Raw genomic sequence first — 113,251 nt, 5'->3', positions numbered from 1 at the left:
CATCTTCCGTCCGTTGGACTGGCCAAACTCAGGATCGTCCATGCGTTTTGGCGGTGTGAAACTGTCCATGGAATAGACGGGCAGGCGTTCGGTGATCTTCTCGGGTGTCCATTCCTCGAACGGGCAATCCAGATCCGCGCTGTTAACCATGTGTTTTTCCAACATCCCGTTGGCCTCGGTCTTCATCACCAGGCATCCGGTCTCGCGGAACTGCGCCAGATTGGCGTCTTCTGGCAAGCCCAGATACGCGGCCCAGTCGCGCCAATAGTGATAGCCCTCCCACGCAAAGGCCGTGCCATCAAAGGTCGAATAGTGCATCCGGATGATCGCGCACGAACCGGCGGTCGAGCCATGCCCAACCTGCGTATTGCGATCCAGTGACAAGGTTTTCCAACCGGCCTTGGCCATCTCGAACGCGATGGCCGCGCCGATCACGCCTGTTCCGATGATGATTGCGTCTGGTTGGGTCATGACGGATCTCCTGTCCAGTAGCGCCGGGAATAGGCGCTGAATTCCTCGATCTCTTCACGGCGCGGCTCAACCCCGGTGAAGACAAACAAATAGTGCGGCACCATGGCGATCCGCACAGACATGGGTTCGTTCAGTTGCGCCAGATCGTATCCGATCTGCATGTAATACAGCACGCGGGCTCGGGTTTCGGCCTCGACCTCGGGATAGCCATAGCGCGCGAACATCGCGTGCAAAGCCTCAAGCCGCCGTGCATCCGACTGATCCAGCGCACGGCGCACCTTGCCCGATTTGCGCGCCCAGTCGCGGATGGCGAAATCCAGCGCGGTGTCGAACAGATCGGTGTTCACCACGCAGCGATGCACATTGCACACCGCGCCCGTGATCGTGTCTGCCGGGGCCTCGGCCTGACGGATCAACCCGGCGGTGTTGGTCGCCTGCCACCGCGCCAGAAGCGCGTCCAACAGCTCCTGCCGCGATTTGAAATACCAATAGAACGAAGACCGCGACACCGCCATCCGTTCCGCCAGATTCAGCACCTTGATCTGGTCGATCCCGTCCGAGATCAGGACGTCCATCGCCACGTTCAACCAGTCGTCGCGTGTGACCTTGATGTTACCGACCAGAGGCTCGGCCTCGGGGTCGTCGCGGTGCAGGATCGGTTTGCTCATTCAACTCTCGGGCGGCGCGCCGCCCTCCTCTGTGCGTCGGGCAATGAAGTCGTGCAGATCGCCCAGCCGATCCGAGTTCTGGACGGGGGATTCGAAATTGGCAAGGATGTCCTTCCAGACCCCGGTCGCGCGATGGTTGGCATCGACCGATCCGCGTTCCGTCCACGTGCCGAAATTGGCATAGTCGTGCAGATGGGGTTGGTAGAACTCGGTGTTATAGCGCTCCATTGTCTGACTGGTGGCAAAGAAATGCCCGCTGGGGTCGACCTCGCGCAGCGCGCTATCGAACCCGATCTCGGACGCGCCAGCTTGCGTGCCATTGCACAGCTCGGCCACCATGTTCAGCACTTCGGCATCGCTGACCAGTTTTTCGTAGGAAACGGTCAAGCCGCCTTCGAGCCACCCAGCCGAATGGATGATCACGGTTGCCCCGGCCATCAGACAGCCCCACAGGCCGAACTGGTTTTCATTCGCCGCCTGCACGTCGTTGATGTTCGAGGCCGATCCCGCCGCCGACCGCCACGGCAGGCCCAGATGCCGCGCCAACTGCCCCGCCGCCAAAGACGCCTGAAAATGCGAAGGCGTCCCGAAGGCAGGCGCGCCCGACTTCATGTCTACATTGCTGGTGAACGTCCCATAACACACCGGCGCGCCGGGATTGGCCAGCTGCGTCAGGGTCAGCGCGGCCAGCGCCTCGGCATGGGACAGAGTGATAGCGCCCGCCACGGTGATCGGAGCCATCGCGCCCATCAACGTGAACGGCGTGATGATCGAGATCTGGCCATGCTGCGCAAAGTCGATCAACCCCTGCGCCATCGGAATATCCAGTGTGCGCGGGCTGTTGGTGTTGATGATCGTATAACAATGCGCGTTACCCCGGAATTCGTCATCCGAAAGCCCTCGTGCGATAGACAGCATCTCAAAACTGTCCAAAACCTGCGGGTTGCCACGAGAGAAGAAGAAAGGGAACTTGTCCGTCAGCTCCATCTGCGCGCGCGTCGTGAAGTAGTGTCGCACGTTGGTCGGCACGTCCTGCGGTTCGACCAGGGGCGAGATCATCTGGAACACGTCGAAATGATGGGTGAGCTTCAGGAATTCCAGATAGTCGCGTCCCGATCCCGGCCGCCGCCCGCGTTCTAGATCGGTGGCGTTGGGGGCCGCAGCACCAGGTTGAAAGACCAATGATCCCAGTTCCAGCGTGAAATCCCGATGCCGCGCGCCCGCCCGACAGGCGATGGATTTGGGGGCCGAGGCGACGGCCGCCTCGACCATATCCTTGCCGATAAACACCATCTCGGTGTCTTCATCGACCTTGGCCCCAGCCCTGGCGAACAACGTCCGCGCTTCGGGCAGCAGCACCTTGATACCCAGTTCCTGCAGCAACCGCATGGCCGAAGCGTGCATGTCGGCGATCTGATCCGTCGAGAACACCTCCATCGGCGGAAACGGGTTTCTGAGCTGGCGGTAATTCACATCCCGTTTGGGCGCGGGGGCGGCCTCGGTCCCCCGTCCCCGCCTGCGTCTGCCACGTTGAGCTTCCATGTTCAGCCTCGCATCGCTTTGCCTTGCGGGTCGTACGGTGATGGCGCAACGATCCGTGCAGAGCGTTCGACACCGACCACATGCACCGACAACTCGGTCCCCGGCTCGGCCTTGTCGCGGTTGACCAGCGCCATTGCCAGCGATTTGCCGGTATAATGGCCGTACCCGCCCGAGGTCACAAAGCCCACGCGTTCGCCGTCCGACCAAACGGGTTCGTACCCGCTGGCGTCTGCGTCCAATGCGTCGACCTCCAGCGTGACCTGCACTTGGGCCGGCCCGTTGCCGTTGCGTTCCGCCAAGGCAGCCTCTTTGCCGACAAAGGATTTATCCCAGTCGATCCAGCGATCCATTCCGGTCATCCCCGGCGTATAAAGCTGCGTAAATTCCGCCGACCAGATGCCAAAGCTCTTTTCAAGCCGCGTGGACAGCATCGCGTTGAAGCCACATTCTCGGATGCCTTCGTCGGCCCCGGCTTCCAGCAGAATCCGACGCAGTTTTATGTGGTCGCCATAACGGCAGTTGATCTCATAGCCCTTCTCGCCTGTTACCGACATGCGGGCCACACGGGCGCGGACCAGACCTATATCGAACTCGCCGCAGCCCATGAATTTCAGGCCCGAGATATCCTGCTCGGCCAGCTTCTCGACAACCGCCTGCGATTTCGGGCCAACCACGGCGAAACCGCAGTATTCTTCGCCCAGATCGCGGACCGAGACACCGTCGATCATGTGGTCGTCGAACCACCGCATGTGCCAGGCGCGCAGGTAATAACTGCCCATGATCCACCACGTCCCGTCGCCCCAGTTCAGCACGGTCAGGTCACCCTTGAGCCGCCCGTTCTCGCCCAGCATCGGGGCCAGCTTGGCACGCCCCGGCGCAGGCAGTTTCGAGGCCATCACCCTGTCCAGCCAAACCTGCGCGTTAGGACCGCTGACTTCGAACCGCGAGAAGCCGGTAATATCCATCAAACCGACACCCTCGCGGATCACCTTGCACTCCTCAGCCACGATGTCGTGTGCATTGGAACGTTTCAGGGTTGGCGTTTCCTCGAACCCTTTCGGCGCGAAGTACAGCGGCACCTCCAGATCCCAGCTGACGCCCCACTTACACCCGGCTTCAGTCATCGCATCATGCGCCGGGGCCATTTTCAGAGGACGCCCCGCAGGCAGTTGCTCATTCGGATAGGTCATCACGAAGCGGCGTGAATAGAACTGCCCCGTGGTTTCGCGGATATAGCGTTTGTTCTGCGCAAAATCGCCGAAGCGAGCCACATCCATCGGCCAGGCATCCGCCTCGGGCTCACCATGGATCATCCACTCGGCCAGTGTTTTGCCAACGCCGCCACCTTGCAGGAAGCCCGCCATCACCGCACAGGCCGACCAATAGCCACGCTTGCCCGGCACCGGCCCGACCAGAGGGTTACCGTCCGGCGCAAAAGTGAAGGCGCCGTTCACCCAAGTCTTAATGCCCACATTCTGGATCGAGGGGTAGCGTTCGAAACCCAGCGTCAGCTCATTCTCGATCCGATCTAACTGTTCTTGAAACAGTTCCTCGCCATAGTTCCACGGCGCGCCATCCATGGCCCAGTGTTCATGCTCAACTTCATAAATACCGACAAGAACACCCTTCTGATCCTGCCGCATATAGGTGAACCCTTCTAGGTCCACAGTCATCGGCATCTCGAAATCCGCTTGCGCGACTTCGGGCACCGTGTCGGTGATCAGATAGTGGTGCTTGAGCGGCGAGACCGGCAATTCAACCCCAGCCATGCGCCCGACCTGCTTGGCCCAAAGACCCGCTGCGTTGACCACATGCTCGCAGGTGATCGTACCTTTGTCGGTCACAACCTCCCACCCATCGGCCGTCTGCGTCAGGCTTTCGACCTTGGTTTCCTCATAGTATTCCGCACCGCGTTTTTTCGCCGCCGTCGCGTAGGCCTGAACCGTACCGGTCGTGTCGATATAGCCTTCGCGATCTGCCCACATCGCGCCCAAGACGCCATCGGTGGACATGATCGGGCAGCGTTTCTGCGCCTCCTCCGGGGACAGCAACTCGCAATCATCAATGCCGATGGACTGGAAAATACGGTAATTCGCCTGCAACCACTCCCACCGTTCGGGCGTACCTGCCAATGTCAAACCACCAGTCATGTGCAAACCGATATTCTGGCCTGATTCTTTCTCGATCTCACTCAGCAGGTCGATCGTATAGGCTTGCAGCGCCGCCATGTTTGGATCGGCGTTCAGAGCGTGAATACCACCCGCCGCGTGCCACGATGACCCCGAGGCCAGCCGCCGTCGCTCAAGCATCACCACATCCGACCAGCCGAACTTGGCCAGATGATACAAAACCGAAGCGCCTACGACCCCGCCTCCGATAACCACAACGCGATACTGAGACTTCATCCCGCTCTCCCCTGCATGACTTAAACGGGACGCTAGACGCACTGTTCACTTCTGTCTAGACATTTATGTACAGTTCGTGACGGCGATTTGTGTTGGTTGAATTCAACGAAATTAAAGTTGGGCGCTGGGGCGCGCTGCGACCTTATCGAACCATGCCTGAGTCGCTTTGTTTTCTTGCGGAATTCGCATTTTTATGACGCGGGCAAAATCTACAAATACAAAGGCCGAGATATCAGCCAGGGTAAACTCCGGACCTGCGACATAGGCACTTTCCGCTAAGCGCCCTTCGAGCATGTCGAGGAATCGCCTCACCCTTTCGATCCCGCGTTGGGCCAATTCCGGGATTTGCGCATAATTCGCCGGGCCGGGAATCGCGCGACCTTCGAAAACGGGATGGGTATTGCGCAGCGCCTCGGCGACCGGCGCACCGCCTTGCTGTTCGACAATACTGTTCCACATCAGAACCAACCCCTTTTCGTCAGAGGTACGGCCCATCAGTGGCGGCTCGGGGAAGCGGGCTTCGAGGTATGCCGCGATGCCAAGGTTTTCGGTCAACACGGTCCCTTCATCTGTGACCAGTACGGGAATAGTTCCATTTGGATTGACCGCAAGGAATTCATTGCTCAACTGCTCGCCTTTGGCGATCGAGATGTCACGCGTTTCAATTTCAAGCCCTTTTTCAGCTATGAACATCCGCGCACGGCGCGGATTAGGTGCGGTCGAGCAATCATAAAACAGCATTGGCATCCCCTTCAGCGGCGATAGACGAAACAGCGCCCAGCGACGGCCCCGTCGGGCAAAGGCAACTCGGTCAATCCGTCAAAATACATGCGGTCACTAGACACCATCAGTCCGCCCTCGGCCAGCAACGGCTCGATCAGAGGGGATACAAACCGCGCGAAAGCGTCGTTCTTTTCGCGGCTATGCCCGCCAAGGTCGGCATGAATCAGGCTGGCGGTTGCGCCAAAACGGTCCAGCGATGCCGGCAAAGTCTCGCGGACATCGCCCAGAATCACCAGATCGTCCGGAGGTGTCGAGTCCGGGTGTGACGCGACCGCGCGTTCGAACACATAGACCGGTCGGTTCCGCACATACTGCACCATGTGATGATAGGTGCGACCATTGCCCAACCCCAATTCGAACACAGGTCCCGGCATATCCTGGGTCTGGTCAATGGCAAAGTCCAGACAAGCCCTTTGCGAGACCATACGGTCGATAAACAGATCAAGACGACTTTGGGGATCGGACACTGGGAAATCTCTCCTTGATAGTTGCCGACGCATAACAAGGCAACGACACCACCTGTGATGACAAATCATCAAGGGTTTGTGTAGGCAATTTCGCCGCAGTTTCATATTTCCGCGACATTTCAACACAAGAACGGGTTTGACTAAACAGGGGCAACCGCGCGAAACTGCGTCAAAAAACACGGGGAGTTGATCAAGCCTATGCCGAGTGACGGCCGAACGGGTGGAAAACCCGCATGACTGCGTTGTTGTCTGTCAGGGATCTTAGCATCGGGTTCGGTGCTGGTGAGGCCGTTGTTCAAGGTGTCAGTTTTGACGTCGAGGCCGGGCAGACTTTGGCACTGGTGGGCGAGTCCGGCTCTGGCAAAACCATCTCGTGCCGCGCAGCACTTCGGATCCTTCCACGCACGGCACAAATTCGCAGCGGAACCATTACTCTTAATGATTCCAAAGGCTTGGAAGACCTAACGGCAATCAGTGAACGCCAGATGCGCGGCATTCGCGGCAATCGGGTCTCGATGATCTTTCAGGAACCGATGCGGTCGCTGTCGCCGCTGCACAAGATCGGCAATCAGGTCAGTGAAGTTCTGTGGCTGCATCGCGGTGCATCCGAGGCGCAAGCCCGCAAAGAGGTTCTGACCCAATTCGAACGCGTGGGGTTCCCCGATCCGCAGCGCGCCTATGATTCTTATCCGTTCGAGCTGTCCGGCGGGATGCGGCAACGCGCGATGATCGCGATGGCGATGGTCGCCAAGCCGGAGCTGCTGATCGCGGATGAGCCGACCACCGCGTTGGACGTGACCACTCAGGCGCAGGTGCTGGGGCTAATCAAGGAGCTGCAGCGCGAGACGGGCATGGCGCTTATCCTTGTGACACACGATCTGGGCGTGGTGGCGAACATGGCCGAACAAGTGGTCGTCATGCACAAAGGACGCGTCATGGAATCCGGCGCTGCTGCGCCAATCCTGACCGCGCCAGCGCATCCATACACGAAGCAATTGTTCGACGCCGCGCCCGCGATTCCTGACAAGGACGCAGTAGGGCTGCCCATGCCCCACGAGGACCTCATCCTTCAAATGAAGGATGTGTCCAAAACCTACACGATGCGCGCCAGCAAGGGGTGGCAGGGCGACCGCATGATCCATGCCTGCCGGGGGGTCGATCTGAACCTGGCGCGCGGCAAGACACTGGCCATCGTCGGTGAAAGCGGATCGGGCAAAACCACCGCCGCCCGTATTGCGCTAGGGGCCGAGCCCCCCGATCCGGGCGGCGAGGTGCTGTTTCGCACTGCGCCCGACGCCGATCCGATCACGGTCCATAAAATGACCCGCGCCCAGCGCACTGCGTTTCAGCGCAAGGCTCAGATGGTGTTTCAGGACCCTTACAGCTCACTCAGCCCGCGCATGCGCATTCAGGACGCCATGACCGAGCCGCTTGAGATTCACAATATCGGCTCACCAGCTGAGCAACGTGACAAAGCGGCAGACATGTTGAAACGCGTCGGTTTGAATGCCGACATGCTAAAGCGCTACCCGCACGCGTTCTCGGGCGGCCAGAGACAACGACTGTCGATTGCACGGGCAATGATGCTGGACCCGCAGCTGATTGTCTGCGACGAGCCGACCTCGGCACTGGACGTTTCTGTGCAAGAGCAGATCCTGACCTTGCTGGAAAACCTGCAGGACAGCCTGAACCTGTCTTACTTCTTTATTTCTCACGACCTTGCTGTCGTGGCCCGCATTGCCGACGAAGTTGCGGTGATGCGCCGGGGTCTTGTGGTGGAACAAGCGCCGCCCGAGACCCTGTTCTACAACCCGCACCACCCCTACACAAAGGCGCTGATTGCCGCTCAACCGGAACCCGACATCAACCGGCCCATTGACCTGAATTTGGTTGCTTTGGGCGCCGGTTCCCCCGACAGTTGGGAAGACGCCTTCCGATTTACGGACTCCGTGACACCTTCGTTGGTAGAGATGGAGCCCGGCCATAAGGTACGATGCCATGTTTAAGACCCCTCGCCCCCTGATCCTGGCTGCCGCCCTGTCTGCGCTTTGGTTTCCGCCCGTCATGGCCGAGACACCCACCCCGCAGGAAAGCGCTTTCTGGCAAGCCGAAGTGGCTGCCGGAAACCTCCCCGCTGTGCAAGAACGCCTACCCGCCGAACCACTGATCGTCGATCTGAACGCCAAGGGGCGTGAATTCGGCACTCCGGGAGGAACCCTGCGAACCATGGTTACCCGTTCGAAGGACATCCGGCAGATGGTCGTCTACGGCTACGCCCGGCTGGTAGGGTTCGATGAGAACTACGAAATCGTACCCGATCTGCTGGAATCCTTTGACACTGAAGACAACCGGAAATTCACTCTGAACCTACGCGAAGGCCACAAATGGTCGGATGGATCCCCCTTCACCTCCGAGGATTTCCGGTATTGGTGGGAGGACGTGGCAAACAATGAATTGCTCAGCCCGTCGGGACCACCGGATTTTCTGATCGTCGAAGGCAAGACCCCGACCGTCACCTTCCCGGATGAAACGACCGTTGTTTTTGAATGGGAAGACCCAAACCCGGATTTCCTGCAGTCGCTTGCTCAGGCCCGCCCGCCGTTTATCTACCGCCCATCTGAATTTTTGAAACAATATCACGAGAAGTTCGCAGATGCGGAGGAGCTGGCCTTTAACGTCGAGGACGCCCGCGTCAAAAGCTGGGCTGCACTGCACAACAAACTCGACAACCTCTATAAGTTCGACAATCACGAGTTGCCGACGCTGCAACCCTGGCTGAACGCCAGCTCGGGCAAAAAGATCCGGCACAATTTCGTGCGCAATCCTTACTACCACCGTATCGACAGCAAGGGCGTCCAACTGCCCTATATCGACGTGGTCGAGATGGAGATCGTGGCCCCCGGTCTGGTTGCCGCAAAAACCAACGCAGGCGAGACCGATCTTCAAGGTCGCGGGCTGGCGTTCCGGGATGCGTCGATCCTGAAAAAAGGTGAAGCCGGCGGGGACTATAAGACACTGCTTTGGAAAACTGGTGTTGCGTCCCAGATCGCGATTTATCCCAACTTGAACTATGCCGATGAAGGCTGGCGTGATGTACTGCGCGACGTGCGCGTGCGGCGCGCGCTTTCGCTGGCCATCGACCGCAAGACGATAAATCAGGCGCTATATTTCAAACTGGCACAGCCGGGCGCGATGTCGGTCCTGCCGGCCTCTCCTTTCTACAACGAAGAAAACGCCAAGGCCTGGGCGCAGTATGATATCGACAAGGCCAACGCATTGCTGGATGAAGCCGGGCTGACCCAACGCGACAAGAACGGTGTTCGCCTTCTGCCTGACGGTCGCCCGATGGAGCTGATCATCGAAACCGCAGGCGAGCGTCAGGAAGTCGAGAATGCCCTGCAGATCGTGACAGATACATGGCGTGAGATTGGTGTTGATCTGGTAATGCGCCCGCTGGACCGCGACATCCTGCGCAACCGAGTATTTGCGGGCAACACCATGGCCTCAGTCTGGTTCGGCTGGGATGACGGCATTCCGCAAGCCCACACATCACCTGCCTATCTGGCCCCAACGGATCAGGTGTTTCTGGCTTGGCCGAAATGGGGTCAATATTATCAAACCGGCGGTGATGTAGGGGAAGCCCCTGATATGCCTGAAGCCGCACGGCTGATGGAACTGGCTCATGACTGGGAAATCGCGACCACGGATGATGAGCGCAAAGCCGTCTGGACCGAGATGTTGAAGATCCACGCTGACCAGCTTTATGCGATTGGTATCCTGAATGGTGCCCCACAACCCGTCGTAGTATCGAACCGTCTGCGCAACGTACCCGAACAGGCCATGTGGGCATGGGAACCCGGCGCGCATTTTGGCATTCACCGACCCGACGAGTTCTTCTTCGCCGACTGACAGGAGCAGCTAAATGGTAATGCTGCGCTACGTGGTGTATCGCTTTTTCACGATGCTGCTGACGCTGCTTGTGGTGTCAGTGCTGATCTTCGTGATCATCAACCTGCCGCCCGGAGATTACCTCAGCAACCAGATCGCAGAGCTTCAGGCATCGGGTCAGTCTGCTGGTGTAGCCAAGGCGGAATTTCTACGCACAGAATACGCTCTGGACCGTCCGATGTGGGAACAATACCTGATCTGGATGGGGTTCTGGCCCGGGCCACATGGGTTTGAAGGTCTGATACAAGGCAACTACGGCTGGTCCTTCGAGTTCGATCGTCCCGTAGCCGAGATCGTGGGCGACACCCTATGGCTGACCGTTGTGGTGAACCTTGCCGCGATCCTGTTTGTTTATGCTGTCGCTCTGCCGCTGGGCGTGCTCGCGGCGGCGCGGTCACGGACCTGGATCGACTATACCTCGGCTTTCGTAGGGTATCTGGGTCTGGCCACGCCAAATTTTCTGCTGGCGTTGATCTTGTTCTACTACGGTCACCAATATTTCAACCTACCCATCGGGGGTTTGATGGATCCGATCTACGAGGGGCAGCCGATGAGCTGGGACAAGCTGAAGTCCATCCTGATCCACCTGATTGTTCCAACCTTCGTGATCGGCACCTCGGGGGCATCCGCGATGATGCAGCGGCTACGCGCGAACATGCTGGACGAGCTGGGCAAACCCTATGTGGAGACCGCCATCGCGAAGGGTATGGCTCCGTCGCGGATGTTGACCAAGTATCCCCTTCGCGTGGCCTTCAACCCGTTTGTGGCCGATATCGGCAACCTGCTGCCCTCTATGGTATCGGGGTCGGTCCTGGTCTCGGTGGTGCTGGGTTTGCAGACCATCGGCCCGACCCTGCTGACGGCGCTCAAGACGCAGGATCAGTTTCTGTCGGCCTTTATCCTGATGTTTGTGGCCCTGCTGACGCTGATTGGGACCATGATCTCAGACATCTTGCTGGTCATGCTGGACCCGCGAATTCGGTATGAGGGGCGTGAAGCATGACCAAACGCTCTGACGGTCGCTATGTCGACGATGCCCCCTTCGATCCAGACGCCGCCCTGCAACAGCTTGAGCGCGCCGATCTGGACGCCCCCAACTGGCTGCTGGTCTGGCGCAAATTCCGCACCCACAAACTGGGGCTGCTTTCGGGCATCTTCCTGCTGCTGTGCTACCTGATGCTGCCCTTTGCCGGGTTCATTGCCCCCTATGGTGCGAATGAACGCAATGACGAGCATCTTTATGCCCCGCCCCAAAGCATCAACTGGTTCCACGAAGGCGAATTCGTCGGTCCGTTTGTCTACCCGACAGTGATCGAGGCCGATCTTGAGACCTTCCAGTGGAAAGCCGTGACCGACACCAGCGATCCGCGCCCGCTCCAGTTTTTCTGTGAAGGGGCCGAATACAAGCTGGCGGGGCTGATCAAGTCGGACACGCATTTGTTTTGTGCGCCCGAAGGGGCAACGCTGTTCCTGTGGGGGTCCGACCGTCTGGGTCGGGATGTCTTCAGCCGCATTCTCTATGGTGCGCAACTGTCGCTGACCGTGGGCCTGATCGGTATCTCGGTGTCGTTCTTCCTGGGCATCCTGTTCGGGTCGATGGCGGGCTATTTCGGCGGCAAGATCGACTGGGTCATCAACCGTGTCATCGAGATTCTGCGGTCACTGCCCGAACTGCCGTTGTGGCTGGCCTTGTCTGCGGCGGTGCCCTCGAATTGGAGCCCAGTGGCTGTGTTCTTCATCATCTCGATCATCCTCGGGATATTAGACTGGCCTGGCCTTGCGCGATCCGTGCGCGCCAAGTTCCTGTCGCTGCGTGAAGAAGAATACGTACGCGCTGCCGAGATGATGGGCGCAAGTTCGGGCCGCGTGATCCGCAAGCACCTGCTGCCGAACTTCATGTCCCACCTCATCGCCTCGGCCACCCTGTCGATCCCTGCAATGATCCTGGGGGAAACAGCACTATCCTTCCTTGGCCTGGGCTTACGCGCCCCTGCGGTTAGTTGGGGCGTGATGTTGAACGATGCCCAGAACCTCGCGTCGATCGAGATCTACCCATGGACAGCAATTCCGATGCTGCCGATCATCGTGGTGGTTCTGGCCTTCAACTTCCTTGGCGACGGGCTGCGTGACAGTCTGGACCCCTATCAACAATGACCCTGCTCTCTGCGCTTCCCGCTTCCGAAAGCTACCGCGTGACCGGCAGCGGGGCGCGGCCCAGCGCTTTTGCCGTGTCCGAACTGGCCACCGCCAGTTTTGCCGCAGTGGGGCAAGAGCTAGCCCGCTTGATTGTGGCCCTGAACCTGATACCCAACGCCCCGGAGGTCACGGTCGATCACCGGCTGGCTTCCCTGTGGTACGGGTTTTCCTTCAAGCCCGAAGGGTGGGAGATGCCGAGCCTCTGGGATGCCATCGCCGGTGACTACCAAGCTTCCGACGGGTGGATCAGGCTGCATACGAACCTGACCCGCCACCGGCTGGCCGCCTCGAACGTGCTCAAGGTCGATGCGAACCGCGATGCCGTCGCGCAGGCGGTCAAAACATGGGCCATCGCCGATCTGGAAACCGCCATCGTGGCCGAGGGTGGCTCCACCGCCGCAATGCGCAGCCGGGCCGAATGGCTGGAACATCCCCAAGGCCGGGCGGTGTCGCGTGATCCGTTGATCGGCTGGCACAACCCCCGCCAGATCATGCTGCGCGACCGTCCAGAGGCCACGGCCAAACGGCCACTTCTGGGCCTACGCGTTCTGGACTTGACCCGCGTTCTGGCTGGCCCCATTGCTACCCGCACTCTGGCCGGGCTCGGGGCCGAGGTTTTGCGCATTGATCCGCCCGGCTGGGACGAACCCGGCGTGATCCCGGATGTCTCGGTGGGCAAACACTGTGCCTATCTGGATCTAAAGTCGCCCGCCGGAATGGAGACATTACAGGAATTGCTGTCTCAGGCAGATGTGTTCGTGCATGGCTATCGCCCCGGCGCGCTGGATGCGCTGGGGTTGACGCAAGCGAAACGGGATGCGCTAGCACCCAACCGCATTGAAGTCACCCTGAATGCTTATGGCTGGCAAGGACCTTGGTCCAATCGGCGAGGTTTTGACAGCCTTGTGCAGATGAGCGCGGGCATCGCAGATGCCGGGCGTAGCTGGGCCAAAGCAGATAAACCAACGCCGCTGCCGGTTCAGGCGTTGGATCACGCGACCGGCTATCTGATGGCCGCCGCAGCGCTGTCGGCGTTGTCCGAGGCAGCCTTGGGCAATTCGATCATGCACGCGCGCCTGTCTCTGGCCCGAACGGCCGAGTTGCTGGCCGTGTTGGGTAAAGCCGAAACCTCAAAAGAAATCACTCGCGCCAACCCAACCGATTATGCGCAGGCCCCTGAGAAATCCGACTGGGGTGTCGGCCATCGCCTCAAACCAGCCCTTCGCGTGGGTGGCACGGATATGATCTGGTCCCGGCCTGCCTCAAAACTGGGAACGTCTGATCCCATCTGGCCTTCGCTTAAGCCATAGCGCAACCGCCGCGCGGAACGCGCGGCCCGGCCCAACGCTTTTGGGTGCGTCTCGTCAGAGACGTGCCGAAAAGGGACGGGAGCGCATCCTACCTGTCATCCCCTCCACCGGGGCCGATATCGTCCAGATAGTCCTCGTCAATCGCGGCCTGCACAGCGCCTGTTACTGCCTCGCGCTGTTTCGGCGTCAGATCTTCGGTAGCTTTTTCATCGGCCAAGCGCACTGTCACTTCGCGGTGCGCAAACCGGATACCTTCGCGCGCGAACAGTTCGCGAATTTCCTGATAAACCTTCTTGCGTACCAGCCACTGATCGCCAGGCTTGGTCATGAACTTTACGCGGATGATCATCGCTGAATCCTGCATCTCGATCACACCCTGAGACTTGAGCGGCTGGATGAAATTGTCGCCGATCACAGGGTCGCTCAGCAATTGTTGACCCAGCTTCTTGATCAGCTTACGCACCTTCTCGACGTCAGTGTCATAAGTCACCCGCAAGGGCAGCTTCATAATCACCCAGTCACGAGAATAGTTCGTCAGCACTTTGATCTCGCCAAACGGAATGGTGTTCAGCGCACCCAAGTGGTGGCGCAACTGGAACGACCTGACCGAAATCTTTTCGACCGTGCCTTTCACGTCGCCAATGTCGATATATTCCCCTTTGCGAAACGCATCATCCATCAGGAAGAATGCCCCCGAAAAGATATCCCGCACAAGGGTCTGAGAGCCGAACCCCACGGCCAGACCAACGACACCCGCGCCAGCAAATAGCGGGCTGACATTGATGCCCAGCTCCATCAGTGCGATCAGGACAATGGTGACAACGACCACAGCCAAAATGGCCCCCCGGAACAGGGGTAGCAAAGTGGCAAGGCGGCTCTGCCCACCTTCACCTCCTTCATCACCCAACTCGGCCTCGGCCCCGCCATCGTCAATCTCTTCTGCGATCTTCGTGTCGATCCAGATGCGGAAGAAATGGAACAGGATATAGCCGATGAACATGATGACCATCACATCCAGGAACCGTTCGATGGGCAGCTCCTCGCTCCAGCTGGCATCTGGGTTCCAGATGACAACCAGCGCATAAAGGCCCACCACAAAGGCCAGGATACCCGCGACACGGCGGGCCAGATCTTCGTACGTCACGATGGAATGCGCGCGTTTTTCGGCCAGAGGTGTCTCTATAACCTCCTCCACTTGGCTGACCTCACCCTCGGCGTTCATTTCTTCTATCTGACGGTTTCGGTCAAAATACCGCTCGAGCAGATAGTTCATTGCGCCATAAGCAATCACGACCGACATGAAGATGGCATAGCTGCTGGCAACGATGGGGATCGAGTTTTCATTCTCCAGCACCAGATCAACTGCCAGTTTGAACCAGCTGAAAACGATATACAGGATCAAAACTGGCGCCCACGCCAACGAGATAAAGCGCAGTATCCATGACACTTGTTCTTTGGCTCGCCCGCCCCGGATGGCATTGGAAATTGCGCGACCGTTGAACAGGATCATCAGAACATTGCCGAACGCGCCCAGCATAGTCAGGCCGCCATAGACCATTGCATAGACGTTGTAGTTCAACCCGAAATCCGCGACCCATGTCGAAAACATCACGACCGAAATGTCGTAAGTCGCGATCGCCGATGCCCAGATATAAAGCCGCTTGGCGTCCCGGTCGGAAAAGGGCGGCAGCCGGTACTGGCTGAGATAAGGTGACAGTACCATGCGCCAAAGATCAGAGACCGTGCGCGACAGGAAGAAGGCCGCGAAAATCGCGGTTACCGTGAACTGGATCGAGATGTCCTCAGCCTCGCCAAAGAACAGGAACCCGACGATCAGGGCCATCAGCATGGCAAAGATCGTGCCCCCGATCCCCATAAGGAAGCGGAACACCAGAAACGGCATTTTTTCGCGATAACCTTGCGGGTTTTCCTTGGACCGCGCGACGACAATCCCTTTGGCAATGCGCTTGCCGTAAATCTCGGTTGAGAGCCAACGCCCCAGCAGTAGGAACAGGATGTTCCAGAACAGCACCTCGACATAGGTCTGTATCCGACCATCGGGGCTGGTCTGACGCAGGACGTATTTGACCTCGAAGATCGAATAGGGAAGCGCCTCAAGCCGGGATTGCATCGACTCGCGGAACTTAGAGAACCTCTCCTGCGCTTTCATAAGTTGAGAGCCATCAGACATCGGGTCTGAAGGGCCCGCACCGTCAGCCGCTACTGTTTGTTGACCCGAAGACACGACTTTGCCCGCACTGTCGATAACGATTACGCTGGCGCCAGCTTCGGTTGCCGACCGGATAGCAGCTGCAAGGTCGCCCTCTTCAGTTGCAGATGCTGCAGGATCAGAGTTCGTTGTGTAACCGGGTATAAGCGAGGTTTGCGCTGTGGCCCCGACTGCAAACACCAAAGTGGTCGCCCAGATCAACAGGGCAAGGATGGCACCAAATCTTGGTTTCATAGGGGATTCTATCCAGTTCGACATTTGCAACGCACAATACAAAAGCACATTTGCGTGTTCAAATCATCAACCGCTTGTTTTCGGGAACGGTTTTTTGCTGGGTGCGCGGTACAAAGGGCACGTGTCGAGTGTTTCCAATCTGACAAAAACTGAATATGACGAGCGCGGTGCGTTGCACGGCTTAGATGGTTGTATCTATTGGTGGAAAACACGGCGAACCACAGAAAGGATCTACAACATGTAGCCAAATCGCCATGTTTGTCGGTTTCGGCAGGTCAAAGCAGCGTTTTTTACAAGCAGCCGAAAAACAAATACGATAGACGTGCAAGCGCGCGGAGTTGCACTCAGACACTAAGACGGGCGAAAGAATGAGCCTAGGAAAACAAAACGACAAAACCGGCCGTGCGCCTCGCATCCTGTTCTACAGCCATGATACGTTCGGATTGGGGCATTTGCGCAGATCCCGTGCTTTGGCAGCTGCAATAACTCAGGCTGATCCTTCGGCTTCGGCGTTGATCTTGACCGGGTCTCCAGTTGCAGGCCGCTTCACCTTTCCCCGTCGCGTCGACCACGTACGCCTACCGGGGGTTACCAAGCGCGCCGACGGGTCTTATGCCTCGCAGACGATGGGGATGGGGATTGAAGACGTGACGGAGTTGCGCTCGGGCCTTATCCAAACTGCCGTTCAGCAATTCGATCCTGATGTTCTGATCGTTGACAAAGAACCCACCGGATTTCGCGGGGAACTATTGCCAACGCTGGACTGCCTTGTGAAAACCAAACGAACCCAGATCGTCCTGGGCTTGCGTGACGTGTTAGACGAGCCCGAAGTGCTGGCCGCTGAATGGGACCGAAAAGAAGCCCTGGATGCCACCGAGACCTATTATGATGAGATTTGGGTCTATGGGTTGCGGTCGATCTATGATCCAACACAGGGGTTGCCTCTTAGCCCTGCCACCCAAGCGCGTATGCACTGGACCGGATATTTGCGCCGCGATCTGGGACCGGTCGCAGAACCGCCCGAGCAGCCTTACATCCTGATCACGCCCGGCGGCGGAGGCGATGGCAAGGCGATGGTAAACCTTGTGTTGTCCGCCTACGAGCACGACCCGACGCTTTCGCCTCGGGCTGTTCTAGTTTACGGCCCCTTCCTGTCAGGAGAACTGCGCGAAGAGTTTGAAACGCGCGTCGCAGCCCTGAACGGTCGCGTAACGGCCGTCGGATTTGAATCCCAGATCGAAACCCTGTTTGCCGGTGCGGCGGGTGTGGTCTGTATGGGCGGCTACAACACGTTTTGCGAGGTGCTGTCATTTGACAAGCGTGCCGTGATCGTGCCCCGCACCACGCCCCGGCTGGAACAATGGATCCGGGCCTCGCGCGCCGAAGAACTGGGCCTTGTTCGAATGCTCGACGAAAGCCGCGATGGGTTGACGACCGATGCGATGATCAATGCCATCCGAGCATTGCCCAATCAGTCCCTTCCATCCGAGGTCATCTGCGATGGGCTGCTGGACGGTCTGGACTATGTCACAAGTCGAGTACACGCCTTGCTGACCGGAGAGCAGGAACGGGCCACCGGATGAGCCTTACACAACCGAAACTGGCGGTGCTGGTCAAAGGATGGCCGCGCCTGTCGGAAACGTTTATCGCGCAAGAATTGGTAGCATTGCAGGATGCGGGCCACCGGTTTGACATCTGGTCGCTTCGCCATCCTACTGACGTCAAACGTCATCCCCTGCATGGCAGGTTCACAGGGCAGGTCCATTACCTACCCGAATACCTATATCAGGAACCCCAGCGCGTTTGGGCCGCCCGCGCTGTTGCACGCGCCATGCCCGGCTATGGCGAAGCATACCGAATCTGGCGCGCTGATCTGCGCCGCGACCCCACACATAACCGCATCCGACGCTTTGGGCAGGCATGCGTTCTGGCCGCCGAACTGCCGCAGGATACACGTGTCCTGTATGCGCATTTTATGCATACCCCGTCTTCGGTCGCACGCTATGCCGCCATCATGCGGGGCCTACCGTGGAGCTTTTCCGCCCATGCCAAAGATATCTGGACCTCGCCCGAATGGGAAAAGGCCGAGAAACTGCACGCTGAGACGCATGGTGCATCTTTTGGCGCCACATGCACCGCCGTTGGCGCAGACCATCTGCGCAGCCTTGCCGATGACCCCGCGCGCGTTGATCTGATCTATCACGGGTTGGACCTGAGCCGTTTTCCGTCTCCTCCGAAACGTACCCCACGCGCACCCAACGCACCCTTCCACATGCTCTCCGTAGGGCGTCTGGTCGAGAAAAAAGGCTTTGACCGCCTGCTCGACGCTTTCGCCTTATTGCCCACAACCCTAGACTGGCACTGGACCCATATCGGCGGCGGCGCTTTGGGAGACGCGCTACGCACCCTCGCACAAGATGTAGGGATCGCGGACCGCCTGTCTTGGAAAGGTGCGTGCGACCAACCCGAGGTGATTGCCGCCATGCGCAAGGCGGACCTGTTCGTCCTGCCCAGCCGCATTGCCACGGACGGAGATCGCGACGGGTTGCCCAATGTGCTGATGGAGGCTGCGTCTCAGCGGCTGCCGATCCTGTCGACCCCGGTCTCGGCCATTCCCGAATTCATCGAAACAGGAACCCACGGTGTGCTGTCCAGTGATGAGCCCACCGCGTTGGCGGCGGCCATTTCCAGCATGGCAGCCGACCCTGAATCAACTGAAAACATGGCGAAAGCGGCCTATGACAGGTTGATCGCTGACTTCCGTATGGACCCTGGAATCGCGCTGTTGTCCAAACGTCTGACCGCTCTGGGGGCGGACAGGGGCTGATGGCGCGGGTTGCGTTCTACGCTCCGATGAAATCCCCGGACAGCCCGGTGCCATCCGGCGATCGGGAAATGGCCCGGAACCTGATGACCGCAATCGCGGCGCAAGGTGATACGGTCGAGCTGGCCTCGTCCCTTCGCCTTTACGACAAAACCGGGGACACGCGGGTTCAGACGCAGCTGCATGAAGCCGCGGAACGCGAAGCAGAGCGTCTTACAACAGAATTGCCCACAGACACCGCGCTTTGGGTGACCTACCACAACTATTACAAGGCCCCCGATTTGCTGGGTCCACTTGTCAGCGCCGCCCGAGGAATTCCCTATGTTCAGTTGGAAAGCACGCGCGCGACCAGCCGCTTGACCGGCCCATGGGCGGGTTTCGCCAAAGCCGCACACAATGCTTGTGACGCGGCCGACGTGATCTTTTACCACACCGCGAACGACCTGATTACCCTAGAGCGCGAAAGGTTCGGCTCGCAGAAACTGATCGAGCTGCCCCCGTTCCTGCCCGCAGAAGACTTGCCAGAGGCGTCTTCATGTGACGGACCGATGTTGACGGTCGCAATGATGCGCCACGGCGACAAGCTGGCTTCTTACGACATACTGGCCCAAACATTGGCGCATCTGAAAGGCCAATGGGCTTTGAACATTGTCGGCGATGGGCCTGCCAGACCCGAAGTTGAGGCCATGATGGCCCGGTTCGGGTCCAAAGTGCGCTTTCTGGGGCAACTTGACCGTGCTGCCGTTCAGATGTGCTATGACACCGCGTCGGTCCTGCTCTGGCCGGGCGTGAATGAGGCGTATGGGATGATCTACCTTGAAGCGCAGGCCAGCGGTATTCCAGTTGCTGCGCAGGATAGACCCGGCGTGCGGGATGTTTTGCTGCCCTCGACCTACCCCACGACCGAGACAGGGCCAGCAGGGCTAGCGGCACATTTACAAAGCCTGCTGCGTGACCACACGCGGCGTCTGAAAACCGGAACCGAGGCGCGTGCCTACGTCGCTGCGCGTCACCTTTTGCCGAACGCAACCGAGACTTTTTGGAAAGCTGTCCGCCCCTTGATCGAGGGTCGGGGATGACGAGACTTGCGCTGCTCCGCCATGGTCATACACCCTGGAACCGCGCAGGCCGGATTCAGGGACGCAGTGATATTCCGTTGGACGATGATGCCCGTCAGGATCTTGCGGGTTATGCCTTGCCCGAACCCTGGGATCAGGCCGAACTCTGGTCCAGCCCGCTGCAACGCGCAGTTGAAACAGCGCGTCTGGTCTCTGGGCGCACTCCAGACACCCACGACGCTTTGACTGAGATGAACTGGGGCGAATGGGAAGGGTTGCGCGGGGTCGACCTGATCGCAGACCCTGACAGCGGTTATCGCCACATCGAGGATTGGAGCTGGCAGTTTCGCCCACCCGGCGGAGAAAGCCCCGCCGAGCTTTGGCACCGCGTGCGCCCCTGGCTTGACGGCTTGCAGGCCGATACGGTGGCCGTCTGTCACATAGGCATCATGCGGGTCATTCTGGCCAGTGCATGGGGTTGGAACTTTGACGGGCCGCCACCCTTTAAAATCAAGCGCAACAGACTGTATATCGTTGAAACACAACCTCTGCGCGCGTGGCCTGAGCCCGTGCGCCTGATCCGCTCGGAGCCCGTCGCATGAAAGTGATGATCGTGGTCACCCACCTGCTGGGCACCGGACATTTAAGTCGCGCCTTGACCCTTGGACGCGCTTTTGTGCAAGCGGGGCACGAAGTTCTGACCGTATCTGGTGGCATGCCTGCACCCCAACTGGACAGTTCTGGGATGTCTTTGCTGGGGCTGCCCCCACTGCGCTCAGACGGTACCAACTTTACGCGCCTGTTGACGCAATCAGGTGAGGTGGCAAATGCGGATTACATGTCCGCTCGTAGTGTTGCCCTGACCGAAGCTGTCAGAAGCTTCTCACCGGACGTACTGATCACCGAGTTGTACCCGTTCGGGCGCAGGTCGTTGTCGGCCGAGTTCACCGCCGCCTTGGACGCGGCCCGTGCGTTGCCCCTGCCTCCTGTCATATTGGGATCGGTTCGAGACATTCTTGCACCGCCCTCGAAGCCCTCCAAGGCTGAACGGACAGATCAGATCATATCCGAACACTACGACGGTGTCCTTGTGCATTCGGATCAAACAGTCATCCCGCTTGAGGTCAGCTGGCCGGTTTCCGAGCAACTTCAGAAGCGGTTGCACTATACCGGGTTCGTTGCGCCTGACGCGCCGAACGCACACCCTCAGCGCACCGGTGAAGGTGAAATCCTTGTCAGTGCAGGCGGAGGGTCGGTTGGACAACCGATCTTTCAGACAGCCATCGAGGCTGCCCGAAAGATGCCCAACAGGCGCTGGCGCCTGCTGGTCGGAGGCCAGGATGCCCAAGCGCGCATCAAGCAGCTGACGCCTTTGGTCAAGGATGCGCCGGTTAAGTTGGAACCGGTGAGGCCCGACTTTCGGCAAATGCTACCAATCGCAGCCGCATCGGTCAGCATGTGTGGATACAACACCGCCCTGGATATTCTGCAGACAGGAACTCCGTCCGTGTTCGTCCCTTTCGACGACGGCAGTGAAGTTGAGCAGACGCTGCGCGCGCGAACACTGGCCAGTCTTCCAGCCATCGAAGTCATTCCAAGCCAAATGCTGGACGCAGAACTGCTGGCTCGGGCGATAGAACGTGCAACATCGGACCCTGAACGACCCGTTCCCGACCGCGGGTTTGACGGGGCTGCCAAAACCGTCGAGATCGCGAAGACGCTGTTGGAGGGCCGTATATGATACCCAACTGGCGCCCACTACAGGACGAATTGGCCGCGTGGGAACAGCAAAGACTGTCTTTGCCCCTATGGTGGCGTGACGATGATGCCATCTCGGCAACACCCCAGCTTAACCGATTGATCGCCCTGTCGGATACACTTGGGGTACCAGTTCACCTGGCTGTCATTCCAAAGACCTGCGACACAAGCCTTGTCGCCCGGGTCGACAGCAGCACCCTAATCCCCGTCGTCCATGGATGGGCGCATCTGAACCACGCGCCCAAGCAGGAAAAGAAATCCGAGTTTCGGATGCACCGGTCGATGCCAACGATCATTGGCGACGCACAGCAGGGGTTGGGCCGGCTGCAAGAGCTGTTCGGCGAGCGTTTGGCGCCCATGTTCGTGCCGCCCTGGAACCGTATCGCGCCCGAGGTCGTCGCGGAACTGCCTGCACTGGGCTATCGCATTTTGTCCACGGCCACGCCTCGGGTCACGCCCACCGCCGCGCCCGGGCTGCAACAGGTCAACACGCATCTTGATCCGATTGATTGGCGCGGCACACGAGGGCTTGTGTCGCCCGAGCGTCTGATTGACACGACAACCGCGTTATTGCGAGGTCGGCGAGAAGGCCGCAGCGACAATTCCGAACCCCTCGGCATTCTGACCCACCACCTCGTGCATGATGACGCGATCTGGGCCTTTACCCACGACCTTTTGCACCTTCTTCTGGATGGCCCCGGCGTTCCCTGGGTCGCGACCAACGAAATACGGAGACCCGAATGAGCCGACTGGATTCAATGCTGCGCCGCCTGACCGCCCAACGCGATGGGTTGAACTGGGCCGTAGAACAGATCGCGGATCACCCCGGAGATGTGCTGGACATGGGCCTGGGCAATGGCCGCACCTATGACCACCTGCGCGAGATCCTGCCCGACCGGCGCATCTGGGTGATGGACCGGGTGCTACAATGCCATCCCTCCAGCACTCCGCCGGCCGAGGATTTTCTGCAAGGCGAGGCCGAGCCCATGTTGGAGAAGCTGGCGCAAGGCGGCCCCAAGATTGCTTTGGCACATTATGATTTCGGGCGTGGCATCAAGGAAGACGATGTGGCCGAGGCAGCCCGCCTCAGCCCGCTAATCGCGCAGGTCATGCTGCCCGGAGGGCTATTGATATCAGGTCAGCCACTGGTTGGTTTTGATCAGTTTGCAGGGCCGGAAACCATTGCCCCGGACCGATATCTTTTCTACCGAGCCTAATGGGTAGTGATTTAACGCGCCCTATCAGGCTGACCTGACGCGCCCTATCAGGCGACACGCCGCCCGCGCGACCACACACCGTTCAGCGCTGGCGCGCCTTCGCGGATACGAAAGCGGATAACATCGGCGCGGGTGCCCGAGCGCAGCTCGCCCCGGTCATCCAGACCGACCACCTGAGCCGGCGTCTGGGTAACGGTGCGCAGGCCACGCGCCATATTGCCCCACATATCTCCCAGGCGGGTTGCCGACAGTAGCAGCGCGGCGGGCACGTAGTCTGACGACAAAATATCCAGATGGCCCAGATCAGCCAGTTCCCGCGCCGCGACATTGCCGGAATGAGACCCGCCACGGATCACATTCGGCGCGCCCATCATCACCTTGATGCCGTGATCATGGCAGGCCCGGGCGGCCTCGACCGTGGTGGGGAATTCGGCCAGCGTGATGCCATGCCCCGCCGAAACGGCCACCTGATCCTGCGTCGTGTCATCGTGGCTGGCCAGCATCGCCCCGAACCGTTTGGCGGCCTTGACCGTCTCGACCTCATGCTGATCCCCGAACCGGTCGCGCAATGCCTTCAGCTGCGCCACGTGCTGCAGGAAGTCATCATCGTTCATGCTATGCTTGCCCTTCATATAGGCCTCAAGCTGGGTCATATCGCGGAATTGGCGCTGGCCGGGCGTGTGATCCATCAGCGAAACCAGACCGACGCGATCCTCTGGGCCGAACTCGTCCAGCTCGGCCACAAGGGTTTCCGAGCAGACCTCGGCCCGCAGGTGTAGAAAATGGCTGATCTTCAGCGCATCCTGTTCGCGCAGATCCCACAGCTCGCGCGACAGCTCGCGGGCGTATTTCTTGTAGCGGTTGCCCGACGGGATCGAACCGATGCGCATCGCATCGAATACGGTGGTAATGCCGGTGCTGGCCAGTTCCGCATCGTGCGCCAGAATCGCCGCCGCGTGAGGCCAGTCGACTTTGGGGCGCGGCTGAATGTGGCGTTCCAGATTGTCCGTATGCAGTTCAACCAGACCGGGGCAGACATAGTCGCCGCCGCAATCCACCGCGCCGGGCGGCACGGTGCTGCCCGTGGCGATCTCGGCAATGGTTTCGCCGGTGATGCGGATGCTACCTGTGACCGTTTCATCGGGCAGAACCAGCGTGGCATTGGCAAGGATCATTTCTTCTGTCATCTGAACTTCACACGGTCTGAGCTATTGGGTAGGCCACGCATAGGAGGCCAATGTGACATTCACGCGATACGCGATCTATTTTGCGCCACCCGCCGGGGCCGAGTGGACCCGGTTTGGCACAAGCTGGCTGGGCTGGGACGTTGAGACAGGCGCGGCGGTCGAACATCCCGATATCCCCGGCGTGGATGTGGCCGCCGTCACGCAGGTCCCGCGCAAATACGGGCTGCACGCGACGATGAAACCTCCGTTCCGCCTGCGCGACGGGCAGACGGTTGAGGCGCTGCGTGAGGCTTGCGCCCAGATGGCTGCTGCACAGGCTCCGGTCACGTTGGAGGGGCTTGAGATCGCACGTCTGGGCCGGTTCCTGGCCCTGCGTCCCAAAGGTGACGAGACGGCGCTGAACGCACTGGCCGCCGCCTGCGTGCGTGATCTGGACCCCTTCCGTGCGCCCGCATCCGACGCCGAATTGCAGCGTCGTCGTGGCACCGGGCTGTCGCCCGCGCATGAGGCCAATCTTGTGCAGTGGGGATACCCTTACGTGATGGACTCGTTCCGCTTTCACATCACCCTCAGCGGCAAGCTGGACAAACCCACGCTGGCCACCGTTCAGGATGCGCTGGACACGCAGCTTGCACCCCTGCTGCCCACACCGTTCCACATTACCGATCTGGCACTGATGGGCGAGGCCGAGGACGGGCGTTTTCACCTGATCCATCGCTATGTTCTTTCCGGCTGAAGCTGGGTCAGGATGGCGTTGACCGTCTGGTTCAGCGGGCCGGAATTGTCGATCTGTACCACCCGGCGCAATCCATCGGGCAGCGTGATCTGCGCGCGTTCAAGCCGCCGCGCCTGATCCGTCGCACTTTCGCGCCCACGCGCCGACAGGCGCTGCGCCAGCACCTGCGGGTCGGCAGTCAGCGAGATCACGACCAGATCACCAAACACTTCTTGCGCGCGCAAAAGCACGGATCGGGACAGGTTCACCAAAACTGCATCCGCCTGCCCCCGCAGCTGCTGGATGCTTTGGGGCACCCCATACAGCAACCCATGGGCGGGCCAGTGCAGAGCAAAGGCATCCTCATCTACCATCTGCTGAAATGTGCCTTCGGAGACCCGGTCAAAATCTTCGCCGTCCTCGCCCTCGGGGCGGGTGATCACCCGGCGCATTCGGTGAATGCGTGCGGAGCGCGCCTCCAGCGCCTCGATCACGCTGTCCTTACCAACGCCCGAGGGTCCAACGACCGCGATGACCGGCGCAAGGCTCATGCGGCCAGCCCCGGTGTGAAATCCGAGACGTTGATCTCACGATCGCACACCCGTTCACGCGCGCCGACATCGTGGAAAATGCCGATGATCGCCGCACCCCGCGCTTTGGCCTCTTCGATCAGGCTCAGCACGGTTTCACGGTTCTGCACGTCCAGCGAGGCGGTGGGCTCATCCAGCAACATCGCCGGATAGTCGTGCGCAAAGCCCCGCGCGATGTTCACGCGCTGCTGCTCGCCGCCCGAAAAGGTCGTCGGGCTGAGCGTCCACAGACGTTCCGGAATGTTCAGCCGCGCCAACAGGCCCGCTGCCTTGTTCAGCGCCACCTGACGGTCGCACCCGATGGCCAGCAAGGGCTCGGCCACGACCTCAAGCGTCGGCACCCGGGGCACCACCCGCAGGAACTGGCTGACATAGCCCAGCGTCTCTCGCCGCAGGGCCAGGATTTCGCGCGGTTCGGCCTGCGCAACATCCACGCCGCCCACAAGCACCTGCCCCGAAGCGGCCAGATAGTTGCCGTAGATCACCCGCATCAGGGTGGATTTTCCCGCCCCGGACGCACCGGTCAAAGCCACGCATTCACCGGGGGCCACGTTGAGCGTTGCGCCCTCCATTACCGGGATCACCGCACTGCCCTGATTGTGCAGGGTAAAGCTTTTGCTGACGTTGTTCAGTTCAATCATCTCTCACACCTGCAACACGCTTGAGACCAGCAACTGCGTGTACGCATGTTGCGGATCGTCCAGCACCTGATCGGTCAGGCCGGATTCGACCACGTGGCCGTCTTTCATCACCATCAGCCGATCCGCCAGCAGGCGCACCACGGCCAGATCATGGGTGACGATGATGGCGCTCAGCCCCATCTCGCGCACCAACCCGCGCAGCAAATCAAGCAAACGCGCCTGAACCGATACATCCAGCCCGCCCGTCGGTTCATCCATGAACACCAGCCGAGGCCCCGTCACGAGATTGCGGGCGATCTGCAGGCGTTGCTGCATCCCACCAGAAAAGGCGGTAGGGCGGTCATCGACGCGGTTCGCTTCGATCTCGACCCGGCCCAGCCAGTCGATGGCCTTGTCGCGAATGTCACCATAGTGACGGTCGCCCACGGCCATCAGACGCTCGCCAATATTGCCGCCCGCGCTGACCGACATGCGCAGCCCGTCGCGCGCGTGCTGGTGGACAAAGGCCCAATCGGTGCGGCCCAACATACGGCGTTCGGGTTCGGACATTGTCACCGTATCAACCGGCCCGTCGGCGCGGGTGTCAAAGATCACCTGCCCCGCGTCCGGCTCCAGATGGCCGGCCAGACAGTTCAGCAACGTCGACTTGCCCGAGCCGCTTTCGCCCACGATCCCCATCACCTCGCCGGGATAGAGATCAAAGCTGACGGCGGTACAGCCGATCCGGGTGCCATAGGTTTTGCGGATGTTCTGAACGCTTAACAGCGGGGTCATGGCTCTACCTCGGATCATAGGCAAATTCGATCCGATTGCCGCCCGGCTCTCGGATCATGAAGTGGATTTTTGGCCCGGCACCTGAAGGTTCAGGCGCAAACTCCACCTGAACACCCGGCCAGTCTTTCACAGCGGCAAACACCACATCCAAAGACTCGCGCGATGGGATTTTGAACGCCACGTGGTGCAGCCCGACATTGGCATGACGATCAAAACCGTGCTGATTTTCGCCCTTTTGCTGCCACAAGGTCAGAACCGCCGAGCCGTTGCTGATGAAGGCCGAGGGGTATTCCGGCCGTCCGCCGACCACATCCCAGCCCAGCGCCTCGACAAAGAACGCCTTGGTCGCCTCAAGATCCGAGACCGTCAGGCCCAGATGATCAATTCCCAGAACGTGTTCGCGCATCATGCTGCATCCTCCTTGGCCAAACGCCCCTCATGTCCAGCCGCGCGGCGCGAGCGGCAGTAATCGGTGTCGGAGCAGACAAACATCCGGTTGCCCGCGTCATCCATGATCACCTCGTCCAGATAGCTGTCTTCGGCCCCGCACAGGTCGCAGGGATGGTCTGCCTTGGTCGCCTCGAACGGATAGTCCTCGAAGTCGAGGCTGACGACCTTGGTGTGCGGCGGCACCGCATAGATGCGCTGCTCGCGCCCCGCGCCGAACAGCTGGATCGCGTCCATTTCCAGCTTGGGGTTATCGAATTTAGGGATCGGAGACGGATCCATCACATAGCGCCCGGACACTTTTACCGGATAGGCATACGAGGTCGAAATCGCGCCGTGCTGGCTGATATCTTCATACAGTTTCACATGCATCAGCCCGTATTCTTCAAGCGCGTGCATCTTGCGCGTTTCCGTCTCGCGCGGTTCCAGAAAGCGCAGAGGCTCGGGGATTGGCACCTGATAGACGAGGATTTGATCCTCGGTCAGTTCCGCCTCGGGGATCCGGTGGCGGGTCTGGATGACAGTGGCCTTTTCGGTTTCTTCGGTGGTCTCAACGCCTGCCGTGTTCTCAAAGAACTTACGGATCGAGACCGCATTGGTCGTGTCATCAGCCCCCTGGTCGATCACCTTGAAAGTATCTTCGGGCGTCAAAGTGGCGGCCGAGACCTGCACCCCGCCGGTGCCCCAGCCATACGGCATCGGCATTTCACGGCTGGCAAAAGGCACCTGATATCCGGGTACCGCCAGTCCTTTGAGGATCGCCCGCCGGATCATCCGCTTGGTTTGCTCGTCGAGATAGGCGAAATTGTACTCGCTCATAGTATTCCCCTCTCGGACAATTCTGTTTCCAGTGCTTCGGCGCCGACAAAATGTATAGCGTCCATTCCCACAGCACGCGCACCTTCGACATTGTGCAAACCATCGTCGATGAACACGCAGTCTTGGGGTTGAACAGCGGCACGTTCGCACAGAAGTTTGAAAATACGCGGATCAGGCTTCATGACGCCTTCCTGACCGGACACCACCAACGTTCCGAACACCTCACCCAACCGGGGGTGCACCTTTAGACCCTCTGGCCAGGTTTCAGCCGACCAATTGGTGATGGCGTGGACGGGGGTTCCATTTGCCTTGAGGCGATCGAGGATATCCCAAGTGCCGTTAACCGCGTTCTGAACAGTGAGTGTATATCGCTCCACGTAGGAGGCAAACAGGTTCTGATCCTCCGGGTCCGCCAACTCTTTGGCCATATCGGAGAACAGCTCGCCATTGTCTCCCCGCGCGTTTTTGGCCTTGAATCCGGTGCGTTCGATAAAGGCATGGGCGGCGTCCTCGGACCCCAGATCGTCAACCCAGGCAAGATGGGGGTGCCAATTAACCAATACGCCGCCGATATCGAATACAACGACCTTCATTCCGCAGCCTCCTTTGGGGTGATCCGTTCCTCGGCCTCGCGGCGTAGTTTACGGACCAGTTCCAGTTCGGACTGGAAATCCACGTAATGTGGCAGTTTGATGTGTTCCAAGAACCCGGTGGCCTGAATGTTGTCGGCATGGCTTAGGACAAATTCCTCATCCTGCGCGGGCGCGCCCAGATTGTCCTCGCCAAGCTCCTTCCAGCGCAAAGCGCGGTCGACCAGAGCCATGGCAATGGATTTGCGCTCGGACTGGCCAAAGACCAGACCATAACCGCGAGTGAACTGCGGCGGTTCGGTTTTTGAGCCCTTGAACTGGTTGACTGTCTCGCATTCGGTCAACTCAACTTCACCGATGTCGATGGCAAAGCCCAGTTCAGGGACATCCATCTCAACCGCGACGCTGCCAATCCGCAGTTCGCCCACGAACGCATGGTTGCGGGCGTATCCGCGCTGAGTCGAATAGGCCATGCCCAGCACAAACCCCTCGTCGCCGCGTGTCAGTGATTGCAAGCGCAGAGGGCGGGTGGAGGGAAACTCCATCGGCTCACGGGTCAAGTCGCCCGGCAGGTCGTCGCTAGTGGGTTCGTCCTGAATGATATTTTCACCCTTTAGGAACTCGGTAATGTGAGGCGTAGGCTCGGTACGCGGCCCGGCCATGGGTGCAACCGTGTCGTTGCCATCCGCAGCTAGTTTGAAATCCAGCAGCCGGTGGGTGTAGTCAAAAGTCGGCCCCAGCACCTGCCCGCCCGGCGCGTCCTTGAACGTAGCCGAGATGCGGCGGTCGCAGGCCATATCGCCGGTATCAACCGGGTTGGAATAGCCAAAACGCGGCAAGGTCGTGCGATAGGCGCGGATCAGAAAGATCGCCTCAATCAGATCGCCGCGCGCCTGTTTGATCGCCAGCGCGGCCAGATCGGGATCGAACAGAGAGCCCTCGGCCATGACCCGATTTACCGCAAGGCTCAACTGTTCTCGGATCTGGGCGATCGACAGTTCGGTGATATCCGTTGATCCCCGCCGCTCCTCTGCTAACCAGGAATGCGCGTTGTCGATGGCTTTTTCGCCGCCCTTGACTGCTACGTACATTCTTATGATCCCGCCGTTATTTGCGTGCTGCGCGGCAAGGCCGCGACTTTGTCTCTGCAGGTGAAAAAGAAATCACATCCCAGAGGATAAAGAGCCGAATTGTCCTGAAAGACCGCGACATCCGGTAAAGACAATTGTGACCGATCCCGAATACCCGGCCCTGTCAGCGTTGCCCCGTTCTGCGCAAGCGTTTCACACTCGACAATCAGAGTAGCCGAGCGGTCAGGATATTCCGGTGTGCCTATGCGATAGTTGGAATTGCGTTGCAGGTCCGCCCATGTCCCTACTGCGAAATCCGCGCTGGACGCTTTGACAATCGGCGCGCCGGTGTGAAAGGTCAGCCATTGGCGCACTGCGTCAGTGTCTGCTGCGCCTGCGAGAAAGACCCTTGTATCCGGGTCACACAAAGTCAGCAACAAAGTACCCGCTGCTTGGGACAATGGCGCGGGTGGGCGCGCGCCCGCAATTGATCGGATTTCGCCAGGTCGCGCCATGACCGTCATTGCGGCCCGAAAGGCGTGGGCCGACTCGATCGGGGCATTTGCAAAACCACCTGAGAATTGAGGATGCGCGCTCATCAGCCTTCTCCTCGGACCAGAGTAAAGAATTCGACCTTTGTCGCCGCCGCCTTGGCCGCCCGCTTGGCTCGCGCGTCCTGCAACTGCCGTGACAGAGGGGAAATGATTTCGGCGCGGATGGCGTCGGCTGCTGTTGTCTGCATCAGCGCGTCAACAAGAGCAGCGACTTCGGCTTTGGGCTTTGATCGGCCCTGAACATAGCCATGACCGACGGCACCGCCCTGCAACACCAGCGAACACCGGGTTACGGTCATTTCACCAAGATTGAACGGCGCCCCCGTGCTGCCGGTACGCCCCCGGACCATCACCCCGCCAATCTCGGGCACGCGTAGCCATTCAAATGTCGGGCGCAGTTGGACTTTGCCCCAAAGGGCCATCAGCGCGCCCTCGGGCGCGCGGGCCAACACGCCCATCCACTGCCGACGTTCTGCATCCGTTGGTTTTTCGAGATCTGCCATCAAAGCCTCTTGGCTGGGTTGTCTACTTGAACTATACAACTAGACAAATAATACATCTTAACCCCGCGGGCCGCAATCCGCTTACTTGTGAAGATTTAGTGACATGGGCAAATCGCCAGTTTGGAAAAGCATCGCTCTTGGCCTGACAACCGACATTGCAGAAGGCCGCTATAACACTGGTGATCGCCTGCCGACCGAAGCGCAGCTGGCTGCCAAATACGGGGTCAATCGCCACACGGTTCGCAGGGCTTTGTCAGATCTGTCTGACCAGGGCTTGGTACGCTCGAGACGAGGAGCCGGAGTTTTCGTGACGGCGCGCCCGACGGATTACCCCATCGGGAAACGCGTACGTTACCACAAGAGCATTTCGGCCAGCGGCAAGATTCCTGGCAAGAAAATCCTTACCCTCACCACTCGCACGGCTGATGTGGCCGAAGCTGAAGCTTTGGAACTGTCCGAAGGTGAAGCCGTTCATGTCTACGATGGTCTTTCTCTGGCCGACGGTCAGCCGATCGGGCTTTTTCAAAGCGTCTTTCCAGCTGGGCGTCTGCCGGGCATTCTTGCCGCACTGGTAGAGACCCGGTCGGTGACCAAAGCGCTGCAGCAATGCGGAGTTGAGGATTACGTTCGTGTGTCGACACGGCTGACGGCCCGCGCCGCGACGCCAACACAAGCGCTGCATCTGCAACTCAGCGAAGGCGCTCCGGTCCTGTACTCAGTGGGCGTAAACGCAGATACGAACGGAATTCCCGTTGAATTCGGACGCACCTATTTTGCAGGCGAAAGAGTCACACTAACGATGGACAACGAGTAGGGACCAGAACGCTCCCGCCCGTCTTCGCCCTCCTTCCGGAGGTCTCATCCCGTTGGGCGTAGCGCCGCGCAAAGCCGATGCGCACGCGGGGGCGGGAGCACATGTCAGACAGGTCCTCGGCCTATTCGTATTTCTCCAAAAAGGCTTCGGCATCGAGCATTCGAAAGTCCGGCAAGGCGGCTCGCAAACGCGCGTTGTCCCAATCCCACCACGCCAATGTCAACATACGCTCTGCTAAGCCATCCGGGTAGCGTGGACGGATCAGATCGGCCGCAACCCCACCCACAATGCTGTAAGGCGCAACGTCTTTGGTGACGACCGCACCAGAAGCAATGATTGCACCGTGACCCACGGTAACTTCGGGCTTGATAATAGCTGCATGGCCAATCCATGTGTCATGGCCAATTTCGGTCACCCGGCTTGCGCGATGCTGGAACCAATCCGCGTCATCTTCGACGTCATCCCAGTAGTCTGCTGAGCGGTACAGAAAATGATGCAAGGAAGCTTTGGCATAAGGATGATCCGTCGCACCGATCCGGGTAAAGCTGGCGATGTTCGCAAACTTGCCGATCCGCGCATTTGCAATGTCACACGTTCGGTCGCAATACGAGTAATCCCCGAAGGTCGCATTCGCCAAGCGCGTCCCGGCACCTATTTCGACGTATTCCCCAAACGTGCTGTTGGTGATCGCACAATCGGGATGGATGAATGGCTGATCCGCTCGCAGTCTTGGCATGAAAGTTCCTCTGGACCAACACTCAGGCGGTCTTGGTTTTTACCCGTTTGGATTTCGTTTCGCCCTGGATCAATCGGCGACGCAGCCAGCCCGAAAACCAATCCATCAGCATCACCATCAGGATGATCAGAACGATGTAGTAGGCAACCTCTTCCCAGTCTTTCTGGGTGATGATGGCCTGCGTCAGCAACAAGCCGATCCCACCGCCCGTAATCGCACCAATCACAGTGGCGCTGCGTGTGTTGGATTCGAGGAAATAGAGCAACTGGCTGAGCAGCACCGGCGTCACCTGCGGGATCACCCCGAACCGATAACGTTGCGGCGCGTTGGCTCCGGTCGATTGGACGCCTTCGATCTGTTTTTGATCCACATTCTCCAGCGCTTCCGAGAAAATCTTGCCGAACGTCCCCGTGTCTGTCACCAGAATGGCCAGCGCACCCGTCAGCGGACCGGGTCCAAAAGCCCGCGCCAGAACGACGGTCCAGATCAGAGCGTCCACACCGCGCACAAAATCAAACACCCGGCGCGTGAGAAACCGAACCGAACGCAACGGGTTGAAATTGCGGGTCGCAAGGAAAGCCAGCGGCAGGGCCACCATGCCCGCCCCCAGTGTCCCGAGGAAGGCCATCAGGATCGTCTCGAAAATGGCCCAGGCAACGTCCTGATGGCGCCACATCTTGTTGGTCCAGAAATCATTCAGGATCGCGCCCGCCTCACCATTTGCGGCCAGCCCCATGAGTTGCGGGAACGACTTGCCATAGTAGGGGCTATCGAGGGTGAAGAAGAACAGCTCCCACCCGTTGAAATAGCGGAACACTTCGGACCGGTTGCGCGTCACAGTCAGGCGGCCCGCATCCGTGGTGATCGCCATCCGGTTCTTTGAGACATTGATCCAGTCGGGCACGTCGCCTGCGGGCAGCTCGGCCTGAACGCCCGCCGAACGGGTCGGCGTTGCACGCACCGTGCCATAACCGGGGATGTCATATTCCACCGTCTCGGGGCCGAACCGCACGATATGGCCGTCTTCCAGATCAATCACCGTGGTCTCACCCAAAGCGACCCAATCCGGCGCTTGGCCTTCGGGATATGCACCCTTGCGCTCACCTTCGATTGCGGCCGAGACTTCACCTGTGCGATTGTCACGCTCGATATGGGTTTTGTAACTGTAGCTGTCCGCTACCAGCGTCTTGCCGTTTTCCCAGTTGGCGCGTCCGGCCAATCCGGGCACGTCGAAAGCGAAAAACACATAGGTCAGATAGACCAGCACCAACACAGGCAATCCAAAATTGATCAGGCGCTTTCGGCTGAACAGACGATCAGCCTCGGCCTTCAACTCATCAAGGGAGAGGTCAGTGGCGAAGGTGCTCATGCCCGCGCTCCTTTCTCGGATCCGTGGGTCAGGCGATCACGCAGATGGCCCGAGATTTGGTCGACCACCACAATTGTGACGAACAACAGCAAGAAAATCGCGGCGGCCTGATCGTACTTGCCCTGCCCCCAGGACATCGAGTTGCGCAGCTCATAGCCAAGACCACCTGCACCGACGAAACCCAGAATGGCCGAGGCGCGAATGTTGATCTCGAACCGCAGCAGCGCGTAGCTGACATAGTTCGGCCCAACCTGAGGGATCACGCCCAGGTACATGCGCTGCGACCAGTTTGCGCCGACCGAAGCCAAACCCTCGACCGGTTTCAGTGAGGCGTTCTCGTTCACCTCAGAAAACAGCTTGCCCAGCGCGCCAGCCGTATGGATTGCAATGGCGATCATCGCCGGAACCGGGCCGCCACCCAGAATAAAGATCAGGACCAGAGCGATCACGATTTCAGGGATAGCGCGACAGATATCGGCGATACGCCGGAACAGGGGGATCAGCGCAGGCCAGAGCGCCATTCCGCGTGTGGACATCAGCGCAAGGAACGTACCCGCAATGGTGCCGATCAGCGTAGATGCGGCGGCGATGTTGATCGTTTCAACCAGCGCAGGGAAGAACTTGACCAGATTGGCGGGCAACGCGTCGATCTTTTCCCAGGCTTCGGACAGCACCTCTGCCGGGTAGTCAAAGATACGGTGCCAACCATCCGCGAAACTGCCCGCGTTGCGGTCATCCGCAGTGCGGAACCCGGCGGCCATCAAGGCCACGAAAACGATCAGAAGAATACCACCATAGACCCGCTTGCGTCGTGTCATTTCGGTATAGTCGGCCCGGATCTGGTCGACGGTCGGGGACCCTGCGGTCAGGTCTGTCATGGAATGCTCCTGAGTGGAAAACGGGGCCCGGCTTGGAACACCGGACCCCGGTCTTAGGGGTGTGCAGGCTTAGTTGGACTTCAGCTTGCGTGCTTCGATGATGACTTCGTAGGCTTCATGCGTGATCGGCTCGAACGCGCGGGCTTCACCAGCAGCAACGCCGTAGAAGCATTCACGGTCTTTCTCGGCCAGACCAGCCATCAGAGCGGTCATTTTCTCTTTTACATCTGCAGGCAGCGCGGTGCGCAGAACAACCGGGCCTTCGGGGATCGGCTTGGATTTCCAAATCTGGACCATGTCGTTCATGTCGACCAGACCGGCATCAACAGCGCGACGCAGCGCGCCCGACTGATACCCATCTTCCCAATCGCCCAGACCGTCAGCCCAGGTCACGCCACCATCGACGTCACCGTTGTTCACGGCAACGATGGTCTGCTCGTGGCCACCGGTGAATTTCACCTCACCGAAATAGTCGCCCGATTCCATGGTGGAACCCGTTGCGGCAGGGATTTCGATCGACGGGATCAGGTAGCCCGAGGTCGAGTTCGGATCGCCAAAACCAAAGGTCTTGCCCTTCATGTCCTCCAGCGAGGTGATGCCGCTGTCTTTGCGGGCAAAACCGATCGAGAAATAGCCATAGCCGCCGTCGGTGTTGACCTTGACCAGAACCGGCTCGACCGCTTCTGGATCAGAAAGGTAGGTTTTCGCATAACCCGAAGCACCCAGCCACGCCATGTCGATGGTGCCGCCCAGCAGGCCTTGGATCACGCCGTCATAGTCCGCCGGTGCGAACAGCTTGGTTTCAACACCCAGTGTTTCCTCGGTGTATTCGCGCAGGCATTCGTTGTTGTTCAGACGGTCCTGAGCGTTTTCACCGCCCAGAATGCCGATGCGGAATTCGTTGATATCCGCGGCCAGGGCCGGCGCGGCCATTGCAGTTGTGGCCACCAGGGCTGCCATCAGTTTTTTCATCTGTCTCTCTCCGGTTTGATATGCCGGCCTTTCATCGGCCGGTCGATGAAAGGGGTGGTTGGCTTAGATGGTTGCTTCCGCTTCCATCAGGGCCTTCTGAGTCGCATCCAGCGTCTCAATCTCGGTCGATGTCGCCTCTTCCGAGAAGCTGGCATCAGCGCCATAGATCTCGCGGGCGACGCCGGTTGTCAGTTGCTCGGGCAGGCCGTCGAACACGATGCGACCGTCACGCATACCGACAACGCGGTCGCAATAGCGACGTGCGGTGTCCAGCGTGTGCAGGTTGGCGATGACTGTGCGGCCGTCTTCTTCATGGATGCGGCGCAGTGCCTGCATGACGACCTGAGCATTCATCGGGTCCAGCGAGGCAATGGGTTCGTCCGCCAGAATGATGCTTGGGTCCTGCATCAGCGCGCGCGCGATGGCGACCCGCTGTTGCTGTCCACCCGACAGCGCCTCGGCGCGTTTAGGCGCGTGTTCTGCAATGCCCAACCGATCCAAAATGTCGATGGCGCGGTGGATATCCGCCATGGGAAACAGGTTGAACATTGTGGCCAGCGTGGAATGACGGTTGAGCGTACCGTGTAATACGTTCGACACCACATCCATGCGCGGCACCAGATTGAACTGTTGAAAAATCATCGCACAATCAGCTTGCCAGGCGCGTTTGTCGCGCCCCTTCAGCTTGGTGACATCACGGCCACCGAAAAGGATTTCTCCGTCGCTTGCATCGGTCAGACGGTTTATCATCCGCAGCAGGGTCGACTTCCCTGCCCCCGAACGACCGATGATGCCAATCATGCAGGGTTTATCTATTTCCAACGTGGCTGAATCGACTGCGACGTTTTCACCGAAGCGCTTGGTCAGTTTCTTGATGTGCAGCACAGGCCACCCCCAGTTCGTGTTGGCGGTCTGCTAAAGGCAATCTTCAACGGCTATGTGTAACTTGGGTGAAAGTTTTGTAACGCAGCGCCAAAGATCGATGGCTCTACACTTCTGCGCCTACCGCAGGTATATGCGGGCCGACTCTTAGACACTGAAACGAGGCCACACATGTCCTTTGACCGCAGCATCAAGATCGCACCGTCGATCCTCTCCGCCGATTTCGCCAATTTCGGGGCCGAGATTCAGGCGATCGAAGCGCGGGGGGCCGATTGGGTCCATGTGGACGTGATGGACGGCCATTTCGTTCCGAACCTGACCTTCGGCCCGCCTGCGGTCAAAGCCTTCCGCCCACATGTGAAGACGGTGATGGACGTCCACCTTATGATCGCGCCGGTCGACCCTTATATTCAAGCCTATGCGGACGCCGGGGCCGATATCCTGACCGCGCATGTTGAGGCAGGGCCGCACACTCACCGAACCTTGCAAGCGATCCGCGCTGCTGGCATGAAGGCTGGTGTTGCCCTGAACCCCGGTACCCCGGCCGAAGCGATCGAGCACTTGTTGGACCTGACCGATCTGGTCTGCGTCATGACGGTGAACCCCGGTTTTGGTGGTCAAAAATTCATTGATATGACAGCCAAAGTTCGCCGCCTGCGCCAGATGATCGGCGATCGACCTGTCCATATCGAGATTGATGGAGGCGTCGACCCAAACACCGCACCGTTGGTAGCAGCCGCAGGCGCGGATGTTCTGGTCGCTGGCTCGGCAGTATTCAAGGGTGGCTCGGTTTCCAACCCTGAAGTCTATGGCGAAAACATCCGCAATGTGCGCGCGGCAGCAGAGTCAGCGCTCTAACAAGGCGCTTCATTGCGCGTGCTGCACATCGGATATGAACAATCCGGGCTACCTGAGCATCCTTCAATCGTTTAGATGCCGAAGGCCCATTTCAAAACCTGCGATACACATCCATGGCTAAAACAACCACACCCCGCCCGTATACCGCCTACCCGGTCGGGTTTGTCGGCATCCTGCCCCAAAAACTGCGCATGTTACAGAACCGGGTCGCCGCGGCCCGGTCTTCAGTGCGCCGAATTCGCGCATATTGGTTGATGAACGACGACGAGCTGCGCGCACGCGGCCTGAAACGCGAAGACGTCATTCGTCTGGTGCTGGCTGACGTCGTCTAGCACAGCACCAGTCCTTGGCCGGGGCAGACCGGATTTTGATAGCCAGGCAGTATATCCACACCCTGCCCGGTCGAGTGTTCTCGGTTTACTTGCTTTTCTGAACGATGCGCGACAGCTTGGCGTCTCGATAATCAAATCTCGGGCCTTCAAACGGTGCGAAGATTGCATCGCAGTCGGTCGCCTCGGGCGAAGGTGGCCGAATAAAATCGTGTAGTTCAAATCCATGCGCAGCCATAACGGCTACAAAATCACTGAACTTATAGCCACCTTCATATCGGCGCCGGACCGAGACCTCGGCCAAGACAAAGGCGCAGCTTTTCAGCATTTCTGAAGCGCCCTTGATCACCTCGACTTCGAAACCCTCGGTATCAATCTTCAACCCGTAGGGCCCCTGATAGTCCACGGCGATGTCGTCCAACGTCCGAACCGGGACCTGACGTTCTTCGATGGCCTTAGTATGGGCACGCGCAGCCTCGTCAAACGTCATCATGGTAGCTCTCGTGCCCATGGAACGATGGCCGACTGTTGGAATACGCAGCGTCGTTTGCCCGGCCTGGGAGCCGACTCCGCAGGCATGAAAGTCAAAGTCGATCTTGTCGCTCCAATTTCGTCTCAGCTTGTCCTCATACTCAGAGATTGGCTCAATCAACACGAATTTTGTCGTCGGAAAAGCCTCGTACAGGTGCGCGGTGCCACCGGCGACACCGACATCGAAAACTGTCGCAACATCGAACCCCAGACCTGCGATGTAACTGCCTGTCTCTTTGTCAGGGGAAACTTGGTACCCTCGACGTTTCAGACGTCGGGTCAAGCGTGTTTCGGTGTCGTCCATTCTTAAGCTCTCCTATGCGCGGGGAAGGCATCCCATGCGACAGCACGGCTAAAGAAACACCATGATTGACAAAGCACAATCGGGAATCTCGTTGGTGGAATGGAATATGCGTTCCCAAATAACTTATTTGCAAAACGCAGCATTATAAGCGGTTGAATCAGCATCAGGGCCTGAGATTATCCGGCGATTAATCCCATCCGCGCCGCCGCATACTCAAGACCACTACAATCAATACGGGCGCTGTCGAAATGACTTCCTTCGCCCGTCATCGCAATGAGAGCACCATCAAGTCTTACCCTGCGACCAGATTCGAGTTGACGCCTCTGCAATTAAAACGATCAACCATACCTTAGTTCTTTACAAGCCAAGGCTCTTCGACCTTCAGACCTTGATAGACTGCGTGCATGAAAATGTGGGCAATGACAGGGTCTGTTGAAAACGGGAAAAACTGCAGCTTGCCCTCTTCGACGCCTTCCTCAGCCTCGTAGACAATCTCGTCCCCCTTGACCGTCACAAGCACCTTGAGGTCCGCCAAAGTCTCTGGATTTACAGACGTGGGATCGTCGGACAAGATCACAAAATCCGCAACTTTTCCGACCTCAATTGAGCCCTTGCTGTCCTCTTCAAAGTGCTGCCACGCGGGCCAGATCGTCATCGCCTTCAAGGCGGTCATGACATCAACCCGCTGATGCGGCCCAAGAATATCACCCGATCTGGTGCGGCGGGTCACCGTTGCCGCAAGAACACGCATACTGTCTGGAAAGGCGACAGGCGCGTCGTGATGCGTGCCGAAAATCATATCCCGTTCGCGGAGCCATCCAGTGGGCGAGATATTGTCGGCGTTCACTGGTCCAACAGTATGATCACGGTGCCAGTCGCCCCAATAGAAGGTGTGCATCGGGAAAAGTGATGGAAAGACCCCGAGGCGCTTGAAGCTGGCCACTTGATCTTCCCGCAGAAACTGCCCGTGCACCAGAACCGGGCGGTTGCCCGGATCGCCATATTTGATTTGCGCCTCTTCCAGCGCGGCAATCAGCATGTCCGACGCGCCTTCTCCGTTTGAATGCACGAGGATCTGGAACCCATTCTCATAACACCAGTTCACAGCGTCCTGCAGTTGATCCATTGTTATTGCAGCATATCCTGCGTAGCCGGCATCATAGGTGCCGACTGGATCATAGTAGGGACGATCCCGCAAAGCAGTAAAACCCTGCGGTGACCCGTCGATTGTAAGTTTGCAGCCGCCGACCCGAACCCGGTCGACGTAGTCCGCAGAGGTGTTATCGCGAATATAATCCCGGGCCTCCAATACGTCAGGAAACGCGACAACGTCGATGGGAAGTCCTTCCGTGGCACCGACCTTTCTTAGTACCTCTACGATCTCGCCAGAAGATCGCCCCTCTTGTCCGGTCGTATATCCATACTTGGCCCAAAGGTCGGCTCCGGCGCGGGCGAAGGCCACTAGACCTTCCTCACCCAGATTTCCCAGCATCGGCACAAGAACCGAGAAAAAGGCATACTCCTCCAGAACACCGTTGGGTTCGCCTTCTTCATCGCGCTGAATCACGCCACCCGGAGGAGCTTCTGAAGCGGCTGTAATGCCAGCCAATTCCAAAGCCCTTGTGTTCGCGACTCCCAGATGCCCGGACTGATGGATAATTATGACGGGCAAGTCCCTGGAAACTACATCAAGGTCTTCTCGCGTGGGATGACGCAGCTCTTGCAGTTGAGCGTTGTCGTATCCAAAACCAACGATCATTTTCACCTGTTCGACGGCCTCTGAATTTTCTTCTGCCCAATTCGACAGTGTGGCTTGCAGGCTGGCGATATCCGTGACTTCTCCGTCAGGCGGCGAAAGCAAGTTGGCCGACAATGCCTGCAGCCCGCCCATCACAACATGTCCATGACTGTCAACAAAGCCCGGAAGAAGTGCGCGCCCATTCAGATCGAAAGTTTGTGTGCCCGCACCTTCATGCACAGAGAGATCAGACAGAGATCCAACCGCCAGAATACGACCGTTCTTGACCGCGACCGCTTGGACGGAAGGGAGTGCGCCATTCATCGTTACAATGGGGCCGCCTGAATAAATACGATCGGCAATTTGTTGTGTGAACGCACAAGTGGCTGAAAAAGAAATTGCTGCGGCAAAACAAAGCGAACGTATTGATAACGGCATCCTGAGGTTCCTTTTCAATCCAAACATTTCAATGTGATATGTTTTAGCATCAATTTGAGCCTCGCCAAAAACGAAAAAGGCCACCCCTTTTGGGACGGCCTTCATTCGTTCAACGATGTACCGGGCTGAAGCCCGGCCTACCGTGATTACTCAGTGATTTTCGACACAACGCCGGCGCCGACGGTGCGGCCGCCTTCGCGGATCGCGAAGCGCAGGCCCTGCTCCATCGCGATCGGTGCGATCAGCTCAACGCCGAACGACACGTTGTCGCCGGGCATGACCATCTCGGTGCCTTCCGCCAGGGTCACGGTGCCGGTCACGTCAGTGGTCCGGAAGTAGAACTGCGGACGGTAGTTCGCGAAGAACGGAGTGTGACGACCGCCTTCTTCCTTGGTCAGGATGTAGGCTTCGGCTTCGAACTTGGTGTGCGGTGTAACCGAACCCGGCTTACACAGAACCTGACCACGCTCAACGCCTTCACGGTCAACACCACGCAGCAGCGCGCCGATGTTGTCGCCCGCTTCACCGCGGTCCAGCAGCTTGCGGAACATTTCAACGCCGGTGCAGGTGGTTTTCGAAGTGTCGCGGATGCCGACGATTTCGATCTCGTCGCCAACGTTGATCACGCCACGCTCAACACGGCCAGTCACAACGGTACCACGGCCCGAGATCGAGAACACGTCTTCGATCGGCATCAGGAACGGCTGATCAACAGCGCGCTCAGGGGTGTCGATGTACTCATCAACAGCCGCCATCAGTTCCTTGATCTTCTCTTCGCCGATCTCAGGCTTGTTGCCTTCCATCGCCGCCAGAGCCGAACCTGCGATGATCGGGATATCGTCGCCCGGGTAGTCGTAGCTGGACAGCAGTTCGCGAACTTCCATCTCAACCAGTTCCAGCAGCTCTTCGTCGTCAACCTGGTCAACTTTGTTCATGAACACGACCATCTTCGGGATGCCAACCTGGCGGCCCAGCAGGATGTGCTCGCGCGTTTGCGGCATCGGGCCGTCAGCGGCGTTCACAACCAGGATCGCGCCGTCCATCTGGGCAGCACCGGTGATCATGTTCTTGACGTAGTCGGCGTGGCCGGGGCAGTCAACGTGCGCGTAGTGGCGGTTCTCGGTCTCGTATTCCACGTGGGCGGTCGAGATGGTGATGCCGCGCGCTTTCTCTTCCGGCGCACCGTCAATCTGGTCATACGCTTTGAAGTCACCGAAATACTTGGTGATCGCTGCGGTCAGCGTGGTTTTACCATGGTCAACGTGGCCAATCGTGCCGATGTTGACGTGCGGTTTTGTACGCTCAAACTTTTCCTTTGCCATTCCTCAGGCGCCCTTTTGCGATTTGGGGGACCCTTGGTCCCGTGGTTACATCTGCGCGCGCGAGATATTTGGTTCGCAGGGGAAAATCAAGCACATCCTGCGGGAAAAGCCGTTTACGACGCTGGATTTTGCGTGAGCTCGCCGGAATCCAGCGGCTGGATCAGATCGGGGCGGCTTTTGAACCAACCGTTCTGCTGATGTTCTTCGGCCAGCCATTCCTCGACTCGGTCCGCAACCTTCAAGGCCAGACCGCTCATCTGCTCTTCTTTGGTACGCTCATGGCCCGAGCCCTTGAACGCGCTGCCGCCAGTGGTGTCTTCCAGAACCTGAAATTGTTTGCCCTTGGCCAGAAATTCTTTCTTGTTCACGTCATAGACATTCACCAGCACAATCGCGGTGCTGCGTGGGTTGTAGATCACCGGAATGCCCGGAGGCGCCAGCATATATCCCTCCAGGCTGATGCCGATATCATAATCCTGCGCGCCTTCGTATCGGCCAAGGCGGATATCCACCGCATTCTGAATCGCGGCCGTCCACTCGTCCGGCGTAGCGTCGCGTGAGACCGGTCCCTGCACCGCCTTTTCGGCAAAGGCATAGTTGACGCGCAGTTTGAATTCACCGAGCGACTCAGGCTCTTCGTACACTTGCGTCTGCGTACACGCACCCAATAGGGCCAGTCCGGTGATCAAGGTCAAAATGCGCAACATGTCTCTCGTCTCGATAGGCCTGTTTTCTTTGATTTAGCGCACCGATACGGACTGTGCCAAGCCGTATCGGCGGAATTCCCCGCAAGCGGTCGCAAAATCACGAGAATTTATAGTCCCTTGGGAAGCCGTAAGGCGGCTTTTTCCCGACGCTGGCGCGTTTGGCCAGCCATTGAGACATATCCGCCTCGTGCCGGGTCTTGTCGCCACCCATGGACCATTTCAGGCCCTCCTCCCAATTGAAGGTGGTTATGTCGGACAGACCGCCATCCAGTTCCAGCGTGCCCTGACGCCCGCGCGCCATGTTGTATTTCTGCAAACGTACACCCTTGCCGCGGGTCATCTCGGGTAATTCTTCGGTTGGGAAGACCAGGAACTTGCCGTTCTGAGACACCACCGCTACGTGGTCGCCCGCGATCGGTTTACAGATCACCGCCGTTTCATCACCTTTGACGTTCAGCACCTGCTTGCCGTTGCGGGTCTGCGCTAGCACGTCATCCTCGGGCACCATAAACCCGTTGCCCGCATCCGAGGCCACCAGCAGCTTGCGCCCCGGCTTGTGGATCAGGATGTCGATGATCTGCGCCTCGTTCGGCAGGTCGACCATCAGACGTAGCGGCTCGCCCATGCCCCGCCCGCCGGGCAGATTGGCCGCGCTGACCGTGTAGAACCGGCCATTTGAGGCAAAGACCAACAGGCGGTCCGTGGTCTCCGCGTGGAAGATGAAACGCGGGCCGTCGCCATCCTTGAACTTCAGCTCGCGCTTGAGGTCGATATGGCCGGTCATGGCGCGAATCCAGCCCATCTGCGAACAAACGACCGTTATCGGTTCCTTGTCGATCATCGCCTCAAGAGGCACTTCCTCGACCTGACCAGCCTCAGCGAACTGGGTACGGCGTGCGCCGCCTTCGTAGTCTTTACCAAAGGTCTTTTTGGTCTCTTTCAACTGCTCAGCGATCTTGGCCCATTGCAGGGCGGGATCAGCCAGCAGGTCTTCGAGATTGGCGCGTTCTTCCATAAGCGCATCGCGTTCACGGACCAGCTCCATCTCTTCCAGACGGCGCAAAGAGCGCAGGCGCATGTTGAGGATGGCGTCGACCTGAACCTCGGACAACTCGCCCTCGCCCGGTTTGGGCGAGACATAGTCGGATTCGTCCGTCGCACGAACGTGATCAATGCCCCAATCCTCGCGCATCAGCGCGGCTTTGGGGTCGTCATCATAGCGGATGATGTCGATCACACGGTCGAGGTTGAGGAAGGCGACGATAAAGCCCTCCAACACTTCCAACCGGTGGTCGATCTTTGCCATGCGGTGGCGCGAACGGCGCAACAACACCTCTTGCCGGTGATCCAGGAAGGCGCGCAGCACTTCCTTCATCGAGCAGACCTTGGGCGTCACCCCGTCGATCAGCACGTTCATGTTCAGGCTGAACCGCACTTCAAGGTCCGAGTTGCGATAGAGCATCCCCATCAGCACTTCGGGGTCCACGTTCTTGGACCGTGGCTCAAGGATCAGGCGGATATCATCGGCGGATTCGTCGCGGACGTCGCCGAGTATCGGGATTTTCTTGGTCTGGATCAGTTCCGCGATCTTTTCGATCAGCTTGGATTTCTGAACCTGATACGGGATCTCGGTGACGACGATCTGCCACTGGCCACGCCCCAGATCCTCGACCTCATACTTACAGCGCAGGCGGAACGATCCACGCCCGGTGCGATAAGCCTGCGCGATATTCTCGGGCGGCTCGACAATCACGCCACCAGTCGGAAAGTCCGGGCCGGGGACATAGTTCAGCAGCGTGTCATCCCGCGCGTCCGGCGTCTTGATCAGATGCAGACAGGCGTCACAAAGCTCCGAGATATTATGCGGCGGGATATTCGTCGCCATGCCGACAGCGATCCCGCTGGCGCCATTAGCCAAAAGGTTCGGGAACTGTGCGGGCAACACGACCGGTTCAGTCAGCGTCCCGTCATAGTTGTCGCGGAAATCGACGGCGTCCTCGTTCAGACCTTCCAGCAGCGCTTCGGCCACGATGGTCATCCGCGCCTCAGTGTATCGCGAGGCCGCCGGGTTATCGCCGTCGATATTGCCGAAATTCCCCTGCCCGTCGACCAGCGGGTAGCGCACGTTGAAGTCCTGCGCCAGACGCGCCATCGCGTCGTAGATCGCGGCATCACCGTGGGGGTGATAGTTACCCATCACGTCGCCCGAAATCTTGGCGGACTTACGGAATCCCCCCGTCGCGCTGAGTCGCAGCTCGCGCATGGCATAGAGGATTCGCCGGTGAACCGGCTTCAGACCATCGCGCGCATCGGGCAAAGCCCGGTGCATGATGGTGGACAAAGCATAGGTCAGATAGCGTTCGCCAATCGCGCGGCGCAGTGGTTCGGCTACCTCGCCCCCACCTTCGGGGGCCTCCATGTTGGGGTCGTCGATCGTGTCGTTCATATATGATGTGATACGACGCAAGCGCGCCGCGGTAAAGCAACCGGTACGCATTTTGCTGGGGACAAGTGGCGCTTTTTGCAACAGGGGGAGGCAACCGACGGATTTCCCCCGATCTTTCGACTCGAGACCTCAGATATGGTAAGCTCTCGGTCATTAGACTGCTGCCTATTTCATCTTTTACGATTACCCGGGGGAAGCGCCATGACGCGCCTTATCGTTGTTAGTTTCGCTGCACTTGGCTGGTGTTTTTACGTCATGAGCGGTGGGCCAGACTTTGAACCGCGCGGCCTGCGTGCCGAACAGCCTGTGCGTGTCGCCACCCAATCCAAGCCAGTGCAGATCGCACCCGCGCCTGCCCAAAATCTTGTGACCAATGTCGCCAGCCGCACCCCGGCCGTCCGGGCCAAACCGATCGAGCCTCAACCGGCCGTTGTTGAATTTGTGACTGAAACCGCAAGCGTTGAAGCGCTTAGGGAAATATCGGTTTTTGATGATCAAACTTCCAATTTTACGCTCGCATCGCTTGAAGATGGAGTGAGCGGCCTGCAGCAGATCGAACCGCAAGCGCCGCAACAGATCGCGGAACCAGTCGCTCCCACTGAGCCCGAGAAGGACATTCGCGAGATTTCTGGAACACGGGTCAATCTCCGCGACGGTCCCGGCACGATCTATCCAATTATCGCAAAGGTCGGCATTGGCCAGAAAGTCGAAATCCTTAGCGACTCGGGCACAGGTTGGCTTCGCCTGCGCGTGTTGCCGCAGCAACAGGTCGGATGGATATCGGCATCTCTGGTCGAAAAACCCGTAAACTGACGCACTGCAACGATTGTCCCGCCCGGTATCACGCCCTAGCTAGGGGTAAGGCTTGGTATCGGGGACACTATGCAGAAATCGATTCTAATAACCGGCTGTTCGTCTGGAATCGGGCTGGACGCAGCGCATGGCATGCGCGCTCGCGGTTGGCGCGTCTTTGCATCGTGCCGACAGCAGCGGGACTGTGACAGGCTACGCGCGCAGGGCTTTGAAAGCCCCCGCATCGACTATACCGATACCGACAGCATCGCCGCTGGTCTGGCCGAAGTGCTTGAGGCCACCGGAGGCACGTTGGATGCGCTGTTCAATAATGGCGCACACGGTCTACCCGGCGCAGTCGAAGATCTGCCCACCGACGGGTTGCGCGCGATCTTCGAGGCTAATTTCTTTGGCTGGCACGAACTGACCCGTCAGGTAATCCCGGTGATGCGAGCGCAAGGCCATGGGCGAATCGTGCAGAACTCCTCGGTTCTGGGACTGGTCGCCTTTCCATGGCGCGGAGCTTATGTGGCCACAAAATATGCGATCGAGGGCCTGACCGACACATTGCGGTTGGAACTGGCGGATACCGACATCAAGGTCAGCCTGATCGAACCCGGCCCGATCACCTCGAAAATCCGCGAGAACTCGATCCCTTTCTTTGAACGTTTCATCGACTGGCAGAACTCAGCCCTGCGCGAGCGGTATCAGGCGTCACTGTTGAAAAGACTATACGAATCCTCAGGCACGGATCGGTTCGAACTGCCTGCATCCGCCGTGACCGACAAGCTGGCCCATGCGGTCGAGGCAAAACGACCGCGCCCCCGCTACTATGTCACGACCCCGACTTACATCGCAGGCTACCTGCGCCGCATTCTGCCGACACGTGCGATTGACCGTATCCTCTCGGACGTCTGAGGCGAAATTACCCGTTCGCTTTTCTCCGCCATGGGTCTAGATGGTAAACCAATGCAAAAAACGCGGACGGTGTACCCATGGACCTATTGATGGTCGTATTGTTGCTGGCGATGGCGGCCGTGGTCGTCGTGCTGGTGATCGGCATTTCAAACTTCGGCAAGGCAGGGAAAAGTGCCGCGCTGAAAAGCAACAAGATGATGCAGCTGCGCATCCTGTTTCAATTCATTGCCGTGGTGCTGATCGTGCTCTACGTCTGGCTTCGCGGACAGGGAGGTCAGTAAATGGTTGTACTCAACAAAATCTACACGCGCACCGGCGATGACGGCAAAACAGCCTTGGGCAATGGGGAACGCGTTGCCAAGTATTCGGGGCGAGTTGCTGCCTATGGCACGGTGGATGAGCTGAATTCATTCGTCGGTGTCGCCCGAACCGAAGCTGATGGTGAGGTCGAAGCCGCACTGTCGCGCATCCAGAATGACCTGTTCGATCTGGGTGCTGATTTCTGCCGCCCCGACATGGATAAGGATGCCGAGGCTGAATACACGCCGCTGCGCATCGTACCCTCTCAGATCGACAGGCTTGAGGCTGAGATCGACGCCATGAACGAAGCGCTGGCGCCGCTGCGCAGCTTCATCCTGCCCGGTGGGTCACGCCTGGCGGCCCATCTACATGTGTGCCGCACCGTCTCGCGCAGGGCCGAGCGTCTGGCGGTTGAGCTGACCAATATGGAACCTGTCAACGAGGTGGCGGTAAAATACCTCAATCGCCTAAGCGACTGGTTTTTCGTGGCCGCTCGCTGCGCGAACGAAAACGGCTCGGCGGATGTGCTGTGGGTTCCGGGCGCGAACCGCTGAAGCGTTAGCTTGAGCGCGCCGTAGCGTCAAAAAATATGAAACGCGACGTCCCAAGCCCACGAGATGACGATTTTGCCCTGTTGTCGTGTGGCTTGAGACGTTATTCAGACGTCCGAGAGCATTGGTGGAGTCGCGTCGCGGCTTACCGTTATTTGTGAGGAGCAAGCGCAAAATGAAGGTACTCGTGCCTGTCAAACGCGTGATTGACTATAACGTGAAAGTTCGCGTCAAAGCGGATGGCAGCGGTGTTGATCTCGCCAATGTCAAAATGTCGATGAACCCGTTCGACGAAATCGCCGTCGAAGAGGCGATCCGCCTGAAAGAAGCAGGCAAGGCTGACGAAGTCGTCGCCGTGTCGATCGGCGTAAAGCAGTCGCAGGAAACCCTGCGGACCGCGTTGGCCATGGGCGCCGACCGCGCAATTCTGGTTGTTGCAGCTGATGACGTGCACACCGATATCGAGCCTCTGGCCGTTGCCAAGATTTTGGCCAAAGTGGTCGAGGAAGAGCAGCCCGGTCTGGTTCTGGCAGGCAAGCAGTCGATCGACAACGACATGAACGCCACCGGTCAGATGCTGTCGGCCCTGCTGGGCTGGAGCCAAGGCACCTTCGCCTCTGAGGTGGACATCGACGGCGACAGCGCCAAGATCACCCGCGAGGTTGACGGCGGTCTGCAGACCATCAGCGTCAAGATGCCGACCATCGTGACCGTTGACCTGCGCCTGAACGAGCCGCGCTATGCGTCGCTGCCCAACATCATGAAGGCGAAGAAAAAGCCGCTGGACGAGAAAACTGCTGCCGATTACGGCGTCGACGTCACTCCTCGTCTGGAAATCGTCAAAACCGAAGAGCCGCCGGCACGTGCCGCTGGTATCGTCGTGGGCTCGGTTGACGAGTTGGTTGCGAAACTCAAAGAAGCGGGGGCTGTGTAATGGCTGTTCTTCTTCTCGCCGAAGTCAACAATGGTGAACTGGCGCTGGACGCCACCGCCAAAGCCGTCAACGCCGCGAAGGCGCTGGGTGACGTGACCGTTCTGGCCGCAGGTGGTTCTGCCGCTGCTGCTGGTGAGGCTGCCGCAAAGATCGACGGTGTCTCCAAGGTTCTGGTTGCCGAAGACGCATCGCTGGGTCACCGCCTGGCGGAATCGACCGCAGCCCTGATTGTGGGCCTGGCCGATGGCTATGAGCACATCGTCGCACCGGCCACCACCGACGCCAAGAATGTGATGCCCCGCGTCGCAGCCCTGCTGGACGCGATGGTGATCTCGGATGCATCCGGCGTGATTGACGGTTCGACCTTCGAGCGCCCGATTTACGCAGGCAACGCGATCCAGACCGTGAAATCGAACGACGCCAAGAAAGTCGTCACCTTCCGTACCGCGTCCTTTGATGCTGCAGGCGAAGGCGGTTCGGCTGCGATCGAGACTATCTCGGTCGGCGACAACCCCGGTCTGTCGTCCTGGGTTGAAGACAAGGTTGCCGAAAGCGACCGCCCCGAGCTGACCTCGGCTGGCGTTGTTGTTTCGGGCGGCCGCGGTGTTGGCTCGGAAGAGGATTTCAAACTTATCGAAACTCTGGCAGACAAGCTGGGCGCCGCCGTTGGCGCGTCGCGCGCCGCCGTTGACTCGGGCTACGCTCCGAACGACTGGCAAGTGGGTCAGACCGGTAAGGTTGTTGCCCCTGATCTGTATGTTGCCGTCGGCATCTCGGGCGCGATCCAGCACCTTGCTGGTATGAAGGACTCAAAGGTCATCGTTGCGATCAACAAAGACGAAGAAGCGCCGATCTTCCAGGTCGCTGACTTCGGTTTGGTTGCCGACCTGTTCCAAGCCGTGCCGGAATTGACCGAAAAACTCGGCTGATCTTAAGCCAAGGCTTTTCGACGAAAAATCTGACAGGCCCGCCAAAATGGCGGGCCTTTTTCTTAGCGCAGATCCCGAATTGGGCCTGCCAGTGCGTCGGCTATGGTCCTGTGCGCAGCGGGCCCAATCATGTACTCAGCCATCGGCTGCTGCAAAGTTCCAAACAGCATGTCTTCAAGCTCGTCCGATTGCCCCGAAACGCTGACGGTCTCACGCACGATTGCCGCGCAAAAAGGTCTAACCGCATCCAGCATTCCAAGGGACAATGGCACGCTTGCTTCATCGTCAAAGTCTCTGCCATCCGATTGACCAACAACCTGCAAACACAGAAGAATCACTGGCACGTCCTGTTTTTCCAGCAGAGCCCGCATCTGCTTTAACCAATTGCGCCGTAGCTCATCCGCGACGGCTTCGAAACGTGCGTCCTGATGGCCGCGCAACAGCGCCATCAGGTGATGCACGAAATTCACGTCGGCAAAATCGACATCGGGGTATAGCGAGATCAGATCATCCGTGGCGGCCAGAAATCGATCGTTCCGCCTTGGATGGACGCGATAGAAGCGATTCGATTGTCCAAGTAAGTCCGGCGCTTGCAACACGCACAGTTCGGCCTTGTCCATCAACGACTGAAGGCCGGAGTCGCGACACAACGCATCGACACCGCAGAACAGGCTGCCAAGGTTTAAACACCGCCTGTCAAGCTTGTCTTCCAAAACGGACGCGAACGGAGTTTCGACGAAACGGCCAAACGTCTCTGTCCCACCGATGCAAGCCATGTATGGCGTATCCAATGATCGCTCGGGACCACGAAACCAAAGCCGCGATCCCGAATACTGGCAGACGGCATCCTCGGGAACCCCCGAGCCTGTTTGGTAATAGCTCATTACACTCACCCATTTTTCACCCGGGAGACACTTTGCAGCCGCATATCTTGAGAAATTACTAATGTGCGCATTTGAAGCAAATTCGATGGGTCTCATCCTCTTGCTGCCCGCCCCCATCTGCCGATACTGTCGCCATAACCCGTGGGACAGAGGCACCTGAATATGGATGTAAAATCAGTCGGAGTGATTGGCGCAGGTCAGATGGGCAACGGTATCGCCCATGTGTTGGCCTTGGCGGATTATGATGTTGTTCTGAACGATGTCAGCCAGGATGCGTTAAACGCTGCGATGGCCATTATTGAAGGCAATTTGACCCGCCAGGCATCACGCGGAAAGATAACGGATGAGGCGGTACAGAACGCCTTGAAACGCATCACAACCACGCTGGAATTGCCGCAACTGGGCAAGACCGATCTGGTGATCGAGGCGGCCACCGAACGCGAAGCGATTAAGCAGGCGATTTTTGAGGATCTGCAACCTCATCTTCTGCCGCATACGATTCTGACATCGAATACGTCGTCTATATCGATCACGCGTCTGGCCAGCCGTACGGACCGACCCGAAAGGTTCATGGGTTTTCATTTCATGAACCCGGTTCCCGTTATGCAACTGGTCGAGTTGATTCGCGGCATCGCCACAGATGAAGAGACGTTCAGCGCGTGTAAGGCCGTCGTCGACAAGCTGGGGAAAACTGCAGCCAGCGCCGAGGACTTTCCGGCCTTTATCGTGAACCGTATTCTCATGCCAATGATCAACGAGGCGGTTTACACGCTGTACGAAGGGGTCGGGAACGTGCAGTCGATCGACCAGTCGATGAAACTGGGGGCAAACCATCCTATGGGGCCCTTGGAACTGGCCGACTTTATTGGGCTGGACACGTGTTTGGCCATCATGAACGTGCTGCATGATGGTTTGGCGGACACCAAGTATCGCCCTTGCCCATTGCTTACGAAATATGTTGAGGCAGGGTGGCTTGGTCGCAAAACCCAGCGCGGGTTTTATGACTATCGAGGTGAATTCCCGGTTCCGACCCGTTGAAGGGGGCCAGCCCCCTCGCCCGGACGTTGTCCGGGCTCACCCCCGAGATATTTTTAGCCAGATGAAAAAGCGGATCAGGTTCCGCGTGTCTCGCCCAAGGACAACGTGTGCTTTCGGAGCCACGCCATGAAACCGCGTGGATCGCGTTCCAGAAGTTGCATGTCTTCTTCCGATATCGGTTCACCAATGACTGGGGATTGAGGCTTGTTGCAAGACCGGACGATCTCGTGCAGCAAAAGGCCCTGGCGCATAATGGCTGATAGTTTGTTCGCGATCTGATAGGCACGAGAGTTGCGGCCCGGGAAGAAAATCGGCACCACCTGCGCGCCGGATCTCCGGATCATCTTGGCAGTGAAAACGTTCCACTCGCGTTCAATCGCAGGGCCAAACCAATCATCCGAGGACATAACGACACCTGACGGGAACAGAGCCACTACGCCTCCGTTTTTGAGGTGATCCATCGCCTTACCACGCATTTCCAGCATTTTGGCCTGCGCTTCCGGGTCATGCGGGAAAGGCACTGGAATCATAAACGACGTCGCGGCCTCATCCAGGCCAGTCAGGACCGAGCGTGTCAGAATGCGATAGTCGTTGCGCACCTGACCGATAAGCTCGGCCAGAATCATGCCATCGACCATACCGTGAGGGTGATTTGCCACAACGACCACAGGTCCGGTTTTGGGGATACGGGCAATCTGTTCCTGCGGTGTGGTCAGATTGATTCCCATCACCTCAAGCGCGCCGCCCCAGAAACGCTGGCCCCGGTAGTATTCGTTCTTCTTCTCAAACTTGTTGACCATACGCAAAATGGTCAGCTTACCGGTGCACCATTCGATGGCGCGAATAGCCGTCGAGGTCCATGCGTCATCGAACGAGTTCGCGTAGGTCAGGGTTCTACGGTCGTAGATTTCGCCCTGGTCCTCGGTTCCATCGACAACCGGGCCTGTCTTGGTCTCGTGCGTAGTTTCCGCCAATTCCTGGTCTTCCCGTTATTGGTATCGCGGCTGATGCGCTCAGAACCCCTCCCCGAACTTGTCGTTCACCAGGGTTTCCAACGCGTCAGCCAACGCCTCAGCATCCGGTCCGGACGTCTCGACGTCAATAGTCGTTCCACGCGACGCTGCCAACATCAAAAGACCCATAATACTGTCGCCTGACGCTGAAAGCCCGTCTTTTGACACTTCGGCCTGTGCATCGAACCCTTCGACCACTTCAACCAACTTAGCCGAGGCGCGCGCGTGCAGGCCCTTTTCATTAACTATTTTCAAGCTTCGGGTGGTCATTCTCGGTCGGTCCGCTCTTGGTCAAAGGTCACATTTTGCGCATTGATGTATTTGCGCCCAGCTTCCATCGCCTGCCGCACCGCATCTCCGATAGGCAGGTGGCGGGATTTAGCCAGTTTGATCAACATAGGCAGATTTGCACCGTAAAGGATACGGCGGTCTTGAGGTGCACAAGCGCGCAAGCTGAGATTCGACGGACTGCCGCCGAAAAGATCTGTCACGACAACGACGCCGTCACCCACATCAACGCTGTCAGCGGCAGCACAGATTTCTGCCTGTTTGGCCTCGCGGTCATGGTCCGCTTCGATCGAAATCGCCGCAAGGCCAGGTTGCTTTCCAACGACATGCTGCATGGCCGCAAGATATTCCTGCGCCAACCCACCATGTGCTACGAGTACGATCCCGATCAATCCGGCCTCACATTCAACGATCGACGTTCCATTTCGCGATGCCTAATTGCCACCTGCTGCCCCCCTTCCGCAAGAGCCTTTGCAACCGCTTCCGCTGTGGCGACCGATCTGTGCTGACCGCCCGTACACCCGAATGCAACGGACAGATGCGCTTTTCCTTCGGCACGATAGGCCGGAAGCAGGATTAAAAGCAGATCGACCACGCGTTCAAAAAACGGCGCATAATTTCCGTCTGATTGAACGTAGCGCGCCACGTCCGGGTTTCGACCGTCTTCGCCCCGCAGGTCTGGCTGCCAGTATGGGTTAGCGAGGAAACGGCAATCAAATACCATGTCCAGACCACGGGGTAACCCGCGTTTATACGAAAACGACTCGACCGACACAGCTAGATGTCGGCCTCCCTGTGGCGCGAACCAACGTTCGACCTCTTGCCGCAGCTGGTGCACGTTGAGCGGGCTGGTATCAATTAGCGTGTCAGCAATCTCTCGGATCGGCGCCAGCAACTCTTTTTCCTGCATCACCCCGGTTTCAGGGCTGGCATTCGCCGCGACTGGATGTCGCCGTCGCGTTTCAGAGAACCGACGCAGCAAGACCTCATCGCTGCAATCGAGATACAAGGTGGCCAGGTCGACATCAGCCATACGGCGCAGTTTCGCGGCCAGTTCGATAAAACCAATTGTCGAGAAATCCCGATTTCTTGCATCCAGCCCCAAAGCCATGGGCCGCTCGCGCGCCGGTCCTTCCAGCAAACGAAGCAATAGGCCCATCGGTAAATTGTCTATGGCTTCAAAACCCAGATCTTCGAGCACCCGAATAGCGGTGGATCTCCCCGCACCAGAAGGTCCGGTCACCAGAACTATCCGTTGTTGTGTCATGCGTTCGGCCATTCTGGACCCACTCGCCCCATTTTCAAAAGCTGCATAAGAGCTGCCGACAAATTGGGGGCAGCCGCTGCCCGTAGCAAGGGAACAGTTTGCCTCAGGGCGAGAACAGTTGCGTGTTCGGGCAGGCGCGCGTGCTCGGGCGCATCTAGATCAACAACATAACGAAGTGGGACAGGCCCGACCGGAACAGCTTGCAGAAGGCCGATACCACGGGCCTCGATTATGCCGCTAATATTGGGGGCGGCATCCGCTAATACCGCTCCGCTCTTCATGCGTAAACTGACGCGGTCGTCTGCAACCAACCCGGCGCCCGCCGCCATCATCTGCAACCCAAGCGCGGATTTCCCTGAACCGGACGCGCCAATGATCAAGATACCGCGCCCGTCGACCGCAACGCAGGTGGCGTGAACAACTGCAGAATCCAGATTTTCAGCGGCCGACAGCGAGGTGTCCGGCATGGCCTATACGGGTAACCCGACGACAAACCGGGCGCCCAGCGGATCCGAGGTGATGTCCGCTTCGGTCGGTCGAATGTTTTCAGCCCAGATAACGCCGCCATGTGCTTCGACAATCTGCTTGGAAATCGCCAAACCAAGGCCCGAGTTGTTCCCGAAATGCTCGGCCGGGCGCTGGGAATAGAAGCGCTTGAACACCTTCGTCAGTGCCTGTTCCGGGATGCCGGGACCAGTGTCTTCAACTACAATCAAGACCCGATTCTCGCGCTGGCGGACCCAGACACGTATCGCATCGCTGTCCTCGCAGAAGGAAATCGCATTGGTGATTAAGTTGACAAAGACCTGTGCAAGGCGTGCTTCGAGGCCGTGGATCACGATTGGTTGAATCGGCAAATCCGTGATGTAATCTATGCCTTTTTCGCGCGCGTCCTCGCCCAAATACTGGCCGATGTTGCCCAGTAGCTTGAGCAAATCGAACGGCTGCTCTTCTTCCTTGACCAGTTCGGCATCAAGACGCGATGCATTTGAGATATCGCTGACCAGACGATCCAACCGCCGCACATCATGCTCAATCACACCCAGCAGTTTGTCTCGCTGGTCTTCGCGTTTGACCATACGCAGGGTGCCAACTGCGGATTGCAGGCTGGCCAAAGGATTCTTGATCTCGTGCGACACATCGGCCGCGAACTGTTCATTTGCGTCGATGCGGTTGTAAAGCGCCGTCACCATGCCTCGCAATGCCCGGCTAAGACGCCCTATTTCATCCGGTCGCGCGCTGAGGTCGGGGATACGGATACGGCCAGGGTTCATACCTGTGCCACGGTCTCTGCCCGACTCTGCAGCAGAGGCCAAATCCGCTAATGGGTTTGCAATGGTCGAGGCCAAAACAAGGCTTAACCCGATGGAGACAAGCAAGGCGACCACAAACATCTGTAGAATACGCTCTTGCTCACGTCGCGCCAGAGCGTCAATTTCGCCTGCGGGGCCCGTTATCGCAACAGCTCCAACGGGGACTCCGTCCTGCAGGATCGGCGTAGCCGCAACGACAACCGTCTCGCGTTGTTCGTCCTTTACCGCCTGAACCTGTGTTGCGCCATCAAGCGCTGAGGGGACAATAGCCTGAACCCGCTGCGCCAAAGTCGGTGCCGTGCTGGGATCGTAATTCGTGAAAATGCGGGTCAGGCCGTTCCACACCGCATTCAATGCGTCGCTGATCAGCGTGCTGCCTGTCTGAACCTCGGCATCAGTTCGCAGCAGCACGGCCATTGTGGACGATGAAGCCGCGCCACGCGTCCAACCGATAAGGGTGCCGGACATGTCATACACGAAAACTTCGCCACCCGGCGGCAGGCTCAGACCGGCCAACGTGTCTTCAACGTCCAATTGACTGGCATTTTGCGACGGTTGATCGCCGGTTTGACGCAACCGTGTTTCAAAGACGTTGCTGACCAGTTGCGCGTTTCCGACGATATTTCGCGCAGTCTGCTGAACTTGTTCCTCACGAGAATCGTCCAAGTACAACAGTCCGGTTACCAGAATAACCAAGGCCACCAAGTTGATAGTAACGATTTTGCGCGCCAACGGGGACTCACGCAAGGCGAACAGATTTCGGCGACGCCGCGATGCGCGCAGCTCACCTGATTCTCCGTCCTGTGGAATGACCCAATCATCCCCCAGAACGACATCGCCATCCTTGAATTCGCTGGCTTGTTCCGTATCGCGCACGAGACCCAACTACCCTTTCAGATTGGCGTTCTTATTCTTCGTTGTACCGGTAACCAATGCCGTAGAGCGTTTCGATGGCCGAAAACTCTGAATCAGCGGCGCGCATTTTCTTGCGCAGACGCTTGATGTGGCTGTCAATGGTCCGATCGTCCACATAGACCTGATCGTCATAGGCCACGTCCATCAGTTGATCGCGGCTTTTTACAAAGCCTGGTCGCTGTGCCAACGCCTGCAGCAACAGGAACTCGGTCACTGTCAGGGACACGTCTTCTCCCTTCCAGCTGACCGCATGGCGCAGAGGATCCATCCGCAGTTCTCCGCGTTCCATAACCTTAGCGTCGCCAGTATTGGCGACAGTCGCGTCACCTGAAGTGGCTTCCTGTCGGCGCAGCAATGCCCGGATACGCTCGACCAGCAAACGCTGCGAGAAAGGCTTCTTCACATAATCATCCGCGCCCATGCGAAGGCCTAGAACCTCGTCAATCTCGTCATCTTTCGAGGTCAGGAAAATCACTGGCATCTGGGTCTTCTGCCGCAGGCGCTGCAACAGATCCATGCCGTCCATACGCGGCATCTTGATATCCAGCACAGCCATGTCAGGCAGTTTCTTGTTGAAGGCGTCTAGCGCGGCCTGCCCGTCATTATATGTTTCAACCTCAAAACCTTCGGCTTCGAGAGTCATGGATACGGACGTCAGAATGTTTCTGTCGTCATCCACCAATGCAATCTTTGACATCGGGTTAACCCCTATTCCTGCTCACTCATGCAATTTATCGCTTATTAGTATGGCATTTCTGGCGTTTTTAAGGCCGCGAATCAATCCGTAACTGCGAATCGTGCGATTGTTGTCACATAGATGCAGCAAAAAAGCCGTTAATGTTGCCGGAAAGGCGCTTTGATTTCCGACAGGAAATTTGTGATGGCGCTAAACTTGGGCTTGGTTGCGCTAACTGCGTCAAACCCTCCTGTTCATGTCCCGAATGACCGTGGTAAGACGCGGCCATCCGCCGGTTTTTCCCGGCTAATTGCCCAATGGCGCATCCGGCCCAACCGCCAACGCGCCGCCACACGGAGAAGACACACATGACATCTGGACGGGTTAACCCGCAATTCCGCCTCGAGGATCAGGGCATCGAGGGTCTGGGAAATGTCTATTACAACTTCATGGAACCGGCGCTGATCGAAGAGGCGCTGAAGCGCGGCGAAGGCACTCTGGGCAATGGCGGAGCCTTTTTGGTGACCACCGGCAAGTTCACCGGCCGCTCGCCCAAGGACAAACACGTCGTGCGCACGGACAGCGTTGCAGACCATATCTGGTGGGAAAACAACGCCGAGATGAGCCCCGAAGGCTTTGACGCGCTGTATCAGGACATGCTGGTCCACATGAAAGGCCGCGACTATTTCGTGCAGGATCTGGTTGGCGGAGCCGACCCGGCCTATTCGATCAACGTGCGCATGGTCACCGAACTGGCCTGGCACAACCTGTTCATCCGCCACCTTCTGCGCCGTCCCGAGCGCGAGGATCTGAACGAGTTCATCGCCGATTTCACCGTCATCAACTGCCCCAGCTTTCAGGCCGACCCGGCCAAGCACGGCTGCCGGTCCGAGACCGTGATCGCGATGAATTTCGACCGCAAGATGATCCTGATCGGCGGCACAGAATATGCGGGCGAGAACAAGAAATCCGTCTTTACCCTGCTGAACTACATGCTGCCGGAAAAAGGCGTGATGCCGATGCACTGCTCGGCCAACCATGCGGTTGGCAACCCGGTCGACACCGCCGTCTTCTTTGGCCTGTCCGGCACTGGCAAGACAACCCTGTCCGCTGACCCGGCCCGCACTTTGATCGGCGATGATGAGCATGGCTGGTCCGATCGCGGCACCTTTAACTTCGAGGGTGGCTGTTATGCCAAGACGATCAACCTGAACGCCGAGGCCGAGCCGGAAATCTACGCGACCACCACCAAATTTGGCACGGTGATCGAAAACATGGTGTTCGATCCCGAAACCAAGGAACTGGATTTCGAGGACGACTCCCTGACCGCAAACATGCGCTGCGCCTATCCGTTGGAGTATATCTCGAACGCGTCCAGCAGCGCACTGGGTGGCCACCCTAAGAACATCATCATGCTGACCTGTGATGCGTTCGGCGTGCTCCCTCCGATCGCGCGGCTTACTCCGGCGCAGGCGATGTACCACTTCCTGTCGGGCTTCACCTCCAAGGTTGCCGGGACCGAGCGCGGTATTACCGAGCCTCAGCCCACTTTCTCGACCTGCTTCGGCGCGCCGTTCATGCCGCGCCGCCCGGAAGAATACGGCAACCTGTTGCGCGACAAGATCGCCCAGCACGGCGCGACCTGCTGGCTGGTCAACACTGGCTGGACCGGTGGCGCCTATGGTGTGGGCAGCCGGATGCCGATCCGCGCGACCCGTGCACTGCTGACAGCTGCGCTAGACGGATCGCTGCGGGATGCCGAGTTCCGCAAAGATGCCAATTTCGGCTTTGACGTACCGGTTTCGGTGCCCGGCGTGGCCGAAGTCCTTTTGGACCCGCGCCGCACCTGGGACGATCAGGCGGCCTTCGACAAGCAGGCTGAAAAACTGGTGCAAATGTTCGCCGAGAACTTTGAACAGTACCTTCCGTTCATCGACGAAGACATCAAAGCCGTAGCAATCGGTTAATCGAAAAAAGGGGGCGAAATCGCCCCCTTTTCTTTAAAGAGTCTCACTACATCGTGATCGCGCATAAGTTGCATATTGCAAAATGTGAATGCAATTGCGTTGCTCGAAGTGTCGATCTGAGGTATCTCGGCATGTCAGAAATATGACAAAACCCGACGCTCTCGCGCCGGGTGAGAAGTGAAAAGACCTATGGGATGCTCAAGCGCACACTCACAAACGCGGTTTGAGCAGCCTAATCAGATAGCTAGTGTATTCTAAAGGGGATGAGTGTCAATATGAGATTTGCCGGGTAACTCGTAAAACGGCATACCTCAGTTCGTCACCGTAAAGGGGCGGAAGACACGGAATAAGGCAGGTAACGATATGACAGAAATCTCGAAACTCACCGAACTGCGTAAATTGATGCAAAGCATGGAGCGGACGCTGGGCCTGGAACAACTTTCTCCGGTTGAGCGCGATATCTATTACGCGGCTGAGGAATTGTCGAAAAACGATCAGGAAGTTCGCACCTTTGGTTTGATTGAACATACACTGGTTCAAAGCGTATCGCGCCCAACATTTTTCCGTGCACTCAAGTCTCTGGTGCAAAAGGGATACCTTTCGCAAAGCGGCAGCGCAAACCGGGGGCGGTACGTCGTTCATGCTCCCAGGTGACGCGCCCAACAGCCACGACAATGGCTGATTGTCGTGCGCAAATGGGCTTCTGAAACGTTTTTTGCCTCGTTGGCATATGTTGTGGCATCGTACCTTACATTCGAGGTTCTGATGCCCCTGCAGAACATGTTTTTCCCAGAATATCCAAGCCGGGCCAGCCTACTGTTCCTGCCCCATGGGGTTCGGGTATTGTCTGCATGGCTATTGGGATGGCGGGCCATTTTTGCTCTACTTCCCGGCGTTTTCATCGTCTTTGCGGCCCTGGGGGGCAGCGACGTTTTCCTGCCCAGTCGACTTTCCGCTATTGCAATCGCCGTTCTGACAGTACCGGCAGTCTTCTATTTGCTCAAATGGGCCGGATGGGATCTGTTTCCAAGGGCTGATTGCAAACCGTGCTGGGTCTGTGTCATGGGTGTAGGTGTGATCACCTCATTCCTTGTGGCAGGTCTGACAAATATGGCTTTTGGCAGCGCACGCGTCGAATACATTGCCTATTTGATCGGCGACATTTCAGGGCTGTTCTTCCTGATGCTGGGTTTGTATTTCGCCTTCCGCTTTGCTGATAGCCGCAGTTAACCCATCACCGCTTTACGCAGAAGGTTCAATCCTGCGATCAATAGCACCATCAAAGTCAGTTTCCGAAACCGCGCCTGGTCGATGCGCGCCTGCAGGCGAAGGCCGACCCACATCCCAAGCAGTGCGGGCAGGATCAGAATTGCCGAGAACGGTGCTGTCTCGGCCCGCAAAATACCCGAGCCCAGATGCGCAATAACCAATGCGCCTGCCCCAAGCCCGTAGATTACGCCCTGTACGCGCATTTGCACATCCTTGGGCGTATTCAACGCTGTCAGATAAGCGACCGTCGGAGGCCCCCAGATCCCCGACATACCCCCTACGAAACCGGCTACGGCTCCAATCGCAGCCTCAATTCGGGTCGAGGTCTTTTCGAGAGTCAATTTCCACCCGGCGATCTGAATCACAGCAAAGACCGAGACCGGAATGCCGATCATCAATAGAAACACCGTTTCGGGCACGAAGCGGACCAGTTGTGCCCCAGCTAACAAAAACACGAGGCCAACCAACAGAAAAACGCGAAACTGCCGTATGGCATCGATCGCGGACGGAACTCCTTCGCGCAATGCCTGCACGCCATTTGTGACCAACGTAGGCAGGATCAATCCCGCCAGCGCCAGTTGCGGCGACAGGAAAACACTAAGTCCAGACACAAGCACCATGGGCATGGCAAAACCAACCATCCCTTTGACCCAACCCGCGGCAAAAGCGACGACAAGCGCAAACAGAATATCCGACGGTGAAACAACGGAGAACAGGGTCATGCGCCTGTGATATCACTCCTGAAAAATTCTGCATCGCAAAACTGCGTAAGAAATTTTTGAACTATTTCGCAACGTAATTCGTATTTTTGTTGCGCTGCACGTGCAGCATGGTATGACCAGTCGACCCAGAAAAGGACTTGATTCATGGCCCATGACGGACAGGATATGACCCAGATGACAGCATCCGCGATTTTGCCCGACCTTCTGACACTGACACGCGCAGCAGTACCGGCAGTCGAAGCTGTGTTCGACCGCGCGCGTGAATCAGTGCGCGAGATGGTGACTGTCGAGGGTCGCGTGTCCGGTGCGTTGATCGAAGCCAACCAAACGGCCGCTCATGGCCTCGCGTGGCTGGCCACCTACAGTCAGTCGCTGCAACAGATGCAGCGTTGGGCCGAGACCTTGGACCGTGATGGCAAGTTTGGTGAAATCGAACAGCTGCTGCATCAAATCGCGTTCGGCGAATACCTGTGGCAGGTCTATGGCGGCATCCAAATGAATCAGGGTGAAATCGTTCGCCTGCAGGATCTTGGCCTCAGCCAAGATGATATGCGCGCGTTGATGATCCCCGAGGTGATGACCCTGACCCAAGGCGGCAATACGCAAGCCGCCCGCAGTCGCCTTGTAGAATTGATGGAAGATCAGGCCGGTGCCACAATGTTTGGCGCATCCGGTCTGGACGAAGAACTGGAAATGATCCGCGACCAGTTCCGCCGCTATGCGGTCGAAAAGGTCGAACCGCACGCCCATGAGTGGCACCTGAAAGATGAGCTGATCCCGATGGAAATCATCGAGGAGCTGGCTGAGATGGGCGTCTTTGGCCTGACCATTCCCGAAGAATTCGGCGGGTTCGGCCTGTCCAAGGCCTCGATGTGCGTGGTGTCCGAGGAACTGTCGCGCGGCTATATTGGCGTGGGTTCGTTGGGCACCCGGTCCGAGATCGCGGCCGAGCTGATCATCGCCGGCGGCACGGATGAGCAAAAAGCCAACTGGCTGCCAAAACTCGCCAGCGCTGAGATTCTGCCCACTGCCGTTTTCACCGAACCCAACACCGGGTCCGACCTTGGCAGCCTGCGCACCCGCGCGGTCAAGAATGCCGACGGCGATTATGAGATCACCGGCAACAAGACCTGGATCACACACGCGGCCCGCACCCATGTGATGACCCTGCTGGCCCGCACCAACCCCGACAGCTCTGACCACCGCGGGTTGTCGATGTTCCTGGCCGAGAAAACTCCCGGCACGGACGAGGCCCCCTTCCCCACCCCCGGCATGACCGGCGGCGAGATCGAGGTTCTGGGCTATCGCGGCATGAAGGAATACGAGCTGGGCTTTGACGGCTTTAAGGTCAAAGGTGAGAACCTGCTGGGCGGCGAAGAAGGCAAGGGCTTTAAACAGCTAATGGAGACCTTCGAATCTGCCCGCATTCAGACCGCTGCCCGCGCCATCGGCGTGGCGCAAAGCGCGCTGGATATCGCCATGCAATACGCGCAGGATCGCAAGCAGTTCGGCAAGTCGCTGATCAACTTCCCCCGCGTCTCGGGCAAGCTGGCGATGATGGCGGTCGAGATTATGATTGCGCGCCAGCTGACCTATTTCAGCGCGTGGGAAAAGGACAACGGACATCGCTGCGATCTTGAGGCCGGCATGGCTAAGCTGCTGGGCGCACGGGTTGCGTGGGCTGCTGCGGATAATGGCCTGCAGATTCACGGCGGCAACGGGTTTGCGCTGGAATACAAGATCAGCCGCGTTCTGTGTGATGCGCGCATCCTGAACATTTTCGAAGGGGCTGCCGAAATTCAGGCACAGGTCATCGCTCGGCGTTTGCTGGGTTGATCTGAAAGGTAGCCCTGTTTCCCCAACTTGACCCGGCGCGCGCGCCGGGTCTTTTTTTGCTAATGACATAGGCCCAGTTTCGCCAACGCCCGGAATTTCTCACTACCACGATGCCTTGAATACAGTTACATCAACCGGGACAGTGAACAGGAAATTACACGACATGATGCGATCTATTCTGGCCTGCCTCGCCGTAATAGTGGCTATGGCGCTAGGAGGCTGCGCCAAGCAATACCCAGCCGCTGGCCAGAACGACATAGACGAACTGGCGCTGGCTATCCGCGACCTCGGGCCCAACGTCGACCCTGTTGAAGCGCAGCAAGCCGCTGAAATAGCGTACACCTACTCAAGCCGTTTGGCGCAAGAATGGAACGTGACCGACCCAGCCATCATTCACAACGCCAAGGTCATCAATGGCCTGCGCGAGAAGGGCCTGTGCAACGATTGGGCCGAAGCCATGACTGCCCGGCTTCGGCAAGAGAATTTCGAGACTTTGGATCTGCATTGGGCGACTTCGCCCCCCACGGCATTTCGCATTATCCACCATTCTGCGCTGATCAGCGCCAAGGGGGATTCGATGTATGATGGGCTGATCCTTGATCCATGGCGCAACAGCGGCGCACTGACCTGGGCCCCGACACGCGCGGATACACGATACAACTGGCGCCCTCGCAGCGAAGTACGGGCCGAGTTGGTGAGCGGTCAGAACCCCTATTAACCCTGTTCGGATTTAGGGTGATTTGGATTAACGTGATCAAATGATACGACTAACCCTGATCCTGCCCTTCATGACTCTGTTTCAATGCGACAGGGATGAAACCGTCGCCGCCTATGGTGCGGCGGATAGAACATGGGCGCTGCAAGAGATCGACGGTCAGCCATATGAAGCCAGCGCTTTGCTGCGTTTTACGGAAGACGGGAAGATTGCGGGCAACGCCCCGTGCAACAGCTACAGCGGCACCCTAAGCGCCCCATATCCCTGGTTTGAAGTGACTGGATTGACCGCCACCCGCGCAGCCTGCGCGGGGTTGGAAGCCGAAGGATACTATTTCGCCGCTCTGATCGCCATGACACAGTCTGAAGTGGCCGGAGACGTTTTGATCCTGCGGAACGAGGACGGCCACGAAATGGTGTTCAAAGCCGCCGAGTAAACTGCTCGACAAACCGCGCCCGCGCTTCGGGCAGCGGGCGATGACCGAGGGACGGCGCGACCCGGTGCTCTAGAAAATACCCGGTGGTGCGCAGTGCCTCGGCAATCTCTGGATCCGGCGCGGCACCCTCGCCGCGCAGACATGGGGGCAATGGCAACAGCTTAGCCGCCCATTCCCCCGCCCCTTTCTCACTAACCGCGCGGCCCGATTTCGGAGAGACATAGATCAGATCTTCAACCGCCCCGGTAACGGCACAAGCGGTCAGATCAAGACCAAAGCCCAACTCTTCAAGCATGGCCGATTCCCATCGCAAGTAGGCCAGCGGCCATACATCATCCTGTCCCAGCAGGTCCATCAACTGTTCGGTTTGTTTGTAGATGACCGGGTGGGGTTCCCGTTCGGGCAGGCAGAAGGCCAAAAGTGCCACGACCGCGTTTAAGCCCGCCAGTGCCAGCCGCCCCGAAAACGCCGCCGCTGCACGAGACCGCAGGGGTTCGACCTGAAACGTGCCTATATGCTCTTCGAGCCGCGCGCGCCAAAGCACGTCCAGCTGTGCGCCCGGCTGCAGGATCGGCGCAGTCTTCCGACTGGTCCCACCGCGCACGACACCGGCATGGCGACCATGGCCTTCGGTGAAGACCTCAATGATCGCCGATGTTTCACCATGTCGGCGTGTCGTCAGAAGTATGCCATGATCGCGCCAGTCCAATAATCTGCCTTATATTGCGCCCCCTTGACGCCGCAACAGAACGCAGGTGGCAAAATTAAGCAAGCGGGATCAGGTCCAGTCAGAACCGCAGTCGGACTGCGAGTCCAACCAAAGGTGCTGTATCATATTCCTGGCGACTGAGCTCATTGCCATTGCGATCGTCCAGCGTCAGACGCCCGTCCAGTTCAGCGCCAGCGAAAACATTCAGAGACACGCCGGGATTCGGGGTATAGCCGAAGGCCAGAACAATGGGGATGCTTTTGTCTTCACCAACCCCGTCAGGTGCCAGTCCATCCCCATCCAACCGGAACCGTATCCGTTCAGACCGAGCCGAGAGCGACAGGTTCATTTCATCGCTTAGCGCATAGCTGAGGGTTAGCCCCGGACCTTGCGTCGCCCCAATGCCCGAACCAGTGTTCAGGTTCCAACGGTCATTGATGTCCCAATCGACCAACAACGCCGGGAAAAGCTCGGTCCCGTCATCCTCCAGCTGGGAAAACGCACCAAACGCAGGGCCAATCGTCAAACGCTCATTCAACTTCCATGCGATACCTGCGAACACGCCATAGGTCCGCCCGTCCGAGGCCGAAGCCCCGCTCTGGTAATCCCAGCGCACTTGCGGGGACACGAAAACAGTTGCGGTATTGCCTGCGCGAAATCGCACTGGCACGGAAAACCGAATGTCGCGAATGTCTTCCCAAGGTTGGTTTTCGGCTTCACTGAAATTGTAGTCGAACCTACCAAAACTGGCCGACAGCCCAACCGAGGTTCCTGCGTCCAAATTGTACAGCGCCGTCGCGCGCAAAAAAGAGCGATTGGCCGAAAACTCTCCTCCATCATCCAAGCTAGCATCGCCCTGAAAAGCTGCCAGCCCCTCAAGTTGATAGACCCATCCCGCCCTTGGTTGTGCCGAAGACACGGTCGCGGATATGCTCAAAAACAACGCGGTCCCGCACAACGTTGACAGGAAAGTTTTCATCCGCTCCAACCTTTTGAAAACAGGGTACAGTCTCAAATAGCAGTTCTGCATCTCCTGCAGAACGCACAATGAAAATAGAATGTTTGACTGTCTTCGCCAGACCACAAGAGAATTATTCGAGCCCCTCTTCCCCCAGCAGATGACGTCCTTGCCGATCCTCGACCTCGATCACCCAAAGGTCAGGATCAAAACTGCGCTGTCGCGCAATGGCGACGTCTACGTCGGCTTCTTGTCCCGCTGACAGTTCGACCCATGTGCGCTCGCCGCTCATTAGGTCAAAACTACGTTGAAAAGCGATCGCCTGACCGTCAAGCGTGTTGAGCTTGACCAGCACAGCGCCGGCCGTGTTGTCACCGTGAGCGACGACAAACGCAGGAATTTCTTGAAACCGCAGCCGAGCCAGATAGGCGTGAACCCAAAATTCAGCTGTCAGACGGGTCATGGCGCGCTCCTTTGAAACCACGCCAATAAACTCGGACGAAAACTCTTAGTAACGCTCATGCGTTGCCGTCTTTGAAATCCAGACCCATTTCCGAATAGCGCTCGGATTCCTCCAACCAGTTCGGGCGGACCTTGACCTGCAGGAACAGGTGGATCTTGCGATCCAGGAACTCTTCCAATTCAGCGCGCGCAGCCTGACTGACCGCCTTGATCGTCTCGCCACGTTTGCCCAGAACGATACCCTTGTGACCGTCACGCATAACATAGATAACTTGATCGATTTTGGCCGATCCGTCCTTGCGCTCTTCCCAGTTCTCGGTCTCGACGGTCAGCTGATAGGGCAGTTCCTGATGCAGGCGCAAGGTAAGTTTCTCGCGCGTCATTTCGGCGGCGATCATGCGCAGGGGCAGATCAGCAATCTGATCCTCTGGGTAGAGCCAAGGCCCTTCGGGCAGCTCGCCCGCCAGCCATTTGCGCAAGTCTTCAACCCCGTGGCCTTTTTCGGCTGAGATCATGAAGGTTTCAGCAAACGGATAGCGTGCGTTCAAGTCGCTGGTTAGGGCCAGCAGTTTCTCGGATGGAACTTTGTCGATCTTGTTGATGGCCAGGGCGACGGTGCGGCCCTGCCCGATCTCGTCCAAACCTTCCAGAATGCGTTCAACCCCTTCAGTGATACCGCGATGCGCTTCGACCATTAAGACCACAACATCTGCATCAGCCGCGCCCCCCCAGGCGGCAGCAACCATGGCGCGGTCCAGCCTGCGGCGCGGCTTGAAAAGACCCGGCGTGTCAACAAAGACCAACTGGGCCTCGCCCTCCATCGCGACGCCGCGAATGCGCGCACGCGTGGTCTGCACCTTATGCGTCACGATCGAGACTTTGGCCCCAACCATGCGGTTCAGAAGGGTGGATTTGCCCGCGTTGGGCTCTCCGATCAGGGCGATAAATCCGGCGCGTGTGGTCATGTGTGCTGCGATCCTGTTTGCAAGTGCGCACCCCTATAGCAGAAAGACTTCGCGGGCCAGAGGGTTTTGTCTCATAGCGGGTTTGCACTTCTCTTGGAGAGAAAGCACCGTCAGAGCAGCTGTGGGTAACAAAGTGGGCTCATCTGGATTGGTTGTCGACGTTGGCAGACCTGATCTGGCTAGAGTTTCCGATGTTCGGCAGGGGAGGCGTCTCGGCCTTTAGGAATGAGGCGTTTCATCACTGGACAATCGGCTGTCAGGTCGACGGGTATCAAGTCGTTTCAATTTCGAATTGTTTGCGCCAATCCGATCCAGAGGGAGCCAGCCTCCTCGCCAAAGGGATATGCTATTTCGTTAACTGGTCGAGCAGCGATTTGGCTGCGGCCTGTTCCGCCTGGCGTTTTGAGCCGGCAGTGGCTTGCGCCTCTGTACCGTCCTGCAAACGTGCGGCGATCGTGAATACCGGGGCGTGATCGGGTCCACTGCGCTTGACCTCGACATAAGATGGAGGTTTCTGACCGCGTGCCTGCGCCCATTCCTGAAGAGACGTTTTGGCATCGCGCGCATCTGCTTCGACCGAATGGATGCGATCGCCCCACAAAGCAATGATCACGTCCCGCGCCGCTTCGAACCCGGCATCGCGGTAGATTGCGGCGATGACCGCCTCCATCGCGTCTCCCAACAGTGCCTGTTTTCGACGGCCACCCGACAACATCTCAGATCGGCCCAGTTTCAGAACCGCTCCGAGGTCGATCTGTCGCGCGACATCGGCGCAGGCTTCTTTTCGGACCAACGCATTGAATCGCGGAGCGAGTTGGCCCTCAGTTGCCTTTTTGTCGGCCTCCAGCAAGGCCGTAGCCATAACCAACCCCAATACACGGTCGCCCAAAAACTCTAACCGCTGATTATCCGGTCGAGTTGAGGATGAGACTGAGCCATGAGTCAGCGCGCGAACAAGCAGCTCAGGGTTGGAAAACGTGTAGCCCAACCGATGCTGAAAAGACTTTATCTCGGCCGAAAGCTTCACTTGACCGCCTTGAAGAACCGGTCACTCCGCCACGTCCAGAAGAACAGCATCGACCGGCCAGCGGAAGAGAACATGATCCGATCTGCGCGACCAATCAGGTTTTCGTAAGGCACATAGCCCACGCCACCCGCAGATTGCGGCAGACGGCTGTCGCTGGAATTGTCACGGTTGTCGCCCATGAAGAAATAGTGACCTTCGGGAACTGTGTAGATCCCGGTGTTGTCGGATCCCTGGTTGCCGATATTGAGTACGTCGTAAGAGACGCCGTTTGGCAACGTTTCGATCGTCCGGGACTTTTCGCAAATCGCCCCAATCCCGACCGGGCCGTTTTCACAGCGCGGACGAAGACCTTGCGGCCCCTGTGGCAAAGCGGTTTCGGTGAAAACACCATCCGGTTGCTGTGGAACAGGCGTACCGTTCAGGATGATCTGGCCTTCGCGGATCTGGACACGGTCACCGGGCAACCCAATCAGGCGTTTGATGAAATCACGCCCTGTAACAGGGTGACGGAAGACGATGACATCCCCGCGTTCAGGATCGCCGGCCCAAAGGCGCGAGTTATCGTCACCCGACATCCAACCGCAAACATCCTCGGCATCGATATTCAAGCCAACGCTGGGAATTATCAGACTGGGGCACGAGGCATAGGAATAACCATAGGCCATCTTGTTGACGAACAGGAAATCCCCGATCAGCAGGGTCTGTTTCATCGAGCCCGACGGAATCCAGAAGGGTTGAAAAAACAGTGTCCGGAAAACGCCTGCGATCAGCAATGCGTAGACGATGGTTTTGATCGTCTCCCACACGGGATTTCCGGTTTTGACGTCCTCGGCCATACTGCTCTCCGGTCCTTGGTTTGTTGGGGTGCTACATGCGGGGCGCGGCCGGGTTAGTCAAGGCTGGCGCTACGTTCGTGAAGAGGGCGCGCCTCGATCACCACAAAGGCCTGCGCCCAGGGGTGATCGTCAGTGAGGGTGACGTGAATGATCGCCTCGTGCCCGGCCGGGGTCATTTTCTTAAGACGCTCGGCGGCCCAGCCTGTCACGTGCATAACAGGCTGACCCGTTTTCAGGTTGGTGACTGACATGTCCTTCCACGCGATACCCATGCGCAGACCGGTGCCCAGCGCCTTGGAGCACGCCTCTTTCGCGGCCCAGCGTTTGGCATAGGTGCCCGCTGTGTCGGCGCGGTGTTCCGCCTTGCGCTGTTCTGTTTCAGTAAAGACACGGTTGCGGAACCGATCACCGAACCGGTTGAGAGTGCCCTGAATGCGCTCGATATTTGCGAGGTCTGTGCCGATGCCGAGGATCATGATAGCCGCTCTTTGGTTTTGTGTCTGGCCATCGCTCGAAGTTCAGTTTTTACGGCTAACCAAAAAATCACACTATTGGAAAACACCGCGAAGATAAGCTGCCAGGTCAAAAGCTCCGCAATATGACCGGTTCGATGCCAAAACTCCCATAAGTGCCAATTCACTGGCCCGATACCGGAAGCCGCCAGAAGAAAATAGGCGACGTAGTTCACAACAAAAAACAATAGGCTCGATACGCAGGCGAAGGCCAAGAGCTCCGGCAGTTTAGGCATAAACTCTAACGCGCGCGCGGTTAACCGGCCAGTGACTGCGGCTGCAAGGATACAGGACAAATAGGGGATCCCGATGTTTGCGAAATTCAACCCTGTAAAATGGAACACCGCAACAACCGAGATCGGCAGCAGATACCTGACTGCAACCAACCATATCGTGTATTGCCAAAAGTCTATGCTCTTCACGCGTTACCCCGCCAGACTGGGCTGAGGGGCGCTCCGCGCCTCATCCATCAGCCTTCGCATCTCGGCAATCGCCGGGGTCAGGCCGCGAAAGATAGCCTCTCCGATCAAGAAGTGGCCGATGTTCAACTCGCGCACCTCGGGGAAAGCCGCAACAGGTTGAACGGTGTCATAGGTCAGGCCATGGCCGGCGTGAACCTCCAGCCCGAGCGAATGAGCAAAAGCGGACATCTCGCGCAGGCTGTCAAGCTCTTGGTTGGCTACGTCTGTGTGGCCCTCGGAGGCAGCGTCGCAATAAGCACCGGTATGCAGCTCGATCACCTCGGCACCGATACGATGCGCGGCTTCGATCTGGCGCTGGTCGGCGGCGATGAAGATGGAGACGCGGCAGCCCACGTCGCGCAGGGGGGCGATGAAATGGGCCAGCTTGTTTTCCTCGCGCGCGACTTCCAAACCGCCCTCGGTCGTCCGTTCCTCGCGTTTTTCGGGAACGATACACACTGCATGCGGTTTGTGTCGCAGGGCGATCTGCTGCATCTCGGGGGTAGCCGCCATCTCAAAGTTCAGCGGGACCGACAGAACCTCCATCAACCCGTCAATATCGGCGTCCGAGATATGGCGGCGATCTTCGCGCAGATGGGCTGTAATGCCATCAGCCCCAGCCTCTTCGGCCAGTTTCGCGGCGCGCAGAGGGTCAGGGTACGCCCCACCACGCGCGTTGCGCACGGTGGCCACGTGGTCGATATTCACGCCCAGACGCAGGGGATTGTCAGACATCGCTTGATTCCTTTGCCGAATTCTGGCCCGAGCCTAGTGGTTTTGAAACGGAAACGGCAGGCTTGGATTCTGCCAACCGCCGGATTTCGTCAAATTTCGCTTTGATTTTGGCGCGCCGCCGCTGCTGGTAGGTACGGATCAAAGGCAGGCTCAGATAGTGGCAGATCGCCCCGGCCAGCAAACCGGGCAAAATGCCCCCTATCAGGTAGGGAAAGAACACTTCGTCATAGAATATACGCAACCCGGACCAATCAGCCATGCGATCCGTGAAAATGGCAATGAAGTTATCCTTAAGGTCACCCAGCGCGTCGGCAAACTTACCCATAAGGCCATGGGTGTCGCCCTCCTGAAACTCGGTTCCCAAAATGAAATGACCGGCCTGAAGGCAGATGACACCAATCGGAACGTAAGTGAGCGGGTTTCCGAAAAAAGTTCCGCTCAACGCAGCCAGAATATTGCCGTTGATCAGCCGCGCAGCCAAAGCCGCAATAAAGAAGTGAAATCCGTAGAATGGAGTAAACGCTGCGAATACTCCCGCCCCAATACCACGCGCGATACGTTCAGGAGAATCTGGCAACCGGCGAACGCGGTGTTTGACATAGTGGAACGCGCGGGTCCATCCGCCACGGGGGTAGACGAATTCAGATGCGATCTGGACAGGCGAGCGTCGATCTCGGCGCTTGAAAACCACTCCTGATCACCCCTTCTCAGCCAGCCGCCACGGCGGTCTTGGTCCTGTCTCTGTAGCGTTCGACCGCGGCAACGTCGCTTTCGGCCTCAAGCATCAGCATCAAAGAGTGAAGCTGTTCAAGGTCGCGCAGTTCGACATTGATCAGAAGACGATAAAAATCCGGTTTGCGGTCGACGAATTCAAGGTTCGAGATATTGGCCTTTTTCTCACCGATCAATGTGCAAATACGCCCCAGTACACCCGCATCATTGCCAATGGTCAGATCCAGCGTCGCGCCATAGACCGCCGGATGGGTGCCAGTGTGCCAATGCAAGTCCACCCAACGCTCGGGTTCGCCTTCAAACTCGGTCAGGCGGTCACAATCGATGGCATGCACCACCACCCCTTTGCCACGATAGGTGATGCCGACAATCCGCTCTCCCGGCAGGGGCTGACAACATGGTGCCCGGTCGAATTTCTGACCCGGCTCAAGACCAATCACAGCGCGGCGCAGGGGGATCGCGTCCCCTTCATCCTGCGTAAGCTCAGGGTAAACGGCCGTAACCACATCATGGGCCGTCAGTTCGGCACTGCCCAATCGGGCCAACAATTCGTGTCGGTCCTTCAGACGCAAATGCTTGGCGGCCGTGTCCAGCGCCTTGTCCGTCGCCTTTCGGCCCACATGTTCAAACCCCGAGCGCGCCAGTTCCTTGCCCAATTTGATGAAACGCTCGCGGTCGACCTCACGCAAGGCACGCCGGATAGCAGTACGAGCTTTGCCCGTGACTGCAATCTCAAGCCATGTGACCTGCGGGGTCTGCCCGTCGGCCGTGATTACATCGACCGATTGGCCGTTCTTGATCCGGGTCCACAGCGGCACCCGGATACCGTCCACCTTGGCCCCGACACAGGCATGGCCAATCCGCGTGTGGATCGCATAGGCAAAATCAATCGGCGTCGCGCCACGCGGCAGCTTCACCACATCGCCCTTGGGCGTGAAGCAGAACACCTGGTCCGAATACATCTCAAGCTTGACGGCTTCGAGGAAATCTTCGTGATCATCCTCGCTGTCGAACTGCTCGGTCAGGTTGGCGATCCACTTGGCCGGATCGACGGCGAACGGGTTTTCGGACCGCACACCGTCGCGGTACGACCAGTGCGCCGCCACACCCGTCTCGGCAACGTCGTGCATCTGGCGAGTACGGATCTGAACTTCGACCCGTTTGCCATCCCGCCCCGACACGGTGGTGTGAATCGACCGGTATCCGTTCGATTTTGGCTGGCTGATATAGTCCTTGAACCGTCCCGGCACCGCGCGCCAGCGCTGGTGGATCGCGCCAAGGGTCCTATAGCAGTCTTCTTCTGTCTGAGTGATAATGCGGAAGCCATAGATATCGGACAGACGCGAAAAGCCCTGATCCTTTTCCTGCATCTTGCGCCAGATCGAATAGGGTTTTTTGGCTCGGCCGAACACCTCGGCTTCGATCCCAGCCTTGTCCAATTCAAGGCGCATATCGCCGGTGATCCGATGGATCACATCGCCGGTTTCCCGTTGCAGAGTGATAAACCGCCGGATGATCGACTGCCGACCTTCGGGGTTCAGCACGCGGAAGGCCAGATCCTCCAGCTCTTCGCGCATCCATTGCATCCCCATACGGCCCGCAAGTGGCGCGTAGATATCCATCGTCTCGCGCGCTTTTTGAACCTGTTTTTCGGGGCGCATCGCCTTGATCGTGCGCATGTTGTGCAAACGGTCTGCCAGCTTGACCAGAATGACCCGCAAATCTTTGGACATGGCCATGAACAGCTTGCGAAAGTTCTCGGCCTGTTTGGTTTCCCTGCTGGACAGCTGCAGGTTGGTCAGCTTGGTGACGCCATCGACCAGCTTGGCCACTTCATCGCCGAACAGCTCGGAGACCTTGCCGTAATTGGCCTTGGTATCCTCGATCGTGTCATGCAGTAGTGCGGTAATGATCGTGGCATCATCCAGACGCTGTTCGGTCAGGATGGCGGCAACGGCAACAGGATGGGTGAAATAGGGTTCGCCAGAATGGCGGAACTGACCCTCATGCATCTGGCTTCCGAACTCATAGGCACGGGCAATTCGGTCAGCATTTGTCTTGGGGTTGTAGTTGCGGACCAGCGCAATCAAGTCTTCAGCAGAAATCATCCGGTCCGCACCTTCGTTTTTGGGGATCACCCCTGGCCTTGAGCCTCCATAAGAGCGCGCAGCAGCTTCTCTTCGGACATGTCATCATCTGCGGGCTTGTCGGATTCCGCGCCCATCAGCAGCGCCATCTGATCCTCTTCGGGCTCATCAACCTCGATCTGGGTCTGGTTGGCCTCGATCAGGCGTTCGCGCAGTTCATCGGCGCTTTGGGTTTCGTCGGCGATTTCGCGCAGCGACACAACCGGGTTTTTGTCATTATCGCGGTCCACAGTGATCGCGGCACCTGCGGAAATCTCACGCGCACGATGGGCGGCAAGCATCACCAGCTCAAACCGGTTTTGTACCTTGTCTACGCAATCTTCTACCGTCACGCGGGCCATGGGGCGCTCTCCGTTTCTGAATCCATGTCAGGAAGAGGTTTATCTAAGGGCGAATCCCTGCCTTGACAAGCAGGAAATGCCGCAAATGCACTGATCACAAAGGGGTGACGGCGGCAATATCTTCGGCCGGCAGGGCTGCCACCATTTCCCGGACCGTCAGACCTAGCACGGGATGACACCAATCCGGGGCGACATCAGCCATTGGCACCAGCACGAAGGCGCGATCCTGAAGACGCGGATGCGGCAGGATCAATTGGTCCGGCGCCTGCTGCATCTGTTCCTGCGACGGCAGCATCCGCCATTGGTTATAGGTTGATGTATCCGGAAGCACTTGGTCGCCGAAACATACCAAATCCAGATCCAACGTCCGCATCCCCCAGCGCTGTATTCGTTCGCGCCCGAATTCGTGTTCGACCTCATGCAGCAGTTGCAACAAGTCTGCAGCTGACTTGTCCGTGTCGACCAAAACAGCCGCGTTCACGTAATCCGGTCCAGCACCCTCTGGAAAACAGGGGGTCTCGTAGAATCGGCTGACGGCGCGAATCACCAAGCCCTGACGTGAAATTGCGTCAATTGCCTGTTCTAGTGTCACCTTGGGTCCGCAGCCTCTCAAATTGAGATTTGCGCCCAATGCAATGACCGATTCTGACGTAAATTTGCACATACTATTCCCTATATTCGGCGAATTGCATACTTGCGATACACATTAAATGCCCTAATTATAGGCGTATCAGCGCGCCGCCAATTTCCTAGCTCACTCACGTAACACCCGGCGTTCTGGTAGATACCGGAAGGACCTATTTATGTTTTATAAAGACGAACGGCTAGCGCTGTTCATCGACGGCTCGAATCTTTATGCGGCCGCGAAAGCACTTGGATTTGACATCGACTACAAACTGCTGCGTCAGGAATTCATGCGCCGCGGGAAGATGCTTCGTGCTTTTTACTACACAGCGCTTTTGGAAAATGACGAGTATTCGCCCATCCGCCCCCTGGTAGACTGGCTGCATTACAACGGCTTCACCATGGTGACAAAACCGGCGAAAGAATACACCGACAGCATGGGGCGTCGGAAAGTCAAAGGAAACATGGATATCGAACTGACCGTCGATGCCATGGAACTGGCACCGCGCGTTGATCACATCGTGCTGTTTTCGGGCGATGGGGACTTCCGCCCGCTGATAGCAAGTCTGCAACGTCAGGGCGTGCGCGTTTCAGTTGTGTCGACTATTCGCAGCCAGCCTCCGATGATCTCGGATGAGTTGCGCCGCCAGGCCGACAACTTCATCGAGCTTGAAGACCTGCGCGATGTGATCGGCCGCCCGCCGCGTGACATTCCGATGGAACCGCGCAGCGTGGCTGCAAGCGGTCAGTAACACGCGCCAAACACCAAAAGATAAAGAACGCGGTCAGGGTTGATGCCCTGACCGCGCGTCTTAAACTAGAAACAGGTGATGAAACATCTGTTTGATAGCACTGATTCATGTCAGATGAATGACACTGTCCTGTCTGGACCATGGCGAGGAAAAGACCTACCTGTGGCCTTAAGGAGAACGTGACATGACAAAGCCATCCCTGACGCTGTATCTGGCAGCACCGCGTGGGTTCTGCGCCGGTGTAGACCGGGCGATTAAGATTGTGGAAATGGCGCTACAGAAATGGGGCGCTCCGGTCTATGTGCGTCATGAAATCGTGCACAACAAATTCGTAGTGGACGGGCTGCGTGAAAAAGGTGCGGTGTTCGTCGAAGAACTGGATGAATGCCCCGATGACCGGCCGGTGATTTTTTCGGCCCACGGCGTTCCTAAATCGGTACCTGCAGCGGCTGCCCAGCGCGAGATGATCTACGTCGACGCGACCTGCCCGCTGGTGTCCAAAGTCCATGTCGAAGCGCAGCGCCATGCCGAAGCCGGGTTGCAGATGATCATGATCGGTCACAAAGGACACCCCGAAACTGTCGGCACCATGGGGCAACTGCCCGAGGGTGAGGTCCTACTGGTCGAAACCGTCGAAGACGTCGCCACCGTCGCCGTGCGTGATCCCGACAAGCTGGCCTTTGTAACGCAAACGACCCTGTCCGTTGATGACACCAAGGACATCATCGCAGCGCTACAGGCGCGGTTTCCCGCCATTGTTAGCCCACACAAAGAAGACATTTGCTACGCGACTACGAACCGACAGGAAGCCGTCAAAGCTGTGGCCCCCAAATCCGATGCACTGTTGGTTGTGGGGGCACCCAACTCGTCCAATTCACGTCGTCTGGTCGAAGTTGCCGCGCGCGCCGGGTGTAACTATGCGCAACTGGTACAACGTTCGACAGATATCGACTGGCGCGCCTTGGAAGGGATTTCCTCGGTCGCGATCACTGCTGGCGCTTCTGCCCCAGAGGTCTTGGTGAATGAAGTGATCGACGCATTCCGAGATCATTTCGATGTAACAGTCGAATTGGTCGAAACAGCAGTTGAAAACGTCGAATTCAAAGTCCCGCGCGTTTTGCGCGAACCGGCATGAACGGAATTCCACGCGCCCCTTTGGTTCTGGGGCTGGCCGGGTTGATCCCCTTCGTCTGGGGGGCGCTGACTTACTTGAACGATGATCTGCATGCCTGGGGCACACAGGCGCTGGGTCCCCGTTTCGTGGGGCCTTACGTTCAGCTGTTCTACGGCTCGATCATTCTCAGCTTTATGTCTGGCGTTTTGTGGGGGTTTGCGACGAAGACATCGGGCAGTAAGGCTGCGACCTGCTATCTGTTGTCCGTTCTCCCAGCGCTTTGGGCCTTTTTCAAAACGGGCGGTGGACCCGTCGCGGCAGGTACCAACCTGATGTGGGGCTTTGCCGGGTTACTTTTGCTGGACGCTGTGTTCTCATACTGGCGACTGACGCCGGCTTGGTGGATGCGTCTGCGCATGTTGCTGACAGCCGTCGTTCTGGTCTGCCTTGCCGTTGGAGTATACTTGTGACCGACAAAAGAACGATTGACGCCTATTCCTCGCGCGTTGCTGATTACCTCAGTGTTCCCCTACCCCCTGAACAGATCGAAGCCCGCATGGCCTTTGCAGAAGCTGTCGTGGAAGGCGGATACGTACTGGATCTCGGGGCCGGCCCGGGATCGGACAGCGCCTTTCTGCAACGGCAAGGTTTGCGCGTCCGCGCCATCGACGCCACACCCGCTTTTGTCGAACACGCGCGTGAAAACGGTGTGGACGCCCATCTGGGGACGTTCGACGACGTGAGCGAAGAGGCCGAGTATGATGGAGTCTACGCAAGTTTCTCGCTGTTACATGCCCCTCGCGCCGATTTCCCCCGACACCTGTCAGCCATCCACAAGGCGCTGAAACCCGCAGGGGTCTTTTTTCTGGGGTTAAAACTCGGGACTGGTGAACATCGCGACGATCTGGACCGTCGTTACACATATTTCTCGCAGACCGAAATCGAAGAGGCTTTGGCACAGACCGGATTCACCATCGACAGGATCACCACGGGCGTGGGTACGGGCCTTGCGGGCTCGTATGACGGTTTCATTCTGGTGTTGGCCCATGCCTGAGCTGTTTGCCTATACCGACGGCGCATGTTCCGGTAATCCGGGCCCCGGCGGCTGGGGCGTCCTTTTGCGCGCGATGGATGGCGACAATGTCCTGAAAGAACGGGAACTCAGCGGCGGCGAGGCCGAGACCACCAACAACCGCATGGAGCTGCTGGCTGCGATCAGCGCGCTCGAAACGTTGGACCGGGCCTCGAAGATCACCGTTGTGACAGACAGCGCCTATGTGAAAAACGGCGTCACGGGGTGGATTTTCGGGTGGAAGCGGAACGGTTGGAAAACCTCGAATAAGAAGCCTGTCAAGAATGTAGATCTGTGGCAGAGGCTGGACGAGGCACAAACTCGTCATGACGTGACCTGGGAATGGGTCAAAGGCCACGCGGGCCATCCTGAAAACGAAAAGGCCGATGAGCTGGCCCGCGCCGGTATGGCCCCGTTCAAGCCAAAAAAGACACAGGCATGAGTTGGCTGGCGCTGCTCGACTATGCCTCGGTTCTTGTGTTCGCACTGACCGGGGCGCTGGTGGCCAGCCGGGCGCAGTTGGATCTGGTGGGTTTTGCCTTTATCGCCAGCCTGACCGCCGTGGGTGGCGGCACTGTCCGTGATTTGCTGCTAAACCGCGACCCGGTTTTCTGGGTCGGACAACCGGATTACATCCTGATCGCAGTGGCCGCCGCCGTATTGGTGTTCTTCACCGCACATCTGGTGGAAAGCCGCTATAACTGGCTGATCTGGCTGGACAGTTTTGCACTGTCCATTGCCGTCGCAGCCGGATCGGCCACAGCTTTGTCGCTGGGGCAATCGGGCGTGGTCGTCGTGCTGATGGGGATCAGCACCGGATGTCTGGGCGGGTTGATGCGCGATGTGGTCTGCAACGAAGTGCCCTTGGTGCTGAAACAGGGTGAACTTTACGTCTCGTGCGCCTTTGCCGGGGCGCTGACCGCTGTTGCCGCCAGCCGCCTTGCGCTGGACGATCTGGCCGTTCTGGCGTCTTGTGCGCTGGTCTGCTGGGCCTTGCGGGCGGGGTCATTGCTGTTTGGTTGGCGACTGCCCGTCTACAAAAGCCGCCCCCCGCGTGTTTGAATAGGACCTCTACGCATGAAACCTGCATTTTGTATCGTCATCGCCGGACTCGCCGCCCTCGCTGGCTGCGGTCAACAATATGACCCCATGCAGTTTGCCGCGCAGGGAGATCAAATCGTGGCCACAGGTACGATCGACCATACGACGCTGGATGCGTTTCTTGAGGTCACCCAGCGAAACCCCAACGCAAAAACACTGGTGTTAAGCTATATCGAAGGCTCGATGGACGACGACGCGAATGTGGTTTTTTCCCGCGTGGTCCACGAGCAGGGGTTCGATACGATTGTGCCCTCAGACGGGCTGATCGCTTCGGGCGGAACCGACCTGTTTCTGGCAGGGAAGCGCCGCGTGCTGGAGCCCGGAGCCTGTGTCGGGGTCCACAGTTGGGGCGGCTGGAACATCGTCGCCACCGAAATCCCCGAGGACGACCCCGAACATGACCGATATCTGGACTATTTCGAAGATATCGGCGTGGATGAGGCGTTTTACTGGTACACGCTGGACGCCGCCCCGTCCGAGGGGATGCACTGGATGAACGCGGCCGAGGCTGACCGGTTCGACATGACCACGGGTGGCGCACCCCGTCTGGGATCAACCGCCCAATGTGACGCGCGTTAGGGTCAGCGCGACAGCAGACGCCCGCCGATTTCCTTGACGAATTTCGCCGCCACCATCGCGGTGATGCCATAGGGATCGCGGTGGGGGTTCAGCTCAACGATATCCGCGCCAACCAACTGGCCCTTGAAACGGTGGATCAGGTTGATCACCTCGCGCGTGCTCAGCCCACCGGGCTCGTGATGCGAAACACCCGGCGCAAAGGCCGGGTCCAGCGCGTCCAGATCCAGCGAGAGGTAAACCGGGCCGTCAAAGCTGATCTCAAGATCCGGGCTCCAGCTTTGCATGTCGATCACCTCAACCCCGAACTTGTCGGCCTGCTCTTGCTGGTGCTTGTTCATGGTGCGGATACCGACCTGCACCAGACGGTTGATCTGACACGTCTCCATGACCCGCGCAAACGGGCAACCATGGCCCAGCGGGCCGACCTGCTGACTGTCATAGAGGTCAGGATGCGAGTCGATATGCAGGATGTTCAGCCCCTCATACCGGTCCGCATGCGCTTTGATCAGCGGATACGCGACCGAGTGGTCGCCCCCCAGTGACAACAGGCGCGCGCCGGTTGCGATACGCTCGGCGGCCCCGGCCTCGATCCGGTCGATGGGTTCCTGTCCAATCATCTCGAACACGTCCAGATCGCCGGTATCCTTAAACCGGTCGGTCGCGCCCAGATCGGTGCCGTCTTCGGCAGTCAGGTTGGCAGCTCCGGAATGCAGTGCCTCACGAATGCGGCCCGGCGCAAAGGCAGGCCCCTGCAGGAACGAAGAATGCAGGTCCAGCGGAACGCCCATCAGGGCAACGTCACCGGGGTTCAAGTCATGCGACATGGGGCGCCTTTCGGATAGAATTTCCTGGCGATCTGGCCGGGTTCGACCGGAAAGGTCAAGGGGTCAGCGACGCAGATATCTCTGCCAGATCCAGATCACCAACAAAGCGCCCAGAACCGCGCCAACAAAACCCGACAGCCAGCCCGCCATGGCAATCAACGCGCGCAGGATAAACCCGCCCACCAATGCGCCGACAATGCCGATCAGCATGGTTGTGGGTATGTCCGCCTCGATCCGCATCAGGCGGGTCGCCAGAAACCCGGCTGCAGCTCCGATGATGATCAGGGCGATGACGGGCACGTTATTTCCTCCAATGAGTCGGAACGATGATAAGCGCACCAATGGATGACAGGACCGCGTCCAGTCCGGGCGGGCCGAAGCTGATGCCAAACATGATGCGCACGAAGTAAAACAGGAACGCGCCGCCCACGCAAATGATGATCGAGGGCAGGTAACCATTGTGGGTAAATCCAGTTTTTTCAGCCAGATATCCCACGATCCCGGCAATCACGACGGTGCCCATCAATATCATGAACATCTGGTTTACTCCGACGTTAAATTGGTCCCAGCTGCGACTGGCCAACCCCTTAGGAAAGTTGCTGCATCCTGCGCCGCTTTCCCAGCCCGCTGCAAGCGCAACAGGTCAATCGCGCCATCGCCACAGGCCACGCGGAGGGTATCATCCAACAGCTCACCTGGCTGCCCCTGCCCCACTGCCAACCGAGAGGCCAACAGCTTGATACGCTCGCCTCCAATCTCGGTCCAGGCGCCGGGAAAGGGGGACAGGCCCCGGATTTGCCGGTCGACATCGACGGCTGGGCGGGTCCAGTCGACACGCGCCTCGGACTTGTCGATCTTTGCCGCGTAGGTCACTCCGTCTTCGGGCTGAGGTTCCGGTGTCAGGTCCGGTAAGGTGTCCAACGTTTGGACAATCATCGCTGCACCCATTTCTGATAGTCTGTCATGCAGGTGCGCCGTGGTTTCGTGCGTCCCGATATCTGTGGCACGTCGCAAAAGGACCGGCCCGGTATCCAGTCCGGCCTCCATTTGCATGATGCAGACGCCGGTCTGAGCGTCCCCCGCCATGATCGCGCGCTGCAGCGGCGCGGCCCCGCGCCAGCGCGGTAAAAGGCTGGCGTGAATATTCAGACACCGCTGTTTGGGCGCATCCAGAACGGGTTGCGGCAACAGCAGACCATAGGCCACGACAACGGCCACATCCGCTTTCAGCGCTGCGAAGGCTTCTTGTTCTTCGCTCGACTTTAATGACACCGGGTGACGAACATCAAAGCCAAGCGCCTCGGCCCGCTCATGAACAGGGGTTGGCCGGTCTTTCTTACCCCGCCCTGCTGGGCGTGGTGGTTGACAGTAAACAGCGGCGATCTCATGCCCGGCTTCGACCAGCGCGTCCAGTACCGGCACCGAGAAATCGGGCGTTCCCATGAAAATGATGCGCATTTCTACCCCTGTTTTCTGGCTTTTCGCAGCAGCATATCGCGTTTGACCTTGCTGAGACGGTCGAAATACATCCGACCGTTCAAGTGGTCGATCTGGTGCTGCACGCTGGTGGCCTCAATCCCCACAAAGTCACGACGATCGATCATGCCTTGTTCGTTCAGGAATTTCACCGTCACCGCACGGGGGCGTTTCACCTTGGCAGACAAGCCGGGAAGGTTCGGGCTGGCCTCATCATGCTCGCGCAGTTCAATCGAGCTGTGCAGGATTTCCGGGTTCGCCAACCGTACCGCACGCCCACGCTCGGTCGAGCCATCCACCACGGCCAGCCGCAACATCACTCCGATCTGAGGGCCCGCAAGACCAACACCTGGCATCGCCTCCATCGTGTCGATCATGTCGTCCCAGATGGCGCGGATTTCATCGGTAATCTCGGCCACGTCCTCGGCCTTGGTCCGCAGGCGTTTGTCGGGCCAAGGCAGGCAGGTGCGAACGGTCATGCGCGGGCCTTTTCGCGTTTCAACTTCTGCATCTTACGCGTGATCATCTGGCGTTTCAGCGGCTTGAGATAATCGATGAACAGCTTTCCGTTCAGGTGGTCGATCTCATGCTGCACGCAGGTCGCCCAAAGGTCATCAAACGTTTCTTGCTGTGCGTTACCGTCACGATCCATCCAAGCCACCTCCACCACTTTGGGGCGGGTGACTTCGGCATATTGTTCGGGAATCGACAGGCAGCCTTCTTCATAAACATTTGTTTCGTCCGAAGAGGCCACGATTTCAGGGTTGAACATGATCAGGGGGCGGGGTGCCTCGCCCTCTTCCTTGACGCAATCCAACACGATCAACCGATCCAGGATGCCAATCTGCGGTGCGGCCAGCCCGATACCAGGAGCGTCATACATCGTCTCCAGCATGTCATCAGCCAGATTGCGCAGCTCATCCGTCAGGTCAGCAACGGGGGCGCAAACTTTTTTCAAGCGCGGATCGGGGTGAATAAGAATTGAGCGTTTCATGTCGTTGATTTAGGCCATCGCGCCCCCCGCCGCAACGCCCCCCTTGCACCCGCCACGATTGTGACTAGCTTTCCGTCCGACAGATGGAGACAACATGACGTTTAACGACCTGATCGACCGCCGGGGCACCAACAGTTCTAAATGGGATAAGATGGAGCGCCTGTACGGCGTGTCACCGGATGACGGGCTGGCCATGTGGACGGCCGATTCCGATTATCCCACGGCGCCATGTGTTGTCGATGTCGTGCGGCAAGCGGCGGACCACGGGGTTTTTGGCTATTCTTGGATGCACCCGGACTATCTGAGTTCGGTCCAATGGTGGATGAAGAACCGTCATGGATGGGACATCGACACCGATTGGGTTCTGACTTCACAGGGGTTGGGGAACGCGATCGCCCTATGTCTGGACGTCTGGACCGAACCGGGCGACGGAGTGGTCATCTTTTCGCCCGTTTACCATGAGTTTGCGCACAAGGTGAACAAATCCGGCCGCAGGGTGGTAGAGTGCCCGTTGGTGCGCGATGGCGACAGCTACGGGGTGGATCTGGACGATGCGCAATCGCGGCTGGACGGATCAGAAAAGATGCTATTGTGGTGTTCGCCTCAGAACCCTTCGGGGCGGGTCTGGACACCAGGTGAGCTGCGCGCCGTTGCAGCTTTTGCCGAACGGAATGGGCTGGTTCTGGTGTCGGATGAAATTCATCATGACCTGGTCTATCCCGGCCAAACGTTTGTCCCGATGGACGTGGCCGCCCCGGATGCGCGGCCCTGGACCGTAACGCTGACGGCGCCTTCCAAAACGTTCAACATCGCCGGTCAGCGCACTGGCAACATGATCATCCCAGATCCCAAATTGCGCGCGGCCATGCGCAACCGCATCCAGACGCTAGACTACGACCCCAGTGCGCTTGGCGTGGCGATGATCACGGCCGCCTACACCCCCGAGGGCGCCGCATGGGTCGACGAGCAGATCGCACATCTGGACAGCAACCGCCGTCTGTTTGATGCAACGATTGCGGAAATCCCCGGCCTTTGGTCCATGCCTCTGCAGGCGACCTATCTGGCCTGGGTTGATTTCTCGGGAACTGGAATGGACCACCCCGAATTCATTCGCCGCCTGCGTCAGGATGCCAAAATCGCCACCACATCTGGTCCCGGCTTCGGCGCGGGCGGAGAAACCTTTGAGCGGTTCAACCTAGCCACGCAGCGCAGCCGCGTGGAGGACGCCTGTGCGCGGCTTAAACGCGCCTTTGCCGATTTGCAGTGAGACGGGCGATAAAGATAACTCATATGCTGTGCCTGATCAGTGCAGCATGGGTTGCATGGCACCGATACGGGCCACGTCCGCCCGCGCCGGAATGGTTCCCGAAGCCGCACAGATCGACCACATCCTGATCGAAAAATCTGCCCGACAACTGACCGCGTCTGCGAACGGGATGGTCGTGATGCAATCGGATGTCGCACTGGGCTTTGCGCCGCAGGGTGACAAACAGCAAGAGGGCGATGGGAAAACGCCCATCGGGGCGTTCAAGATTGACAGACGCAATCCTAAGAGCGCCGATCACCTTTCCCTTGGGATCAATTTCCCCAACTCCAAAAACATCGCTCGCGCGCGGGCTCAGGACGTTGATCTGGGAGCGACATATTCATTCATGGCCAGCCGAACGGGATTGCAGGCCTATCCCTGCCCGGTGATTGGACAGCCGGTCGTATCGCCCTGTCAAATGTCGAAATGGCACGACTCTGGAGTTTGACGCCAAATGGGACGACCGTAGAAATCCGCCCCTAGTCCTCGTGCCCCAACAGCGCGATCGGCGCATCCGGCGCGCGGTAGAAATCCAGCGGCGCTTTGTCGGCTGCGGCAGTGCTGCGTTTGAAATCATAGCGCATTTCACCCGCCTGTGCTTCATCCGCGATGATCAGGCATTGGTACAAATGGCGCGCGCCGTCATAGATATCGACCAGACCGCGCAGCTGCGGAGTGGTTTCAGCCTCAACCGTGAAACCATCCCTCCACAATCTTAAAATTTTGAAGGTATTGTCGCCAAATTCCACACGAAGACGGCTCGTTCTCTTCAGGCCCGCGATTCGAGCCGCGTCCAGTTCAGCGCTTATTTCCTTAGAAACATAGGTACTCATCAAAAAACTCCCCCGGCAGTGAGTACTATTGTGCGCTATCAATCGTAAAAATCTAGTGAAACCGGTTACTTTAAATCCAGTCTTCATCACAGTGTTGCGGGCGCAAGCGCCATGGTCTGTGCGCAAACGCAGGCAAAATGCGCGCCTGCTCGCATAGGAACACCGCGCTCAAGCGCCTATCTTTCGATAAATCTCTAAACGGAGGAATACAGATGGGCCTGTTGGTCGACGGCAAGTGGCATGACACGTGGTATGACACCAAATCCACAGGTGGCGCATTCAAGCGAAGCGCCGCGCAGTTCCGCAACTGGCTGACCGCCGACGGCACGCCCGGCCCTTCGGGCAAGGGTGGGTTCAATGCGGAACCGGGGCGCTACCACCTCTATGTGAGCCACGCGTGCCCCTGGGCGCATCGCACGCTCATCTTCCGCGAACTCAAGGGGCTAAACGACCTAATCTCGGTTTCGGTCGTTCATCCGGATATGCTGGATAAAGGCTGGACCTTCGAGACAGATAACAACGGCGCGACCGGCGACGATCTTTACGGGCTGGACTATGCCCATCAGGTCTATACCAAGGCAGATCCGTCCTATTCCGGCCGTGTAACTGTGCCAATCCTTTGGGACAAACGGCAAGAGACGATCGTTTCCAATGAAAGCTCGGAAATCATCCGCATGTTCAATTCGGCGTTTGATGGCATTACCGGAAACACCGATGACTATTGGCCTGAGGCGATGCGCGACGACATCGAGGAGGTCAACGCTCGCATCTATTCCGACGTCAATAACGGGGTTTACAAGTCCGGTTTTGCCACCAGCCAAACCGCTTATGACAGTGCGGTGGGACCGCTATTTGACACTCTGGATTGGCTCGAACAGCGCCTGTCTCAGAGCCGCTATCTGATGGGCGACCGCGTCACCGAGGCCGATTGGCGCCTGTTTACCACTCTGATCCGGTTCGACCCGGTCTATCATCTGCATTTCAAATGCAACCGGCGGCGACTGATCGACTATCCGAACCTGTGGGCCTACACGCGCGAGCTATACCAATGGCCGGGCGTCGCACACACGGTCAACATGGAGCACATCGTGCGCCACTATCACTATAGCCACGAAAGCATCAATCCGCATCGCATCATCCCGACCAACCCGGTGCTGGACTTCATGGAACCTCATGGGCGCGGTCAGCGACCCGCTGCGTAGTGCTCGACCATCGCCGCCAGATCCTCTGGCGGCGTTGCGCTTTGCACATAAGCGCAAGCGTTAGGGCTGTGGGCAAAGATCGACCCGTCCGAAAAGAAGGTGGTATTGGTGACAAAAATCACCCGTGCCTCGGGGCGGCGATAACTGGCGAAATCTGCGACGGCCAGCGCGCTGCCCGCCTCTAACACCAAATCGAGCACGATGATATCGAACTCAGCCCCATAGAGCGCGAGAATTGCAGCCTCTTGCCCAGTGACCAACGTCACCTCGGCACCTTGTCGTTCAAGATGCCTTTGCCAGACCCGACCCAGATCGGGGTTACTCTCAACAATCAAAACATTCATACGTAAAACCTCGGCCCATGTTGTGGTGAGTAGTGCCGATCCCTGTGGTTTGTGATCACGTTATTTCCTTAACAAAGTGTTAACGCTGTTTTCGGCTTTTCGTGACCGCGCGGATTCGCTTGTAAAAACGGCGAAAATCCGCTTGAAACAGCTAGAAATACGCGATTCCGGCGGGACCTAGATGACAAGCTCTGACAAAAACTTGAACCCGCGGGCTGCGCGAGACCACGGTGGCGGGGTGGATGCAGCGATTGCGGCCTATGGCGGCGCGCGCGGGAACTGGATCGACCTTTCGACCGGAATCAATCCTCATCCGTACCCCATAGCCGCGCTGTCCCATGAAGATTGGACCGCCCTTCCAGATCACGGCGTATTCGAACAGCTGTCACAAGCCGCCCGAAACTTCTGGTCAGTCCCGGCAGACGCGGCTATTTTGCCCTCGCCCGGCGCATCGGCCCTGATCGCCCGTATCCCCGCACTTGCGCCGACAGGCCGCGTTCAGATCACCATGCCCACTTACAATGAACATGCCGCCGCCTTTTCCGCGCAGGGCTGGAAAGTCCAATCTGGTGGACCGGCCCAGGCCCGCGTTATCGTCCACCCCAACAATCCAGACGGTCGCTATTGGAACGAGTCAGACGTGAATGCCCCGCTGACCATAATTGACGAGAGCTTTTGTGACGTCACTCCCGCGGCGTCTCTGATCCACCTGGCCGCGCGACCGGGCGTGATCGTTTTGAAAAGCTTCGGCAAGTTCTGGGGGCTGGCCGGGCTGCGTCTGGGCTTTGCAATCGGTGATCCACTGCTGATCGCCCGCCTGAACGACCTGACCGGCCCTTGGGCAGTGTCTGGGCCGGCGCTTCGCATCGGTCAGCGCGCCCTGACCAATCCCGATTGGGCCAATTCCACCCGTCAGCGCCTGACGACGGACACCGCTCGACTGGATGCGCTTATGATCGCAAAGGGCGCGCAGCTTGCTGGCGGCACTACATTGTTCCGCCTCTATCAAGTCGATGATGCTGCCCAATGGCAAACCCGTCTGGCCCGCGCCCATATCTGGAGCCGCATCTTCCCCTATTCCCAAACCTACCTGCGGTTGGGCTTGCCCCCTGCAGATGGCTGGGGCAGGCTTGAGGCCGCACTGTGAGCATCGCCTTCCTGCTGGTCTGCGCCCTATGTCTGGACGCTGCCTTAGGTGAGCCAGACTGGCTATGGTCGCGCGTCAAACACCCGGCGGTCATGATCGGTAATATCATTGGAGCGCTGGACAAGCGCTTGAACCATGGGGCGCAGCGACGTTTGAAAGGCGTAGGTGTGGTCGTTCTACTGGTCGTAGGCGCGCTGGGGATCGGTTGGGGGCTCAGCTTGCTGGGTTCGGTGGTCCAGATCATCGCCTGCGCCATCCTACTAGCTCAAAAATCGCTGGTGGCCCATGTGCGCGCAGTCGCAGACGGATTGCGCGTATCCCTGCCCGAGGGGCGCGCCCAGGTCGCCATGATCGTTTCTCGCGATACACGCGACATGACACAGGCGCAGGTGGCCCGATCCGCCATCGAAAGCGCGGCCGAGAACCTGAGCGACGGGGTCATTGCGCCCGCCTTCTGGTTTCTTATTGGCGGTTTGCCCGGACTGCTGGTCTACAAAGCCGTCAACACGGCCGACAGCATGATCGGCTACCGGACCGACAAATACCGAGACTTCGGCTGGGCCGCCGCCCGTCTGGACGACCTGCTAAACCTGATCCCTGCCCGCCTGACCTGCATGATGATCGTAGCCTTATCAGGCCAATGGGCGCGCCGGTCTGAGATGGTCGCCGATGCGCACCGCCATATCTCGCCCAATGCAGGCTGGCCCGAAGCCGCAATGGCCCGCGCCTTGAACGTGGCACTTGCCGGGCCTCGCAGTTATGACGGGCAGCTGCGCGATCTTGCCTGGGTCAATGGTGACGCCCCCCGCGATATCGGCGCGTCAGAGGTTTTCCGCGCATGTGACATGCTATGGCGGGTTTGGGGGCTTGCGCTTGGCCTCGTGTCGGTGTGGGTTGGGTTCAGCTTTTTTCTGTAACGGACCCGTTTCATGCGCTTGCTTTCTGGCCTTCTGGCCACCGCCCTGCTGACCTCGCCCGCCTTTGCCCAATGTGGCGGAGGGTTCAACGCCTTCGTCAAGGGTCTGAAATCCGAGGCCGCGCAGCAAGGCTTTGACCGCGCCACCGTCAACGCTTTCTTCAAAGGTGTGCAACAGGACAATGCAGTGCTTAAAGCCGACCGCGCGCAGGGCGTGTTTCAGAAACCGTTCATTGAATTCTCGCGCCGCCTGATCTCGCAAAACCGGATTGATCGCGGGCGGGCCATGTCGCGCAAATATGACGCGGTTTTTGACCGGATCGAGCGCGAATACGGCATCTCGCGCGGCGTACTGCTGGCCTTCTGGGCCTTTGAGACCGATTACGGCGCGTTTCAGGGCGATTTCAACACCCGCAACGCGCTGGTCACACTGGCCCATGACTGCCGCCGCCCCGAACTGTTTCGCCCTCAAATCTTCGCCGCCATCGAATTGTACGAGCAGGGCAATTTCGATCCCGCCCGCACCACCGGGGCTTGGGCCGGAGAAATCGGCATGGTCCAGATGCTGCCCCGCGACATTCTGGAAAACGGTGTGGACGGGGATGGGGACGGTAAGGTCTCACTGAAAACCTCGGCCCCGGATGCGCTGATGTCGGGCGCAAAAATGCTGTCGAGCTTTGGCTGGCAGCCGGGTCAACCATGGCTGCAAGAAGTTACGGTACCCGAGCGAATGGACTGGTCCCTGTCCGGCCCCGGCAAGCCGCGCCCTGTGTCCGAGTGGCAGGCGATGGGCGTTCGGCCCCGCAGCGGGTCGCTGTCCAACCTGCCCACCTCGCTGATCCTACCGCAGGGGCATAAAGGGCCTGCCTTTCTGGCCTATCCGAATTTCGACGTCTATTTCGAGTGGAACAAGAGCTTTACCTACGTCCTGACCGCCGCCTATTTCGGCACGCGGTTGGAGGGCGCGCAGATTTATGATGCAGGTAACCCGGCGCAGGGCCTTTCAGGCGCGCAAATGAAGCAACTACAGAGCAAACTTCAGGCCCGCGGCCATGACGTGGGCAAGATCGACGGGATTCTGGGGGCCGGTACACGGGCGGCCGTGCAGGCCGAGCAGGCGCGGCTGGGATTGCCTGCGGATGCTTGGCCAACGCAGGAGTTGTTGGGGCGGCTGTAGATACTCAAATAATAGGCCGCAACAACTCTGAATGAAGCTTAAGTTGAGTCTAAAACAGTAGTGCCCACCAGTTACGTGTTTTCACCATCCAGCCGAAACTTTATGGAATCCAAAAGGTATTTCCACGGATATCTTTTGCAGTGATCCAGATTGGTTTTGTAGTGATCCAGCTGCTGCGACATCTTATCGTAATCCGTAGTTTTTGCCTTAAGCGACCGCGTCGCTTGATCCAAGTCTCTGTTCAAGTCTTTCAGGGTGTCCGCAGTTGTCGTATTCAGCAAGCGCAACGCTTCATCTATGTCCGATAGGATATCTTCGTTTGTGTCTGAGCCAGAGAGTGCTTTGCAAAGCTTGTTCGCAACCAATTCGAATTCACTTTGGGCATCATGAGGCAGGAACTGGCGCTGATCCAAAGCGACTGCAAGATTCGCTAGACTTGCTAACGCAGCGTGTTTTCCTTCCGTACTCACCGCCGTCATTGAGCTTTCAGTTGGAGCCAATGGGTCGGTTGAATAGCCGTAGGCGTCAAAATCCGTTCCATATAGTTTTGCGATCCTGTCCACTGTCAATGGGTTCGACAGCGGGTCCTTCAAGGCACGGTTTGTATCAGATGGCCCTTTATTTACGGCTCCTGTCCGAAACCCAGTGTAGTCTATTCCGGCAGCCTGCACCGCCTGGCTGAAATCTTCATCCATAGTTTCGACGTGCCCCAAGAAATTGGGCGTCACGAAAGAATTCAAAACGTTAATACTTTGGGGCCGCCAATGTGGATTAAAGTAAATTGAGTCATCAGATTCAGACAGCAATTCAATAAACTCATCGAAAGACACTTTTGTATCTTCAGAAAGACCAAATGACTTTTAGAAACTGGCCCAGGTTACAGCGTCGCGACGTCCGATATCACTATTTATTTTATGATTGTAGACAGACAACGCTCGTGCAAATGGGTTTCTAACGAATGTGAAAACAAACGCGTTTCTCGATCGCGAGATGCAGTCCAGTGTATTTTCAAAAGGATTGCTTTCAAGGTTGTACAAATCAGCCTGAAGCTTTTGCCCTGAAATGTTCCACATATGTTTAATTACAAAAGTCGAACCTACTTTATGGTTCGTCAAATAAACAAGGTTATGCTTTTTAAGACAACGAACCAGGTCCCCTTGAAGGTAGAAAGACAGCGTATCTGTAGATTTACGCACAGAACACCTCTGGCAAAGAAAATTTTCCCGACCAGCTACCACTCTCTATACGCGGTTTGCAAGTTCAGTTCACCGCCTTAATCATCTAATGGCTCTGAGCCCTGAACCTAGATTGCCCTCTAGTTCTTGAGCGGTTTCAATTCCCTTTGCCTCCTCAGCCGTAAAGTGATCCTTGCTCTCCGTCACATTACGCCTTGCTCCACACTCACCACGCGATTGTTCATCACCTAGGGTCAGGATACATTGATTTTCGTTGCGTTGCGTGATTCACAGCTCCGAAAACGGGGCGTTGAAATGAGCGACCTTTATTGGCTTACAGATGAACAGATGGCCAAGCTTTCCCCTTTCTTCCCGAAGTCGCATGGCAAGCCTCGGGTCGATGATAAACGGGTGTTGAGCAGGGTTATCTTCATCAATCGCAATGGGTTGCGCTGGCGGGACGCCCCAAAGGAATACGGACCTCACAAAACGCTCTACAGCCGGTGGAAGCGTTGGAGCGGGAAAGGCATCTTTGCGCGGATGATGGCCGGTCTGGCTGCTGAGCACGGTGAAAAGAAAACGGCTATGATCGACGCCACATATCTAAAGGCCCATCGTACAGCGTCCAGTTTGGGCGTCAAAAAGGGGGGCGTGGCCGCCTGATTGGCAGAACCAAAGGCGGCATGAATACAAAATTGCACGCCATATGTGACAGCAAAGGGCGGCCATTGAACCTCTTTGTCGCCGCTGGCCAGGTTAGTGATTACATCGGTGCTCGGGCACTGCCCAGCAGCATACCAAATGTGGACTGGCTGCTCGGGGATCGCGGCTATGATGCCAACTGGTTCCGAGACGCGTTGAAAGACAAGGGGAAATCTCGATGAGTACGTGTAGGAGCTATGCAGTTTCACTTGGCTGACGGTGCTGACAGTGCCGACGGGAACTGTGTGTTGGTTTTTCTTCAGGCGAGGGAACCGGCGCTTCTGACGGTTGGTTTCGGTTCTTTTGGGTGCTGCAGTTTGCTCTCTTGCTTAGCACCGTTGTAGCACCGGGTGTTGGCACCTAAACGCAGAAAGCGCCCCCCTTGGGGCGCTAAGTTTTTGTTATCTGACTGAGAGTATTGGTTGCGGGAGTAGGATTTGAACCTCTGACCTTCAGGTTATGAGCCTGACGAGGTTTGATCGTTAAGCAAACAGTCCAGTGGACTGTTTGTAGATCGAACGGGCTACTTGGATTTTGGTTGCGGGAGTAGGATTTGAACCTACGACCTTCAGGTTATGAGATAGCTTACGCCCAACTGCACCAACTACGCTCGAAAACGCTGACTTACTCTATCTTATTGGAATCGTTATTTTATTATTGACGATCGGCACGCCCCACTCCTACCTCTTACGCCATGAACCGCTTCCAGTTGCTTCCACAATGCTTCCACGGGGCGATTACAGGGAAAGGATGAGGGATGCCAAAACTGACCAAACGTGCTGTAGAAGCCCTGCCTGTTGAGGCGAAAGATTACTTTGTCTGGGACAGCCAAATTGCCGGGTTTGGTGTCCGTGTCATGCCCTCCGGGGCCAAGACCTATCAGGCGCAATATCGTAAAGGCGGCAGGACACGGCGCGTTTCCATCGGTCGCCATGGCAAGATCACCGTGGACGAGGCGCGGAAGTTGGCAAAGGAACTGATGGGGCAAGTTGCAAAGGGTGAGAACCCAGCCGAAGAAATTTCCCAGCATCGCCGTGCACCGACGGTCGCGGCCTTGTGTGAGCGGTTCTTTGATACCCATGTCAAGGAACACTGCAAACCGTCCACCCAAGGGGAGTACCGCAGGGCTATTGACCTGTTCATCACTCCGGCCATTGGAAGCTTCAAAGTGGTCGATGTGGAACGAAAGGACATCGCGGAGTTGCACCACAAGTTCCGGGGTAAACCCTATCAAGCCAACCGGACGCTGGGCGTTTTGTCCAAGATGTTCAATCTGGCGGAAATCTGGGGCTTGCGACCTGACGGGTCAAATCCCTGTCGCCATGTCCCGAAATACCGCGAAGAAAAGCGGGAACGGTTTCTAAGCCAAGACGAGTTGCGGCGGCTCGGGCAGGTTTTGTCAGAGGCCGAACGGGATGGATCGGAATCACCGTTTATCATCGCCGCCTTCCGGCTGTTGATACTGACCGGATGTCGCCTTGGTGAAATCCAAACCTTGCAATGGTCTTTCGTCACAGACGCGGGAATGGAGCTACCAGATACCAAAACAGGTGCGCGGCGCATTCCCCTGCCCCAAGCCGCCCGAGCGGTTCTGAGCGCCTTGCCACGGCTTCCTGACAACCCTTACGTCATTGCCGGGGCTGTTCCCGGCCACTATGCCACCGACCTGCAAAAGCCATGGCGTCGTATACGTAAGCGGGCGGGTCTGCCCGATGTCCGCATACATGACTTGCGCCATACCTATGCGTCGAATGCCGTATCTTCGGGAATGCCCATTCAGATGGTTGGTCGGTTGCTGGGTCACAGTCAGATTCAGACTACGATGCGGTATGCGCATCTGGCCGATGATCCGGTGCGTCAGGCAGCGGAAGAAAACGCCGCACGCCTCAATACAATCGTAGGCGCGCAGGAACCGAATAGTAAGCTGCGCTTAGTTAGGTAAGGCGCTCAACGCGGCCACCCCCCTAAACGTATACATAGGCGGGTTACATTACATAGGGTGTCTACGTATACGATACGTTACCTAGGGCCGCTATGTCGCCACTCTCACCTGTTAGTTAGTCTATACATAGCATATACATTGCTGGGACGGGGCAACCGTTGCAGGCAGGAACCATACATACAGGGCAACGGGATGAACGACGCCTACGAACTCTGGCAGAAATCACTATCGCTGCGCACCGCGCCACAGCGTTTTGCCGAGCAGGTTTATAAGGATGAATGGACTGCTTCGCTTAAAGTTCAGGACGGAACAAGCGGTCTGGTGGGACTAATCGGGGAAGCTCAGAGCGCGGCTGAGTCCGGCCTAGAAGGTTGGAAGGTAGCTGAGCAAGCATTTGCGCGCTTCAACGCGAAAAACGCACCCCGTGAACAGCTTCTTTCGCGGGCTAAAGAAGCAATCGTGGCGGCCCTACGTCGTGGCGACTATCGTGGATTCGGATTTGACCGACCGCGCAGCTTGGAAACCTTACCCGTTGAAATCCCGTCCGCGTGTTGGAGCGGGTCGGTCATCTGGGACGCAAACACACTACGGTTTCAGTCTATGCGCTTTTCGGAGGTTCGCTTGCGCACAGTCCCTGCGAACAAAGACCCGGTGCTGAAATCCCTATATGATGAACCCGCGCCCAAACCGGGACGCCCCTCAGTCGCCCCTGCAATCAAAAGAGCGGCTTACGAGCTCTATAAGATCGGGGAAATTGATGTAAAAGCATCTCAAAAATCGCATTACCCAAAAATTCGAACCTGGCTGGAACGTAATGAACCAGACTTGCCAGTGTCCGCTCAGGGAATATCCGACAAAACGATGCACAAGTACTTTTCCATTATTTTCAGAGAGTTGTCAGGAAAATCGTCTCTATAAACACTTTAGGGAATTTAGAGACATTTTTGGAGACTTGGGATTGGTCCAAATCAGATGCATCGAAAGATCAACATGGAGATACCAGATGCATAGCACCAAACCAGCCAATGATAACAACCGCCCAGCCACGGACTACCTAGACGGATTCATTGACGAGCGAAACGCAGCAGACTTCTTGTGCCAAAGTGTGCGCACTATTCAAAAATGGCGCGTGACTGGGTACGGCCCCACATTCTACAAGTCCGGGCGTTCCGTGCGCTACCGCCGCCGGGACCTGTTGGAATGGGCCGAAAAACGACGTTATGGAAACACCAGCAACTATACTGCAGCGTGACTGTTACCCGTACTAGGGGAACAACTTGCAAAAATAAATTCTGGTGGGATTTAGACGACAAAGCCTTGCGTTTCCGCTTAGGAGAGTTTTGCGGCAATAGCATTGTTGTCCGGCATACCAAATTTTACACATTTTTAGCCACGCCCCCAAAAATGGAGGCGCGGCTTCGTAGTCAAACAAAACAGCTCAGAACAAGAAGTCGTCTACTGTCAGGCTGGTTGAACCAACTCCAGTGAGGGTGATCGTACCATGCCCTGCGACATCGACATCTGTATCCGCGCCAATTTGCGAGATAACCAATTCATCAAACCCAAGACCAGCAACTTCGATACGGATCACGTCGGTACCATCCTCGAAATCTGTAACCACGTCATCCCCGAAACCGTTGCAAAAAACGAACTCGTCAGAACCTGCACCGCCGGTCAGAGTGTCATTACCCAGACTTCCACCGATTGTGTCATCACTTGCTCCACCGACAATCACATCATCTGCATCAGTCCCAAGAAGCGCCAGAGTGTTTAGGTCCTGCATGGTCCAAATGGTACCGTCATCAAACACGATCTGCTCTATCCCATCAGACCAGTCATTGTTCAGCGTGTTGATGATCGTGATCTGATCGGTGGTCCCCGCAAAGGTCAAAATGGCAGTGTTGCTGTTTGCCGCAGGTTTTGAGACCGATATCTCGTCCGGTGTGTACCCATGGAGAACCAGCTTATCCGTGTCGCGAAATCCGTTGTCTTCAATCGAGTCCTGACCATCGCCACGCGTGAACACATAGGTATCCGACCCCTTATTTCCATGCAGAGTGTCGTTGCCCAGACCACCGGTGATCACGTCGTTGCCATTGTGAGCAGTGATCACATCATCGCCCGCTTGCCCGTTGATCACATCGTCAGTGCCGTAAGCGTAGATGATGTCATCACCGGATGTCGCATCCGCTGCCAGCAGAGCGTCGCGCAAGTCCTGCATGGTCCAGATCGTACCGTCGTCGAACACAATCTGCTCAATGCCGTCGGACGAGTCATTGCTGAGCGTGTTGATGATCGTGATCTGATCGGTGGTCCCCGCAAAGGTCAAAATGGCAGTGTTGCTGTTTGCCGCAGGTTTTGAGACCGATATCTCGTCCGGTGTGTACCCATGGAGAACCAGCTTATCCGTGTCGCGAAATCCGTTGTCTTCAATCGAGTCCTGACCATCGCCACGCGTGAACACATAGGTATCCGACCCCTTATTTCCATGCAGAGTGTCGTTGCCCAGACCACCGGTGATCACGTCGTTGCCATTGTGAGCAGTGATCACATCATCGCCCGCTTGCCCGTTGATCACATCGTCAGTGCCGTAAGCGTAGATGATGTCATCACCGGATGTCGCATCCGCTGCCAGCAGAGCGTCGCGCAAGTCCTGCATGGTCCAGATCGTACCGTCGTCGAACACAATCTGCTCAATGCCGTCGGACGAGTCATTGCTGAGCGTGTTGATGATCGTGATCTGATCGGTGGTCCCCGCAAAGGTCAAAATGGCAGTGTTGCTGTTTGCCGCAGGTTTTGAGACCGATATCTCGTCCGGTGTGTACCCATGGAGAACCAGCTTATCCGTGTCGCGAAATCCGTTGTCTTCAATCGAGTCCTGACCATCGCCACGCGTGAACACATAGGTATCCGACCCCTTATTTCCATGCAGAGTGTCGTTGCCCAGACCACCGGTGATCACGTCGTTGCCATTGTGAGCAGTGATCACATCATCGCCCGCTTGCCCGTTGATCACATCGTCAGTGCCGTAAGCGTAGATGACGTCATCACCGGATGTGGAATCCGCTGCCAGCAGAGCGTCGCGCAAGTCCTGCATGGTCCAGATCGTACCGTCGTCGAACACAATCTGCTCAATGCCGTCGGACGAGTCATTGTTCAGCGTGTTGATGATCGTGATCTGATCGGTGGTCCCCGCAAAGGTCAAAATGGCAGTGTTGCTGTTTGCCGCAGGTTTTGAGACCGATATCTCGTCCGGTGTGTACCCATGGAGAACCAGCTTATCCGTGTCGCGAAATCCGTTGTCTTCAATCGAGTCCTGACCATCGCCCCGCGTGAACACATAGGTGTCCGACCCTTTGCCGCCATGCAGTGTGTCGTCGCCGAGACCGCCAATCAGAACATCGTCAGATGTACTTCCATTGAGGGAGTCATCACCTTGGTTGCCGACGAGATACCCAGCTTCCGTCGCAGTAAAACTGTCAGAAGTATCGGTTCCATAGTGCACTTCGTATTCGAGAGAGTACAGCGCAGTTACGACGAACTCAGAAGTCTGATCAATGTTGGCTTGCTCAAAAGACTGCTCCAACTGATCGAAGAACTCTGAAACGGTGTTATCTGAGAGAGACTTCAGCAAGTGAGCAGCCAACGTGGCACCTTGCACTGTCATAGCCCCTGCGTCCAGAGAAGCTTGTAGGCTTGAAAGCATGCTCACCAGATCAATGCCGCCAGTTTGATCAAAAGCTGAAAACGGATGTGCTTCAAAAGCGGCAGTATACTCTTCTGGATTAGATGATGAAAAATGGGCGCTAGAAGCAGCAGACTGAGAAATGAAGTCTAAGGCGTACGCTTGCGTAAGCTCATCAAACAATTCTTCCAATAATCGGCCACCGGTTGTCCCGGGCGATGAACCTTCAATACCATTGAAGTGAGCGCCAGTTACCTTCTCAAGAAACGCTAAGTGCCTGGCATCAATTTTGGACCCACGACTTCCCGGAACAACATCGTCGACTCCAGCCCAGGCCAACAAATAATCTTCAAAGTCACGAAAAAACGTCTCTACGTCGCCATTCGAAAGCTGAACCAACAGACTATGAGCTTGCGTTCGTAAATCGCTGTCAAGCGATAGAGCAACCAATGTTTCCGCCACTTCCCCCAATTTCGAAAAAGAGGGCAGGAAGAAAGCTTCGTCATTGAACTCAAAGCCATCTGGAATGATCGTGAAAGAGTCGGCAGGGTCTGTGGAGAAATATGCATCCACAATTTCTCCGGTCGTTCCGTCGTTCCAAGTAAATGTGGATTCCCACAGAATTTGGTTTCCAGAAACAGTGTAATTGCTAGCGGTAGCATTGACTGAAATTGACGTAATACCTACGTCCTCCAAACTGACCAGTTCACCTTCTTGGCTGAACCCGTCACCATTGATGTCTGTCCAAACCAATAAATCTTGGAAGCCAGTGTCGTTGGCATCGATCACGCCATCATCATTGGAGTCATGCTCCGCTAGCGCAAGGAAACCGTTGCTGTAACCCGTTTGATCCCCAAACAATTCTGATCCATTGTCGATAATCCCGTCGCCATCGATATCAAGTGCCAACAATCCATCATTTGGTGAAACCCAGCCAGTCGCTTCTGCGAAACCGTTAATATCAAGATCAAAATAGGCCTGCGAATCCTCGAGGGATATGAGTGCGATACCATCGCCGTCCAAGTCCAAAACCAAGGGAGACGGAGGAGGAGACTTAAGCAGATTATCGGCCCTTTCTTGTATTTTACAAATTGCCAAATTTATGTCTGAGGCAATAGTGCCTATGTCTTCGCCGGGGAAGTCGAACGCGCGAATCACTGGCTCAATAGATTTATTGAAGTTTTGAACTTTTTTGCCAATGCCCTCGACGACTTCAGCAACACTCCTAGCCTGCTCTAGGCCAAGGCTGAGATTTACATCGGTCAGGTAGGTTGGCAACTCCGTTTTAATAGAACCATAACCGAAAAATTCGGGATCTTCACCAGGAAGTGTTATGATCATGCCATGACTGGTAAATGATAGAGATTCTCCAAGGTCTACATCTAAAATAAGGACGCTTCCGTTTCCGGTTAACGAAACATTAGAACCCAGTATACCACCATTGTAATCAATTACTCTACTAAGCGAAAAACTTTGACCCCCGGCCGAAATGCCGGTTCCCAAATGGAGCACGTCACCTTTGTGAGTAGGCCCTTTACTAAGCTCGAGTGGAAGAGGTATCCCGGGAATTTTAACTCTGACAGGTTCGCCATGGCTTGTTGGAAGCCCCGCAAATGGTCCGGGTGCGGTATTGGGATCTCTATCGCCATGTGTGCACGTCATATTAATTCTCCATTAATTTATCGTAGTTTTGAAATTCTCTGAGTACGCGAAACCCAACGTATCTTGCCCGACTTCCGTATATGGTACGCCCTCGAGAAGCGGTGCGCGCGAAGTCCATTGCACGCCTGTAGGCTCCGCCACGAGTGACGTTGAATTCGCACACAGTCGAATTAGCGTTTTGAAAGTAAAGGCTGGAAGTCGGCCACCCTTCGTATCTCGTGGACCAACAAGACATCGTCAATTCCGCAACATTTCCTGACATATGCCTCAGACCCCAAGCGTTCGCGGCATTGAGTCGATCAACCTGTACAGGTAGCCGGCGTGAGACTAGATCTGGGCGATCTACTCCCAACATTTTCGCAGTCGCGGAGCCGCTAAAGTTTGCTTGTTCAGCAGAAACCTCTTCGCCCTGGGCAAACGGCGTCTGAGTTCCCGCCCGCGCGGCGTATTCCCATTCCGCTTCAGTGGGCAGCCGATATACCTCGGCTCCAACCTTTTGATTAAGCCAATTCGTGTAATTTATTGCGTCATCAAACGAGACGTAGATAACCGGAAAGCTTCCAGTCAATGGCACGCATGAACCGTCGAACTGAGGAATACAGTTTTTCGGCACGATCCCGCCACAACCCCCATCTTGAACACACGCCATCCATTGATCGTAGGTTACTTCGTTGCGGCCCATTGCAATTGGAATGTCGATTTCCACGCGGTGAACCGGACCCTCATGCTTTGCGATATACGGCGCTTCCGGTGTAGCTGTACGCGTTTTCCCATCAGCGAAATAAGTAGTTCTCCGAGATTCCCCCTGCGGCCCTCCCATCATGAACTCGCCAAGCGGCAACGCGATCATTTCGGGACAGACGTCGCATTCCTGGAACATCTCAAGCGGGGCAACAGTCGTGCCGTCCTCCAGCTGGTATTCCGCAGAAATAGCCACTGTTGGGAGTGTCAGTAGCACAGCGAAAGGTAGTATTTTCCGCCACAACCCTAAAGTGTATGGAGTTTCTTGGCCAGTTTTACCCGGGAACGCCCCAAAAAGAGGATTAGACCATTTAAGCATATTCGCCACTCAACACTATGAGTCTCAGCCAAAAATATTCGTTCAATTTCAATTCGCTGGTTAAACATCAGCGAACTGGCAAGACTCACAAAAACTTTATCAATAGTGAAACTGTTAACGAGAGACGAACAATCCGTCAACTTATGAGAGATCACAATTTGGGATTTTAATTATATTCTTCTATTACATTTCTTCTTATTGACTGAGCAGAAATCGTAGGCTTTTCCCGCTCGTTTCAAACTTGGTGGAGAACCATGAGTCATGACGTGACGTGGTGTTGCGCGTCTACCACAGTGCGAGTTCGCTCCTGTTGCTTCCACAGTGCTTCCAGTTGTGTTTGTATAAATAGAAACGCCGCCCTAAGGCGGCGTGTAAGTGCTTGATATCTGACTGGAAGTATTGGTTGCGGGAGTAGGATTTGAACCTACGACCTTCAGGTTATGAGCCTGACGAGCTACCGGGCTGCTCCATCCCGCGACACTTTTGTTGGTCTACGGCCTATATGGCTAGTTGAGACCATTCTTGGCCTATTGCTTTCGCAATTTGAGGCCGGGTCGTGTTTTGCTGATCGTTTAGAGAGATATGGGCTTTTTCTAGGTTTGGCGGTGACCTACTCTCCCGGGGCTTAAGCCCAAGTACCATTGGCGCGGCAGTGCTTAACTTCCGGGTTCGGGATGGGACCGGGTGTTTCACTTGCGCTATGACCACCAAACCGAGGAAAAGCCCTCGGTCGACTTTCTTGCTGTGCAAGAAAGCGACTATGCAGGAGGCAGCGTATTCGCGAAGCGGATGCGCATTCCTGCACGGTTGTTATGTCAATCAACATCGTCGTTTGAAGCGACGAAGTCATCCATGTTTACTGAGGTGTATGTTTTTGATTTGTCTTTCCATTACTGGATCAAATCAAGCCTATCGGGCGATTAGTACCGGTCAACTGAACGCATTACTGCGCTTACATCTCCGGCCTATTGACGTGGTGGTCTTCCACGGCCCTCAGGGAGACCTTGTTTTGAGGGGGGCTTCCCGCTTAGATGCCTTCAGCGGTTATCCTGTCCGATCATAGCTACCCAGCACTGCCGTTGGCACGACAACTGGTCCACCAGTGGATCGTTCACCCCGGTCCTCTCGTACTAGGGGCAACTCCTCTCAAGTCTCCTACACCCACGGCAGATAGGGACCGAACTGTCTCACGACGTTCTAAACCCAGCTCACGTACCTCTTTAAACGGCGAACAGCCGTACCCTTGGGACCTGCTCCAGCCCCAGGATGAGATGAGCCGACATCGAGGTGCCAAACACTGCCGTCGATATGGACTCTTGGGCAGTATCAGCCTGTTATCCCCGGCGTACCTTTTATCCGTTGAGCGATGGCCCTTCCACTCGGGACCACCGGATCACTATGGCCGTCTTTCGACTCTGCTCGACTTGTCAGTCTTGCAGTCAGGCTGGCTTCTGCCATTGCACTCAACGAGCGATTTCCGACCGCTCTGAGCCAACCTTCGCGCGCCTCCGTTACGCTTTAGGAGGCGACCGCCCCAGTCAAACTACCCGCCACGCAGGGTCCCGGATCCGGATAACGGACCGCGGTTAGACATCAAGAGTGCGAAGGGTGGTATCTCAAGGGAGGCTCCACAGGGACTTGCGTTCCTGCTTCAAAGCCTACCACCTATCCTGCACATCACAATCCTGATGCCAGTGCGAAGCTGTAGTAAAGGTGCACGGGGTCTTTCCGTCTAACCGCGGGAAGCCTGCATCTTGACAGGCAATTCAATTTCGCTGAGTCGATGTTGGAGACAGCGGGGAAGTCGTTACGCCATTCGTGCAGGTCGGAACTTACCCGACAAGGAATTTCGCTACCTTAGGACCGTTATAGTTACGGCCGCCGTTTACCTGGGCTTCAATTCAAGGCTCTCACCTCTCCTTTTAACCTTCAGGCACCGGGCAGGCGTCAGACCCTATACGTCGTCTTGCGACTTCGCAGAGCCCTGTGTTTTTAATAAACAGTCGCCACCCCCTGGTTTGTGCCCCCAGCCCCTAGTTGCCTAGGAACCGGGCCTCCTTCTCGCGAACTTACGGAGGTATTTTGCCGAGTTCCTTCAACATCGTTCTCTCAAGCGCCTTGGTATGCTCTACCAGTCCACCTGTGTCGGTTTAGGGTACGGTCTTACAGGAGGGCTATTTCCAGGAACCTCTTAGCAGCCCATTCAATCCAATAAGGATGAACTACCTTCGAGATCCGTCACCACTCCACGGCTCAGGAATATTAACCTGATTCCCATCGCCTACGCCTTTCGGCCTCGGCTTAGGGGCCGGCTTACCCTGCTCAGATTAGCTTTAAGCAGGAACCCTTGGACTTTCGGCGAGAGTGTCTCTCACACTCTTTGTCGCTACTCATGTCATCATTCTCACTAGTGATCTCTCCACGGGATCGCTCACGCGCCCGCTTCATCGAAAACACTCTATCCTGCGCTACCGCCTATTCGGCTACTTGAGCGCGATTGCTCGCGCCAAATGACCGGCGATAATACAGGATGAGTGCTATGTCACACTACGCTCTGCTACCGATGCTTACGCATCCCTAGACTTCGGCTCATGGCTTGAGCCCCGTTACATCTTCGCCGCAGGACAACTTATTTAGACCAGTGAGCTGTTACGCTATCTTTAAAGGATGGCTGCTTCTAAGCCAACCTCCTGGTTGTTTTGGTCGTCCCACCTGCTTTCCCACTTAGCCATGAATTGGGGGCCTTAGTCGTAGGTCAGGGTTGTTTCCCTCTCCACTACGGACGTTAGCATCCGCAGTGTGTCTGCCATCTAGTACTCCCGGGTATTCGGAGTTTGGTTAGGATCAGTAAGCCTGTGTACATTACCCATCCAGTGCTCTACCCCCCGGGGTATTCGGATGACGCTCTACCTAAATAGATTTCGCAGAGAACCAGCTATCTCCGAGTTTGATTGGCCTTTCACCCCTAGGCACAGCTCATCCCGATCCTTTTCAACGGATGTGGGTTCGGTCCTCCAGTAAGTGTTACCTTACCTTCAACCTGGCCATGCCTAGATCACTCGGTTTCGGGTCTGATCCCACGAACTCATACGCCCTATTAAGACTCGCTTTCGCTACGCCTACACCTAACGGCTTAAGCTTGCTCGTGAGACCAAGTCGATGACCCATTATACAAAAGGTACGCCGTCAGATCTCGAGGATCCTCCGACTGATTGTAGGCGTTCGGTTTCAGGTACTGTTTCACTCCCCTCGTCGGGGTGCTTTTCACCTTTCCCTCACGGTACTGGTTCACTATCGGTCAGCAAGGAGTACTTAGCCTTCGAAGGTGGTCCTCCGATCTTCAGACAGAATTTCACGTGTTCCGCCCTACTTAATACGTCCATCAAAGCTTCCTATACGGGGCTGTCACCCGCTATGGCCACGCTTCCCAACGTGTTCTAGTCACTTATCCGGCTCGGCTGGTCCCCGTTCGCTCGCCGCTACTAGGGGAGTATCAATTGATTTCCTTTCCTCCGGGTACTTAGATGTTTCAGTTCCCCGGGTTTGCCTTTATAACCCTATGTATTCAGGTCATAAATACCTGGTTATGCTCATTATTGATTAGCAGAGCTAACAATAACAAACATTCAGGTGGGTTGCCCCATTCAGAAATCCATGGATCAAAGCTTATTCTCAGCTCCCCATGGCTTATCGCAGAGTATCACGTCTTTCATCGCCTCTTGCTGCCAAGGCATTCACCAAACGCCCTTCTCGCGCTTGATTTGATCCAGAAAAAGAAAGACACACGATAGTTGTGCTACCGCCTATTCGGCTACTTGAGCACGATGTCTGCTCCGAACTTCGTTCTTCGCAGACTATGTATCAATCAAGACCGCCCAGCTGGTAACTAAAGGCAGTCATTCTTCTGAACCAAAAACATACATTTCCCGCCCCGCCACTTGGACGAGGACAAATGAGCAACCCCATATGGTCTCTCAGCCGTGCAGCTGATCAACGCAGGTCGCTCGGGTTAGTATATTAGACTTGGACAACTCTGTTCGTTTCGATCGGGATACGCACTCCAGGCCGGCTAGACCCAAACTGCGCCGCTTATCCCCTATATGTCCTACCGCCTATTCGGCTACTTGAGGACGAAGATAAGAACGACCGAGATCAGTGCCACACTCGGCACGATCAAACAGTGTTGATTGATTTCTCTCTATACGATGTCAAATGATCTCCGGAGGAGATCGTTTGGGTGCGAGGCAGCGTATTCTCAAAGAGAATGCGCGTTCGCACACCATAGTCTGTAAGAACAGACATCTCAACATTCCCAAAAATGCTCAAAAACCTGTTCTGTTATGGATATCAGCACCTGGCATGGCTACCGGGTGACGCTCTCATTGCTTTTGCTTCACAAAAGCAACTGCCGCGCACTCTTCTCATTTGCCAGCAAATGAGAAGTGGTGGAGCCTAGGAGGATCGAACTCCTGACCTCCTGAATGCAAATCAGGCGCTCTCCCAGCTGAGCTAAGGCCCCATCTGCGAAGACCTCAACCGAGTGCCTCTCGTGACATTCGGCTTCGCCGAATGCACTGCCGCACTCGTTTTTTGCTTCGCAAAAAACGTGGTGGGTCGAGGAGGACTTGAACCTCCGACCTCACGCTTATCAGGCGTGCGCTCTAACCACCTGAGCTACCGACCCAGCTGATTTTGCTCCGCAAAATCGGCGTCGCCCGGCAGGCGATTTGCAAAGCAAATCTGCCGAGAGGGCCAGCTTGCCTTAAGCAAAACCGATCTGCATGAGCAGTAGCTCACGCTATGTCTGAAGAGATATGAGGACGGCTCGGTCCATGAGTTTGATCAACTTTGTTTGTTGATCTTCTGCTAAGTGTTTCACGATCAAGAGCAAGCTCTGTGATGCTAGAAACATCCTTAGAAAGGAGGTGATCCAGCCGCAGGTTCCCCTACGGCTACCTTGTTACGACTTCACCCCAGTCGCTGATCCTACCGTGGCCGCCTGCCCCCCGAAGGTTAGCGCAGCGTCGTCGGGTAGAACCAACTCCCATGGTGTGACGGGCGGTGTGTACAAGGCCCGGGAACGTATTCACCGCGTCATGCTGTTACGCGATTACTAGCGATTCCGACTTCATGGGGTCGAGTTGCAGACCCCAATCCGAACTGAGACAGTTTTTGGGATTAACCCATTGTCACTGCCATTGTAGCACGTGTGTAGCCCAACCCGTAAGGGCCATGAGGACTTGACGTCATCCACACCTTCCTCCCGCTTATCACGGGCAGTTTCCTAGAGCGCCCAGCCGAACTGCTGGCAACTAAGGATGTGGGTTGCGCTCGTTGCCGGACTTAACCGAACATCTCACGACACGAGCTGACGACAGCCATGCAGCACCTGTCACTAGGTCACCGAAGTGAAAGACCCATCTCTGGGCCGGTCCTAGGATGTCAAGGGTTGGTAAGGTTCTGCGCGTTGCTTCGAATTAAACCACATGCTCCACCGCTTGTGTGTACTCGTCAATTCCTTTGAGTTTTAATCTTGCGACCGTACTCCCCAGGCGGAATGCTTAATCCGTTAGGTGTGTCACCGAATAGCATGCTACCCGACGACTGGCATTCATCGTTTACGGTGTGGACTACCAGGGTATCTAATCCTGTTTGCTCCCCACACTTTCGCACCTCAGCGTCAGTATCGAGCCAGTGAGCCGCCTTCGCCACTGGTGTTCCTCCGAATATCTACGAATTTCACCTCTACACTCGGAATTCCACTCACCTCTCTCGAACTCTAGACCGATAGTTTTGGAGGCAGTTCCGGGGTTGAGCCCCGGATTTCACCCCAACTTTCCGATCCGCCTACGTGCGCTTTACGCCCAGTAATTCCGAACAACGCTAACCCCTCCGTATTACCGCGGCTGCTGGCACGGAGTTAGCCGGGGTTTCTTTACCTGCTACCGTCATTATCTTCACAGGCGAAAGAGCTTTACGACCCTAAGGCCTTCATCACTCACGCGGCATGGCTGGATCAGGGTTGCCCCCATTGTCCAAGATTCCCCACTGCTGCCTCCCGTAGGAGTCTGGGCCGTGTCTCAGTCCCAGTGTTGCTGATCATCCTCTAAAACCAGCTATAGATCGTAGGCTTGGTAGGCCATTACCCCACCAACTACCTAATCTAACGCGGGCTAATCCTTTGGCGATAAATCTTTCCCCCGAAGGGCTCATACGGTATTACTCTCCGTTTCCAGAGGCTATTCCGTACCAAAGGGTATATTCCCACGCGTTACTAACCCGTCCGCCGCTCACCCCGAAAGGCGCGCTCGACTTGCATGTGTTAGGCCTGCCGCCAGCGTTCGTTCTGAGCCAGGATCAAACTCTCAAGTTGAAAAGCATTGCTGCTTATCCTTGACGTTCGAACCTCTGCACATCTTTAGTTGTGCTACCGCCTATTCGGCTACTTGAGCACAGGTAGCTTACGCTACGCTGCAGCTACTCGAGCACAATCAGGCGACACCCCCAGCCGGCTAGCCGGGAGTACAACTAAAGTCATCTGTTTGTTGTGCTTCTGGTTTCATCAGAAACCGAAAGCCGTACAAACAGTGAAGCTGACACTCTATCATCGGCGCTACCGCTTACGCTACTTGAGCGCAGGCATCGAACCTAAGAGCGCGATATACAGACATTCAATCCGTCGAAACGAACCAAACCGCCCACATATCTCTTCAGTTATCCATCAATGTCAAAGAACAAACACCCAGAGCCAAAAACCAAGCCGTTGCGCCAATCAACTCAGCGCGCCCGCCTAAACCCTAACCTCAGATGCCCCCGGTCTCTCCCGAGCGTCTCAACCGTCTTTCCAGTCCGTCAGCACCGTCTCCAGCACCCCAGCACCGCCTCAGCAGCGCCGGTGAAGGGGGTTCTAAGGGCTACCCAACAAAGCCGCAAGCAGAAAATTTGAAAAATGCCATTTTTTTTGCATTATTTTGTTTTTCCATTTGAAAACAACGATCTAATCACCAGCCATCGACGTCATTTTCCTCCAATTCAGCGTCAAACAACAGCCCAAGGTATTGGATGACAACAAGGCGGGGCGAACAATGCCCTATATATAGTGAACAGTAAGCAGACAGATACTAGAAGCTCTCGACTCGTGCGTCTCTTTGCGAGTCGAAACCTGCGGCGCAAAAGCGGGATTCCGGCAGCCACAGCGTGTCAAAAGTAAATCCACGCGCTCAAATGCTTGCGTATCAACTGCGGATGCGGTCAGGTCACGGCAACCAAGCTGAATTGACGAAATTCCATGACCCAAGTGCCCGATCATAAATTCCCGCGCGTGCGCACCGTCGGATATGACGGTTTGCTGGTTTCCTTTGGTGACGCAATGGAGGAATCCTCGAACCGGGCAGCCTTGGCGTTTCGCGATCTCGTCGACAGCGAAAACTGGGAAGGCGTACTTGAAACCTCGGCCACTTTGGCATCCGCTTATATACGGTTCGATACCAAACTTTTATCACATGCCGACCTCGATGCCAGGGTACGCGGGGCTTTGGGCCACCAAGACTGGTACTCTGCGCCCATGCCCATGGGACGCAGGTTCTGGCGCGTTCCAACAGTATACGGCGGTGAGCTTGCACCCCAGCTTGGCGACGCGGCACACGCAGCAGGGTTAAGCGTCGAGGAAGCTGTCCGTCGCCTGTCGGAAACTCGCGTCCGTGTCCTGACGATTGGGTTCGCGCCGGGGCAGCCATATCTGGGCCCGCTTGGACCCGAGTTCAACATACCCCGACTTCAGGATTTAACCCCGATGGTGCCCGAGGGCGCGCTGGTTCTGGCAATATCGCAGTTCGTACTTTTTTCAGGCCCAACTCCGACGGGATGGAGGCATGTCGGCCAAACCGCGTTCCGATGCTTTCGCCCCGAAGCAGAACACAGCTTTGCCCTGCGCCCCGGCGACGAAATGCAGTTCGTGCCGATTTCCCGAGACGCGTTGGAGGATATCCGCGCAAACAACGCCGACGGCACGGGCGGCGCAACTTGTCAGGAGATCAAGCAGTGACTCTGACCGTTCTGCGCATCGGCCCGGCCTGCTCAATTCAGGACCAGGGACGTATTGGATATCTGGATCAAGGTTTGTCCAGATCCGGGGCTGCTGACATCCTTGCCCTGCACGAAGGAGCTGCGCTGTTGGACCAGAGCCCCGAACTTGCAGCGTTGGAAATGGCGGGCATGGGTGGAGAGTTCGAAGCGAACCAAACCACATGTTTTGCCCTCACCGGCGCACCGATGCAGGCCAGTATTGATGGAAGTCCTGTGCCGTGGAATGCCTCTCATCAGATCGAGGCCGGGCAACGATTGGTGATCGGAGCTGCGCTGCGTGGCAGCTATGGCTACCTTCATCTTGGTGGCGGCATAGACGTGCCAGAATTTTTGGGGTCCCGCTCAACGCATCTGACCGCAAAGATTGGGCGAGTTGTTCAGCAAGATGACATACTGAATAGCCCCAAGGGCGCGGGGCGTGCTGGTTGGAAGTTAAGACCGGAGGACAGGTTCTCGGGCGGACTTTTGCATGTAGTCGCCAGTTTTCAGACATCATTGTTTGATCAAAGCACCTTGGACCGGTTTGCCGCCACCAGCTTTACGCGCGGTGCAAGGGCCAACCGCATGGGGATGCAATTGGAAAGCGACGGACCCGGATTTGCGGCAAAAGGGCAGCTGAATATCCTGTCCGAGATCATCACACCCGGCGACATCCAAATGACCGGCACTGGAAACCCGTTTATCCTGCTGCCCGAATGCCAGACCACCGGGGGTTACCCACGTATCGCCACGGTCTTGCCTTGCGACATCCCTCGGGCGGCACAAACGCCAGCGGGTGCTGAAATTCGGTTCGAATTCGTGACGCTTGAGGAGGCTGCGACGCTACAGGCCCGCCACTCGGCTGACCTGATCCGGCTAAACGGTCAGATCGAACCGTTGGTGCGCAATCCCCATGACATCCCGGACCTGTTGTCCTACCAATTGATCGACGGAATGATCTCTGCCACCGACTAAAGGAGTGTTGCCGATGCCCAGCGTCGATCTGAATGCCGATATGGGGGAAAGCTTTGGCCCCTGGAAGATGGGCGATGACGATAGTCTGCTGAGGATCATCACCTCGGCCAATATCGCTTGTGGCTTTCACGCGGGTGATTGGGATGTGATGGCGCAGACGATGAAGCTGGCCGCTGAAAACGGCGTCGGTATCGGCGCGCATCCCGGCTTTCCTGATCTGCAGGGGTTTGGCCGCAGAAACATGAAAATCCCTCATGCGTCCCTGCGCAATCTGGTGCGGTATCAATTGGGGGCAGCTTTAGGCATGGCCAAGGCGGTTGGAACGCAGGTCCGGCACCTGAAACTACACGGCGCGTTGGCCAATATGTGCTCGGTTGATGTGGATATGGCGCGCGCCTGCTATCAGGGTGCGCTGGACGTGGATCCCGATATCATCATCATGGTGCTGGCCGTCACCAAACAGGAAGAAGCTGTACGCGACCTTGGCTGCAAATGGGTCGGAGAGATCTTTGCCGACCGCGCTTACAATGACGACGGAACGCTGGTGGATCGAAGCCTGCCCGGAGCAGTCATTCACGACCCTGAACTTGCCGGGCCACGCATCCTGAACATGGTGCGCGAAGGGGCCATCATCACTGAATCCGGCAAACGACTGGAAACCTCGATCGACACAATATGTCTGCACGGGGACGGCCCTACGGCGGTGCAAATCGCAGCTTCGGTGCGGGAAAACCTGATCACTGGCGGGGTCGATGTGACGAAATTCATCCGCTGATCAGATTGGCTTAAGACAGCACGCGTATACCGTTGGTGTTGCCGGGGTCAGGTTCAGCCCCTAGCATGACCACAAGTTCATGTTCTGAGTGCCACAATCCCGGCAACACCCTGCACCACCTGCAAAGCGCAGGAGCAAGGAGATAGCTTTATGTCTTTTGATCTGATGTCCTACGAACCCCGCGGCGACAAGAAAAACTCGGAGTTCTTCAACGAGTATTTGCCAAAAATCTACGAACGCCGCGCCAGCTCGGGCGTTGCCGACCTGGTCGGGGCGATGAAGGCCATCGTGATACAGGTCGAATCCGATGCACTGTTTGACACATTGGTCGAGCTTTACGTAATGACGCCCTATCGCCACACAGCCAGCTATCTGGGGCGCACGCATAAATTCTCGGTCCTGCATTCACATTCCGACTACCCTGCCCTGGTCGTAATGGCACCGCTCAGCCCAGCTTTCGAAGACTTTATTCCCCGTATCAACCGCATGTATCCGCTGGCCCGAAAGACTCCGCAAACCCGATATGTCGGAGAGGTCTTCGGCGCGTCGGACCTAACCGCGCTGACCCAAACGCTGGAGGATCAGAATATTCGGTTCGAGTATTCAGGCGACACCGAAAATCCGTTCTACACACTGCAGGGTTTTCAGTTCACTACACCTTCGGATTTCACCTGTAATCGGGTTGGCTATTCCAATCTGGACTTCAACGACACGGATAGCCTCGGTCTGGGCGACCGTGTTCTATTGAGCGACAGTGAGCAAGCTCGTCTGAATCAGGCTGCCGCGTTTGGGACCGACAGCAATATCGCACCGCTCATGCTAGGTATTGATCACCTCGCCACGCGTGTTCTTGCCGGAGAACGCGAGGACGCAATCCTCGAGTTCCTGACCATGGTGCCCTACTACTTCTGGGGCGCGTACAACATCTTCGACATGAATTCTTCCACCAATGTGAACCGAAACCCAAACGTAGATGACGACAAGAAATCACCTGCCAAAGTGTTCACCGCCAACAACACGCCGTCCTTCGTGAATTCCTTCGCCAAGCTGCCGATGCCGACCGAGGATTTTGTCCGCAATTTCGGCCGTCGCCTACATCACATGGCGATCGAGATTCAGGATGGCGATCACGGCGCGGGTGAAAAGAACGTGGATTTCGTGGTGAATACGCTCAAGGACAAGGGCGTGCCATTTCTGGCCCATGTAGTAGGCGAGTGCAAAGACGATCCGAACCTCAAGCAGATCTTCTCAAAACACTCAAAAAACACGCTGCTGATCACGGAATACATTGAACGCTGCCACAAATATGATGGCTTTTTCACCAAGGACAATGTCGCCGCGTTAACCGCTGCCGCCGGTCAGGATGAGCAGTACCAGCACGGTCATGTGTTCGACTAATGCCTGCAAGCATTTCCGAAACGCTCTGGGACACGAACGTCCCGAAAATGGCAAACGCGTCGCGGGATGTTCGCACGTTAGCCCAACTCCGAAAAAAAAGGCTGCGAGTTCCCTCGCAGCCCCATCCAATCAGGAGAGAGAATGTCGGGTTTTATGACGGCCCGATCATGAAACAGGTGACATTTCGGGCCTGCAACCTGCGGCAAGCCAGATCGGCCTGTTCGCGGGTCATGCCCTGGAACGTCGCATCGAAACCCCGTGAGCTTTGATTCACCTTGCGCAAGGTTCCTTCCAAAGTGGTCATTTCAGCCAAAGCGGTTTTCAGCAGCACCTTCTCGGCCTCGTAGCGCGTGGTATACCGACCCACATTGACGCCCCAAAGATGCCCGCCCGAAGTAGAAAGACGGGTGACAATTTCCCTTTCCGGCTCTGGCTGAGCAGCCGGGTTGGTCGACGCCAGAACCAGATCATCAGGACGAGGCGCCGGGCGCACCGTTCCGTCATCCGGGGTCTGGATATCAGCCGCTGCGATTGCCGCAGCAATGCCATCCTGAATTCTGCTTTCGTCTTTTGCCGCTGTCGCGGCAACTGTTCCGGCGACTTGAACTGCAGCTGCGCGGCGCAACACGGGCCGCAGGCTGGCCGTAGGTGCAGTGGTCAGGCGCGCGACCTGCGCATTCAGGCCCGCATTTCCAGCGTAAGCCGGACGGGCAGGTTTGCGGATGGGCGCACGGGATGGAGCGCGTCGGAAGCCCATATCCAGCAACTCAGCCACTTTGGCATTGCGCGATGCGCCGGATTTTCCGCCGAAGACGGTCGCGATGATCCGCTCATCCTTACGCTTGGCCGAGGCTACCAGATTGAAGCCCGCCGCTCGTGTGTATCCAGTCTTGATCCCATCGGCACCCTTATAGGCGGCCAAAAGGCGGCGGTTGGTGTTCGGAACCGTTTTGATCCCTGCATGAGTCGATTGACGTGAAAACAGGTTGTAATACTGCGGATAATCATAGAGGAGATGCCGCCCAAGCGTCGTCATGTCCCGCGCGGTCGACAAGTGGCCGGACTCGGTCAATCCATGCGCATTCTTGAAGGTTGTGCGGCTCATACCCATGGCTTTGGCGGTGCGCGTCATACGGCGGGCAAACGCGGCCTCGGATCCACTAATGGCAATCCCGATGGCGGTCGCCGCGTCATTGGCGGATTTCACGGCGGCCGCGCGGATCAGGTACCGAAACGCAATCCGCTGACCCGAGCGCAGCCCCAGCTTGGACGGGGGCTCTGCCGCAGCTGCTTTGGTGATACGTACTTGCGTATCCAACTCGATCTCACCATTCCGGACAGCCTCGAACGCGATATAGAGCGTCATCATCTTGGTCAGAGAAGCCGGGTGAAGTCGGGTATCTGCGTTGCGCGAGTGCAAAACCTCACCCGTGCGCGCGTCAATTACCATCGCCGCATAGGGCGCGGCAACCGATTGCAACGGCGCAAAAGAAAGCAGCCACACGAATGCTATAAGAAATAAGCCCATTCGGGCCGGAACTGTCCGCCGAACCTGCACGATCTTTGCCTCTGTCTACCTCGGGCCGCCGGGTTTTCCCGGTCAGCAATTAATTTATTTTATTACCCGTAAGGCTAACACAGAGGACGTCCGAAATAAACCGAAAGCTGGTAAATTCGATCTTTCTTTCGGCGTGCAGTCACCCGCAACATATGGTCGACTTGCACACCTCAACCACTAAATCGTCCTCAGATTTGGTGCCGCCGTAAATAGCCTATTCAATTTTTTGTAACTGGGACCATTCGGCAACATCATGCAAGCGTGCGAACAAGGCTCGCTAAATCACCCAGATCCCGCAATTCCTTGTACCGGTTCGAACGGGTGGGGACCTCGGCTTTTTCGATCTCCCAGACCAGCCCATGGGGGACGTAGACCCCCCAGCAGCCAGCCTCAATCGGAGCCACTACGTCGGATCGCATCGAATTGCCGACCATCATCGCTTGGGTAGGGCCGGTGCCATGGCGCGCAAATATTTCATGATAGGTTTCAGCCGTCTTTTCTGAAACGATCTCGACCTCGTCAAAAAGCTCGCCCAAACCAGATTGCGCCAGCTTCCTTTCTTGATCAATCAGGTCGCCTTTGGTGATCAGCACAACCTTGTGAGTCGCCCCGACTGCTTCGACCGCTTCGCGGGCATGGGGAAGCAGTTCGATCGGATGGGCCAACATCTCTTGCCCCGCGTCGATCAACTGGCGAATGACCGAAGCCGGGACACGATCTTCGGTGACCTCGATCGCGGTTTCTATCATCGACAGAATGAAGCCTTTGATTCCATACCCATAGTGTCGGATGTTGCGTCTTTCTGCAGCAAGCAGACGATC

110 protein-coding genes, 3 tRNA genes, 3 rRNA genes and 3 pseudogenes (2 of these 119 cut by a window edge) are annotated in these 113,251 nt (G+C 57.3%); 51 read left to right on the top strand and 68 right to left on the bottom strand.

Annotated features, from left to right (window positions below):
- The 6 genes from ACR3EG_RS05945 to ACR3EG_RS05920 all read right to left on the bottom strand — a co-directional run.
- Positions 1-471: the 5' portion of an NAD(P)/FAD-dependent oxidoreductase gene (locus ACR3EG_RS05945; RefSeq protein ID WP_480494129.1), read on the bottom strand. 834 nt of this gene lie to the left of the window's left edge; the window shows 471 of its 1,305 coding nt (coding positions 1-471); its start codon is at positions 469-471; its stop codon lies beyond the left edge, outside the window.
- Positions 468-1,139, bottom strand: a complete 672-nt coding sequence (locus ACR3EG_RS05940; RefSeq protein WP_170354830.1) for a TetR/AcrR family transcriptional regulator — start codon at positions 1,137-1,139, stop codon at positions 468-470. The genes ACR3EG_RS05945 and ACR3EG_RS05940 overlap by 4 nt, the downstream gene beginning before the upstream one ends.
- Positions 1,140-2,681, bottom strand: a complete 1,542-nt coding sequence (locus ACR3EG_RS05935) for a trimethylamine methyltransferase family protein (RefSeq protein WP_480494127.1) — start codon at positions 2,679-2,681, stop codon at positions 1,140-1,142. It lies immediately after the preceding gene.
- Positions 2,682-2,683: 2 nt separating this feature from the next.
- Entirely contained in the window at positions 2,684-5,086 is a 2,403-nt protein-coding gene (locus ACR3EG_RS05930) for a GcvT family protein (protein WP_480494125.1), read from the bottom strand.
- Positions 5,087-5,197: 111 nt separating this feature from the next.
- Positions 5,198-5,827 carry a glutathione S-transferase family protein gene (locus tag ACR3EG_RS05925; RefSeq protein WP_480494123.1) on the bottom strand — a complete coding sequence of 210 codons (630 nt, stop codon included), beginning with the start codon at positions 5,825-5,827 and terminating at the stop codon, positions 5,198-5,200.
- A gap of 11 nt (positions 5,828-5,838) precedes the next feature.
- Entirely contained in the window at positions 5,839-6,369 is a 531-nt protein-coding gene (locus ACR3EG_RS05920; RefSeq protein ID WP_480494121.1) for a class I SAM-dependent methyltransferase, read from the bottom strand.
- A 200-nt stretch (positions 6,370-6,569) separates the two neighbouring features.
- Here ACR3EG_RS05920 and ACR3EG_RS05915 point away from each other — a divergent pair, with 200 nt between their 5' ends.
- The 5 genes from ACR3EG_RS05915 to ACR3EG_RS05895 are packed head-to-tail and all read left to right on the top strand — an operon-like array spanning position 6,570 to position 13,790.
- Entirely contained in the window at positions 6,570-8,342 is a 1,773-nt protein-coding gene (locus ACR3EG_RS05915) for an ABC transporter ATP-binding protein (protein ID WP_480494119.1), read from the top strand.
- On the top strand, positions 8,335-10,245 hold the full coding sequence (locus tag ACR3EG_RS05910) for an ABC transporter substrate-binding protein (protein WP_480494117.1): 1,911 nt from the start codon (positions 8,335-8,337) through the stop codon (positions 10,243-10,245). The genes ACR3EG_RS05915 and ACR3EG_RS05910 overlap by 8 nt, the downstream gene beginning before the upstream one ends.
- Positions 10,246-10,258: 13 nt before the next feature.
- Positions 10,259-11,287, top strand: coding sequence for an ABC transporter permease (locus ACR3EG_RS05905; RefSeq protein WP_170753594.1), 1,029 nt, complete (start codon positions 10,259-10,261; stop codon positions 11,285-11,287).
- Positions 11,284-12,438 (top strand): ABC transporter permease, encoded by a 1,155-nt coding sequence (locus tag ACR3EG_RS05900; RefSeq protein WP_480494115.1) that lies wholly within the window; start codon positions 11,284-11,286, stop codon positions 12,436-12,438. The genes ACR3EG_RS05905 and ACR3EG_RS05900 overlap by 4 nt, the downstream gene beginning before the upstream one ends.
- Positions 12,435-13,790 carry a CoA transferase gene (locus tag ACR3EG_RS05895; RefSeq protein ID WP_480494113.1) on the top strand — a complete coding sequence of 452 codons (1,356 nt, stop codon included), beginning with the start codon at positions 12,435-12,437 and terminating at the stop codon, positions 13,788-13,790. The genes ACR3EG_RS05900 and ACR3EG_RS05895 overlap by 4 nt, the downstream gene beginning before the upstream one ends.
- An 88-nt stretch (positions 13,791-13,878) precedes the next feature.
- Here ACR3EG_RS05895 and ACR3EG_RS05890 read toward each other — a convergent pair whose 3' ends face one another.
- Positions 13,879-16,254 carry a mechanosensitive ion channel domain-containing protein gene (locus tag ACR3EG_RS05890; protein ID WP_480494111.1) on the bottom strand — a complete coding sequence of 792 codons (2,376 nt, stop codon included), beginning with the start codon at positions 16,252-16,254 and terminating at the stop codon, positions 13,879-13,881.
- A gap of 368 nt (positions 16,255-16,622) precedes the next feature.
- On the opposite strand from ACR3EG_RS05890, the gene ACR3EG_RS05885 reads away from it, so the two are divergent.
- From ACR3EG_RS05885 to ACR3EG_RS05855, 7 genes are read left to right on the top strand one after another with little or no spacing between them, the layout of a single operon-like run.
- A complete protein-coding gene (locus ACR3EG_RS05885) occupies positions 16,623-17,837 on the top strand; it encodes a glycosyltransferase family protein (protein ID WP_480494109.1) in 1,215 nt (404 codons plus the stop codon).
- On the top strand, positions 17,834-19,081 hold the full coding sequence (locus ACR3EG_RS05880) for a glycosyltransferase family 4 protein (RefSeq protein ID WP_480494107.1): 1,248 nt from the start codon (positions 17,834-17,836) through the stop codon (positions 19,079-19,081). Before ACR3EG_RS05885 ends, ACR3EG_RS05880 begins: the two co-directional genes overlap by 4 nt.
- Entirely contained in the window at positions 19,081-20,157 is a 1,077-nt protein-coding gene (locus tag ACR3EG_RS05875) for a glycosyltransferase family 4 protein (protein ID WP_480494106.1), read from the top strand. The genes ACR3EG_RS05880 and ACR3EG_RS05875 overlap by 1 nt, the downstream gene beginning before the upstream one ends.
- Positions 20,154-20,738 (top strand): histidine phosphatase family protein, encoded by a 585-nt coding sequence (locus tag ACR3EG_RS05870; protein ID WP_480494104.1) that lies wholly within the window; start codon positions 20,154-20,156, stop codon positions 20,736-20,738. Before ACR3EG_RS05875 ends, ACR3EG_RS05870 begins: the two co-directional genes overlap by 4 nt.
- Complete coding sequence (locus ACR3EG_RS05865) at positions 20,735-21,877, top strand: glycosyltransferase family protein (protein WP_480494102.1); 1,143 nt, start codon at positions 20,735-20,737, stop codon at positions 21,875-21,877. Before ACR3EG_RS05870 ends, ACR3EG_RS05865 begins: the two co-directional genes overlap by 4 nt.
- The gene (locus tag ACR3EG_RS05860) at positions 21,874-22,638 is read left to right on the top strand and encodes a polysaccharide deacetylase family protein (protein ID WP_480494100.1); all 765 of its coding nucleotides are present in this window, start codon (positions 21,874-21,876) and stop codon (positions 22,636-22,638) included. The genes ACR3EG_RS05865 and ACR3EG_RS05860 overlap by 4 nt, the downstream gene beginning before the upstream one ends.
- Entirely contained in the window at positions 22,635-23,111 is a 477-nt protein-coding gene (locus tag ACR3EG_RS05855; RefSeq protein WP_170753580.1) for a class I SAM-dependent methyltransferase, read from the top strand. Before ACR3EG_RS05860 ends, ACR3EG_RS05855 begins: the two co-directional genes overlap by 4 nt.
- Positions 23,112-23,158: 47 nt before the next feature.
- Here ACR3EG_RS05855 and ACR3EG_RS05850 read toward each other — a convergent pair whose 3' ends face one another.
- Complete coding sequence (locus ACR3EG_RS05850; RefSeq protein WP_480494098.1) at positions 23,159-24,298, bottom strand: alpha-D-ribose 1-methylphosphonate 5-triphosphate diphosphatase; 1,140 nt, start codon at positions 24,296-24,298, stop codon at positions 23,159-23,161.
- 52 nt (positions 24,299-24,350) lie between these two features.
- Here ACR3EG_RS05850 and ACR3EG_RS05845 point away from each other — a divergent pair, with 52 nt between their 5' ends.
- Positions 24,351-25,034, top strand: coding sequence for a DUF1045 domain-containing protein (locus ACR3EG_RS05845; RefSeq protein ID WP_480494096.1), 684 nt, complete (start codon positions 24,351-24,353; stop codon positions 25,032-25,034).
- On the opposite strand, the gene phnN is transcribed toward ACR3EG_RS05845, so the two are convergent.
- The 9 genes from phnN to phnG are packed head-to-tail and all read right to left on the bottom strand — an operon-like array spanning position 25,016 to position 31,001.
- Positions 25,016-25,564 (bottom strand): phosphonate metabolism protein/1,5-bisphosphokinase (PRPP-forming) PhnN, encoded by a 549-nt coding sequence (gene phnN / locus ACR3EG_RS05840; protein WP_480494094.1) that lies wholly within the window; start codon positions 25,562-25,564, stop codon positions 25,016-25,018. The two genes, ACR3EG_RS05845 and phnN, sit on opposite strands and share 19 nt — an antisense overlap.
- Positions 25,561-26,244 (bottom strand): phosphonate C-P lyase system protein PhnL, encoded by a 684-nt coding sequence (phnL, locus tag ACR3EG_RS05835; RefSeq protein WP_480494092.1) that lies wholly within the window; start codon positions 26,242-26,244, stop codon positions 25,561-25,563. The genes phnN and phnL overlap by 4 nt, the downstream gene beginning before the upstream one ends.
- Before the next feature lie 3 nt (positions 26,245-26,247).
- Positions 26,248-27,018: a phosphonate C-P lyase system protein PhnK gene (phnK, locus tag ACR3EG_RS05830; protein ID WP_480494090.1), complete on the bottom strand. Its 771-nt coding sequence runs from the start codon at positions 27,016-27,018 to the stop codon at positions 26,248-26,250.
- Between the two features lie 4 nt (positions 27,019-27,022).
- Positions 27,023-27,427: a VOC family protein gene (locus ACR3EG_RS05825; protein ID WP_480494088.1), complete on the bottom strand. Its 405-nt coding sequence runs from the start codon at positions 27,425-27,427 to the stop codon at positions 27,023-27,025.
- Positions 27,424-28,284: an alpha-D-ribose 1-methylphosphonate 5-phosphate C-P-lyase PhnJ gene (locus tag ACR3EG_RS05820; RefSeq protein ID WP_480494086.1), complete on the bottom strand. Its 861-nt coding sequence runs from the start codon at positions 28,282-28,284 to the stop codon at positions 27,424-27,426. The genes ACR3EG_RS05825 and ACR3EG_RS05820 overlap by 4 nt, the downstream gene beginning before the upstream one ends.
- Positions 28,281-28,877, bottom strand: coding sequence for an HAD family hydrolase (locus ACR3EG_RS05815; protein ID WP_480494085.1), 597 nt, complete (start codon positions 28,875-28,877; stop codon positions 28,281-28,283). Before ACR3EG_RS05815 ends, ACR3EG_RS05820 begins: the two co-directional genes overlap by 4 nt.
- Positions 28,874-29,965 carry a carbon-phosphorus lyase complex subunit gene (locus ACR3EG_RS05810; protein WP_480494083.1) on the bottom strand — a complete coding sequence of 364 codons (1,092 nt, stop codon included), beginning with the start codon at positions 29,963-29,965 and terminating at the stop codon, positions 28,874-28,876. The genes ACR3EG_RS05815 and ACR3EG_RS05810 overlap by 4 nt, the downstream gene beginning before the upstream one ends.
- A 2-nt stretch (positions 29,966-29,967) precedes the next feature.
- Positions 29,968-30,543, bottom strand: coding sequence for a phosphonate C-P lyase system protein PhnH (gene phnH / locus ACR3EG_RS05805; RefSeq protein ID WP_480494081.1), 576 nt, complete (start codon positions 30,541-30,543; stop codon positions 29,968-29,970).
- Positions 30,543-31,001: a phosphonate C-P lyase system protein PhnG gene (phnG, locus tag ACR3EG_RS05800; RefSeq protein WP_480494079.1), complete on the bottom strand. Its 459-nt coding sequence runs from the start codon at positions 30,999-31,001 to the stop codon at positions 30,543-30,545. Before phnG ends, phnH begins: the two co-directional genes overlap by 1 nt.
- 103 nt (positions 31,002-31,104) lie before the next feature.
- On the opposite strand from phnG, the gene phnF reads away from it, so the two are divergent.
- Complete coding sequence (gene phnF, locus ACR3EG_RS05795) at positions 31,105-31,815, top strand: phosphonate metabolism transcriptional regulator PhnF (RefSeq protein WP_170753559.1); 711 nt, start codon at positions 31,105-31,107, stop codon at positions 31,813-31,815.
- Positions 31,816-31,936: 121 nt separating this feature from the next.
- Here the strand turns inward: phnF and ACR3EG_RS05790 are convergent, their stop codons facing one another.
- The 5 genes from ACR3EG_RS05790 to phnC all read right to left on the bottom strand — a co-directional run bounded on the left by ACR3EG_RS05790 (position 31,937) and on the right by phnC (position 36,655).
- Positions 31,937-32,551, bottom strand: coding sequence for an LbetaH domain-containing protein (locus ACR3EG_RS05790; protein WP_480494077.1), 615 nt, complete (start codon positions 32,549-32,551; stop codon positions 31,937-31,939).
- Between the two features lie 22 nt (positions 32,552-32,573).
- On the bottom strand, positions 32,574-33,920 hold the full coding sequence (gene phnE, locus ACR3EG_RS05785; RefSeq protein ID WP_480494075.1) for a phosphonate ABC transporter, permease protein PhnE: 1,347 nt from the start codon (positions 33,918-33,920) through the stop codon (positions 32,574-32,576).
- The gene (gene phnE / locus ACR3EG_RS05780; RefSeq protein ID WP_480494073.1) at positions 33,917-34,798 is read right to left on the bottom strand and encodes a phosphonate ABC transporter, permease protein PhnE; all 882 of its coding nucleotides are present in this window, start codon (positions 34,796-34,798) and stop codon (positions 33,917-33,919) included. Before phnE (ACR3EG_RS05780) ends, phnE (ACR3EG_RS05785) begins: the two co-directional genes overlap by 4 nt.
- Before the next feature lie 69 nt (positions 34,799-34,867).
- The gene (phnD, locus tag ACR3EG_RS05775; protein ID WP_480494071.1) at positions 34,868-35,770 is read right to left on the bottom strand and encodes a phosphonate ABC transporter substrate-binding protein; all 903 of its coding nucleotides are present in this window, start codon (positions 35,768-35,770) and stop codon (positions 34,868-34,870) included.
- A gap of 63 nt (positions 35,771-35,833) precedes the next feature.
- Positions 35,834-36,655: a phosphonate ABC transporter ATP-binding protein gene (phnC, locus tag ACR3EG_RS05770; RefSeq protein WP_209193932.1), complete on the bottom strand. Its 822-nt coding sequence runs from the start codon at positions 36,653-36,655 to the stop codon at positions 35,834-35,836.
- A 168-nt stretch (positions 36,656-36,823) separates the two neighbouring features.
- Here phnC and rpe point away from each other — a divergent pair, with 168 nt between their 5' ends.
- A complete protein-coding gene (gene rpe / locus ACR3EG_RS05765; RefSeq protein ID WP_480494069.1) occupies positions 36,824-37,510 on the top strand; it encodes a ribulose-phosphate 3-epimerase in 687 nt (228 codons plus the stop codon).
- 113 nt (positions 37,511-37,623) lie between these two features.
- Positions 37,624-37,842, top strand: coding sequence for a hypothetical protein (locus ACR3EG_RS05760; RefSeq protein ID WP_480494068.1), 219 nt, complete (start codon positions 37,624-37,626; stop codon positions 37,840-37,842).
- 85 nt (positions 37,843-37,927) lie between these two features.
- On the opposite strand, the gene ACR3EG_RS05755 is transcribed toward ACR3EG_RS05760, so the two are convergent.
- The 5 genes from ACR3EG_RS05755 to parC form a co-directional block, all read right to left on the bottom strand.
- On the bottom strand, positions 37,928-38,674 hold the full coding sequence (locus tag ACR3EG_RS05755) for an FkbM family methyltransferase (RefSeq protein WP_480494066.1): 747 nt from the start codon (positions 38,672-38,674) through the stop codon (positions 37,928-37,930).
- A 349-nt stretch (positions 38,675-39,023) separates the two neighbouring features.
- Positions 39,024-40,736: an amidohydrolase gene (locus ACR3EG_RS05750; protein ID WP_480494064.1), complete on the bottom strand. Its 1,713-nt coding sequence runs from the start codon at positions 40,734-40,736 to the stop codon at positions 39,024-39,026.
- Positions 40,737-40,996: 260 nt separating this feature from the next.
- Positions 40,997-42,172: an elongation factor Tu gene (tuf, locus tag ACR3EG_RS05745; RefSeq protein ID WP_480498671.1), complete on the bottom strand. Its 1,176-nt coding sequence runs from the start codon at positions 42,170-42,172 to the stop codon at positions 40,997-40,999.
- A 113-nt stretch (positions 42,173-42,285) separates the two neighbouring features.
- A complete protein-coding gene (locus ACR3EG_RS05740) occupies positions 42,286-42,879 on the bottom strand; it encodes a hypothetical protein (protein ID WP_209198275.1) in 594 nt (197 codons plus the stop codon).
- A 97-nt stretch (positions 42,880-42,976) separates the two neighbouring features.
- Positions 42,977-45,325: a DNA topoisomerase IV subunit A gene (parC, locus tag ACR3EG_RS05735; protein ID WP_480498560.1), complete on the bottom strand. Its 2,349-nt coding sequence runs from the start codon at positions 45,323-45,325 to the stop codon at positions 42,977-42,979.
- A gap of 201 nt (positions 45,326-45,526) precedes the next feature.
- Between parC and ACR3EG_RS05730 the strand changes: the two genes are divergently transcribed.
- The 6 genes from ACR3EG_RS05730 (at position 45,527) to ACR3EG_RS05705 (ending at position 49,749) form a co-directional block, all read left to right on the top strand.
- Complete coding sequence (locus ACR3EG_RS05730; protein WP_480498562.1) at positions 45,527-46,138, top strand: SH3 domain-containing protein; 612 nt, start codon at positions 45,527-45,529, stop codon at positions 46,136-46,138.
- 69 nt (positions 46,139-46,207) lie between these two features.
- Positions 46,208-47,035, top strand: coding sequence for an SDR family oxidoreductase (locus tag ACR3EG_RS05725; RefSeq protein ID WP_480498564.1), 828 nt, complete (start codon positions 46,208-46,210; stop codon positions 47,033-47,035).
- 77 nt (positions 47,036-47,112) lie between these two features.
- Positions 47,113-47,316 (top strand): twin transmembrane helix small protein, encoded by a 204-nt coding sequence (locus ACR3EG_RS05720; RefSeq protein ID WP_170356709.1) that lies wholly within the window; start codon positions 47,113-47,115, stop codon positions 47,314-47,316.
- Positions 47,317-47,889: a cob(I)yrinic acid a,c-diamide adenosyltransferase gene (locus ACR3EG_RS05715; RefSeq protein ID WP_170356710.1), complete on the top strand. Its 573-nt coding sequence runs from the start codon at positions 47,317-47,319 to the stop codon at positions 47,887-47,889.
- A gap of 172 nt (positions 47,890-48,061) precedes the next feature.
- Positions 48,062-48,820: an electron transfer flavoprotein subunit beta/FixA family protein gene (locus tag ACR3EG_RS05710; RefSeq protein ID WP_480498567.1), complete on the top strand. Its 759-nt coding sequence runs from the start codon at positions 48,062-48,064 to the stop codon at positions 48,818-48,820.
- Entirely contained in the window at positions 48,820-49,749 is a 930-nt protein-coding gene (locus tag ACR3EG_RS05705; RefSeq protein ID WP_480498569.1) for an electron transfer flavoprotein subunit alpha/FixB family protein, read from the top strand. The genes ACR3EG_RS05710 and ACR3EG_RS05705 overlap by 1 nt, the downstream gene beginning before the upstream one ends.
- A 62-nt stretch (positions 49,750-49,811) precedes the next feature.
- Here the strand turns inward: ACR3EG_RS05705 and ACR3EG_RS05700 are convergent, their stop codons facing one another.
- On the bottom strand, positions 49,812-50,633 hold the full coding sequence (locus ACR3EG_RS05700) for a DUF6473 family protein (protein ID WP_480498571.1): 822 nt from the start codon (positions 50,631-50,633) through the stop codon (positions 49,812-49,814).
- 162 nt (positions 50,634-50,795) lie between these two features.
- On the opposite strand from ACR3EG_RS05700, the gene ACR3EG_RS05695 reads away from it, so the two are divergent.
- Positions 50,796-51,671, top strand: coding sequence for a 3-hydroxybutyryl-CoA dehydrogenase (locus ACR3EG_RS05695; RefSeq protein WP_480498573.1), 876 nt, complete (start codon positions 50,796-50,798; stop codon positions 51,669-51,671).
- A 74-nt stretch (positions 51,672-51,745) separates the two neighbouring features.
- Here ACR3EG_RS05695 and ACR3EG_RS05690 read toward each other — a convergent pair whose 3' ends face one another.
- The 7 genes from ACR3EG_RS05690 to ACR3EG_RS05660 are packed head-to-tail and all read right to left on the bottom strand — an operon-like array spanning position 51,746 to position 57,164.
- On the bottom strand, positions 51,746-52,645 hold the full coding sequence (locus ACR3EG_RS05690; RefSeq protein WP_480498575.1) for a lysophospholipid acyltransferase family protein: 900 nt from the start codon (positions 52,643-52,645) through the stop codon (positions 51,746-51,748).
- A 39-nt stretch (positions 52,646-52,684) separates the two neighbouring features.
- Positions 52,685-52,954 (bottom strand): HPr family phosphocarrier protein, encoded by a 270-nt coding sequence (locus ACR3EG_RS05685; RefSeq protein WP_170356715.1) that lies wholly within the window; start codon positions 52,952-52,954, stop codon positions 52,685-52,687.
- Positions 52,951-53,364 (bottom strand): PTS sugar transporter subunit IIA, encoded by a 414-nt coding sequence (locus ACR3EG_RS05680; protein WP_480498577.1) that lies wholly within the window; start codon positions 53,362-53,364, stop codon positions 52,951-52,953. The genes ACR3EG_RS05685 and ACR3EG_RS05680 overlap by 4 nt, the downstream gene beginning before the upstream one ends.
- Positions 53,361-54,239 carry an RNase adapter RapZ gene (gene rapZ / locus ACR3EG_RS05675; RefSeq protein ID WP_234899570.1) on the bottom strand — a complete coding sequence of 293 codons (879 nt, stop codon included), beginning with the start codon at positions 54,237-54,239 and terminating at the stop codon, positions 53,361-53,363. Before rapZ ends, ACR3EG_RS05680 begins: the two co-directional genes overlap by 4 nt.
- Positions 54,236-54,706 (bottom strand): HPr kinase/phosphorylase, encoded by a 471-nt coding sequence (locus tag ACR3EG_RS05670; protein ID WP_480498579.1) that lies wholly within the window; start codon positions 54,704-54,706, stop codon positions 54,236-54,238. Before ACR3EG_RS05670 ends, rapZ begins: the two co-directional genes overlap by 4 nt.
- 3 nt (positions 54,707-54,709) lie before the next feature.
- Positions 54,710-56,428: an ATP-binding protein gene (locus ACR3EG_RS05665; RefSeq protein ID WP_480498581.1), complete on the bottom strand. Its 1,719-nt coding sequence runs from the start codon at positions 56,426-56,428 to the stop codon at positions 54,710-54,712.
- 31 nt (positions 56,429-56,459) lie between these two features.
- Positions 56,460-57,164 carry a response regulator transcription factor gene (locus tag ACR3EG_RS05660; RefSeq protein WP_170356719.1) on the bottom strand — a complete coding sequence of 235 codons (705 nt, stop codon included), beginning with the start codon at positions 57,162-57,164 and terminating at the stop codon, positions 56,460-56,462.
- A 347-nt stretch (positions 57,165-57,511) separates the two neighbouring features.
- Between ACR3EG_RS05660 and ACR3EG_RS05655 the strand changes: the two genes are divergently transcribed.
- From ACR3EG_RS05655 to ACR3EG_RS05645, 3 genes are all read left to right on the top strand, one after another.
- Entirely contained in the window at positions 57,512-59,110 is a 1,599-nt protein-coding gene (locus tag ACR3EG_RS05655; RefSeq protein ID WP_480498583.1) for a phosphoenolpyruvate carboxykinase, read from the top strand.
- A gap of 363 nt (positions 59,111-59,473) precedes the next feature.
- Positions 59,474-59,764 (top strand): hypothetical protein, encoded by a 291-nt coding sequence (locus tag ACR3EG_RS05650; protein ID WP_170356721.1) that lies wholly within the window; start codon positions 59,474-59,476, stop codon positions 59,762-59,764.
- 81 nt (positions 59,765-59,845) lie between these two features.
- Positions 59,846-60,340 (top strand): hypothetical protein, encoded by a 495-nt coding sequence (locus tag ACR3EG_RS05645; RefSeq protein WP_480498585.1) that lies wholly within the window; start codon positions 59,846-59,848, stop codon positions 60,338-60,340.
- On the opposite strand, the gene ACR3EG_RS05640 is transcribed toward ACR3EG_RS05645, so the two are convergent.
- The gene (locus ACR3EG_RS05640) at positions 60,337-61,101 is read right to left on the bottom strand and encodes a sulfite exporter TauE/SafE family protein (RefSeq protein ID WP_480498586.1); all 765 of its coding nucleotides are present in this window, start codon (positions 61,099-61,101) and stop codon (positions 60,337-60,339) included. The genes ACR3EG_RS05645 and ACR3EG_RS05640 overlap by 4 nt on opposite strands.
- A gap of 144 nt (positions 61,102-61,245) precedes the next feature.
- On the opposite strand from ACR3EG_RS05640, the gene ACR3EG_RS05635 reads away from it, so the two are divergent.
- From ACR3EG_RS05635 to ACR3EG_RS05625, 3 genes are all read left to right on the top strand, one after another.
- On the top strand, positions 61,246-62,937 hold the full coding sequence (locus tag ACR3EG_RS05635; RefSeq protein ID WP_480498588.1) for an acyl-CoA dehydrogenase family protein: 1,692 nt from the start codon (positions 61,246-61,248) through the stop codon (positions 62,935-62,937).
- Positions 62,938-63,100: 163 nt separating this feature from the next.
- Positions 63,101-63,655, top strand: a complete 555-nt coding sequence (locus ACR3EG_RS05630) for a hypothetical protein (protein WP_480498590.1) — start codon at positions 63,101-63,103, stop codon at positions 63,653-63,655.
- A 40-nt stretch (positions 63,656-63,695) separates the two neighbouring features.
- Positions 63,696-64,088 carry an META domain-containing protein gene (locus tag ACR3EG_RS05625; protein WP_480498592.1) on the top strand — a complete coding sequence of 131 codons (393 nt, stop codon included), beginning with the start codon at positions 63,696-63,698 and terminating at the stop codon, positions 64,086-64,088.
- On the opposite strand, the gene recO is transcribed toward ACR3EG_RS05625, so the two are convergent.
- The 13 genes from recO to folK all read right to left on the bottom strand — a co-directional run bounded on the left by recO (position 64,072) and on the right by folK (position 74,637).
- Positions 64,072-64,797 (bottom strand): DNA repair protein RecO, encoded by a 726-nt coding sequence (gene recO / locus ACR3EG_RS05620; RefSeq protein ID WP_480498594.1) that lies wholly within the window; start codon positions 64,795-64,797, stop codon positions 64,072-64,074. The genes ACR3EG_RS05625 and recO overlap by 17 nt on opposite strands.
- Before the next feature lie 79 nt (positions 64,798-64,876).
- Positions 64,877-65,734 carry a hypothetical protein gene (locus ACR3EG_RS05615; RefSeq protein WP_480498596.1) on the bottom strand — a complete coding sequence of 286 codons (858 nt, stop codon included), beginning with the start codon at positions 65,732-65,734 and terminating at the stop codon, positions 64,877-64,879.
- Positions 65,735-65,888: 154 nt separating this feature from the next.
- Entirely contained in the window at positions 65,889-66,218 is a 330-nt protein-coding gene (locus tag ACR3EG_RS05610) for a DUF1491 family protein (protein ID WP_480498598.1), read from the bottom strand.
- A 55-nt stretch (positions 66,219-66,273) separates the two neighbouring features.
- Positions 66,274-67,182, bottom strand: coding sequence for a GTPase Era (gene era, locus ACR3EG_RS05605; RefSeq protein ID WP_480498600.1), 909 nt, complete (start codon positions 67,180-67,182; stop codon positions 66,274-66,276).
- A gap of 346 nt (positions 67,183-67,528) precedes the next feature.
- Positions 67,529-68,209: a ribonuclease III gene (gene rnc / locus ACR3EG_RS05600; protein WP_353394792.1), complete on the bottom strand. Its 681-nt coding sequence runs from the start codon at positions 68,207-68,209 to the stop codon at positions 67,529-67,531.
- Positions 68,206-69,045 (bottom strand): signal peptidase I, encoded by an 840-nt coding sequence (gene lepB / locus ACR3EG_RS05595; RefSeq protein WP_480498602.1) that lies wholly within the window; start codon positions 69,043-69,045, stop codon positions 68,206-68,208. Before lepB ends, rnc begins: the two co-directional genes overlap by 4 nt.
- 53 nt (positions 69,046-69,098) lie before the next feature.
- Positions 69,099-69,521: a holo-ACP synthase gene (gene acpS, locus ACR3EG_RS05590; RefSeq protein WP_480498604.1), complete on the bottom strand. Its 423-nt coding sequence runs from the start codon at positions 69,519-69,521 to the stop codon at positions 69,099-69,101.
- Entirely contained in the window at positions 69,518-69,979 is a 462-nt protein-coding gene (locus ACR3EG_RS05585; protein ID WP_480498606.1) for a hypothetical protein, read from the bottom strand. The genes acpS and ACR3EG_RS05585 overlap by 4 nt, the downstream gene beginning before the upstream one ends.
- Before the next feature lie 3 nt (positions 69,980-69,982).
- Positions 69,983-70,753 carry a pyridoxine 5'-phosphate synthase gene (locus ACR3EG_RS05580; protein ID WP_480498608.1) on the bottom strand — a complete coding sequence of 257 codons (771 nt, stop codon included), beginning with the start codon at positions 70,751-70,753 and terminating at the stop codon, positions 69,983-69,985.
- Positions 70,746-71,444: a DUF2062 domain-containing protein gene (locus tag ACR3EG_RS05575; protein WP_209198200.1), complete on the bottom strand. Its 699-nt coding sequence runs from the start codon at positions 71,442-71,444 to the stop codon at positions 70,746-70,748. Before ACR3EG_RS05575 ends, ACR3EG_RS05580 begins: the two co-directional genes overlap by 8 nt.
- 16 nt (positions 71,445-71,460) lie before the next feature.
- The gene (locus ACR3EG_RS05570; RefSeq protein WP_209198198.1) at positions 71,461-73,593 is read right to left on the bottom strand and encodes a RelA/SpoT family protein; all 2,133 of its coding nucleotides are present in this window, start codon (positions 73,591-73,593) and stop codon (positions 71,461-71,463) included.
- A gap of 26 nt (positions 73,594-73,619) precedes the next feature.
- Positions 73,620-73,973, bottom strand: coding sequence for a DNA-directed RNA polymerase subunit omega (rpoZ, locus tag ACR3EG_RS05565; protein ID WP_170356736.1), 354 nt, complete (start codon positions 73,971-73,973; stop codon positions 73,620-73,622).
- A gap of 94 nt (positions 73,974-74,067) precedes the next feature.
- The gene (gene folK, locus ACR3EG_RS05560; RefSeq protein ID WP_480498611.1) at positions 74,068-74,637 is read right to left on the bottom strand and encodes a 2-amino-4-hydroxy-6-hydroxymethyldihydropteridine diphosphokinase; all 570 of its coding nucleotides are present in this window, start codon (positions 74,635-74,637) and stop codon (positions 74,068-74,070) included.
- Between the two features lie 139 nt (positions 74,638-74,776).
- Here folK and ACR3EG_RS05555 point away from each other — a divergent pair, with 139 nt between their 5' ends.
- The 7 genes from ACR3EG_RS05555 to ACR3EG_RS05525 all read left to right on the top strand — a co-directional run bounded on the left by ACR3EG_RS05555 (position 74,777) and on the right by ACR3EG_RS05525 (position 79,215).
- The gene (locus ACR3EG_RS05555) at positions 74,777-75,349 is read left to right on the top strand and encodes a LabA-like NYN domain-containing protein (protein ID WP_170356738.1); all 573 of its coding nucleotides are present in this window, start codon (positions 74,777-74,779) and stop codon (positions 75,347-75,349) included.
- Positions 75,350-75,533: 184 nt separating this feature from the next.
- Complete coding sequence (gene ispH, locus ACR3EG_RS05550) at positions 75,534-76,484, top strand: 4-hydroxy-3-methylbut-2-enyl diphosphate reductase (protein ID WP_170756069.1); 951 nt, start codon at positions 75,534-75,536, stop codon at positions 76,482-76,484.
- Positions 76,481-76,933 carry a DUF3429 domain-containing protein gene (locus ACR3EG_RS05545; protein ID WP_480498613.1) on the top strand — a complete coding sequence of 151 codons (453 nt, stop codon included), beginning with the start codon at positions 76,481-76,483 and terminating at the stop codon, positions 76,931-76,933. The genes ispH and ACR3EG_RS05545 overlap by 4 nt, the downstream gene beginning before the upstream one ends.
- On the top strand, positions 76,930-77,517 hold the full coding sequence (locus ACR3EG_RS05540) for a class I SAM-dependent methyltransferase (RefSeq protein WP_480498615.1): 588 nt from the start codon (positions 76,930-76,932) through the stop codon (positions 77,515-77,517). The genes ACR3EG_RS05545 and ACR3EG_RS05540 overlap by 4 nt, the downstream gene beginning before the upstream one ends.
- On the top strand, positions 77,510-77,977 hold the full coding sequence (rnhA, locus tag ACR3EG_RS05535; protein ID WP_209198186.1) for a ribonuclease HI: 468 nt from the start codon (positions 77,510-77,512) through the stop codon (positions 77,975-77,977). The genes ACR3EG_RS05540 and rnhA overlap by 8 nt, the downstream gene beginning before the upstream one ends.
- Complete coding sequence (locus ACR3EG_RS05530) at positions 77,974-78,597, top strand: trimeric intracellular cation channel family protein (protein WP_480483553.1); 624 nt, start codon at positions 77,974-77,976, stop codon at positions 78,595-78,597. Before rnhA ends, ACR3EG_RS05530 begins: the two co-directional genes overlap by 4 nt.
- A gap of 15 nt (positions 78,598-78,612) precedes the next feature.
- Positions 78,613-79,215, top strand: coding sequence for a COG3904 family protein (locus ACR3EG_RS05525; RefSeq protein WP_480483551.1), 603 nt, complete (start codon positions 78,613-78,615; stop codon positions 79,213-79,215).
- Between the two features lie 2 nt (positions 79,216-79,217).
- On the opposite strand, the gene speB is transcribed toward ACR3EG_RS05525, so the two are convergent.
- From speB to def (ACR3EG_RS05495), 6 genes are all read right to left on the bottom strand, one after another.
- The gene (speB, locus tag ACR3EG_RS05520; RefSeq protein WP_480483549.1) at positions 79,218-80,039 is read right to left on the bottom strand and encodes an agmatinase; all 822 of its coding nucleotides are present in this window, start codon (positions 80,037-80,039) and stop codon (positions 79,218-79,220) included.
- A 63-nt stretch (positions 80,040-80,102) separates the two neighbouring features.
- Positions 80,103-80,339 (bottom strand): GlsB/YeaQ/YmgE family stress response membrane protein, encoded by a 237-nt coding sequence (locus ACR3EG_RS05515; protein ID WP_480483547.1) that lies wholly within the window; start codon positions 80,337-80,339, stop codon positions 80,103-80,105.
- 1 nt (position 80,340) lies between these two features.
- Positions 80,341-80,577 (bottom strand): hypothetical protein, encoded by a 237-nt coding sequence (locus ACR3EG_RS05510; RefSeq protein ID WP_170775300.1) that lies wholly within the window; start codon positions 80,575-80,577, stop codon positions 80,341-80,343.
- A gap of 5 nt (positions 80,578-80,582) precedes the next feature.
- Positions 80,583-81,497 carry a methionyl-tRNA formyltransferase gene (gene fmt / locus ACR3EG_RS05505; protein WP_480483545.1) on the bottom strand — a complete coding sequence of 305 codons (915 nt, stop codon included), beginning with the start codon at positions 81,495-81,497 and terminating at the stop codon, positions 80,583-80,585.
- 2 nt (positions 81,498-81,499) lie between these two features.
- Positions 81,500-81,994 (bottom strand): peptide deformylase, encoded by a 495-nt coding sequence (gene def / locus ACR3EG_RS05500; RefSeq protein ID WP_480483543.1) that lies wholly within the window; start codon positions 81,992-81,994, stop codon positions 81,500-81,502.
- Positions 81,991-82,509: a peptide deformylase gene (gene def / locus ACR3EG_RS05495; protein WP_480483541.1), complete on the bottom strand. Its 519-nt coding sequence runs from the start codon at positions 82,507-82,509 to the stop codon at positions 81,991-81,993. The genes def (ACR3EG_RS05500) and def (ACR3EG_RS05495) overlap by 4 nt, the downstream gene beginning before the upstream one ends.
- 94 nt (positions 82,510-82,603) lie before the next feature.
- Here def (ACR3EG_RS05495) and ACR3EG_RS05490 point away from each other — a divergent pair, with 94 nt between their 5' ends.
- The 3 genes and pseudogenes from ACR3EG_RS05490 to ACR3EG_RS05480 all read left to right on the top strand — a co-directional run bounded on the left by ACR3EG_RS05490 (position 82,604) and on the right by ACR3EG_RS05480 (position 84,298).
- A complete protein-coding gene (locus ACR3EG_RS05490; protein WP_480483539.1) occupies positions 82,604-83,776 on the top strand; it encodes a MalY/PatB family protein in 1,173 nt (390 codons plus the stop codon).
- 46 nt (positions 83,777-83,822) lie between these two features.
- A pseudogene (locus ACR3EG_RS05485) lies at positions 83,823-84,014 on the top strand (hypothetical protein); the annotation flags it as partial.
- 137 nt (positions 84,015-84,151) lie between these two features.
- Complete coding sequence (locus tag ACR3EG_RS05480) at positions 84,152-84,298, top strand: L,D-transpeptidase family protein (RefSeq protein ID WP_480545974.1); 147 nt, start codon at positions 84,152-84,154, stop codon at positions 84,296-84,298.
- Here ACR3EG_RS05480 and ACR3EG_RS05475 read toward each other — a convergent pair.
- Positions 84,295-84,648, bottom strand: a complete 354-nt coding sequence (locus tag ACR3EG_RS05475) for a hypothetical protein (RefSeq protein WP_480483537.1) — start codon at positions 84,646-84,648, stop codon at positions 84,295-84,297. The genes ACR3EG_RS05480 and ACR3EG_RS05475 overlap by 4 nt on opposite strands.
- A gap of 212 nt (positions 84,649-84,860) precedes the next feature.
- Here ACR3EG_RS05475 and ACR3EG_RS05470 point away from each other — a divergent pair, with 212 nt between their 5' ends.
- Positions 84,861-85,850: a glutathione S-transferase family protein gene (locus ACR3EG_RS05470; RefSeq protein ID WP_480483535.1), complete on the top strand. Its 990-nt coding sequence runs from the start codon at positions 84,861-84,863 to the stop codon at positions 85,848-85,850.
- On the opposite strand, the gene ACR3EG_RS05465 is transcribed toward ACR3EG_RS05470, so the two are convergent.
- Positions 85,832-86,194 carry a response regulator transcription factor gene (locus ACR3EG_RS05465; RefSeq protein WP_170756081.1) on the bottom strand — a complete coding sequence of 121 codons (363 nt, stop codon included), beginning with the start codon at positions 86,192-86,194 and terminating at the stop codon, positions 85,832-85,834. The genes ACR3EG_RS05470 and ACR3EG_RS05465 overlap by 19 nt on opposite strands.
- A 181-nt stretch (positions 86,195-86,375) precedes the next feature.
- Between ACR3EG_RS05465 and ACR3EG_RS05460 the strand changes: the two genes are divergently transcribed.
- From ACR3EG_RS05460 to ACR3EG_RS05450, 3 genes are read left to right on the top strand one after another with little or no spacing between them, the layout of a single operon-like run.
- Positions 86,376-87,341, top strand: a complete 966-nt coding sequence (locus ACR3EG_RS05460; protein ID WP_480483533.1) for a threonine-phosphate decarboxylase — start codon at positions 86,376-86,378, stop codon at positions 87,339-87,341.
- Positions 87,338-88,258 carry an adenosylcobinamide-phosphate synthase CbiB gene (gene cbiB / locus ACR3EG_RS05455; RefSeq protein ID WP_480483531.1) on the top strand — a complete coding sequence of 307 codons (921 nt, stop codon included), beginning with the start codon at positions 87,338-87,340 and terminating at the stop codon, positions 88,256-88,258. Before ACR3EG_RS05460 ends, cbiB begins: the two co-directional genes overlap by 4 nt.
- Positions 88,259-88,270: 12 nt before the next feature.
- Complete coding sequence (locus tag ACR3EG_RS05450) at positions 88,271-89,434, top strand: lytic murein transglycosylase (RefSeq protein ID WP_480483529.1); 1,164 nt, start codon at positions 88,271-88,273, stop codon at positions 89,432-89,434.
- A gap of 71 nt (positions 89,435-89,505) precedes the next feature.
- Here ACR3EG_RS05450 and ACR3EG_RS05445 read toward each other — a convergent pair.
- A pseudogene (locus tag ACR3EG_RS05445) lies at positions 89,506-90,630 on the bottom strand (sulfotransferase family protein).
- A 294-nt stretch (positions 90,631-90,924) separates the two neighbouring features.
- On the opposite strand from ACR3EG_RS05445, the pseudogene ACR3EG_RS05440 reads away from it, so the two are divergent.
- The 4 genes and pseudogenes from ACR3EG_RS05440 to ACR3EG_RS05425 all read left to right on the top strand — a co-directional run.
- A pseudogene (locus tag ACR3EG_RS05440) lies at positions 90,925-91,481 on the top strand (IS5 family transposase); the annotation flags it as partial.
- Positions 91,482-92,068: 587 nt separating this feature from the next.
- Positions 92,069-93,253 (top strand): tyrosine-type recombinase/integrase, encoded by a 1,185-nt coding sequence (locus tag ACR3EG_RS05435; RefSeq protein WP_480483527.1) that lies wholly within the window; start codon positions 92,069-92,071, stop codon positions 93,251-93,253.
- A gap of 192 nt (positions 93,254-93,445) precedes the next feature.
- Positions 93,446-94,171 (top strand): hypothetical protein, encoded by a 726-nt coding sequence (locus ACR3EG_RS05430; RefSeq protein WP_480483525.1) that lies wholly within the window; start codon positions 93,446-93,448, stop codon positions 94,169-94,171.
- An 85-nt stretch (positions 94,172-94,256) separates the two neighbouring features.
- On the top strand, positions 94,257-94,505 hold the full coding sequence (locus ACR3EG_RS05425; protein WP_480483523.1) for a helix-turn-helix domain-containing protein: 249 nt from the start codon (positions 94,257-94,259) through the stop codon (positions 94,503-94,505).
- A 186-nt stretch (positions 94,506-94,691) separates the two neighbouring features.
- On the opposite strand, the gene ACR3EG_RS05420 is transcribed toward ACR3EG_RS05425, so the two are convergent.
- The 8 genes from ACR3EG_RS05420 to ACR3EG_RS05385 all read right to left on the bottom strand — a co-directional run bounded on the left by ACR3EG_RS05420 (position 94,692) and on the right by ACR3EG_RS05385 (position 106,033).
- A complete protein-coding gene (locus ACR3EG_RS05420) occupies positions 94,692-98,279 on the bottom strand; it encodes a calcium-binding protein (protein ID WP_480483521.1) in 3,588 nt (1,195 codons plus the stop codon).
- A gap of 322 nt (positions 98,280-98,601) precedes the next feature.
- Positions 98,602-99,660: a formylglycine-generating enzyme family protein gene (locus ACR3EG_RS05415; protein WP_480502231.1), complete on the bottom strand. Its 1,059-nt coding sequence runs from the start codon at positions 99,658-99,660 to the stop codon at positions 98,602-98,604.
- A gap of 400 nt (positions 99,661-100,060) precedes the next feature.
- A tRNA-Met gene (locus ACR3EG_RS05410) sits at positions 100,061-100,137 on the bottom strand.
- Positions 100,138-100,257: 120 nt separating this feature from the next.
- Positions 100,258-100,372: ribosomal RNA gene (gene rrf, locus ACR3EG_RS05405) — 5S ribosomal RNA — on the bottom strand.
- 187 nt (positions 100,373-100,559) lie between these two features.
- A 23S ribosomal RNA gene (locus tag ACR3EG_RS05400) occupies positions 100,560-103,422 on the bottom strand.
- A gap of 681 nt (positions 103,423-104,103) precedes the next feature.
- Positions 104,104-104,179, bottom strand: a tRNA-Ala gene (locus tag ACR3EG_RS05395).
- An 88-nt stretch (positions 104,180-104,267) separates the two neighbouring features.
- Positions 104,268-104,344 (bottom strand) — tRNA-Ile (locus tag ACR3EG_RS05390).
- A 234-nt stretch (positions 104,345-104,578) separates the two neighbouring features.
- Positions 104,579-106,033: ribosomal RNA gene (locus tag ACR3EG_RS05385) — 16S ribosomal RNA — on the bottom strand.
- The 16S, 23S and 5S rRNA genes sit together here with 3 tRNA genes alongside, the layout of an rRNA operon.
- A gap of 915 nt (positions 106,034-106,948) precedes the next feature.
- On the opposite strand from ACR3EG_RS05385, the gene ACR3EG_RS05380 reads away from it, so the two are divergent.
- The 4 genes from ACR3EG_RS05380 (at position 106,949) to ACR3EG_RS05365 (ending at position 110,872) form a co-directional block, all read left to right on the top strand.
- On the top strand, positions 106,949-107,704 hold the full coding sequence (locus tag ACR3EG_RS05380; protein ID WP_480483520.1) for a 5-oxoprolinase subunit B family protein: 756 nt from the start codon (positions 106,949-106,951) through the stop codon (positions 107,702-107,704).
- Positions 107,701-108,699 carry a 5-oxoprolinase subunit C family protein gene (locus tag ACR3EG_RS05375; RefSeq protein ID WP_480483518.1) on the top strand — a complete coding sequence of 333 codons (999 nt, stop codon included), beginning with the start codon at positions 107,701-107,703 and terminating at the stop codon, positions 108,697-108,699. Before ACR3EG_RS05380 ends, ACR3EG_RS05375 begins: the two co-directional genes overlap by 4 nt.
- A 13-nt stretch (positions 108,700-108,712) precedes the next feature.
- On the top strand, positions 108,713-109,474 hold the full coding sequence (locus tag ACR3EG_RS05370) for a LamB/YcsF family protein (protein ID WP_480483516.1): 762 nt from the start codon (positions 108,713-108,715) through the stop codon (positions 109,472-109,474).
- A gap of 150 nt (positions 109,475-109,624) precedes the next feature.
- Complete coding sequence (locus ACR3EG_RS05365) at positions 109,625-110,872, top strand: hypothetical protein (protein ID WP_480483514.1); 1,248 nt, start codon at positions 109,625-109,627, stop codon at positions 110,870-110,872.
- A 151-nt stretch (positions 110,873-111,023) separates the two neighbouring features.
- Here the strand turns inward: ACR3EG_RS05365 and ACR3EG_RS05360 are convergent, their stop codons facing one another.
- On the bottom strand, positions 111,024-112,400 hold the full coding sequence (locus ACR3EG_RS05360) for a D-alanyl-D-alanine carboxypeptidase family protein (RefSeq protein ID WP_480483512.1): 1,377 nt from the start codon (positions 112,398-112,400) through the stop codon (positions 111,024-111,026).
- Positions 112,401-112,681: 281 nt separating this feature from the next.
- Positions 112,682-113,251, bottom strand: partial view of an HAD family hydrolase gene (locus ACR3EG_RS05355; protein WP_480483510.1) — the 3' portion only. Its footprint extends 132 nt past the window's final position; only the last 570 of its 702 coding nucleotides appear in the window; its start codon lies off the right edge, out of view; its stop codon occupies positions 112,682-112,684.

The sequence above is a fragment of the Ruegeria sp. AM7 genome (assembly GCF_056535965.1).
This window is presented reverse-complemented; position numbering and strand designations above follow the sequence as displayed.

Excerpts from the sequence above, each read along its gene's own strand:
- ACR3EG_RS05940 (WP_170354830.1), bottom strand. The coding sequence starts at position 1,139 with ATGAGCAAACCGATCCTGCACCGCGACGACCCCGAGGCCGAGCCTCTG.
- ACR3EG_RS05935 (WP_480494127.1), bottom strand. The coding sequence starts at position 2,681 with ATGGAAGCTCAACGTGGCAGACGCAGGCGGGGACGGGGGACCGAGGCC.
- ACR3EG_RS05930 (WP_480494125.1), bottom strand. The coding sequence starts at position 5,086 with ATGAAGTCTCAGTATCGCGTTGTGGTTATCGGAGGCGGGGTCGTAGGC.
- ACR3EG_RS05925 (WP_480494123.1), bottom strand. The coding sequence starts at position 5,827 with ATGCTGTTTTATGATTGCTCGACCGCACCTAATCCGCGCCGTGCGCGG.
- ACR3EG_RS05920 (WP_480494121.1), bottom strand. The coding sequence starts at position 6,369 with ATGCGTCGGCAACTATCAAGGAGAGATTTCCCAGTGTCCGATCCCCAA.
- ACR3EG_RS05915 (WP_480494119.1), top strand. The coding sequence starts at position 6,570 with ATGACTGCGTTGTTGTCTGTCAGGGATCTTAGCATCGGGTTCGGTGCT.
- ACR3EG_RS05910 (WP_480494117.1), top strand. The coding sequence starts at position 8,335 with ATGTTTAAGACCCCTCGCCCCCTGATCCTGGCTGCCGCCCTGTCTGCG.
- ACR3EG_RS05905 (WP_170753594.1), top strand. The coding sequence starts at position 10,259 with ATGGTAATGCTGCGCTACGTGGTGTATCGCTTTTTCACGATGCTGCTG.
- ACR3EG_RS05900 (WP_480494115.1), top strand. The coding sequence starts at position 11,284 with ATGACCAAACGCTCTGACGGTCGCTATGTCGACGATGCCCCCTTCGAT.
- ACR3EG_RS05895 (WP_480494113.1), top strand. The coding sequence starts at position 12,435 with ATGACCCTGCTCTCTGCGCTTCCCGCTTCCGAAAGCTACCGCGTGACC.
- ACR3EG_RS05890 (WP_480494111.1), bottom strand. The coding sequence starts at position 16,254 with ATGAAACCAAGATTTGGTGCCATCCTTGCCCTGTTGATCTGGGCGACC.
- ACR3EG_RS05885 (WP_480494109.1), top strand. The coding sequence starts at position 16,623 with ATGAGCCTAGGAAAACAAAACGACAAAACCGGCCGTGCGCCTCGCATC.
- ACR3EG_RS05880 (WP_480494107.1), top strand. The coding sequence starts at position 17,834 with ATGAGCCTTACACAACCGAAACTGGCGGTGCTGGTCAAAGGATGGCCG.
- ACR3EG_RS05875 (WP_480494106.1), top strand. The coding sequence starts at position 19,081 with ATGGCGCGGGTTGCGTTCTACGCTCCGATGAAATCCCCGGACAGCCCG.
- ACR3EG_RS05870 (WP_480494104.1), top strand. The coding sequence starts at position 20,154 with ATGACGAGACTTGCGCTGCTCCGCCATGGTCATACACCCTGGAACCGC.
- ACR3EG_RS05865 (WP_480494102.1), top strand. The coding sequence starts at position 20,735 with ATGAAAGTGATGATCGTGGTCACCCACCTGCTGGGCACCGGACATTTA.
- ACR3EG_RS05860 (WP_480494100.1), top strand. The coding sequence starts at position 21,874 with ATGATACCCAACTGGCGCCCACTACAGGACGAATTGGCCGCGTGGGAA.
- ACR3EG_RS05855 (WP_170753580.1), top strand. The coding sequence starts at position 22,635 with ATGAGCCGACTGGATTCAATGCTGCGCCGCCTGACCGCCCAACGCGAT.
- ACR3EG_RS05850 (WP_480494098.1), bottom strand. The coding sequence starts at position 24,298 with ATGACAGAAGAAATGATCCTTGCCAATGCCACGCTGGTTCTGCCCGAT.
- phnN (WP_480494094.1), bottom strand. The coding sequence starts at position 25,564 with ATGAGCCTTGCGCCGGTCATCGCGGTCGTTGGACCCTCGGGCGTTGGT.
- phnL (WP_480494092.1), bottom strand. The coding sequence starts at position 26,244 with ATGATTGAACTGAACAACGTCAGCAAAAGCTTTACCCTGCACAATCAG.
- phnK (WP_480494090.1), bottom strand. The coding sequence starts at position 27,018 with ATGACCCCGCTGTTAAGCGTTCAGAACATCCGCAAAACCTATGGCACC.
- ACR3EG_RS05825 (WP_480494088.1), bottom strand. The coding sequence starts at position 27,427 with ATGATGCGCGAACACGTTCTGGGAATTGATCATCTGGGCCTGACGGTC.
- ACR3EG_RS05820 (WP_480494086.1), bottom strand. The coding sequence starts at position 28,284 with ATGAGCGAGTACAATTTCGCCTATCTCGACGAGCAAACCAAGCGGATG.
- ACR3EG_RS05815 (WP_480494085.1), bottom strand. The coding sequence starts at position 28,877 with ATGAAGGTCGTTGTATTCGATATCGGCGGCGTATTGGTTAATTGGCAC.
- ACR3EG_RS05810 (WP_480494083.1), bottom strand. The coding sequence starts at position 29,965 with ATGTACGTAGCAGTCAAGGGCGGCGAAAAAGCCATCGACAACGCGCAT.
- phnH (WP_480494081.1), bottom strand. The coding sequence starts at position 30,543 with ATGAGCGCGCATCCTCAATTCTCAGGTGGTTTTGCAAATGCCCCGATC.
- phnG (WP_480494079.1), bottom strand. The coding sequence starts at position 31,001 with ATGGCAGATCTCGAAAAACCAACGGATGCAGAACGTCGGCAGTGGATG.
- phnF (WP_170753559.1), top strand. The coding sequence starts at position 31,105 with ATGGGCAAATCGCCAGTTTGGAAAAGCATCGCTCTTGGCCTGACAACC.
- ACR3EG_RS05790 (WP_480494077.1), bottom strand. The coding sequence starts at position 32,551 with ATGCCAAGACTGCGAGCGGATCAGCCATTCATCCATCCCGATTGTGCG.
- phnE (WP_480494075.1), bottom strand. The coding sequence starts at position 33,920 with ATGAGCACCTTCGCCACTGACCTCTCCCTTGATGAGTTGAAGGCCGAG.
- phnE (WP_480494073.1), bottom strand. The coding sequence starts at position 34,798 with ATGACAGACCTGACCGCAGGGTCCCCGACCGTCGACCAGATCCGGGCC.
- phnD (WP_480494071.1), bottom strand. The coding sequence starts at position 35,770 with ATGAAAAAACTGATGGCAGCCCTGGTGGCCACAACTGCAATGGCCGCG.
- rpe (WP_480494069.1), top strand. The coding sequence starts at position 36,824 with ATGTCCTTTGACCGCAGCATCAAGATCGCACCGTCGATCCTCTCCGCC.
- ACR3EG_RS05760 (WP_480494068.1), top strand. The coding sequence starts at position 37,624 with ATGGCTAAAACAACCACACCCCGCCCGTATACCGCCTACCCGGTCGGG.
- ACR3EG_RS05755 (WP_480494066.1), bottom strand. The coding sequence starts at position 38,674 with ATGGACGACACCGAAACACGCTTGACCCGACGTCTGAAACGTCGAGGG.
- ACR3EG_RS05750 (WP_480494064.1), bottom strand. The coding sequence starts at position 40,736 with ATGAATGGCGCACTCCCTTCCGTCCAAGCGGTCGCGGTCAAGAACGGT.
- tuf (WP_480498671.1), bottom strand. The coding sequence starts at position 42,172 with ATGGCAAAGGAAAAGTTTGAGCGTACAAAACCGCACGTCAACATCGGC.
- ACR3EG_RS05740 (WP_209198275.1), bottom strand. The coding sequence starts at position 42,879 with ATGTTGCGCATTTTGACCTTGATCACCGGACTGGCCCTATTGGGTGCG.
- parC (WP_480498560.1), bottom strand. The coding sequence starts at position 45,325 with ATGAACGACACGATCGACGACCCCAACATGGAGGCCCCCGAAGGTGGG.
- ACR3EG_RS05730 (WP_480498562.1), top strand. The coding sequence starts at position 45,527 with ATGACGCGCCTTATCGTTGTTAGTTTCGCTGCACTTGGCTGGTGTTTT.
- ACR3EG_RS05725 (WP_480498564.1), top strand. The coding sequence starts at position 46,208 with ATGCAGAAATCGATTCTAATAACCGGCTGTTCGTCTGGAATCGGGCTG.
- ACR3EG_RS05720 (WP_170356709.1), top strand. The coding sequence starts at position 47,113 with ATGGACCTATTGATGGTCGTATTGTTGCTGGCGATGGCGGCCGTGGTC.
- ACR3EG_RS05715 (WP_170356710.1), top strand. The coding sequence starts at position 47,317 with ATGGTTGTACTCAACAAAATCTACACGCGCACCGGCGATGACGGCAAA.
- ACR3EG_RS05710 (WP_480498567.1), top strand. The coding sequence starts at position 48,062 with ATGAAGGTACTCGTGCCTGTCAAACGCGTGATTGACTATAACGTGAAA.
- ACR3EG_RS05705 (WP_480498569.1), top strand. The coding sequence starts at position 48,820 with ATGGCTGTTCTTCTTCTCGCCGAAGTCAACAATGGTGAACTGGCGCTG.
- ACR3EG_RS05700 (WP_480498571.1), bottom strand. The coding sequence starts at position 50,633 with ATGAGCTATTACCAAACAGGCTCGGGGGTTCCCGAGGATGCCGTCTGC.
- ACR3EG_RS05695 (WP_480498573.1), top strand. The coding sequence starts at position 50,796 with ATGGATGTAAAATCAGTCGGAGTGATTGGCGCAGGTCAGATGGGCAAC.
- ACR3EG_RS05685 (WP_170356715.1), bottom strand. The coding sequence starts at position 52,954 with ATGACCACCCGAAGCTTGAAAATAGTTAATGAAAAGGGCCTGCACGCG.
- rapZ (WP_234899570.1), bottom strand. The coding sequence starts at position 54,239 with ATGACACAACAACGGATAGTTCTGGTGACCGGACCTTCTGGTGCGGGG.
- ACR3EG_RS05670 (WP_480498579.1), bottom strand. The coding sequence starts at position 54,706 with ATGCCGGACACCTCGCTGTCGGCCGCTGAAAATCTGGATTCTGCAGTT.
- ACR3EG_RS05660 (WP_170356719.1), bottom strand. The coding sequence starts at position 57,164 with ATGTCAAAGATTGCATTGGTGGATGACGACAGAAACATTCTGACGTCC.
- ACR3EG_RS05655 (WP_480498583.1), top strand. The coding sequence starts at position 57,512 with ATGACATCTGGACGGGTTAACCCGCAATTCCGCCTCGAGGATCAGGGC.
- ACR3EG_RS05650 (WP_170356721.1), top strand. The coding sequence starts at position 59,474 with ATGACAGAAATCTCGAAACTCACCGAACTGCGTAAATTGATGCAAAGC.
- ACR3EG_RS05640 (WP_480498586.1), bottom strand. The coding sequence starts at position 61,101 with ATGACCCTGTTCTCCGTTGTTTCACCGTCGGATATTCTGTTTGCGCTT.
- ACR3EG_RS05635 (WP_480498588.1), top strand. The coding sequence starts at position 61,246 with ATGGCCCATGACGGACAGGATATGACCCAGATGACAGCATCCGCGATT.
- ACR3EG_RS05630 (WP_480498590.1), top strand. The coding sequence starts at position 63,101 with ATGATGCGATCTATTCTGGCCTGCCTCGCCGTAATAGTGGCTATGGCG.
- ACR3EG_RS05625 (WP_480498592.1), top strand. The coding sequence starts at position 63,696 with ATGATACGACTAACCCTGATCCTGCCCTTCATGACTCTGTTTCAATGC.
- ACR3EG_RS05610 (WP_480498598.1), bottom strand. The coding sequence starts at position 66,218 with ATGACCCGTCTGACAGCTGAATTTTGGGTTCACGCCTATCTGGCTCGG.
- era (WP_480498600.1), bottom strand. The coding sequence starts at position 67,182 with ATGACCACACGCGCCGGATTTATCGCCCTGATCGGAGAGCCCAACGCG.
- lepB (WP_480498602.1), bottom strand. The coding sequence starts at position 69,045 with ATGGCCGAGGACGTCAAAACCGGAAATCCCGTGTGGGAGACGATCAAA.
- acpS (WP_480498604.1), bottom strand. The coding sequence starts at position 69,521 with ATGATCCTCGGCATCGGCACAGACCTCGCAAATATCGAGCGCATTCAG.
- ACR3EG_RS05580 (WP_480498608.1), bottom strand. The coding sequence starts at position 70,753 with ATGTCTGACAATCCCCTGCGTCTGGGCGTGAATATCGACCACGTGGCC.
- ACR3EG_RS05570 (WP_209198198.1), bottom strand. The coding sequence starts at position 73,593 with ATGATTTCTGCTGAAGACTTGATTGCGCTGGTCCGCAACTACAACCCC.
- rpoZ (WP_170356736.1), bottom strand. The coding sequence starts at position 73,973 with ATGGCCCGCGTGACGGTAGAAGATTGCGTAGACAAGGTACAAAACCGG.
- folK (WP_480498611.1), bottom strand. The coding sequence starts at position 74,637 with ATGTGCAAATTTACGTCAGAATCGGTCATTGCATTGGGCGCAAATCTC.
- ACR3EG_RS05555 (WP_170356738.1), top strand. The coding sequence starts at position 74,777 with ATGTTTTATAAAGACGAACGGCTAGCGCTGTTCATCGACGGCTCGAAT.
- ispH (WP_170756069.1), top strand. The coding sequence starts at position 75,534 with ATGACAAAGCCATCCCTGACGCTGTATCTGGCAGCACCGCGTGGGTTC.
- ACR3EG_RS05545 (WP_480498613.1), top strand. The coding sequence starts at position 76,481 with ATGAACGGAATTCCACGCGCCCCTTTGGTTCTGGGGCTGGCCGGGTTG.
- rnhA (WP_209198186.1), top strand. The coding sequence starts at position 77,510 with ATGCCTGAGCTGTTTGCCTATACCGACGGCGCATGTTCCGGTAATCCG.
- ACR3EG_RS05530 (WP_480483553.1), top strand. The coding sequence starts at position 77,974 with ATGAGTTGGCTGGCGCTGCTCGACTATGCCTCGGTTCTTGTGTTCGCA.
- ACR3EG_RS05525 (WP_480483551.1), top strand. The coding sequence starts at position 78,613 with ATGAAACCTGCATTTTGTATCGTCATCGCCGGACTCGCCGCCCTCGCT.
- speB (WP_480483549.1), bottom strand. The coding sequence starts at position 80,039 with ATGTCGCATGACTTGAACCCCGGTGACGTTGCCCTGATGGGCGTTCCG.
- ACR3EG_RS05510 (WP_170775300.1), bottom strand. The coding sequence starts at position 80,577 with ATGTTCATGATATTGATGGGCACCGTCGTGATTGCCGGGATCGTGGGA.
- fmt (WP_480483545.1), bottom strand. The coding sequence starts at position 81,497 with ATGCGCATCATTTTCATGGGAACGCCCGATTTCTCGGTGCCGGTACTG.
- def (WP_480483543.1), bottom strand. The coding sequence starts at position 81,994 with ATGACCGTTCGCACCTGCCTGCCTTGGCCCGACAAACGCCTGCGGACC.
- def (WP_480483541.1), bottom strand. The coding sequence starts at position 82,509 with ATGAAACGCTCAATTCTTATTCACCCCGATCCGCGCTTGAAAAAAGTT.
- ACR3EG_RS05490 (WP_480483539.1), top strand. The coding sequence starts at position 82,604 with ATGACGTTTAACGACCTGATCGACCGCCGGGGCACCAACAGTTCTAAA.
- ACR3EG_RS05475 (WP_480483537.1), bottom strand. The coding sequence starts at position 84,648 with ATGAGTACCTATGTTTCTAAGGAAATAAGCGCTGAACTGGACGCGGCT.
- ACR3EG_RS05470 (WP_480483535.1), top strand. The coding sequence starts at position 84,861 with ATGGGCCTGTTGGTCGACGGCAAGTGGCATGACACGTGGTATGACACC.
- ACR3EG_RS05465 (WP_170756081.1), bottom strand. The coding sequence starts at position 86,194 with ATGAATGTTTTGATTGTTGAGAGTAACCCCGATCTGGGTCGGGTCTGG.
- ACR3EG_RS05460 (WP_480483533.1), top strand. The coding sequence starts at position 86,376 with ATGACAAGCTCTGACAAAAACTTGAACCCGCGGGCTGCGCGAGACCAC.
- ACR3EG_RS05450 (WP_480483529.1), top strand. The coding sequence starts at position 88,271 with ATGCGCTTGCTTTCTGGCCTTCTGGCCACCGCCCTGCTGACCTCGCCC.
- ACR3EG_RS05435 (WP_480483527.1), top strand. The coding sequence starts at position 92,069 with ATGCCAAAACTGACCAAACGTGCTGTAGAAGCCCTGCCTGTTGAGGCG.
- ACR3EG_RS05430 (WP_480483525.1), top strand. The coding sequence starts at position 93,446 with ATGAACGACGCCTACGAACTCTGGCAGAAATCACTATCGCTGCGCACC.
- ACR3EG_RS05425 (WP_480483523.1), top strand. The coding sequence starts at position 94,257 with ATGCATAGCACCAAACCAGCCAATGATAACAACCGCCCAGCCACGGAC.
- ACR3EG_RS05420 (WP_480483521.1), bottom strand. The coding sequence starts at position 98,279 with ATGATCATAACACTTCCTGGTGAAGATCCCGAATTTTTCGGTTATGGT.
- ACR3EG_RS05415 (WP_480502231.1), bottom strand. The coding sequence starts at position 99,660 with ATGCTTAAATGGTCTAATCCTCTTTTTGGGGCGTTCCCGGGTAAAACT.
- ACR3EG_RS05380 (WP_480483520.1), top strand. The coding sequence starts at position 106,949 with ATGACCCAAGTGCCCGATCATAAATTCCCGCGCGTGCGCACCGTCGGA.
- ACR3EG_RS05370 (WP_480483516.1), top strand. The coding sequence starts at position 108,713 with ATGCCCAGCGTCGATCTGAATGCCGATATGGGGGAAAGCTTTGGCCCC.
- ACR3EG_RS05365 (WP_480483514.1), top strand. The coding sequence starts at position 109,625 with ATGTCTTTTGATCTGATGTCCTACGAACCCCGCGGCGACAAGAAAAAC.
- ACR3EG_RS05360 (WP_480483512.1), bottom strand. The coding sequence starts at position 112,400 with ATGGGCTTATTTCTTATAGCATTCGTGTGGCTGCTTTCTTTTGCGCCG.